The organism is Sphingomonas sp. 1F27F7B (assembly GCF_005503355.1).
GTDB lineage: Bacteria > Pseudomonadota > Alphaproteobacteria > Sphingomonadales > Sphingomonadaceae > Sphingomonas.
On record NZ_SCMK01000004.1, the window covers coordinates 1 to 111,249 of the forward strand.

Below are 111,249 nucleotides of genomic sequence, written 5' to 3' on the forward strand. Positions count from 1 at the left end.
CCTTCAAGATCGCGATGATCTGCTCTTCGCTGAACCTGCTGCGCTTCATTCTCGTCCGACTCCTTTGCGTCGGACTCTACTCAAAATCGGTCACATTCCAGGGGCGCACGTCAATCGCAGTGCGATTACCCCAGCAATCCGCTTGCGCGAGCACCGAACCCTGAGGATCGGCGTGCAGCACCTTCGTGCCCGAGCAGTTCAGCGCATTGCCCTCGTCGAGCAGGATCGGCTCGTCGATATCGGGACCGAACGCATTGCGGCGCAGCAATGTGCGGCTGCCATCATATTCGGCGACCAGATTGTCCCCATCATAGAGGAAACGCGTGATGCCGGTGCCCGGGCTGTAGCTCTCGTATAGCCGTCCCAGCGGTTCATAGGTCAGTTGCGCGCCCGTCGAGGCCACCACCAGCCGGTTCTCGGCGTCATAGGTATAGGCAGTGTTCGCCAGATTGCGGTTGGCACCCTCCAATTCCTACGCCACACATGGCTATCTTCAGAATTGGACCAGCTTTTCCAGGGCAGGCCAGTACATTCAACCACCCCCTGAACGCCTCCTAAAATACCTGTAAGAAAAATACCCCAACACCATCAACATCAAGCAAGATACAAACGACAAATCTACTCGACGACAGCTCGCTACAAAAAAATCGATGCGCCACCGACGCCCATCACGGCTACGGAAAAGTTCTCCAGGAACTTAATTATCTTCGGGTTCATACGGACTCTTCGCCGTCATTGGGCCTCCGCCATTTGCCCTGCTATATGCTCCGGCCATCACGCCAGCCACCGTCATAGCTGTCGATCTGACTGAGCGCGCCGTTCACATCGGGCCAACTTCCGCCTATTGATCCGAGTTATTCGCGAACGGGCGCGACGCGCGCTCCAGGGCCCTCCATAGAGATAAATATCTCATTGCACGACCCGAGATTAACTTCGTCACGCGCTGGCGTGTGGCGGTAGATATATCCAGATATTATAACCTCTTTTCCGTCGTATTTCTTCAGCGATCTTCTGAAATTTCCGTAGAAGCTTAAAGAAATGCATTCCTTCCAAGCGCGGTCGCCAAGTGGAGGCATCTTTTCTTTTATATATTCATATGCCCTCGAACTCTCCCATAAATTATGCTTGTCGTCTCCAAACGTCAGATATCCTGAAACGGATACAAAACCACGATCCTTTATCTTGCCAGAATCGAAATCATATAAGGCTGACGACACAGCTTGCCGAGAGCTCGGCAACCCATCGACTCCGGATGCGCCAGTTGACGCGCATGACGCGCATATAGCGGACAATATCGTCATCATTGATCTCATTCTTGATTCCCAATTCTGCTTAATCTCTTCTGCACTTCATTAAGCCAAGCCCCCAGGAAGCCTCCGACTGGATACACCGATGGAGCGTGTAAACACGCCCGACCGCATCATAAGGGGATAGAAGAGCCCGATAGTTCCATCGAGATCGGTATAATATAGTCGATCCAGACCATCCCGATTTAAATTAGAATGTATCTTCATGGGTCTCTTTTTGAGACATCGTCATCTGCGAAAGCCCGATTCTGAGGCGCCGTAAAACGGGTGGGCCACGTCAGGCAGAAAACCGCCTCTCGCAGTTTTCCGCCATTTTCTTGAGGCGCCCTTATCCGGTCCCAACAACTGAGCTGGTAATCGACGTCTTCATATCAATGTACATCGATGCCGTAATTCTCTGTCCATTCCGTGCAAATATTTACAGATTCGTTACATACCATATGAACGATCTTTCCTTAAACGCACCAGCCCTATTTTTCGCCCCTGGCCAAGTTGATTAACCGCAAGCGCTTGACAACACTGCCGTCAATATTAATGGCATTTTCTAGTTTTATTACGCCTCTACCGATAATACCGTGGGCCATTATAGCAGAAATATCACCTAAATATTGAGAAGTTGATGCAGAAGCACTTTTGCAGCCGGCAAGAATGCACATAAAAAGTAAGGAAGTTACCTTCATTGCGTCGTTTCCTTTTCTGGTAGTTTTCGACACCCCCTCTCAACCCTACGGTATTACGGTGATTTATCGGCCTGATTCGAACCTTCCCGCCATCCTGCTCGACGGCGTTTACGTTCTTCCCATCCGCTTGATAGTTTGGAATGCCCAACTTATCCGGGATAAGACAGTCGCCTTTCCCGGGAACTCCCGTATTTGCGTCAACCGGCTCAGTATGCAGAGCCGCCTCGGCGCCAGCCATGGCCGAGGGTTTAAAGATAGCACCGTTCGGATCAGAATAAATTGTGGCTATTTGGGCCGCAATCTGGTTCATCGTGCCGTTGGTCTGGCGACCGAACTGGCGCGGCTATGATAAGCTGCGCGCCGTTAGATCCTTTTCAGCTTCGACGGCCAACTGAACGAAGGCTGCATTCCACATCCGCTCATCTGGCAGCCGCCGCTCCGCTAACCGCCCATCACTTGCCATTCCTATGGGCGCTCGTCGGAGCTCCTGGATGACAATGCCAGCTTGTGCCAGTGAAACCTGTCAGGACACGATAATCCTGAGCTTTTCCAACCGATCCGAGGCTTCTGCCGCCACATATAGTACATGTAGATGGTGCCAGGGCGCTGGCGGCATATTCTGAGCTTGAATAGCTTGGCTCGACCTCAGTCGTGACGCACCGTACGGCATCGAGCCTGGCGGTAAAAAGGGGGATGTCGGGCGCCTGATCGGCCGCACCAAAGGCGGCATGAATGCCAAGCTTCATGCTGTTACCGATGCGAATGGCCGCCCCTTGAGCTTCTTCATGACCGGCGGCCAGGTCAGTGATTATATCGGCGCCGCCGAGCGTGGTCACCTCCCCCACCGCAGATTCGCCATAGGCGATGAACATACTTTCACCGCAACGTCGCCGGGCCCGCCCTACGGCAAGATCAACGATTGCCGCGATGGGGATGATGCAGAACAGAACCCTGCATGCTACTGCATACCCGGCTTATTCTTTTGATTCTCCGATGCCATCTTCATGGCGATGTCCCGCTCTACTTCTGTTATATTGGCAAGCATGCCATGCGTGGATTGCACGACCATCACCGTGGGATGGCCGCGGAATTGGGCGGGAAGGTCGTCCGGGCGCGATGCTCCGTCCATGCTGCCGAAATAGAAGGACAGGCGCGACGATGGTTGCAGTCGGCCCACCTCGGCGCGCAGGTCGGCGATGAAGCGTGCCCGGCCGGCGTCGCCGCCATATATCGACGCTTCGAATTCGCGCTGGCTTTCGGGGGGCACCTTGTTCCTGGCAAAGCCCTCGCGGTTCTGCAGCATTTCTTCGGCCGAATGCAGCGTCAGCGCTGGCACGCGGAAGAACATATGATCGAACAGCGCGGCATGATAGCGGGCGGCAAGCACGCCGGGAACGCCGCCGAAACTGTCCACCAGCAGATAACGCCGTCGGAACGGACTGCGCGCCACCCAGCGCATCACCTGGTCCACATCCTGCCGATAGGCAGCGATGCCAAGCCGCGGCAATCGCTCCGAAAGCGCTCTGCCACCGCCCTGCATGCCTGAATATTCAACGATCAGGATCGATTTCCCTTTCGCCGCCGCCTCGCGAACGTCCCGGGGCACGGCATCGAGCGAATAGGGAATCGTCGGGCCACCATGGAAATAGACGATCAGCCCCCCATCGGCATGCACCGGACGATAGAGCGTGGCAAAGGCACGCCCCCTGCCCGGCCCGAACTGCACCTCGCTGCGAACGACGGGCATATCGACGGGAAGCGTGTTCTCGACCGGTAACGGGATCGGGAGCGGCAGTTGCTTCTTCTCGCAAAGCCGCCAACTGCGGATTTCGCCGTGGCGGACACGCACGATGCGACGCTCCCGCTCGAGATCGACGAGCGCGAACAGCGTCGCGCCGTTGGCGGCAACATCGGTGATTGCAGCAAGCTGCCCGAAATGCCTTCCAAGGTCGATTGCACTCCCGCGCAGCGGCTCGACCCGGGAAATCCCGAACCGGCCGGCGATCGTCCCCAGCCGCCGATCGAGAAAGGGCAGGGCATAAGGCAAGAAGGGGCGACCGGCTTCCTGCTCGCCAAGCTGCCGTACGCGCGTCGTGCCCGGCATCAGCAGCGGCGCCGAGGTGAAGGCGATGTTCTTGCCCGTATTCCACCGCTTCGCACCGGCATAGGCCCTCAGTCGGAATGCATTGCCCCATTGGAAGGTAAGCAGGGTTGCAGACCCTGCCCCTTGGGTAAGCAACGCCCGCCTGGGCGCGCCATCGGCGCGGGCGCGTCGAAGCAGCTCCAGCGCTTCGGGCCGCTGGTGAAAAGCGAGATCGCCATTGGCAATGGCCTCGATTCGCACTTCCTCCCATAAAGGGTCCATGCGCGGCCCGGCTTCGACACGCTGCTGGTCGGCAAGATAGAAGCCAGTCCCGCGCGCCTCGACCCGGAACAGCAGCCGATCCCCGCTTTCGCTCCAGCGCAGGGGCTCGACCCGCGCATTGGCGCCGATCGCGACCGACAACGCGGCCGCTCCGCTTTCCGGCAGGCTCGTGACCTCGAAATGATGCGGCTCCGTGGAATCGAAGTCGCGCAGGTCGCGCGAGGAGGTCCAGGTAACTACGCGGCGAGATGCCGGGTCCACCATCAGCCGGTTCGCGTAGCATTGCGCGTCCGGGTTCGCGACAACATGGACTTGGAACCCCTCTATGCCGACGCGGTCTTCTTGTCCGGAAGGCGCTGGAGCCAGAGCAGTCAATATTGCTGAAAGAAACAGGCGCATTCACGGTTCCTTGTACAGAGGCGAGCCTCCGGCCCGCCTCTGCTTGTGGGGAGCGATTACTGTGGAGGGTTTAGGATGACGGTGAGCGGCCCGTTCTGATCGCTGTCGGGGGTCCAGCGCTGGCCATCAGCCGTCACTTCCCAGCCCCCATTGGGAGAGGGGCGCCATGCGATGTCAAAGACGCGGTCGCCGTTGAAATCGACCAGCACATAGCCGTTTGATTGAATGACCGAGCCGGTTGGAGACAGCTTCTCGATCTTGGGGCCTATCAGGGAGTTAACACCCTGGCCGCCACCCTGGTTGCCGGCGATGACACCGTCGCCTGACGGATAGGCGCCGCCGGGGCCGCCTGACGGATAGGCCCCGTCGGGATTGCCGTCGTTGCCGCCGTCATAGGGCGGGTTTTCATCCCAGTATTCGTCCCAGTCGGGCGGAGGATCGCCGTGATCCCTTGGATCGTTCACGACGATCTCCGAGCTCTTGGTGCCCCCTGCAACGAGCGCCATTTCAAATTCGGTCAGAATCCTCACGAAAAACTCCATTTCCGTTGAAATGCGAACCACGATTCGCACAACAACTTAATCACTTTCATTATTGATTTGCAAATTCATATCCAAATCTACAGAATATATATTGTAAACTTTTCGAGAAATATTTGTGACCCATCAGAGAATCATCGAGACACTTCCCCGTTTGAAATTCCCTTCACTTGGAGAAATCTCAAATTTTACTATCTTGAGCGCCGCCCACGAAGCGGCCGCGGCACGATTACGGCCCACTGACGCTGCCGCCATGCAACGGCTTGCCGCGTCCTATCCATACACCCCGGACGAACGCATTGCCGCCCTTGCCGGGCTGCATGACGAGCTCGAAGCACATGTCCTCGGCGCGGCGCCCGACGGAAGCGCCGAGGAAGCGCTGAGACGCGCCCGCCTGGAATTCGACATCTATACTGCCTTCACCCGCGGGCATCCCGATGTCAGCTACCGCGATCCGGCACGGTTGGCGCGAGACACGATCGAGGTGCATCGCCGCTGCCGTGCCGGCGCGAACGCGTTCCGCCGCTCGGGCGTGCGCATCGCCGCGTTCGACAATAGTGCCGCGACCCATTTCCCAGACTGGCGGCTGTGCGATGGCCTGATGGCGGAACTGGCGCAGTTCGTCAGCACACATATCGACAAATGGCCCGCAATCTGCGCGATGGCGACCTATGGCGGCATCATTCACGCCCACCCGTTCCTCGACGGCAATGGGCGCACCGCCCGAATCATGCACAACCTCGTGCTCTATTCGGCCGGTTGCCGACACTTCCTGCCCATCAACTTGATCGCATCGCGCACCGGGAACAGCCTGGTGGTGAAACTTCGGCGACTGGTGCTTGGCAATGACTGGAGCGGCCTGCAACGCTTCTTCCTCGATTCGTGCACACTTTCTCAGGAATGGCAGGAATGATTCACAATATATATTTATTACCATAGAGTTTTCTTGAAGAGAAATTTCCATCTATTCATCAATTTCTGGAACTTATCATTAAAATCTTACGAATATACATTGAAAGGCAGCATCTTTATTGTCCAGCACCAGCCATATTGGAAACATTATTGAACCGCATGGGCTGGATCTGACCATCCGCCACGACCAGCACGCGCCCCGCGGCGGCAACAGATTGCGCGCGGTGGGCAATCATGATGCGCGTGATGTTGAGGCTCGAAAGCGAGGCAAGCACCTTGGCCTCGGTCTCCGGATCGAGGTGCGCGGTGCCTTCGTCGATGAACAGCATGCGCGGGCGGCCATAGAGCGCACGCGCGAGCAGCACGCGCTGCTTCTGCCCGCCCGAGAGCACCGAGCCCATGTCACCCACCAGCGTATCGTAGCGCAGCGGCATCCGGTCGATATCGTCGTGGATGCAGGCAAGGCGGGCCGCTTCCTCCACGCGCGCCATGTCGATCTCGGGATCGAAAAAGGCGATATTCTCGGCCAGCGAACCAGCATAGAGCGAGTCGTCCTGCGCGATCGAGCCGATGCTCCGCCGATAGGCTTGGCGCGAGAAGGTGGAGGCGGGCCGCCCGCCGATCAGCACCTCGCCATGGACCGGCTCGAACAATCCCATCATGATCTTCATCAGCGTGGTCTTGCCGCCACCTGAGGGGCCCACCAGCGCAACCATCTCGCCAGGCTCGATCCGCAACGAGGCCCCCTTGAGCACATCCGCTTCGCCCACGCCGTAGCGATAGAAGACGTTCCGCACCTCGATCGGCTGATCGAAGTTCGGCACCTCGCCCGACGGGACCTCGCCGGCATCCTCGCGCCTGGTCATCACGATATCGGCGATCCGACCGAGATGGACCTGGATGATCCGGAAGTTCATTGCCTGATCGACCAGGCGCATCGCCGCGCCGAGGAATTGCTGCTTATAGGCCTGGAACCCGAAAAGCATGCCGAGCGTCAGCTTGGCATCGAGCGCCAGGCTGATCGCTATGTAGACAAAGGCAACGCCCTCCAGATCGAGGACCAGCCTGTTCGCTGCATCGAAGCCCGCGGAAAGCCGGCCCAGGCGGATCTGGGCATTGACCGCATCGGCCTTCTTCTTCTGCCACAGCCGCTGTCGATCGCCTTCGCGGCCGAATGCCTTGATCGCGGCAATCCCCCGCACCGACTCGATGAGCGCACTATTCTCGCGTGCCGCGGTGGCGATCGTATCGAAGTTGCGCAGCTTCATCGCCTGGAGAAACATCAGGCGGACCACGGCATAGACGCTCAGCGCCGCCAGCGCGATGCCGCAGAGCAGCGGCGAATAGGCGAACATCAGCGCCAGGGTGAGCAGCGCCATCACGCCATCGACGAAGCCCGAGATCATGCCTTGGCTCAGCAGCTGGGCGATGGTCTGCGTCGAGCCGAAACGCTGGATGATGTCGCCGACGTGCCGCTTCTCGAACCAGGGCAGGGGCAGCCGCATCAAGTGGCGGAACAGGTTGATCACCACCTGATAGGAAAGCGCGTTGGTTAGCGTCAGCAGCACCAGCTCGCGCAGCCATCCGGCCATGAAGTTGATCAGCGCCAGCCCGCCAAAGCCCAGCGCGAGCATCGCCAGCAGGTCATGGTCGAAGCTCGGGAATACCGAATCGACCGAGATCTGCATGAAGAAGGGCGTCGCCAGCACGACGATCTGCAGGATCAGCGAGAGCGCCAGCACTTGGCCGATCGATTGCCAGAAGCCGCGCATGGACGACCAGAGCTGGCCGATCCGCAGCTGCGGCGCCTGGGGTTTGGGAAGGAAGGCTTCCGATTTGAGCAGGTCGACCGCGACGCCGGTGAAGCTCTGCGAGACTTCGGCCTCGGACAGGATCAGCGGCCCGCGCGCGGGATCGTGGATATGGAAGCGGCGGCCGCGCAGCCCCTCGCCGATCCGGGTCAGCACCACGAAATGATTGAGGTTCCAGTGGAGGATCGCCGGCAGCGTGAGATGCGGCAGATCCGCGATCTCGCCGCGCAGCGGCCGCGCGTTGAAGCCGATCGCCTCGGCGACCTGGATCACTTGCTTGAGCGTGGCCCCCTTCAGCGACAGGCCGAAGCGCTGACGCAGCTCGATCAGGTCGGTGCGGAAGCCGTAATGGCCGGCGACCATGCCGAGGCAGGCCAGAGCACATTCGCTGGCCTCGTTCTGAGGAATATAGGGCGTACGGCGGCGACCGCCGGCCTCGAGCATCGGGGCCATGCTCCTACGCAGTCTTTCGCATCACGGCGTGGAGCGGCTTGAGCAACCAGTCGAGAAACCCCTCGCGCTCGAGGATGATGTTCGCCTGCAGCGCCATGCCGGGCTGCAGCGGCACTTTCTCGCCATAGGCATCGACCGCCTGGCGTTCGAGCGTCACCACCACCCGGTAGACCGGCCCCTCGAGCTTGATCGGCACATCGGTCTCGCGCGGATCGATCACGATGCGCGAGATCGATTCAACACGCGCGCCGAACGAACCGAAGCGCTGATAGGGAAAGGCTTCGTAGAGCAGGCGCGCTTCCTGGCCGACATGGACGAAGCCGATCGCGCGGCTGGGCGCATATATCTCCGCCTTGAGCGGCGAGCCCTCGGGCACGATGATCATCATCGGCCTGTCCGGCGACGCCATCCGTCCCGCGACCGTCTGCAGCGCAGTTACCCGGCCCGAGACCGGCGCGGTGATCACATAGGCTTCCTCGCCCTCCAGCCGGGCATGCTCCTGCGCGATCGCCTGGAGCGAGGCGCGGATGTCATAGACCGCGCGCGCGGATTCGGCGGAGAGACTGGCGATCTGGCCCTCGAGCGACTCAGCCTGGCCGCTGCGTTCGAGCAATTGCTGCCCCAGGCTGGCCAGCGATTGCTCGGAAGCGATCAGCGCCTGGCGCCGCCGCTCCATCTCGACCTTGCTGACGAAGCCGCGGTCAACGACCTTGGCTATCTGGTCGAACATCGTCCGATTGGATGTGACGACCTGCCGCTGGAGCTCGATCTGGCCCCGCAGGCTCTCGGCCTGGGCATTCGCAGCGGCGATCATCGCGAGCAGCCGGGCGCGCTCGCTCGCCTCGCGCCGGGCGCTCAGCACGATCTGCCCCTCGCCAAGTTCGCGGCGCGCCGCCAGCGCGGTCAGGCTGCCGGCGGCCACGCCGCGGCCCGAAGAGCGCTGGCGATCGAGACCCACCACGGCGATGCGGTCGCCCTTGCGAACCACCGAGCCTTCATGAACGAGAAGCTCGCGCAGCACGCCGGGCACGGGCGCCACGATCTTCGACGACGGGTTCTGCGTGACCAGGATGCCGGGTGCGGTCTCGATACGGGCATAGCTGCCGAGCGACACCCAGGTAACGATGATCGCCATGGACATGATCAGCGCGGCGGCCATAACGCGCGAAGACAAGGACTGACTGAGCACCACCTCTCCGTGCAGGCGTATCTTGCGATATTCGGAGACCTCTTCACGGAAAAGCGACATTGCGCAGCACACCCGCGTCAAAAATACCGAAGCGACAACAACAGATGACCCTTCGCCACTTTGGCAAAGTAATATTTTGTTCAATTTCTCACGAAACTTGCCTGCACAACAAACACGCCCCAACTCTTGCGCGATTAACGCGCAACGCATCGCGTGTTAACGCAAACATATTTCTAGAAAACAGTAATTATGTGACAAATGTACGAATGATATACCATTTTGGATCATTTCAATTGTGTTTCAATTTGCCGGCATCTCCGAAATAGAAAGATTTTGCACGCATTGACCGATGGCCGCCGTCCGGTGGTGAGGGGAGCGATAGCGGCCAGCCCAAGACACCATCCGCGCAGCATTCCGGCCACGCCCCGGCGGCCACCGCCGAACGCCCCAACCAGGGTCTCCACAATATTCGAACCGGAATGGCGGTTTTGCCTTTCCCGCGCATCGGGCGACCGAGGCGGCACGACGCCGTCAGGGAGGGCCTTGCCAGATGCTTCGTCGTTCGACCATTTTCGCGCTGCTTTCGAGCGCGTCCGCACTCGCCGCGCCGGCGCTCGCCAGCGTTCCGGCGCATGCCGAGGCGGTTCGCGAAGTCGGCTTCGATATCCCGGCGAGCGATCTCGCCTCCGCGCTGAACGAAGCGGGGCGCCAGTCCGGCGTGCGCATCGCATTTCCCTATGACCGCGCCGCCGGCTTTCGTGCCGCCGCTCTCCGGGGAAGGATGACCGCGGCCGAAGCGGTACGGCGCCTGATCGGCAATAGCGGGCTGAAGATCGTCGCAGCGGGCGCCGATCACATCCTGCTCGCCGCCGACATGCCCCAGCAGCAGAGCCGCGCGCCGGCGGACTCCGCGGCGACCGCGGCCGAGGACGGCGACGAGATCCTCGTCACCGGCTATCGCCTGTCGAACCGCCGCGCGCTGGCCAGCAAGCGCAACAGTGGGCAGATCATCGACGCCGTCAGCCAGGACGAAGTGAGCCAGCTGCCCGACGTCAACATCGTCGAGGCGGCGCGGCGCATCCCGGGCCTTTCGGTGATCTCCGACCGCGATTCCTCGCGCGGGCACGACAATTATCAATATGTCACGATCCGCGGGCTCGACAGCCGCTACAATCTCGTCACCGTCGACGGGGCGCAGGTCGCGAGCGCGGATTCCAGCTATCGCGGCGCGCAGCTCGCCATGCTCCCCGCAACGCTGGTGAGCGAGATCCAGGCGATCAAGACTGTTACCGCACAATATGATCCCCATGCGCTGGGCGGCCAGATCAACCTCGTCTCGAAAAGCGCCTTCGACACGGGCGATTTCTTCACTGCCCAGGCGCTGGGCGGCTGGACCTCGCAGGACGGCAAGGTGGTGCCCGACAAGCACGCCAACCTCAGGGCAAGCGCGACCGGGGCGATGACCTTCGGCCATGACGACCAGTTCGGCCTCGTCCTGTCCGGCGAATATCAGCGGCTCCACGCCTCGGCGCTCGCCAGCCTGCCGGGTGACACGGGCGGCGCCGGCTGGACCTATTACACCGCGGCTGGCGCACAGACTTCGAACATCGCGGCATCCACCGGCCGCGCGGCGCCGGTGCGCGTGCAGGACTATGCGTTCGACGAGAAGCGCGAACGCTACAGCATCAACGGCAAGCTGGAATTCCGCCCGAGCCGCCGGTTCGGCGCCTCGATCTTCGGCGGCTATTATCATGAACTCTCGGACGAGGACCGCTACGAGGCGCTGGCGCTGCCCGCCGCCGGCTATACGCCCGGCACCACGCCGGACACGGGCAGGCTGAACACGGGCAATTACCAGCTCGGCCTCGTCGCTCAGCCGGAAAAGCGCCGCACCTGGTTCGTCAACGGTACCGCGCATTACGATTTCGACGACAAGCTCAAGCTGAAGCTCGGCGCGTCGGACTCGAACGCGCACTATAACGAAGACCGGTGGATGTATAAGTGGAACACCGGCATGGTGATCACCGCCACCTCGGCGGCGACGTCCAACCAGGCGGCCTATGGCTATGGCTACCAGAATATCGGCGGCGTCCCCTCTATCGCCATGAACGACGCGGCAGCGGCGGCCAACCCGGCCAATTACGGCCCACGCTACTGGCGCAACATCATCTACGACATCGACAATGACGTCCGCACGCTGCGCGGCGACCTGGGCTGGAACTTCGAGGAGGGCGATCGCGGGCTGGGCTTCAACCTGGGCGTGAACCAGACGCTCACGCGCGTCGACAACCGCCTCACCTATCGCGAATGGTTCGCCAAGGACGCCGCCTCGGCCGCGCTGATCGGCAATCTGGACCGATATGCCCAGCCGACGGTGCTGACCCCGATCATGGCGCCGGGGATCAACTTCTACCTGATCGACGAGAAGAAGGCGGCGGCGGTGCTGGCCGAGCATCCCGAATGGTTCCGCGAGAATGCCGGCCGGGCGGCGGACGGCAACAACGGCTATTACGCACTGCGGGAATCGATCACCGCCGGCTATGGCCAGGTGCGGGTGCAGGCCGAGGCGTTCAACCTGCAGGCGGGGCTGCGCTACGACCGTACCGCGGTCGACGTCGCCACGCACCTCAACGGCACGAGCGCGCGCATCAGCCGCTCGCGCGACTATGCCTATGCCCTGCCCTCTGCGATCGCGACCTGGAACGTGACGCCGGCGGTCAAGCTGCGGGCAGGCGTCAGCGAGACGCTCGGCCGCCCGGATTATGGCCAATATGGCGCGACGACCACCTATTCGAACGACGGCACCGCGACGCTCAGCATCAGCCAGGGCAATCCCGACCTGAAGCCCCGCCGCGCGTGGAATTACGACGTCTCGGGCGAATGGTATCTCGGCAATGGCGGGCTGATCTCGGCGGCGCTGTTCTACAAGGACATCCGCGACGAGATCTTCACCAAGAGCAACACCTACAACAATTATGCGTTCAACGGCGTCACCTATACCAGTGCCACCGTCTCGCAGCCGGTCAACGCGTCACGGGCGGCCGTGAAGGGCGTCGAGCTGCAGCTGATCAAGGACAAGCTCGATTTCCTGCCCGGGCCGCTCAAGGATCTGGGCGTGTCGCTGAACGCGACCTGGCTGGACGGGCATTTCGATTTCGTCATGGGCAATGGCGGCACCCGCCGGATCGGCGCGCTGTTCAACCAGCCGGACCATATCTACAACGCCTCGATCTTCTACAGCAGCGGCCCCGCGAACCTCCGCTTCGCCTGGAACCGGATCGGGGCATCCCCGGTCTCGGTGGATTCCTCGGTCGCCTGGCGCGACATCTGGGCGGACTCGCGCGACCAGATCGACTTGCAGGGAAGCTATTACGTCCTGCCCTGGATCCAGCTGACCGCCCAGGTCCAGAACCTCACCAAGACAGCGTTCGAGGCGCATCTCGGCGCGAACCGCGAGCTGCTGCAGACGCGCTATCCGGTGGGGCGGACGATATGGTTCGGCGTGGTCGTCAAGCCGAAGTTCCTCCGATGAGACCGTGCGGCTTTCCCCCCGACGAGGCGGGGGAAAGCCGCGATTTTCCGAAGGAGCGGCGGCCATTGTCACAGCCCCGTATCAATCGCCGCCTAGTCGGAACCAACTCCTTCCTGCTCAGGCTCCCGCATGTCCTGGTTTCGCCCGATCGACGCATGGTTCGCGTCCTCCGTCCTGCCGCACGAAATGGAGCTGCTGCGCCAGGCGCGCCGCTGGGCGGCCGACGAGGACGAGGCGCGCGACCTGCTCCACGAAGCCTATGCCCAGCTGCTGCAGCTGAGCGCGTGGGAAGGGATCGGCAATCCCGCGGCCTATGCGGTGCGGATCATCCGGAACTGCGCGCTGCAGCGCATGCGCCGCGCCCGGATCGTGCCGATGCGCCAGTTCGCGGCGCTCGAGGAGCTGGACTTTCCCGATCCCGCACCGGACAGCTTCGCCGTCGCCGCCGGGCGCGAGGAACTGCGGCGGATGATGGCAGCGCTCGGCACGCTGCCGCCCGCCTGCCGCCGCGTTCTCCTGCTCCGCAAGTTCGAGGAGATGCCGCCGCGCGCGATCGCCGAGAAGCTGGGGCTCAGCCTCTCGACGGTGGAGAAGCATCTCGCCCGCGGCATCCTGCTGCTGTCGCGCGCGATGCGCGACGGGGCGAATTGCGCGTCGGAAGCGGCGGCCCCGGATCGCGCCCTGCGCAAGGCCTGATCCATGCTATGGCGGTTTTTCGCTTCCTGAGCATCGGGAAGAAACCACTATCGCATGGCGGAACGGGCAGAGTTTCTTGAACGAGCAGCAACAGCGCCGGGAACGGATCGAGGAAGAAGCGGCGGACTGGCTGGCGGCGCTCGATTGCGGCCGCGCCGATCCCGCCGCGTTCGAGGCCTGGCGCGCTGCCGATCCCGCGCATGCGATCGCGTTCATCCGGATCAGCCAGGCCTGGCGGCAGCTCGACCGGCTGCCCCGCAACCCGGCGCCTCCGCAGGAGGAAGCGATCGAAGCGCCGGACGAAGACGCGCCCGCCATGCCCACGCGGCGGCGCGCGCTCGCCGCCGCCGGCCTTGCCGGCCTTGCAGTCACCGGCGGCACGATCTTCGCGGTGCAGAGCGCCGCGGCGCAAGTCGTCGAGACGGCAGTGGGCGAACGCCGGCGCTTCTATGTCGACGAGAAGGCGTGCTTCGACCTCAACACCGCCAGCCGCCTGCGCTGGTGGCGCGGCGATGACGGGATCGAGGTCGAGCTGGAGCGCGGCCAGCTCTCGCTCGATCTCGCGCCGGGCAGCCCGTCCTGCACCGTCCGCGCCGGACCGGGCGCCGTGCGCTTCGGCACCGGCATGTTCGACCTGCGGCTCGTCTCGCGCGACGTGGCGGACGTCGTCGCGATCCGGGGCGAGGCGCGCCTGCTGCCCCGGCACGGCGAGCGCGGCGAGATCCGGCTCGCCCGCCGGCAGGGGCTCACCATCTCCGCCGCGGCGGCACCCCGGCCGCGGCCGATCGCCGACGACACCATCCGCGCGCTCTCTGCCTGGCGCGAAGGCGAGCTGATCTTCGCCGGCCAGACCCTGGCCGAGGCCGTGGCCGAGTATAACCGCTACCTGCGCACCCCGATCGTCCTCGCCGATCCGGCCGCCGGCCGGCTGCGCCTCGGCGGCCGCTTCCTGACCAGCGACCCGACCGAGTTTCTCGAGGCCGTCCACGCCAATTTCGGCCTGCGCGCCGAGCCCCGTCCCGACCAGATCCTGCTCCATCGCTGAGGTTCATCATGGCTTCCGAATATGATCGCCGTTCCCTGCTCCGCGCCGGCGCGACGGCCGGATCCGCCGGCCTGCTCCTGCTGGGCGCGCGCGCGGCGGGCTTTTCAGGCGAGCCGCTGTTCACCCTCGGCGTCGCTTCGGGCGATCCCCTGCCCGACGGCATGGTGCTCTGGACGCGCCTGGCGCCGAAGCCCCTGGAAGGCGATGGCGGCATGCCCGCGCGCCCGGTTCCGGTGCGCTGGGAAGTCGCGGACGATCCGGCGTTTCGCCGCGTCGTCGCGCATGGCAGCGAGAGCGCCGAGCCGCGCTGGGCGCATTCGGTGCATGCGGAAGTGCGCGGCCTGCGGCCGGACCGGGACTATTGGTATCGCTTCATCGCCAATGGCCAGACCAGCCCGGCAGCCCGCACCCGCACCGCGCCCGCGTTCGACCAGCAGGTGGACAAGCTGCGCATCTGCTTCGGTTCATGCCAGAAATACGAAGCGGGCAACTATGCCGCGCACCGGCTGATCGCCGCGGAGACGCCCGACCTGATATTGTTCCTGGGCGACTATATCTACGAGAACGCGCCCGGCCGGGACGTGCGCACCCATCTCAATCCCGAGCCGTTCGACGTGCCGGGCTATCGGGTGCGCTACGCGACCTACAAGCTCGATCCCCTGCTCCAGGCCGCGCACCATGCCGCGCCCTGGGCAATGATCTGGGACGATCACGAAGTCGCCAACGACTATGCCGACGCGCTCGACGAGCGGAACAGCGATCCCGCCACTTTCCTGCGCCGCCGCGCCGCCGCGTATCAGGCCTATTGGGAGCATATGCCGCTGCGCCGCGCCAATCGCCCGGACGGCGCGGCGATGCGGCTGTACCGCACGCTCAAATGGGGAAGGCTGGCCGAGTTCCAGCTCGTCGACGACCGCCAGTATCGCAGCGGGCGCCCCTGCCAGCCGCCCGAACTGCTCGCCGAGCATCGCGACTATCTGCCCAAGCTTCCCGATTGTCCGGAGCGCCGCGATCCGGCCCGCTCGATCCTGGGCATGCCGCAGGAGCGCTGGCTGCGCGGCGCATTCGAGGCCTCCCGCGCGACCTGGAACCTGCTTGCCCAGCAGACGCTGATGGCGGATTGCCCGCGGCTCGACCCGGCGCGGCCCGACGCCACTCCATCGCTCTACACGCTCGACAATTGGGGCGGCTATCCGGCGACGCGCGAGCGCATCCTGCGCCATTGGCGCGATGCGAAGATCGCCAACCCGCTGGTGCTCAGCGGCGACATCCATGCCTTTGCCGCCGCCGACCTGCTCGATCCCGACAAGCCCGGCGCGCCGCCGGTCGCTTCCGAATTCGTCGGCGGCGCGATCACCAGCAAGAACCACGACCCGCTGTTCAAGCGCACCGTCGCCCGCACGCCCGGCTTCCATTATGGCGAGCACCAGGTGCGCGGCTATGCCTCCGCCACGCTCACGCCCAAGGCATGCGCCGTCCGCTTCGTCGGGCTCGACGATCCCGCCGATCCGCAGAGCGGCGCCCGCCCGCTCGCGGATTTCGCCCTGGCCGCCGGCCGGCCGGGCATGACTCCGGCATGACGATGTGCGTTCCAGGCCGCGGCTCGCCTTTCCTTGCACGCGCGATCTTGGCGCGGCGGAACATTTGCCCTATGCGCCGCGCCGTGGGAGCGGTTCCGCCCTCCACGACATGATCGCGCCGGTGCCCCGAAAGGGGCTTAAAGGGGAATGCGGTGCGGACGGGCCTTCCGTCCAATTCCGCGGCTGTCCCTGCAACTGTAAGCGGCGAGCGCGATGCACTGGCTCCCCGATCCGAGGGAGCGGCCACTGGATCGCCGATCCGGGAAGGCCGTGCATCGTGCCCTGACCCGCGAGCCAGGAGACCTGCCGGCGAGGCGGTCGCTCTTGCCCTGGTCCAGGGGATGGCCAAGGCACGGTATCTCTCCGTCTGAGCGACGACCAAGCGGCCGGGGCCGCTTCGGTGCTGCGCGAATGGCGACCAAGCGCCCGTCTTCGCGCCGCACCGGCCGTTCGCGGCAGGCCCCCGCCCTCGTTGCACGGGCGCAGGGGGGATTACCCATGTTGAAGACCAGTTTCGTCTCGCTGCTCGCGATCGCCGCCGCCCTGCCGGCCCATGCGCAGGACGCCGGCCAGGCGAGCGACCCGCAGGACGCGATCATCGTCACTGCCTCGCGCTCGGGCGACGGCATCGAGCTCAAGGACCTGCCCGCCTCCGCCACGGTGATCGACGCGGCCGCGCTCGACCAGCGCCAGACACGCATCGTCTCCGACGCGCTGCGCGACGTGCCCGGCGTCGCGGTCAGCCGCATCGGCGCGATCGGCGGCCAGACCCAGATCCGCATCCGCGGCAGCGAAGCCAATCACGTCCTGGTCCTGATCGACGGGATCGAAGCGGCCGACCCCTATTATGGCGAATATGATTTCGGCACGCTGATCGCCGATCCGGCGGCGCGCATCGAAGTGCTGCGCGGCCAGCAATCCTCGCTCTACGGATCGGACGCGATCGGCGGTGTGGTCAACTACATCACGCTCTCGGGCCGCGAGGCGCCGGGCTACAGCGCGCGCGCCGAAGGCGGCTCGTTCGGTACCTTCAGCGGCGCGGCCCGCGCGGCCGGCGCTTCGGACACGCTCGACTATGCGGTTTCGGGCAGCTGGTATCATACCAAGGGCTATCCGACGGCGCGCGGCGGCACGCGCGACATCGGCTCGGACAGCGTCGGCGCCAGCGCCAAGCTGGGCTGGACGCCCGCCGAGAACTTCAAGCTGACAGGCGTGCTGCGCTACAGCCACACCGATGCCGAGACCAACAACAGCGAGAGCAATCCAGCGAGCCCGCGCTTCGGCTATACGGTCGACAGCCCGGGCGTGCGCTTCACCAACGAAGCGTTCTACGGCCTGCTCAGCGCCGAGCTGACCGCGCTCGACGGCCGCTGGACCAACACGCTTTCCGGCCAGTTCGCCGACACCACCCGCACCGGCTACAAGCCGAGCGGGATCGACTATGGCGACAAGGGCCAGCGCTACAAGGGCTCGTTCGTCTCGAGCTTCCGCTTCGGCACCGACGCGATCACGCACCGCCTGACCGCCGCGGTCGACTGGGAGCGCGAACAGTTCCGCAACACCACGCCGGGCACGGGCTCGCCCTATGACGCCTTTCGCGGCCGCCGCAGCACCGACAATCTCGGCCTGGTCGGCCAATATGAGCTGACCGCGGGCGATTTCACCGGCGGCGCCTCGGTTCGCCACGACGACAACAACCGCTTCGCCGACGTGACCACCTGGCGCGTCCAGGCCGGCTATCGCCTGCCGACCGACACGCGCGTCCACGCCGCCTATGGCACCGGCGTGAAGAACCCGGGCTATTACGAGTTGTTCGGCTATTCGAGCGGCACCTATATCGGCAATCCCAACCTCAGGCCGGAAAAGTCCGCGGGCTGGGAAGCCGGGATCGAGCAGAGCTTCTGGGACGGCAAGGCGACGCTGGGCGCTACTTATTTCGATTCGAAGCTGACCGACGAAATCTACATCACCTATCCCGCGCCGACCTACACGGCGACACCGGGCAACCGCACCACCGATTCCAAGCAGCACGGCGTCGAAGTGACCGCCAGCCTGCGTCCGATCCGCCAGATCCGGATCGATGCCGTCTATACCCATCTGAAGGCGACCGAAGACGGCGTCACCGAAGTTCGTCGCCCGGGCGACATTGCCAGCGTCAACGCCACGCTGTTCAGCAAGGACGAGCGTTTCTCGACCACGCTGACGGTGCGCTACAACGGCCGGATGGACGACCTGGCCTATATCGACCCAAGCTATGTGCCGGTGCGCGTCTCGCTCAAGCCCTTCACGCTGGTGAACCTCAACGCGCAGTACAAGCTGAGCGACCGTTTCTCAGTGTTCGGCCGGGTCGAGAACCTGTTCGACGTGAAATATGAGGAAGTGTTCAGCTTCGCGACGCCGGGCGCCGCCGCCTATGCCGGCGCGCGCGTCGCCTTCTGAAGCCAAAAGGGGGAAGCGGCCGTGAAGCAGCGCACCGACGCCGAACACAATGCCAGGATGAAGAAAGTCCAGGCCGCCCAGGCGAAGAAACTCGCCACCAAGACGGTCGAGAAGGGCCTGATCATCGTCCATACCGGGCCGGGCAAGGGCAAGACGTCCGCAGCACTCGGCATGGCGGTGCGCGCGATCGGGCACGGCATGAAGGTGGGCATGGTCCAGTTCGTGAAGGGCGCCATGGCCACCGGCGAGAAGGCGGTGTTCGACCGCTTCCCCGAGCTGATCGAGTTCAAGCCGATGGGCGAAGGCTTCACCTGGGACACCCAGGACCGCGCGCGCGACATCGCCGTGGCGCGCGAAGCCTGGGAAGAAGTGAAGCGGATGATCGCCGATCCGGACTATGCGATGGTGATCGCCGACGAGCTCAACATCGTGCTGCGCTACGATTACCTGCCGACGGAGGAAGTGCTCGCGGCGCTCGCCGCCAAGCCGGCGATGAAGCACGTCATCGTCACTGGCCGAAACGCGCCCCAGGCGCTGATCGACGCGGCCGACCTCGTCACCGAGATGAGCCAGGTGAAGCACCCCTTTCGCGAGCAGAACGTCAAGGCACAGGCGGGAATCGAGTTCTGATGATCCGCGCACCCTCCACCCCGCCTGTTCCCCGGCGAAGGCCGGGGCCCAGTTGCCACGGCGTTCGAGAGGTTCTCTCAGTTCACCAACTGCACCGAAGCTGGGCCCCGGCCTTCGCCGGGGAACGGGAAAGCTCGTTCTGATGGTTTCCCGCATCAAAATCGCGGCGCTCGGCCTGCCACTGCTTGCTTTGGGTGGCGCAATCTCGTGGGCGAGCACCGACGCGCCCACACCGCCATCGGCGGGCAAGCCGAAGCGGATCGTGTCGATCAACCTGTGCGCCGATCAGCTCGTCCTCGCCCTCGCCGATCGCGGCCAGATCGCCGGGCTGACTCGCAACGCCACCGATGCGGAGATGTCGGGCGAGGCGGCGAAGGCGCATGGGCTGCCGATCCTCAAGAATTCCGCCGAGCAGATATTGGCGATCGATCCCGACCTGATCGTCGGCATGCCGGCCAGCCGCAGCGCGCCGATGCGCGCGCTTCGGGGGCACCGCTACAACCTGCTCGATCTCGCCACTGCTAACACGGTCGACGAGATCTATGCCACGATCCGCCAGACCGCAGTGGCGGTGGGCCATCCCGAGCGCGGCGATGCGCTGGTCGCGCGCATGCAGGCGCAACTCGCCGCGATCGGCAGGCCGGGGCGCGGCAAGGTGGCGGCCTATTATCAGCGCCGCGGCTTCATGACCGGCACCGGCACGCTGATCGACGACCTGATGCAGCGCATGGGGCTGGTGAACCTGGCGGCGAAGCTCGGCAGGCCGCCGCTGTCGCAGCTCAGCCTCGAGGAGATGGTGGCGGCGCGGCCCGACTATCTCATCGTCGAGAGCGCCACCGACACGGTTGCCGACCAGGGTACCGAGATGCTCCACCACCCCGCGCTGGCCGGCATTCCCCGGATCAGCATTCCCCAGGCCTGGACCGTGTGCGGCAGCCCCGCCTATGTCGACGCTGCGCGGGGAATGGCGCAGCAGCTGGCCCGTTTTCAGGATCGGACCCACGCCCGATGACGATTTCCCGCCCCCTGTTGATCGCCGGGCTGATCGCCCTCACGCTGATCGCCGCGATCGGCTCGATCCTCTTCGGCCCGGTGCATCTGTCGCTCGCCCGGATGGTTGCCGCCTTCACCGGCCATGGCGACAGGATCGCCACCACCATCCTGCTCGAGCTGCGCCTGCCGCGCATGCTGCTCGGCCTGGGCGTGGGCGCGATGCTCGGCCTGGCCGGGGCGGCGCTGCAGGGCTATCTGCGCAATCCACTGGCCGAGCCCTCGGTGCTGGGCACATCCAACGCCGCGTCGCTCGGTGCGGTCGCCGCGCTCTATTTCGGGCTGGCCGCGCTGCATCCGGTGGTGCTGCCGGTGCTGGCGGTGCTGGGCGCGCTGCTCTCGCTGGTCGGCCTGTCGGCGCTGGCCGGCCGCTCGGAGAGCCCGCTCACCCTGATCCTCGCCGGCATCGCGATCGCCACCCTGGCCACGGCCGGCGTCAGCCTGGCGCTCAATCTTTCGCCCAATCCCTTCGCGGCGATGGAGATCATGACCTGGCTGCTCGGCAGCCTGGAAAACCGCTCGTTCGAGCATGTCTGGATCGCCTATCCCTGTATCGCGATCGGCGGGCTGCTGCTGCTCTGGGACGGTCGCGCGCTCGATGCGCTGACCTTGGGCGAGGACGGCGCGCAGGCGCTCGGCGTCGATCTGCGGCGCACGCGCATCCGGCTGCTGCTCGGCACCGCGATCGGCGTGGGCGGCGCGGTCGCAGTGTCGGGTGCCATCGGGTTCATCGGGCTGATCGTGCCGCACCTGGTCCGCCCGCTCACCGATCGCAGCCCCTCGGCGATCCTCATTCCCTCGGCGATCGGCGGCGCGGCGCTACTCACATTCGCCGATGTCGCGGTGCGGCTGATCGACACCCGGAACGAACTGAAGCTCGGCGTCGTCACGGCCTTTCTCGGCGTGCCGGTCTTCCTGATCCATCTGATGCGGGAGCGCCGGCTGTGGTGACGATTAGCCTCCAAGGCGTCGCAGTCGCGCTCGGAAACCGCATGGTGGTCAAGAATGCCGGCGCGGTTTTCACCCCCGGCACCCTCACCGGCATCGTCGGCCCCAACGGCGCCGGCAAGTCGACGCTCGCCCGCGCAATGCTGGCGCTGGTGCCGCACAAGGGCCGCATCCTGGTCGACGACGCGGAAGTCGCGACGATGCCGCGCGCCGATCTCGCCCGGCGCGTCGCCTATCTGCCGCAGGGCCAGACGCTGCACTGGCCGCTCACCGTCGAGCGGCTGGTCGAGCTCGGCCGCCTGCCGCATCTCGCGCCGATGTCGCGGATCGGCGATGCAGACACCGTATCGATCGAGCGGGCAATGACGCGCGCGGATGTCGCCTCGCTGCGCGACCGCGTCGCCACCGAGCTTTCGGGCGGCGAGCGCGCCCGCGTGCTGCTCGCCCGCGCGCTGGCGGTGGAAGCGCCCGCGCTGATCGCCGACGAGCCGCTCGCCAGCCTCGATCCCGGTCACCAGATCGACGTGATGGAACTGCTCCACGGCGAGGCACGCGCCGGCGCGCTGGTGATCGCGGTGCTGCACGACCTCACCATGGCGGCGCGCTATTGCGACCGGCTGGTGCTGATCGACCGGGGCACCATCGTCGCCGACGGAACGCCCGCCGAAGTGCTGACTCCGGCCAATCTCAAGTCGGTCTACGGCATCGACGCGCGTGTCGAACTGGGCGGCGACTGGCCGACAGTCACTGCCCTGGGCCGCAGCCGGTGAGCGACGACGCCGCCTTCTACCGCGACCAGGGTCACGCCGCGCTGCCGCTGTTCGATCGCGCCCTGGTGGAGGCCGCCCAGGCCGATATCGCCGAGCATATCGACCGGCTGTCGCACGCGCTCTACCTCCCCTTCGAGCAGAGCTGCCCCGACGCCCCGCTTGCCGAACGGCTCGACCGAATCTACCAGAATGACCGCAGCCAGGCGAACCTGCTCCGCGTCGCGATCTGCACCGACGCGCATCGCGGACCCCGCCTCCAGGCGATTGCCAACGATCCCGGCCTGCGCGCGGAGGCCGAGCGGATCGGCGGACAGGCGCTCGCCGGCAAGGTCGTCCGCGTCCGCGCCAGCATCGCCAGCTTCCCCGAGCATCGCCATGCCTGGCACTCGGACGTCGCCCGGGACGACGGCGTCGCCTGCGGCCAGGTCTGGACCACCGCCTGGATCCCGCTCAGCGATGCCGGCCCCGGCAATGGCGGGCTGGAGATCATCCCGGGCCGCCTGCCTGCCCCGCTCGCCAGCCAGACCGACAACGGCCTCAGGATCACCGAGGAAGCGATTGCCGGCCTGCCGCGCCTCCAGCCCGAATGCCCGGCCGGCACCGTGCTGTTCCTCGATCGCTTCACGCCGCACCGCACCCTGCCCGCCGACAAGGCGCGCTTCGCCCTTGTCGTCTGGTTCAAGGCCGCCTAAGGCCACCCGCGCGACAGGTTCCCCGGAAACGGGGATGAAAATGGGAACGGGACAATCCCGGCTGCCCCTGCAACTGTAAGCGGCGAGCCATCGGCCTCATGCCATTGGGTGTTGCACCCGAGAAGGCGGCCGGACCGGCAACGACCCGCGAGCCAGGAGACCTGCCCGTCGCGGTCGTCTTTCGTGCGGACAGGGTGTGCCGGGCGGACGGGGGTGAACCCGAGCGACGACAAGGTTGGCCGCGTGCGCGCGCGGACGATGTCGCTCGCCCCAGGGGCGCCGGCATCGGCCTTGCGCGCGTGCGGCGTCGTTATGGGTTGCACGCAATGAAGTCCGTTCTCCGTTTCTCCGCCTCGTTCCTCGCCCTGGTCGCCGCGCCCGCGGCCTTCGCCCAGCAGGCGCCCGCGCCCGATGCGGCGGCGGCCGAGGACAGCGACCAGATCACCGTCACCGCCACCCGCGCGCCGGTGAACATCGACCAGGTCCCCGCCTCGATCACCGTGCTCGACAAGACCGCGATCGACCGCAGCCAGGATATCGGCGCGACCGAGCTGCTGCTGCGCACGCCGGGCATCAGCGTCTCGCGCAACGGCGGCTATGGCACCTCCACGTCGCTGCGCATCCGCGGCGCCGAGGCCGATCAGACCGTCGTGGTGATCGACGGGGTGAAGCTCAACGATCCGGCGGCCACCGGCGGCGGCTACAACTTCGCCAACCTGCTGGTCGGCGACGCGTCGCGCATCGAAGTGCTGCGCGGGCCGCAATCGATCCTGTGGGGCAGCCAGGCGATCGGCGGCGTGGTCAACATCGTCACCGCCGCGCCGGAGAAGCCGCTGGAGGGCAGCTTCGATATCGAGGCCGGATCGCGCGAAACCGTGAGCGCCCGCGCCGCGATCGGCGGCCGCACCGGGCCGGTCAGCTGGCGCGTCGGCGGCCAGAGCTTCACCACCGCCGGCATCTCGGCGATCGCCCCGGCGTTCGGTGGCAAGGAAACCGACGGCTATACCAACCGCAGCGCCACCGGCCGCGCCGAACTCGCGCTCGCCAGCAACCTCAGCGTCGAGGTGCGCGGCTATTATTCGAAGGGCCACACCGAAATCGACGCGACCACCGGCGACAGCAGCGACTATTCGCTGAACGAGGAGTTCGTCGGCTATGCGGGCGTGAACCTCGCCCTGCTCGACGGCCGGTTCCGCAATCGCTTCGCCTATGCCTATACCGACACCGATCGCGACAGCTACGGCCCCACCCGCGCCCGCCCGCTGAGCTTCGAATCCAACGGCCGCAACCAGCGGCTGGAATATCAGGGCAGCTTCGCCTTCACCCAGCGCATCTCGGCGGTGTTCGGGCTGGAGAACGAGAATTCGAAGTTCCGCAGCCGCTCGCCCGCGGCTTCGCTCGCTACGCCGCTGCCGGCCTTCGCGCGCGGCAATGCAGAGATCACCAGCGCCTATGCCCAGCTGAGCGTCGAGCCGATCGACGGCCTTACCCTCAATGGCGGCATCCGCTACGACGATCACAACCGCTTCGGCGGCCAGACCCTGTTCGCGGCGGGCGGCGTGTGGCGCCTGTCGACCGGCACGATCCTGCGCGCCAGCTATGGCGAGGGCTTCAAGGCGCCGACGCTCTACCAGCAGTTCAGCGAATATGGGAACACGGCGCTGGATCCCGAGCGGGCCAAGGGCTGGGAAGCGGGGGTCGAGCAGCAGCTGTTCGGCCGCAAGCTGACCTTCGGCGCGACCTATTTCGAGCGCACCACCACCAGCCAGATCATCTTTAACAGCTGCACCGCGACCTCGACCATGCTGCTCTGCTTCGTGCCGGGCACCACCACGCGCCGTTCGGGCTATTATTCGAACGTCTCGCGCGCCGAGGCGCACGGCATCGAGGCCGCGGCCGCCGTCAAGCTGGGTGGCTTCACGCTCGACGGCAACTATAGCTGGATCGTCGCCGAGGACCGCTCGCCGGGCACCGCGAACTTCGGCAAGTGGCTGCCGCGCCGCCCCCAGAACAGCGCCAACGGCTCGATCAGCTACGCCTTCCCCTTCGGCCTCACCACCGGCGCCGCGATCCGCTGGTCGGGTCACAGCTTCGACAATGCGGCCAACACCACCCGGCTCGACGGCTATACGTTGGTCGACCTGCGCGCAGAGCTGAAGGCCGGCGACAATCTCAGCGTGTTCGCCCGCGCCGAGAACCTGTTCGACGAGACCTACATGACCGCCTATCGCTACGGCACGCTGGGCCGCAGCATCTATGCCGGCATTCGCGGGCGCTTCTGACGATGGGAGAAGGCAAGATGACGCAAGCTCGGGCTTCCACGCTCTGGATCATGCTGCTCACACTGGCGAGCATGGCGACCAGCTTCGCCCTCGCCTGCACGGCCCCGGTCGCGGCGCTCGCCGCGCTGGCGGCAGTGCACATGCGCCGGCGCGACGGGATCGCGCTGGCGCTCGCCGCCTGGGGGGCCAATCAGGCCGTGGGCTTCCTGTTCCTCCACTATCCGCACGATCCCAAGACGCTCCTCTGGGGCGTCGGGCTCGGCACTGCGGCGGCGGGATCGGCGATCGGTGCCTATGCGGCGCTCGCCCGTCTCGACGTGAAGTCGACGGTCGCGCGGCTCGCCATCGCCTATGTCGGGGCGTTCGTGGCAGGGAAGCTGGTGACCTTGTGCTGGGCGGCAGTGCTCGGCGGCGTCGCGATCACGCTCCATCCCGGCTATTCGCTCGACCAGTTCCTGCGCAACGGCGCCATCCTGATCGGACTCTACCTCTTCTACCGGCTGCTGCTGGCGTTCGGCGTGCCTGAACCGCGGACGAGGCTCGCCGCCGCCTGATGCTGAAACGCGTCGAGGACGGCCCGGCGGTCGTCGCCTGCAACACCTGCCGCCATTCCGCAGATGCCCGCGAGGATGGCGAGGGCATGCGCGGCGGCGCCCGGCTGGTCGCGGCGCTGCGCAAGGTGCAGGCGAGCGACCCGCGCTATGCCGGCGTCGCGGTGCAGGAGATGCCCTGCCTGTTCGCCTGTACCGATTTCTGCACCGTCCATCTGCGCGCGCCCGAAAAGATGGGGTACGTCCTCGGCCGGTTCACGCCGGACGAGGAGAGCGCGCGCGCCATTCTCGACTATGCCGTACATCATGCGGCGAGCGAGCATGGCCGGGTACCCTTCCAGCAATGGCCGGAAGGCGTCAAAGGCCATTTCATCACCCGCACTCCACCCCCAGGATTCGTCGCCGAATGACCTTTGCCTCGCCCGCCGGCTTCCGCGCCGCGCTCGCCGATCTCCGCGGCCCCGACCAACGCGCCATCGCCGCCGCCCGCGCCCGCCAGGGTGAACTGACCAAGCCGGCCGGCTCGCTCGGCCGGCTCGAGGACATCGCCGTCTTCCTCGCCGGCTGGCGGGGCGTCGACCGGCCGAAGATCGCGCGCGCCCGCACCGCGATCTTCGCCGGCAATCACGGCGTGACCGCGCACGGCGTGAGCGCCTTTCCGGCGAGCGTGACGGCGCAGATGGTCGCCAATTTCGAAGCCGGCGGCGCGGCGATCAACGCGCTGTCGAGCGCGGCCGGGATGGAGCTCCGAGTGACCGCGCTCGATCTCGACGCGCCTACCACCGATTTCACGACCGCTCCCGCGATGACCGAAGCCGAATGCCTTGCCGCGCTCGATGCGGGCGCCGCGGCGGTGGCCGGCGATCTCGACCTGCTCGCCGTCGGCGAAATGGGCATCGGCAACTCGACTGCCGCGGCCGCGCTCTGCCTGCGCAGCTTCGGCGGCGTCGCGGCGGACTGGATCGGCCCGGGCACGGGCGTCGACTCCGACGGGATCGCGCGCAAGGCCGCGGTCGTCGAGCGCGCGCTCGCCGTTCACGCGGATGCGCCAACGGACGCGTTCGAGACGTTGCGCCGCGTCGGCGGACGCGAGATCGCGGCAATCGCCGGCGCCGTGCTGCGCGCGCGCCAGCTGGGCATTCCCGTGGTGCTCGACGGCTTCATCAGCGGAGCCGCGATCGCCCCGCTCGCCGCCGACAATGCAGCGATCACCGCGCATTGCATCGCCGGCCATGTCTCGGCCGAGCCCGGCCATCCCCGGCTGCTGGCCCGGCTGGGGCTGGAGCCGCTGCTGGCGCTCGGCATGCGGCTGGGCGAGGGCAGCGGCGCGGCCGTGGCAGTCGGGGTGATCCGCGCCGCGCTGGCCGCGCACGACCAGATGGCGACGTTCGCCGAGGCGCAGGTATCCGGATCGCTGTGACCTGCTTCGCGCTCCATCTGCTGCGTCACGGCGCGCCCGTCCTGCCCGGGCGGCTGATGGGGCATACCGATTGCGAACCCACACGGGCGGGCATCGCGGCCTGTGTGGCACAGGCCGATGCGCTCGGCGTCGCGCGCATCGTCACTTCCGACCTGCGGCGTGCCCGCGCCGCCGCCGATGCCGTCGCCGGAGGGACCGGGCTGGTACCGACGGTCGATCCGCGCTGGCGCGAGCTCGACTTCGGCGCCTGGGACGGGATGGCGCCCGACGCTGTCGATCCGGCGGCGCTCGGCCAATTCTGGAACGACCCCGAGGCGAATCCGCCGCCCGGCGGCGAGCGCTGGTCGGCACTGGTCGCCCGCGTCTCCGCAGCGATCGGCGCACTCGCACCCGCGCCCACGCTCGTCATCACGCATGGCGGAGCAATCCGCGCCGCCCTCCATCTGCTGTGCGGCTTCGAACAGCGCCAGCTCTGGGCCTTCGACTTGCCCTATGGCGTGCTGGTCTCGTTGCGGATGTGGCCGGGCGAACGGCCGAGCGCGCAGATCGCCGGGCTCTACCCATGAAGGGATTGATCGTCGCGATCCAGTTCCTGACCCGGCTGCCGGCGCCGCGGATCGCCGTGAGCGGCGCGGAGTTCGCCGCGTCGATCCGCTGGTTTCCGGCAGTGGGACTGATCGTGGGAGCGATCGTCGCGGCCGGATGCCGGCTTGGAGCCGAGATCGAGCCCTGGACGGCGGCGCTCGCGGGGCTGGTGCTCTGGGTGACGGTCACCGGTGCGCTGCATCTCGACGGGCTCGGCGATGTCGCCGATGCCGCCGGCGCCGCGCACAAGGATCGCGAACGAGTCCTGACGGTGCTCGCCGACCCGCATCTCGGCAGCTTCGGCGCCGTGGCGATCGGGCTGCAGCTGCTCGCCAAGCTGGTGCTCCTGCATGCCCTGGTCGCCGCCAATGCCTATCCGGCGATCGCGCTCATTCCCTTCGCCGCGCGCATCGGCCCGCTGCTGTGGACGCGTTGGCTGCCGGATCTCCATGCCGGCCTCGCCTCGCGTTTCCGCGACGCGGTGCGCCCGCTCGATCTCGCGATCTGGACGATCGCGCTGGCCGCCGCCGCCTGGCTCTCGCCCAGCCTGCTCGCCGCGCCGCCATTGCTGTTCGGCTGGGCCGCATGGCTATGGCGCAGGTTCGGCGGGATATCGGGCGACGGCCATGGCGGCGGAATCGAAGTGACGGAGACGGGGCTGCTGCTCGCCGCCTTGCTCCTGGCCAGGCTCGCATGAGCGGCTGGACCTGGCATGGCGGCGGGATCGAAGCCGCGCGGCGGCATTTCGGCGGGAACGACTGGCTCGACTTGTCGACCGGCATCAATCCCCATCCCTGGCCCGGCGCCGATGCCCTCACCATCGACTGGCGCCGGCTGCCCGGACAGGAAGATCTGGCCGGGCTCGAAGCCGAAGCCGCCGGGCATTTCGGCATCGACCCGCGCCATGTCTGCGCGGTGCCCGGCACCGAGCTGGGCCTGCGCCTGGCCGGCAGGCTGCTTGGCGGCCCCGCCCGTTATCTGGCGCCCACCTATCGCACCCATGGCGAGATGATCGCCGGAGCCGCGCCGATCGAGCCGGACGCCCTCGACGCGGACAACGGCACGCTGATCCTCGCCAACCCCAACAATCCCGACGGGCGCATCCTGCCTCCCGCCCGCCTGCTGGACCTGCTCGATCGGCGCGCGGACGATGCGTGGCTGCTGCTCGACGAGGCATTTGCCGATGTCGATCCGGCACAGAGCCTGGCCGACTGGATCGACGATGCGCGCCGTCTCGTCATCTTCCGTTCCTTCGGCAAGTTCTTCGGGCTGGCCGGGGTGCGGCTCGGCTTCGTGCTCGGCCCGGCGCCGATCCTCGCCGCCATCCGCACGGCGATCGGCGCCTGGCCGGTATCCGCGGGCGCCATCGCCATCGGGACCGCCGCCTATCGCGACCGCTCCTGGATCGAGGCGATGCGCACGCAGCTTCATGCCGAGGCCGCGGCGCTCGACGCGATGCTCGTCCGGACCGGCCATCGCCCGGCCGGAGCCTGCCCTCTCTTCCGCCTGCTCGAAGTGCCGGACGGCATGGCCTTGTTCGAGCGGCTGGCGCGCTGCGCCATCCTCACGCGGCCCTTTGCCGATCGGCCGCGCCGGCTGCGCATCGGCCTGCCCCGGGACCAGGCTGGCCGCGCTCGGCTCGAGGCGGCATTGGCCGATGGCTGAGCCCTGCGCGCTCGTCGCGCTCGCGCTCGATGCGGCCCTGGGCTGGCCCGACGGACTCTATCGCCGGATCGGCCATCCGGTCGGCCTGTTCGCGCGGATCATCGGCGCGTGCGAAGGGCGGTGGAACCGCCCCGAGCGCAGCTTCGGTGCGCGGCGTGCGCTGGGCGTTCTCACCCTGTTGCTGCTGCTCGCGCTGGTCGGCAGCACCGGCTGGATCGCCCAGCAGCTGCTCCTGCAGCATCTTGGCGGCTGGGGCTGGCTCGCGATCGCATTGCTGGCCTGGCCCGCGCTCGCCCAGCGCAGCCTGTACGACCATGTCCGCCCGGTCGCCCGGGCACTGGCCGAGGGCGATCTGCCCGCCGCGCGCGAAGCCGTGGGCAGGATCGTCGGCCGCGACACCGCCGCGCTCGACGAAGCCGGCGTGGCGCGCGCCGCGATCGAAAGCCTGGCCGAGAGCTTTTGCGACGGCGTCGTCGCGCCTGCCTTCTGGCTGCTCCTGCTCGGCCTGCCGGGCGCCTGGACCTACAAGGCGATCAACACCGCGGACTCGATGATCGGCCATCGCGAGGCGCGCTGGCGCGCGTTCGGCTGGGCGTCGGCGCGCGCCGACGATCTGCTCAACCTGGTGCCCGCCCGGCTTTCCGCCCTGCTGCTCTGCCTTGCCGGCCGCGGGGGCTGGCGGACGCTGTGGCGCGACGCCGGCAACCATGCCTCCCCCAATGCCGGCTGGCCGGAAGCGGCAATGGCCGGCACTCTGGGGCTCCGCCTCGCCGGCCCGATCGCCTATGACGGTACGATGCACGACAAGCCCTGGATCGGCGACGGCCGCAGCGACGCAGGCAGCGAGGACATTCGCCGCGCGCTGCACATCTATGCCGGCGCCTGCCTGCTGCTCTGGCTGATCGCGGGGAGTGTCGCATGGGCGCTCTGATGCTCCAGGGCACCGGATCGGACGTTGGCAAGTCGGTGCTGGTCGCCGGGCTCTGCCGGGCCTTCGCCAATCGCGGGCTGGCGGTGCGTCCGTTCAAGCCGCAGAACATGTCGAACAATGCCGCGGTGACCGCGGACGGCGGCGAGATCGGCCGCGCCCAGGCGCTGCAGGCGATCGCCTGCCGCGTGGAACCGCATACCGACATGAACCCGGTACTGCTCAAGCCCCAGGCCGATCGCACGTCGCAGCTGATCGTGCACGGCCGGGTGCGCGGCGCGCTCGGCTCGGGCAATTTCCGCGAGGCGCGCGGCGCCCTGCTTGCCGAGGTGCTGGCGAGCTATCGCCGGCTCCAGGCCGCATGCGACCTGGTGGTGGTCGAAGGCGCCGGCTCGCCGGCCGAGATCAACCTGCGCGCCGGCGACATCGCGAACATGGGCTTCGCGCGCGCCGCCGGAGTGCCGGTCGTGCTGGTCGGCGATATCGACCGGGGCGGCGTGATCGCCGCGATCATCGGCACCCGCGCCGTGATCGACCCCGGGGACGCGGCGATGATCCGCGGCTTCCTCATCAACAAGTTCCGCGGCGATCCGGCGCTGTTCGAGGACGGCTATCGCGCAATCGAGGAACGGTCCGGCTGGCGAGGCTTCGGCGTGGTGCCCTGGCTGCCCGCCGCGGTCCGCCTGCCGAGCGAGGATGCAGTGGTGCTGGATCGCACCGCGCCGCGCGGCGGGGGGCGCAGGCTGATCGCCTGCCCGATCCTGCCGCGAATCGCCAATTTCGACGATCTCGATCCTTTGAAGCTGGAGGCGGGCGCGGAACTGGCGATGGTGCCGCCCGGCACCCCGATTCCGGGCGACGCCGCGCTGATCGTGCTGCCCGGCTCCAAGGCGACGATCGCCGACCTGGCCTTCCTGCGCGCCCAGGGCTGGGACATCGACATTCGCGCGCACCACCGTCGCGGCGGCGCCGTCCTCGGATTGTGCGGGGGCTATCAGATGCTCGGGCGCATCGTCGCCGACCCGCTGGGAATCGAAGGTCCTGCAGGCCAGGTAGAAGGGCTGGGTCTGCTCGACGTCGCGACCTGCCTCGCGCCCGCCAAGGTGCTGCGCCAGGTGGCGGGCACTGCGCTCGGCGCGCCGGTTCAGGGCTATGAGATGCACATGGGCGAGACCATCGGCCCCGACACGGCACGCCCCTTCGCGCGGCTGGACGGCTTCGGCCCCGAAGGGGCGATCAGCCGCGACGGGTCGGTGATGGGCAGCTATCTCCACGGCCTGCTTGCGTCGTCCGAGGCGCGCACCGCGCTGCTCGCCCGGATCGGCGTGGCCGGGGCCGGGCGCGACTATCGGGCGGATGTCGACGCCGCGCTCGACGAGATCGCCGCCGATCTCGAGCGCCATGTCGATATCGACGCGCTGCTGCTGCACGCCGGGGAGACCGCATGACCACGCTCTTCGTCCTCGGCGGCGCCCGCTCGGGCAAGAGCCGCTACGCCCAGCAGCGCGCCGAAGCACTGTCCGGCCGCCACGTCTTCGTCGCCACCGCCGAAGCCTGGGACGCCGAAATGGCGGAGCGCATCGCCCGGCATCGTGCCGATCGCGACGCGCGCTGGGAGACCGTGGACGCACCGCGCGCGCTTGCCGCGGCGCTCGATACCGCGAGCGGCACCGGCGCAGTGGTGCTGGTCGATTGCCTCACGCTATGGGCCAGCAACCTGCTGCTCGCCAATGCCGACATGGAACAGGCGACGGCGGGGCTCGGCGCGGCGATCGCACGCTTCGAGGGCCGGCTGATCCTCGTCGCCAACGAAGTCGGCTTCGGCATCGTGCCCGACAATGCGCTGGCGCGGCGCTTCCGCGATGCCGCCGGCCGGACCAACCAGGCAGTCGCGGCGGCCGCCGACGAAGTGATGCTCGTCGTCGCCGGCCTGCCGATGCGTCTGAAATAGCCGTTTCGGAATGCGGGAGCGCTAGCGGGCGCTCCACGCCGCCAGCGCCGCACGATAGGTGCGGCCAACCGGGATCGAAGTGCCGTCGACCAGCTCGATCGGGCCGCCCCGGTGCACCACCGCGAGCTTGGCGCCGTTTATGGCGTGGCTGCGATGCACGCGTATCATGTGCGGCGCCGCCATCCGTACGAGCGAACCCAGATTGGCGGTGACCAGCAGGCTGCGTCCGTCGGCGAGGTGGACGCGGCAATAATCGTCCTCGGCCTGGGCATGAAGGAGATCGCCGCTCGCGACACGATGTTGCGCGTTGCCGTGCGGCAGCGTCACATAGGCGGGTGCGGCCGGCGGCGGCGCTTCGACCGGAACCGCTCGCTTCGGGATTGCGGCGATGGCGAGGAAGGCGGCAGCCAGCAGATAATAGCCGGAATCGAGGAACCCTGGCACCAGCGACGCCCAGAGCAGCGCCAGGCCGTAGCCGCCCAGCGCCGCGCGCATCCGCCCTCGCCCCAGCGCTGCCGCCGCCAGCGCCGCACTGGCCCCGGCGCGCAATGCCCAGAGCGTTTTCGCGTCCCAGGCGGGCAGCAGCCACGCGCACCCGACGGCGAGTGCCGTGGCCAGCAGCAGCATCCGCGCCCGCCGCTCCACCAGCGCGCCGGCCATCCAGGCCAGCAGCAGCGCGCCGACCCCTGCGAGCAGCGCCACTGCGAAGAGCCGCGTCACTTGCCAGGGATAGGCATAGGTCAGCATCAGCTTCGACGCCTCCGCCACTGCCTGCGCCAGCACGATGCCGTTGAGCAGGGCGATCACGCGCCCGGTGCGGGCGAGCAGCTGGAGCAACAGAGTCGCCAGCAGCAGCCCCAGCGCGATCAGCGTCGGCAGATAGGCACGCAGCACGCCGCGCAACGGCTCCTGCGGCGGGCCGACCGCGAGCCGGTGCACCGGCCGGCCGACCGGCACCCAGCGATGATGGGCGGAGAGCCGTACCTCGACCAGATTGCCTCCGGCACGCAGCCGCTCCCAGGGCACCGGGAAGCTCGCTGTGAACCTGCCCGGCACTTCATGCGCACGATCCGGCCCGACGCGCCCGTTCGCGCCGATCGGCACGCCGTTCCACCGGACCTCGGCGCTCGCCATCGCCGTCACGTCGACCGCCAGTGCCTCCGCCTGCCGCGGATCCGCGATCCGCACCACCCGCCGCATCACCGTGACCGGCGCGTCGAGCGACGTCCGCGTCGGGTCGCCCCAGTTGCAAACGCCATTCGAGGGACAGATCCACCATGGCGGCGCGGCCGGCCGCACCACCGCCGCCGGCCATGGCCAGGCCGCGATTCCCAGCGCGACCAGCCCGAACAGGAGCAGGAGCGGCGCGATCAGGCGTTCGGAAAGGCGTTCACCGAGCGGCATGGGCGTTCACCGAATGGCGGTGGCGACCCGGCAGAGTCGATCGCAGGAGTGGATGGAACGCCCCATGGCGCGTTCCTGGCGCGGGTGCCGGGATCACGCAAGGGTCGCCGAGGAGATGCGAGAGTGGAGCATATCGATCGCCGCATGCTGATGATGGGCGTGGCCCTGCTGCCCGTCGCCGCCCGCGCCGCGGCATCCGGAAACGCGGCGGAAAGGGCCGGGCTCGACGCGCTGGTCCGCAAATGGGCGGACGAGCAGGGCTTCAGGGGCCTGATCGCGCTCGGCCGCAAGGGGGAAGTGACCGTCGGCAGCGCCCAGGGGCTCGCCAATGTCGAGACGCGGCTGCCGTTCGGCCTCGACCTGCCGATGGCCATCGCCTCGATTTCCAAGCGGATCACGGCAGTGGTGGCGATGCGGCTGGCCGAGCGCGGCCAATTGTCGCTCGATACCCCGATCGGCCGCTATCTTCCCGACTATCGCAGCGACAATGGCGCAAAGGTCACGCTGCGCCACCTGCTCTCGAACAGCAGCGGCATCCCCAACCAGTTCGGCGCAGTGGTCCGCGCCCGGCCCGAGCTGTTCGGCAAGGACATGCCCACCCGCGAGGCGGTTTCGCTCTTCGCCTCGGGCGATCCGGTGTTCGCGCCCGGCACACGCTTCGACTATGCCCTGACCAACTGGATCCTCGTGCAGGCGATCCTGGAAACGGTGTCCGGCGCGCGCTTCCCGGATCTCGTCCGCGCGCTGGTCACCACGCCGTTGCGCCTGCCCGCAACGCGCCTGGAGCATCTCAGCGGATCGCAATCCTATCGCACGCTCGATCCACCCACCGTCTGGACTTCCCCCGCGGCCGACTATCTCGCGGCCGGCGGCGGCTTCTACGGGACGGCGCGCGACCTGATGCGGTTCGCTCACCGGGTCTACAGCACGTCCTTCCTCACGCCCGGCTCACGGCGCGCGCTCACCATGATCGAAGTGGCGTCCGATCACTATGCGCTCGGCGGCCGCGTCCGCGAGGTGACGATCGCGGGAAAGAGCGTGCGCTGCGCCTGGGACACCGGCAATCGCGAGGGCTATCGCTCGGTGCTCGGCCACCGGCTCGACGGCGAGGGCACGGTCGTGGTGCTCAACAACACCGGCTATTCGCAAAGGACGATGGACGAAGTCGCCGAAGCCGCGCTCCGCCTCCAAGCCGGATAGGCCCGGCATTCCGTCATTGCCGGCATCCGCATTTCCCGGAACTGGCAAGACGATCAGCCATGGGGTCGACCGGCGAAGAGCGGTGCGAGCGTCACCGCGACGGCGCCGAGCAGAATCGCCGCCACTGCCGGCTCGAACTGGTCGGCGAGCCAGAAATAGGCGGCCAGGCTGCCCGACACGGCAATGGCGCCTCCCGCCAGCAAGGTGGCGGCGCGCAGCAACGGGCCGGCGCGGCGCGGCCAGCCATCGACAATCCGGCGTACCCGATCGAGCGCCGCCGCGGAGAAGCCCGCGGCTTCGGCGCGCGCGGCCTCGCCGGCATCGATCGCCGCGCCCTCGAGCCGATACAGGATGGCAAAGCGGCGGAGCGCCTCGAGCCGCGGATTGGCGAGACCGGGCACCCGGCGCGAACCGAACAGCATCGCTCCCAGTCGCTCGACCCGGCGCGGCGCGCGCAACGAGCCGCGGCCATCGGCCTGGGAAAGCTGCAGCGTGCGCAACTCGAGCGGGCTCAGCACGGCTTCGGCGCGCGCATTGCCGGCCATGCCCTCCAGCAGCGCGACCCGGCTGTCGAGATATGCCATTGCAAGATCCTCCTGTTCGGCAGGCCGCTATCTAGGGACGGCGCGCGCGGGGGATTAGGCCCGCGGACGGCATCGCTAGGTTTCCGCAAGTGCAACGATCCCCAGACGGAGCAACGGCACATTTCCCGCACTGCACCGCCCGCAAGCCCCCGGCGGCCAAATGGTGGGGGATCGGGACGAAAGAGCTTGATACCTTATATCATCGCGACTACCGCGACGCAGCAAGTTCCATGGTTCGGGGAAAATTCGTCGATGTTGCGTTCGCTCCTGCTCGGCTCCGCCGCTCTGCTCGCCCTGCCGGCCCATGCCCAGACCGATATGGACGGCACGACCGCCGCGGCGCCGGCAAGCGATTCCGGCAGCCCGGCGACGGCGCCGCAGGACCATGACCAGCCGGGCGCCCAGATCGTCGTCACCGGCACCCGGGCCCGCAACACCGCCGACGTGCTGGGCGGCACCGCCGTCCTCGCCAAGGAAGAGCTCACGCGCGACCTGCGCCCGACGATCGGCGAAACGCTGGCGCAGCAGCCGGGCGTTTCGGCCTCGTCGTTCGGCCCCAACGCCTCGCGCCCGGTGCTGCGCGGCTTCATCGGCGCGCGCGCACCCCTGCTTACCGACGGCATCGGCAGCATCGACGTGTCGAACACCTCGGCCGATCACGCACCGATCATCAACCCGCTCACCGCCGACCGTATCGAAGTGCTGCGCGGGCCGACCGCGCTGATCTTCGGCCCCTCGGCGATCGGCGGCGTGGTCAATGTCATCGACAGCCGCATCCCGCGCCGCATGCCCCAGGAGGCGATCCATTTCGACGGCATTGCCAGCTATGGCAGCGCTGCCAATGAACGCTCGGCCTCGGGCGCGGCGGATGTGCCGGTGGCGAGCAAGATCGTGCTCCATGCGGACGGCAGCTTCTCGCAGACCGGCGACCAGCGCACCGGCGGCTATGTCCTGTCGCCGGCGCTCCGCGCCCAGGCGGCGGCGAGCGCCGATTCCGAGATCCGGGACCTGGCCGACCTCAAGGGCAAGGTGCCCAACACCGCCGCCAAGACCTGGGACGTGGCCGGCGGCGCCGCGATCATCGACGGCAACAACAATCTCGGCTTCTCGGTCAGCCATTTCGACACCTTCTACGGTGTGCCGGTGCGCTATTCGCTCGATCCCTCGGTCGAGGCCGAGCAGGTGCGCCTGCACGCGCAGCAGACCCGTGTCGACATCCGCGGCGAAGTCGATACCGGCGGCGGCATCTTCCGCCAGATCCGCACCCGCCTGGCCGCGGCCGACTACAAGCATTCGGAGATCGCGGAAGACGGCACCATCGGCACCACTTTCTACAATCAGGGTTATGAAGGCCGGCTCGAGCTGGTCCAGGCCGCGCGCGGCGGCTGGGAAGGCATGGTCGGCGGCCAGTTCAGCCTGCGCGACATGCACGTCGTGGGCGACGAGAAGTTCCTGCCCAAGAATTCGGCGCAGCAATTCGGCCTGTTCACGCTCCAGTCGTTCGACCTCGGGCCGTTCAAGGCCGAAGCGGCGGCGCGCTTCGAGCATAATATCGTCGATGCCCAGGCCGATGCCGATATCGGCAACCCCGCCTATAACCGCACCTTCAACAGCTTCTCCGCCTCGCTCGGCGCAAGCTATGCTGTGGCCGAGGGCATGCGCTTCGGCGTCAACGTCTCGCGCGCCGAACGCGCACCGACTCCGGAGGAGCTGTTCGCCAACGGCCCGCACGCCGGGACGCAGGCGTTCGAGATCGGCAACCCGAATTTCGGCACCGAGAAGAGCTGGGGCGTCGAGGCGACGTTCAAGGGCTCGGGCGACGGCTTCGCCTTCTCGACCGCGGCCTATTACAACTGGTTCACCGGCTATATCTACGACACGCCGACCGGCGCCACTCGGGACGACCTGCCGGTGTTCCAGTACAACCAGGCGAATGCCCGCTATTACGGCTTCGAAGCCGAAGGCTCGTTCCGCATCGCGCGCGTGAAGGATTTCTCGATCAACGCCACCGCGCTGGCCGATTACGTCCATGCCGAGATCGTCGGCACCGGCCCGGCGCCGCGCATCCCGCCGCTGCGCGTCAATGGCGGGCTCGAGGCGAGCTCGGACCGCTTCTCCATCCGCGGCGAGGTCGAGCATGTCTTCAAGCAGGACCGCATCTCCGCCTTCGAGACCCCGACCGACGGCTTCACCTTCGTCAACGCCTCGATCTCGTGGAAGCCCTGGGGCGCCGCGTCGAACACCAGCCTGATGCTCTCGGCGAACAACATCTTCGACGTCGAGGCCCGCCGGGCCGCGAGCGTGCTCAAGGATTATGCGCCGCTGCCCGGCCGCGACATCCGCGTGACTGCGCGCATCCAGATCTGACGGCGGCGGATCCTCCCCCCTCCCTCTGGGGGAAAGGATTGGCTATGGCGGACCGGATGCATCCCGCTCCCGAAGCCACGCCCGCCTCGCGCCGCCTGCCCTGGCCGATCCTGATCGGCGCCGGCTTCGCATTGTTCCTGCTCGCGCTGATCTGGTTCGGGCACGAGCTGGTCGAGGGCGACGGCGCGGCGATGGACCGGGCGATCATGCTGGCGATGCGGAGCGGCGGCCATCCGATCGGCCCCGCCTGGCTCCCCTCGGCGGTGCGCGACGTGACCGCGCTGGGCAGCACCACGGTGCTGAGCTTCCTGGTGATGGTCAGCGCGGTCTTCCTCTGGCTCGCCGGGCGGCTGCGCACCGCGCTCCTCCTCGTCGGCGCCACTGCGCTCGGCTCGCTCACCGTGGAGACGATCAAGGCACTGGTCAGCCGTTCGCGGCCCGACCTGGTCGGGCGGCTGATGGAGGAGACCTCCAAGAGCTTCCCCAGCGGCCATGCCGCGCTGAGCGCGATCGTCTACCTCACGCTCGCCACCCTGCTCTTCCCGGTGCTGCCCGGTCGCCGCATCCGCGCCTTCGTGGTGATCGTCGCGCTGATCCTCACCGTCTCGGTGGGCGTGAGCCGGGTCTATCTCGGCGTGCACTGGCCGAGCGACGTCGCCGCCGGCTGGGCGTTCGGCGGCGCCTGGGCGATGCTGTGGTGGCGGATCGAGCTGATGCTGCTGGGCGGCCGTGCTCAGCCCTGACGCTCGGCCAGCCTGCGTTCCCAGGCGAGCGCGTCCTTGACGATTCCCTCCAGGTCGTCGTGCTTCGGCCGCCAGGGCAGCGCCGCCAGGATCGCACCATTGTCCGCGACCAGCGCGTCGGGATCCCCCGCGCGGCGCCCCTCCAGCCTGCGCTCGATCGTCAGATTGGTCACCCGGTCGACCGCGTCGAGCACCTGGAGCACCGAGAAGCCGCGGCCATAGCCGGCGTTCAGCGTATGGCTCTCACCCGGCCGGGCGATGAGCAGGTCGAGCGCGTCGACATGCGCGGCGGCAAGGTCGCTGACATGGATATAGTCGCGCACGCCGGTGCCGTCGGGCGTGTCGAAATCGGTGCCGAACACCGAGACATGGCCGCGCTTGCCCGTGGCGGCCTCGACCGCGACCTTGATCAGGTGCGTCGCCCCCGCCGTAGACTGGCCGCTGCGGCCCCGCGGATCGGCGCCCGCGACGTTGAAATAGCGCAATGCCGCATAGTTGATCGGATGCGCCGCGGCGACATCCTTCAGCATGATCTCGGTCATCAGCTTGGACATGCCATAGGGGTTGATCGGCTGCTTGGGGCTGTCTTCGCGCACCGGCACCTGCTCGGGAATGCCATAGGTCGCGGCAGTGGACGAGAAGATGAAATGCTTCACGCCCTCGGCCACCGCGCTCTCGATCAGCGCGCGGCTGGCCGCGGTGTTGTTGCGATAATATTTGAGCGGGTCGGTCACGCTCTCCGGCACCACCACCGAGCCGGCGAAATGCATGATCGCGATCACGCCATGCGCGCGGATCGCGGCGCGGACAGCCTTGTCGTCCTCGATGCTCGCCACCACCAGCGTCGCGCGCGGATCCACGGCCCAGTCAAAGCCGGTGACGAGATTGTCGACCACCACGACCCGCCAGCCCGCATCGAGCAGCGCCAGCACCGCATGGCTGCCGATATAGCCTGCCCCGCCCGTAACCAGCACCGTGCCTTCGCGCATGTCCAACTCCGCATTGCTCTTGGCGCGCTCAATCCTATCTTTGCGCCGATAGCAAGGAGTTCGCGATGACCATCGAGACCGCAACATTGGCCGGGGGCTGTTTCTGGTGCACCGAAGCCGTGTTCAACGACGTGATCGGCGTGCAGTCGGTCGAGAGCGGCTATATCGGAGGGACCAAGGAAAACCCGACCTACAAGGAAGTCTGCACCGGCACGACCGGCCATGCCGAGGCGATCCGGGTGGGCTTCGATACCGACCAGATCAGCTATGGCGAGATCCTCGACATCTTCCTGGCGACGCACGATCCGACCCAGCTCAACCGCCAGGGCAACGACATCGGCACCCAGTATCGCTCGGCGATCTTCCCGCACTCGGCCGAGCAGGCCGCCGAGGCCGAGGCGGCGATCGAACGCGCCCGCCCCGACTGGCCGCAGCCGATCGTGACGAGCATCGAGACGCTGGGCGACTGGTGGCCGGCCGAGGATTACCATCAGGAATATTGGCAAGGCGACGGCCAGCGCAATCCCTATTGCCTGGCCGTGATCCCGCCCAAGCTGCGCAAGCTCCGCAAGAGCTTCGCCGCGCGGAGCCGGGAAGGCGCGACGGCCTGACGCCGCGCCCCCCTTCGCTTCATTCCGCGGGCAGCGCTTCGCCTTCGATCGGCGGGCGCTTGCCTGCATCGGCACCCAGCGCCTTGTAGACGAAGCCGCCGATCAGGCCGCCGGCGATCGGCGCGATCCAGAACCAGACGAGCTGCTGGAGCGCGATGCCGCCTTCGAGCAGCGCCGGTCCGGTCGAGCGCGCCGGATTGACCGAGGTGTTGGTGACCGGGATCGAGATCAGGTGGATCAGCGTGAGCGCCAGCCCGATCGCGATCGGCGCGAAGCCGGCGGGCGCGCGGCTGTCGGTCGATCCCATGATCACCATCAGGAACATGAAGGTGAGCACCACTTCGATCACCATGCCGGCCTGGAACGAGAAATGGCCGGGCGAATGCTCGCCGAAACCGTTCGAGGCGAGGCCGCCGGCATAGCCCGGCGCGCCGCTGGCGACATACCAGAGCAGGCCCGCCGCGATCACCGCGCCGATCACTTGCGCGATCACGTAGAGCGGGATGTCCCTGGCCGGGAAGCGACCGCCGGCCCACAGGCCGAAGGTTACCGCCGGATTGAGGTGGCAGCCCGAGATATGGCCGATCGAATAGGCCATGGTAAGCACGGTGAGGCCGAAGGCGAGGCTGACGCCCGCCAGCCCGATGCCGACATCGGGGAACGCAGCGGCGAGCACGGCACTGCCGCATCCGCCGAAAACGAGCCAGAACGTGCCGATCAGTTCGGCCAGCCCGCGTTGCACATTGCTCATGATCTTGCCCTCCTGCTGTATGCGGTCTCTCTCCCAAACCCCCAGACCTGCACGGATTTGTAAATCTTCGGCGCCCGGAATGCAAAGCGTGGCGGATCGCGGTTGCGGCGCGGCGCCGGCTGTGGTGAGGAAGCGGCGATGACGCTCCCCGATCGCAGCTTCGCCGCCTTCCTGTTCGACATGGACGGCACGCTCGTGAACAGCATGGCCGTGGTCGATCGCGTGTGGCGCGCCTGGGCGGCACGGCACGGCATCGCGGCGGATCCGCTGATGGCGGCGCTGCACGGTGTCCGCGCGATCGAGACGATCCGCCGCTTCGCGCCGGCCGGAGTCGATGCCGAGGCGGAGACCGAAGCGCTCACCCGCGCCGAGATCGACGATGTCGACGGCCTGGCCGAGATCGGCGGCGCGGCGGCATTCCTCGCGCGGCTGCCCGCGGATCGCTGGGCGCTGGTCACTTCGGCGCCGCGCGCATTGGCGCTGCGCCGGCTGGAGGCGGCGGGGGTGGCGCTACCCGGCGTGGTCATCACCGCCGAGGACGTGGCGCACGGCAAGCCCGCGCCCGACTGCTTCCTCGCCGCGGCCGAGCGGCTCGGAGTCGCCATCGGCGATTGCCTGGTGTGGGAGGACAGCCCGGCGGGCCTAGCCGCCGCCGACGCGGCGGGCGCCGCGGCGATCGTGATCACCGAGACGCATCACCGCGCGCTCGACACGTCGCATCCGATGCGCGCCGACTACCGGGGCCTCGACGTGGAGACCGACGCGCAGGGCTGGCTGCGGCTGGTCGCCCGCTAGGACGGCGGATGCGGGCCGGCTTGTCCGTGCAGCTCCGTCACACACGCCACCGGCAATCGCACGGTGAAGGTAGACGGCCCCCTGCCCTGGGCTTTCCAAACTTCCAGGCCGCGCGCCGAGGCCGAATCAGCCCGACACGGCCTCTAATGCGCGGCGCGGCGCAGGCGGTCGTTGATCGCCACGCCGATGCCGGTCTCGGGGATCGGCGCGACGGCGATGGCGGGCGCCGCGCTGACGTCGGCGCGGTGAAGCGCGTCGAACAGGTTCGCCGCCGCTTCGGCAAGGTCGCCGCCGGCGGAGAGAGTCTCCGCGCCCGGCACCGGGCCGAAGCCGATCAGATATTCGCCGTCCCGGGCCTCGGTCGCGTGCAGCCGCACCGGCTTGGCGGGCGCATAATGGCTGTCGAGCTGGCCCGGCGCGGTGATCCTGCCTTCCGGCGCAGCGATCGCGAGCCCGAGATCCTCGGCGCCGAGCGGGCCGGGACGCAGGATCCGCGCACCGCTCACGATGGTCGATTCCACCCCCGCCGGGGTGGCGCCGTCGTCGATCACCAGCGGGATCCGCCCTGCCAGGCTTCTGGCGACATGCGCCGCGCGAGTCGGGCTGATCGCGCCGCTGGCATTGGCGGAGGGCGCCGCCAGCGGCTTGCCGCTCGCCGCCAGCAAGGCCTGCATCGCCCGGTGGCGCGGCACCCGGATCGCAATCGTGTCGAGTCCGGCGGTGACCAGCGAGGCGATGCCGGCATCCGGGCGCAGCGGCAGCACGAGCGTGAGCGGCCCCGGCCAGAACCGCGTCGCCAGATCGCGTGCGCGCGCGTCGAACACCGCGATCCGCTCGGCCGCGGCGAGGTCGGGCACATGGACGATCAGCGGATTGAAGCTCGGCCGCCCCTTGGCCGCATAGATCCCCGCTACCGCGCGCGAATCGGTGGCGTCGGCGGCAAGGCCATAGACGGTCTCGGTGGGCACGGCGACGCATGCGCCGGTGCGAATCAGCGCGGCGGCCTCGGCGATCGCGGCCGTGCCGTAGGGTAAGATGCGCGGAATTGTCGGGTTCACCTCCGGCGAGCTATAGCGGCGGCAAGCAGACCACAAGAGAGAGGCCCTCGGAAGATCATGAGTTTTACCGCCGCCACCGCCGATCAGCGCTTCGTGCTCGAAACCATCGTCCGCCTGGGCGAGATCAGCGAGGAGGCGGCGGAAATGGCCGACGCAGTGCTGGAAGGCGCGGGCGCGTTCGCAGCGGGCGAATGGGCGCCGCTGGAACGGCTGGGCGATACCGATGGGCCGAAATGGACGCCGGACGGCGTGAAGATGCCCGCCGGGTTCGCAGCGGCCTACCAGGCCTATGTCGAGGGCGGCTGGGGCACGATCGGCTCGCCGGTGGAGCATGGCGGCCAGGGGCTGCCGGTGAGCCTGTCGATCGCAGTGCTGGAGACGCTGGGTACGGCGAACATGGGCTTCGCGCTGGCGCCGATCCTCACCGTCGGCGCAGTGGAGGCGCTGGTGCACCACGGCACGCCCGAGCAGCAGGCGGCCTATCTGCCGCATCTTTCGACCGGCGCCTGGACCGGTACGATGAACCTGACCGAGCCGCAGGCAGGCAGCGACGTCGGCGCGCTCAAGACCCGTGCCGCGCCCGCCGGCGAGGGCAAGTGGAAGATCAAGGGCACCAAGATCTTCATCTCGTTCGGCGACCACGACATGGCGGAGAACATCGTCCACCTCGTCCTTGCAAGGACGCCGGGCGCGCCGGCGGGAACCAAGGGGATCTCGCTGTTCCTCGTGCCGAAATACCGGTTGAACGAAGACGGCACGCCGGGCGAATTCAACGACGTGCGCACCGTCTCGATCGAGCACAAGATGGGGCTGCATGCCTCGCCCACCTGCGTGCTGAGCTTCGGCGACCAAGACGATTGCATCGGCGAGCTGGTCGGGCCGGAGCTGGGCGGCATCCGGGCGATGTTCACGATGATGAACAATGCCCGCCTCAATGTCGGGCTGCAGGGCGTGCAGGTGGCGGAGCGCGCGACGCAGCGCGCCGTCGCCTATGCCCGGGAGCGCGTCCAGGGCTATCGCGACGGCGCGCAGGTCGCGATCGTCGAGCATCCGGACGTGCGCCGCATGCTGCTCAGGATGAAGGCGCAGACCCAGGCGGCGCGCGCCCTGGTCTATCTCGCGTTCGGCCAGCTCGACCGGGCCCGGGCCGGCGACGCGGCCGCGAATGCGCGGCTGGAGCTGCTCACCCCGCTCGCCAAGGCGCATGGCACCGATCTTGGCAACGAAGTCGCCAGCCTGGGCGTCCAGGTCCATGGCGGCATGGGCTATATCGAGGAGACGGGCGCCGCCCAGCATTTCCGCGATGCCCGGATCACCCCGATCTACGAAGGCACCAACGGCATCCAGGCGGCGGACCTTGTCGGGCGCAAGCTGTCGATGGACAATGGCGGCACGCTGCTGGGGCTCATCGCCGAGATGCGCGGCGATGCCGAGGATACCGGGCTCGTCAACCTGATCGACGCCTGCGAGGAAGTCGCGCGCAACCTGCTCGCCAGCGATATGGATGACCGGCTGGCGGCGAGCTATCCGTTCCTGACGATGCTCTCCACCGCCGTCTGCGGCTGGCTGATGGAAGCCGGCGGCCGCGCCGCCGCCCGGAGCGAAGGCGATCCGGCGTTCCTCAGGATGAAGCGAGCCGCCGCGGACTTCTATGTCCGACAGATCGTGCCCGAGGCGATGGGGCAAAAGGCCGCTGCGATGGCGAAGGCGGAAATGCTCTACGCGGTCGATGCCGCAGGCTTCGCCGCGTAGAGCTTCCCCCTTTAGAGAGGGAAGGCATAGCCGAAGCCGGCGGACAACTCGCCGGCTATTGGCGCCGAATTGGCTGGATTTACAGCGAGATCCCGAACCAGCGCACCAATGCCGCCTCGCCGCCGCGCGTGATCTCCAGCGCGCGGCTGCCCTGGCGGGGGCGCAGCCAGGCCTGGGCGACGAAATGCCGGTAGAGCGCCGTGGCGGGCGCGCCGGCAAGGTGCGGGCGGCGCTCGCTCCAGTCGAGGCAGGCGCGACAGGGCGCGTCGAGCGCCTCCGTGGCGACGCCGATCTCGGTGAGCAGCGCCACGCCCGCGCGGGTGAGCGCGGCACCGTCATGCGCCAGCACGAGCTGGCCACGTTCGGCCATGCGCCCGGCAATCGCCACGGCAAGCTCGCCGGCGAGATGGTCATAGCAGGTGCGCGCGCGGCGCAGCCCCGCGTCGCGCGGGCCGGTGATCGGGAGCGGGCGGCGCGACAGCTCCTCGGCCACGCCCATTACGCCCTCGACCATCCGCGCAACCGCGGGCGAGGCGAGGCGGAAATAGCGATGGCGGCCCTGCGCGGTGGGTTCGAGCAGCCCTGCCTCGGCGAGCCTGGCGAGATGGCCGCTCGCAGTCTGCGGCGTCACGCCGGCGAAGCGCGCCAGTTCGCCGGCGGTAAGCGCGCGCCCGTCCATCAGCGCGAACAGCATGTTGGCGCGCGCCGGATCACCCATCAGGGCGGCGGTTTCGGCAAAGGCGGAAATGCGCTGCATCCGCGCATCATGCCCGCTGCGCGGGGGCGATGCTACGGCGCCGGCCGAAGCATCGCGCGGCACCGCGGTGGCAGAGGCATCGTCATGGAGGAAATCCCATGCTGACCTGCTTCATTCGCTACGAGATCGAGCCCTTCGGGATGGAGGCATTCGCCGAATATGCCCGGAACTGGGGCCAGGCGATCCCGCGCTGCGGCGCCGACCTGATCGGCTATTTCGGCCCGGCCGAAGGCTCCGCGACCACCGCCTATGGCATCTACGACATCGAATCGCTGGCTGCCTACGAAGCCTATCGGGGTCGGCTGCGCGACGATCCGGCCGGCCGCGCCAACTATGATTTCGCCGCCCGCGAAAGGTTCATCCGGCGCGAGGATCGGATATTCCTCCGCCGGCTGTCCGCGCCGCACGCGCCGCTGGTGCGGCCATGATCGCGGTGCTGTTCGAGGCGTGGCCGAACCAGGCCGGGCACGACCGCTATCTCGACATCGCCGCTGCGCTCCGTCCGGAGCTGGACGCGATCGACGGCTTCCTGGGCATCGAGCGCTTCGAGAGTCTGTCCGAGCCGGGCAAGCTGCTGTCGCTCTCCTGGTGGCGCGACGAGGCCGCGATCGCCGCCTGGCGCGGCTTCGGCCCGCATCGGATGGCGCAAGCGGAAGGGCGCATGGCGATCTTCCGCGACTATCGGATCAGAGTCGCCGCCGTGATGCGCGACTATGGGAAGAACGACCGGGCGCAGGCATCGGATGGAAGCTAGCGCCATTCTGCCGTGCGAGACGCCTTGCAACGCAGGATGCGCCTGCCTGACTCGCGCGGTCGGGCTGGTCGCCCGGACGCTCCTTGACGCCATAGGAAAGATAGGATCACGCTTGCGCAAGGAAGTTGCGAGATGCCGCGCGTTCCCGCAAAGCGTCCCAAATCTGACGCCGCGATACCTGCTGCCGGCTCGAACTTTCACTAGGTCTTAGACTCATGAACGATCACTGTCGGCACGAGGGTTGAACGGCAGACATTGGGTGGAAAGCTGCCGTCGGCATTGCGGGTCGTCGCATCGTCACATCGGGGTGGCACTCGCTGATGTCGGATCGCCCGTTGTCTCCCAGCGGATGCCCTCTGCTCCCGTTGCGCGAAGCCAGTCATCTACAAGCCATGCGAGCCCTTGAAGTGCGATGCCGGACCGCAAATGAACAACGAACCTTCCAGCACCGTCATCGATGAGGTGCACGCGATGGAATTGGTTCTGAATCCACGACACCCAAACAGTTCGCCGACCAAGCAGCGGGGGCAGCACTTTCTTGCCACTTGCTCGAAGGTAGGTGCGGAGGTCGTTGGCAATCTGTGACGCGGAGGTTGGAGGGTTGATGCCCACAGGCATGCTGAAGATCACGCGATCTCGAAGAGCGGGCGGTGAGTCTGGCGTATGCGGATAGTCAGCCTGATCGGTCATGCCCGCTCGCGCCAGTCTGTCGAGCAGCGCTGCTTCATGACCACGATATCGGATACAGTCGACCTCGCTCGACCACATTGCCCGTATGGTTCTGTCGACTTCGTCTTGCGAGCTGGGCTGCCGCTTGACGAAGCAGTAATCCTCACCAGTCTGGAACACCTCGGGCGCGATACCCTCGGGCACGCCGCACAAGAGGCAACAGTCCGGTTCAACATAGAAATCGCCTTCGTCGGAGATGGCGGCATACGCAGGTGGCGGCAACGTTTTCATGCGTTTACGATAATCGGCCTTGCTTAGTGAGGCTACCGTATCGCGGCTTCTGGGCTGCGCCCGGAATCTCAGCTATTGGGGCGTAGGCTGCCTGGCCGTTCCGGGACTGGTCATTGCCCGGCCAAGCGGCCGGGATTGGGTGGAAAGCTGCCGTTCCGGTCACATTACTGGGGGCAGCGAGTACCGTCGTGGCTGTAAGCACAGACATAACTTTCCACGACACGTGCCTTGCCATCTCGCAGGTTGGCAGCCGATCCGGAAGATACGGCTGCTTTCGCGGCTTCGATCGCAAGATCATCGCAGTTTCTGGCAAACTGTTGGGCCTCAGCGAAAGTGGGTTGCTTGCCCAGCTTTACTGCTTGGTCGCGCATGCAGTGGCGGAACGCCACCTCAGGATGTTCTGACGCACGCTGACAACTAGCGAGAAAGCATGTTGCAAGCGTGACGTTAATGACAATCTGCCGGCGCATCGATTAATGATACGATCAACTCGCACGTCCGCAACTGGGACGGAAGCCGCCAGGCCGCTTTATGAGTCTACGGCCTAATTTTCGCGAGTCGCCCGGCGTCACGCTGTCGGAGACGAACCGAGCCCAATTGCCCCGGCCACATGCCCGGAAGCAATCCGATCCCGGATATCGTACATTCTAGTTGTAGCGGTCTAGTTGTAGCGGTTGCCGCCGGGTTCGGCCCGAAAGCCGTTGTCGCCGCGCGCGCAACGCTCGTCCTCGGGATGCTTCTTGCAGAGCTTGCGCAGTTCCTTGCCCTCGCGCGCTTCCTGCTCGCGCATCTTGCGGCCATAGTTGCGATCGGCCTCGTCCTGGCTCGTCGTCGACCAGTCGACCACCTTCGCCCCCGCCTTCACCGGCATGGTAGCGACATCGACCACGGTCTTGGCGATGCAGCCGCCGGTCAGCAATGGCAGCGCGGCACAGATCGGAACCAGAAACTTGCGCATGAAAACCCTCATCCCCCCTAGTGCGCGCGCGGCCCCGCCGCCATATCCCGCGCATCGACGCCGATATGGGGGAAATCGGTGAAGAAACCGTCCACGCCGAGCCCGATGAAATACAGGATTTCATCCTTCAATCGACCATGGTCGACCGGATTTGCGCCAGAGCGGTAGTCCGGCAGGAGGAAGAAGTTCTCCGCCCGGAACGTCCAGGGATGAAGCTTGAGCCCCACGGCATGCGCATCGGCGACCAGCGTGGTCGCCGGGCCGGAAGCCGGCTGGATCATCGTCAGTTCGGGCCCGATGCCATAGGCATAGGCGGCCACCGCCTTCAGCCCTTCGGACGTGGCCATCGCCTTGTAGCTGGGCTGCGCGCCGTCCGCCGGGCCGCCGTTCACCGCCATCAGCTGGATCAGCCGCACCTTGGTCATCGTCTTCAGCTTCTTGAGATTGTCCACCTCGAACGACTGGATGAACACCGGCGCATCGGCGCGGTCCCAGCCGGCCGCCTTGAGCTTGTCGACCAGCCGTTGCTCGAGCGGCAGGCCGATCGAGGCGAAATAGGTCGGATGCTTGGTCTCGGGATAGATGCCGATCGTCCGCCCCGTCTCCCGCGAGCCCTTCTTGGCGAGCGCGATCACTTCGTCGAGCGTCGGAATCTCGGCCTGGCCGTCATATTTGGTGTTGCCCGGGCGGATCTTGGGCAGCCGCTCCTTGGCGCGCAGCGTCTTCAGCTCGGCGAGCGTGAAATCCTCGGTGAACCAGCCGGTGAGTTTCTCGCCGTCGATCGTCTTGGTCGTCTTGCGCGCCGCGAACTCGGGATGATCCGCCACATCGGTGGTATCGGCGATGTTGTTCTCGTGCCGGGCGACGAGCACGCCGTCCTTGGTCGGCACCAGATCGGGCTCGATGAAATCGGCGCCCTGCTCGATCGCGCGCCGATACGAAAGCAGCGTGTGCTCGGGGCGCTCGCCCGAAGCGCCGCGATGCGCGATGACGATGACCTTGTCGGCTTTCCCATGCATGGCATGATCCTGCCCCAACGCGACGCCCGGCACCATCGTCATCAGCGTCAGCGCGGCAATCAGCGATCTCGTCACGAAACTCTCCCTTCGCTACGAAATCGGGCCTAGGCTCCGGATGTGACGGTTACGAGGCGATATGGCGGATAACGACAGCGTGCTTGCGGCGGCCCGGGCCTGGAAGGGCGCGCGGCTGGCGCTGGCCACCGTCGTCTCGACCTGGGGATCGGCGCCCCGGCCGCCCGGAAGCCATATGCTCGTTCACCAGGACGGGCGGTTCGAAGGCTCGGTCTCGGGCGGCTGCGTGGAAACCGACATCCTCCAGGCCGCCGCCGAAGTGATCGCCGGCGCGCCCGCAATGGTGAAACATTATGGCGTCGCCGATCCGGCGGCCTGGGAAGTGGGCCTGCCCTGCGGCGGGGAGATTTCGGTGCTCGTCCAGCCCGTCTGCGAAGAGGGCTTCCCCCCTGCCCTGTTCGACGCGATCGACGCCGCGCGCGGCCGGGGCGAGCCCCTCGACGTCGGCACCGATCTCGCCACGGGTCGCTCGGCACCGGGCACGGGCGGGTTCCGCAACCGTTACGAGCCGCCGCGCCGGCTGCTGATCATAGGCGCCGTGCAGATCGCCCAGTCGCTCGCCGGCCTCGCCCGCGAGATCGGCATCCGCACATATGTCATCGATCCGCGCGGGAGATTTTTGACGCCCGAGCGTTTCCCCGGCGTAATGCTCGACGACCGCTGGCCAGACGAAGCCGTGGCAACCCTGCGTCCCGATCCGGCCACGGCCGTGGTGACGCTGAGCCACGACCCCAAGATCGACGACGCGGCGCTGGCTGCGGCGCTAGGTTTCCCGACGGGCTATGTCGCCGCGCTGGGTTCGCGCCGCAGTCACGCCGCACGCCTCGAACGGCTCGCCGCCGCCGGGGTCGCGCCCGCCGATCTCGCACGTATCGAGGGACCCGCCGGCCTCGCCATCGGTGCGGTCGGCCCCGCCGAGATCGCCCTCTCCATTGCCGCAGCCATGGTGAAGACCCTCCATGATCACGCCTGACCAGACCGCCCTTGTCCTGCTCGCCGCCGGCCGCTCGCGCCGCTTCAACGACGGTGACAAGCTTGCCGAGCCGTTCCTCGACAAACCGCTCGCCTATCATGTGGTGACGGCGCTCGAGCGCGTCCCCTTCCGTGCGCGGATCGCCGTGGTGTCCGGCACCGCGCTCGATTTCGCCGCCCTGGGCTATGACGTGGTCGAGAACCCCGATCCCGCACTCGGCCAGGCGCACTCGCTCGGCTTCGGCGTGGCGCAGGCGCTGGGCTGCGAGGCAGTGCTCGTCGCACTGGCCGACATGCCGCGCGTCACTGCCGCGCATGTCCACCGGCTGATGGACGCCGCCGACGGCCCGGCGACGATCGTCGCCTCTTCCGACGGGGTGCAGCCGATGCCGCCGGCCCTGTTCGGCAAGGACCAGTTCCCGGCGCTGATGCAGCTGGAAGGGGATCATGGCGCGCGCGAGCTGATCATGCGCGGGCACCACGTCATCGCCCCGCCTTCCGAGCTGGTCGACATCGACACCCAGGCCGATCTGCGCGCGCTGCGAGAGCGCTACGGCCTGCGTACCGACGGCCTGCCACCCGCACCCGTCACTCGTGACGAAGCGCGTCGATCGGATTGAGGCTCGCCGCGCGCCGCGCCGGGAAATAGCCGAACACCACGCCGATGATCGCCGAGATCGCAAAGGCGATCACGTTGATCTGCACGTCGAACAGGAACGGCAGCGAGCCCAGCCACGACATCAGCGCCACGGCGAACTGCGCGATCAGCAGGCCGATGACGCCGCCCAGCATCGAGAGCACCACGGCCTCGACCAGGAACTGCATCAGCACTTCGCTCGCCACCGCGCCGATGGCGAGCCGGATGCCGATCTCGCGCGTCCGCTCCGTCACCGACACCAGCATGATGTTCATGATGCCGATGCCGCCGACGATCAGGCTGATCATCGCCACCGCCGCGACGATCTGGGTGAGCAGCGTGGTGGTGCTGGTCAATGCCTGGCTGATCTGGGCCGTGTCGAAGATGTTGAAGTCGACATCCTTGCCCCCGGTGATGTTGCGGCGCTCGCGCAGAAGGTCGGTGATCGACGACTGGACCTGGGCGCTGTCATAATCGGGATCGGTGCCGACCAGCATCAGGCGCAGGTCGGAATTGCCGGTGAAGCGGCGCTGCACCTGCTTGATCGGCATGATGATGACATCGTCCTGGTCTCCGCCAAACCCGGCCTGGCCGCGCGTCTGCAGCACGCCGATCACGTCGCACGAGATGCCGTTGACACGGATTCGTCCCCCCACCGCGCTGCCGCCGCGGAACAGGTTGGTCCGGATCGTCGTGCCGATGATGCACACCGCCTTGCCCGCCTGTTCCTCCGGCCGCGTCCAGTAGCGGCCCTCGACCAGCGGCCAGGGCTGGACCTGGAAATAGGCGTTGGTGGTGCCGTTGACCGTCGTCGACCAGTTGGCGCCGTTGTAGATCACGGTCGCGGTGGTCTGCGCCTGGGGCGCGACCGCAGTGACGCCGGCGACCTGGTCGCGGATCGCAGTGACGTCGTCCGCCTTGAAATCGGGCGGGCGCGGGCCGCCGCCGCCGCGGCCGAAGCCCTGGCCCGGACGGATCTGGAGGATGTTGGTGCCGAGCGCCGAGATCTGCTGCTGCACCGCCGCAGTGGTCGCCTTGCCGAGCGTGACCATGGTGACGACCGCCGCCACGCCGATGATGATGCCGAGCGTCGTCAGGAACGAACGCAGCTTGTGGCGCAGGATCGAACGGATCGCGAGGATGAAGGTGGTGCCGAACATCAGTGCCCCACCGCCTCGCCCTGGCGATGCTGGTCTTCGATCCGCTCGACCAGCCCGTCCTTGAAATGGACGATGGTGTGCGCGAACGCCGCCATGTCAGGCTCGTGGGTGACCATCAGCACGGTGATGCCGCTGGTCTTGTTGAGATCGGTGAGCAGCTCCATGATCTCCACCGAGCGCTCCGAATCTAGATTGCCGGTAGGCTCGTCGGCGAGCAGCACATCGGGATTGGTGACGATCGCCCTGGCGATGGCGACGCGCTGCTGCTGGCCGCCGGAGAGTTCGGCGGGGGTATGATCCCACCATTGCTTGAGCCCGACCTTGTCGAGCGCCGCCATCGCCGTCTCGCGGCGCTGCTGCTTGGCGTCGCCGCGATAGAGCAGGGGCAGCTCGACATTCTCGAGCGCGCTGGTGCGGGCGAGCAGGTTGAAGCCCTGGAAGACGAAGCCGAGATATTTGCGCCGCAGCAGCGCGCGCTGGTCGCGCTCCAGCTTCTCGACATGCACGCCCTTGAACAGGAACTCGCCGCTCGAAGGCACGTCGAGACAACCCAGGATGTTCATCGTCGTCGACTTGCCCGAGCCCGACGGCCCCATGACTGCGACGAAGTCACCGGCCTGGATGTCGAGGTCGATGCCTTTCAGCGCCTGGAACAGCGTCGCTCCTTCGCCATAGCTCTTGGTGACTCCGCGCAGGCGGATCAGCGGCGGATCATTGTCCGCCACGCTGGCCTCCGGCACCGCTGCCGCCCTGGCCGCTCCCGCCCTGCCGCCTTTGCCCGCCCGATCGGCGCTGGCCCGAGCTGCCATTGGCAAGCTGCCCGGTGATGACCTTGTCCCCCGGCTTCAGATTGCCGCCGGTGATCTCGGTCACCGTGCCGTCGGTGCTGCCGGTAGTGACCGGCACCTCCTGCGGCTTGCCGTCCGCGCCGAGGATATAGACGCTCCGCTCGCCGGCACGGTCGCCGGTTGCCGTCTTCTGCTGCCCGCCGCTGCTGTTGCCGCCGCCGCGCCGCGGGCGGCTGGGAACCAGCGCGCCGGCGATGCCGCCCTTCGTGCTCGCCCCGCCAGTGCCCTGGGGAGCCGCGGCCGGCGTGAAGCGCAGCGCCGCGTTCGGCACGAGCAGCACGTTCTGGCGCGACATCGTCACGATGTCGGCAGTCGCGGTCATGCCGGGGCGCAGTTGCTCATCGGCATTGGAGACCGAGAGATCGGCGGCATAGGACACCACCTGGTTCGCCGTCGTGCTGGTGCTCGTGGTCGAGGAGCTCGCATCCTGCACCGACAGGTTGGAGCCGACCTCGACCCGGGTGATCTTCGCCGGGAAGGTCTTGCCCGGGAACGCATCGACGGTGAAGGTCGCATCCTGCCCCTGGCGGACCTGGCCCACATCGGCCTCGTCGATCGCCACTTCCAGCTTCATCTGCGACAGGTCCTGCGCGATCACGAACAGCGTCGGGGTGTTGAACGAGGCCGCGACCGTCTGGCCGGGATCGACCTGGCGCGCCAGGATCACGCCGGTCACCGGCGAGCGGATGATCGCGCGCGTCCGCTGCGTCTGCGCCGAGGACAGTTGGGCGCGGGCCGAGGTCACATTGGCATTGGCTGCGTTCAGATTGGCCAGTGCGCGATTGCGATCGCCGATCGCGCCGTCCATTTCCGTCTTGGCCGGCACCTTGCCGCCGGAGAGCCGGCTGACTTCCTGGAACCGCGCCAGCGTGGCGTTGTTCTGCTCCAGCGTCGCCCGCGCCTGGCCCACGGCCGCGACGTTCGCAGCAAGCGTCGCCTCGGCCTGCCTGACCTGATCGTCGAACTGGGAAGGATCGATCAGCGCCAGCGGCTGGCCGGCCGTGACTCGGTCGTTGACGTCGACCAGCACCTTCACGACCTGCCCCGATAGCTGCGAGCCGACGGTCACCTGGTTGGTCGGCGCCAGCTTGCCGGTGGCCGAAACCGTGACGGTCAGGTTGCCGCGCTCGACATCGTCGGTCGCGTATTTGACCTCGTTGCTGCTGCCTAGGAAATGCCAAAGGAGCAGGACCACCAGCAGGACGCCGAGACCGATCAGGCCCCATTTGAGCCAGCGCCGCCACCAGGGGCGCGGCGGCGTGCCCAGAAAGGCGTCGAGATTCTGGTTGGGATCAGTTGCCATTCGCGATGCCGCCTGTCGTGGGAACGGTGGGGGTGGTGCTCGCGTCCCAGCCGCCGCCCAGCGCCTGGTAGAGCTGGATCAGCGCCGTCGCTTCGTCAGACCGCGCCGAGACAACGCCGTTCCGCGCAGAGATCAGCGCGGATTCGGCCTGGTTGAGCGTGGTGAAATCGGTGAGGCCCGAGCGATATTGCATGCGCGCCAGCAGCGCCTGATTGCTCGACGCTTCCAGCGCGACCGCGAATTCCTGCTGCCGGCGCTGCGCGGTCTGCAGCGCGACGATCGCGTTCTCGATATCCTCGAGGCTGGTCAGCACGGTCGACTTATAGGCGAGGAACGCACCGTCCGCGGCGGCTTCGGCCGAACGGACCTGGCTGGCGCGGCGGCCGCCGTCGAAGAGCGTCTGGGCGATGTTGGCGAAGAGGCGGCCGGTGATCACGTCGAAGATCGAAGCGAGCGCGGTGCTGCCTGCATCGATGCTGCCGCCGATCGACAGCTGGGGATAGAGCTGCGCGGCGGCGACGCCGATGTTCGCGGTGGCGGCGGCGAGATTGCGCTCGGCCGCGCGCACGTCCGGCCGCTGGCGCAGCGTGTCGGCCGGGATGCCGGCAGCGACGCTCGCGGGCCCCGTGGGAATCGGCTTGACCGCTTCCATCTCGGCCTTGAGCGCGCCCGGCGCCTGGCCGGTCAGCACGCCCAGGCGCGAGACATAGCTGTTGTAGCTCGCTTCCAGCGTCGGGATCGACGCGGCGAGCTGCGCCCGGCTCGCCCGCGCCTGTTCCTGGTCGAGCGAGGAGACGAGACCCGCCTGCAGGCGCCAGCCGGCGATCTGGAGGTTGTCGTCCGCGATCCTCAGGCTGTCGCGCGCATTGGCGATCTGCGCCTGCGCCACCCGCGCCAGCACATAGTTGCGCGCCGTCTCGGCCTCCGCGGAGATCAGCACGGTCGCAAGATCATATCCGCTGGCCGCATAGGACGCCCGCGCTCCTTCCACTCCGCGGCGCACCCCGCCGAACAGGTCGACCTGATAATTCGCATCGGCGCCGAGCGAGAAGCTAGTCGAGCCGCCCTGCGAGAAGCTCGTCACCGTGCCGTCGGGCAGCGTCGTGGTGCTGGCGCCGCCGCGCAATGGCTCGCTGCGCGACACGCCGCCCGAGACGCTGAGGCTGGGGAACAGGCTGGCGCGCTGCTGGACGAGCGATTCGCGTGCCTGGCGCAGCCGCGTGGCGGCCTGGGCCACGTCCAGATTCGCCGCCTGGGCACGCTGCACCAGGTTGGTCAGCATCGGATCGTCGAACCGGGTCCACCATTGGCTCAGGTCTTCCCGGGACTTCTGCTCGGCGGAGACCGACCAGCTGTCCGGCACGCCCAGCTCGGACGCGGGGCGCGGATGATAGTCCGGACCCGCCGCACAGGCGGACAACGACAAGGCAAGCGGGATGCTCAGGGTCAGCGGACGATTGGCCATGTCACTCTAGATGTTTCCGAAGCCGTTTCGGTTCCAGAAGAATATTGTCGCAACCTGTCGTGGTCCATGCCGGATCATGCGGAGAAACATATTCTGCGCTTGGCGCGGCGCGCGCGCTTGGGCAGAGAGGCCCCCGATAAGATTAGGAGCCCGTAGCGATGAGCGATACCGTCAGCGTCCATCCCGTGCCGGAAAGCTGGGCGCAGAACGCCCGGGTGGATGCCGACGGCTATGAGAAGCTCTACGGCATGAGCCTGGCCGATCCGGGCAGCTTCTGGCTCGAGCAGGCGCGCCGGCTCGACTGGATCAAGCGCCCCGAGATCGCCGGGGACTGGTCGTTCGAGGAAGCGGATTTCCGCATCAACTGGTTCGCGGACGGCAAGCTCAACGTCGCCGCGAACTGCATCGACCGGCATCTGGCGAAGCGCGGCGACACAGTCGCGATCCTCTGGGAACCGGACGAGCCCGGCGAGGAGCCGCGCCGCTACACCTATCGCCAGCTCCATGCCGAGGTGTGCCGCTTCGCGAACGTGCTGAAGGCCCAGGGCGTCCGCAAGGGCGACCGAGTGACCATCTATATGCCGATGATCCCGGAGGCGGCGTTCGCCCTGCTGGCCTGCGCGCGGATCGGGGCGATCCATTCGGTGGTGTTCGGCGGCTTTTCGCCGGAAGCCCTGGCGGGCCGCATCACCGATTGCGATTCCGCCGTCGTCGTCACTGCAGACGAGGGCCGGCGCGGCGGCAAGAGAGTGCCGCTCAAGACCAATGTCGATGCCGCCGCGACGCATGTCCGCTGCCTGGAAAAGGTCATCGTGGTGCGGGCGACCGGCGGCGACGTGCCGATGCAGGCAGGCCGCGACGTCTGGTATCACGAAGCCGCCGCGGAGGTGCCGGCCGACTGCCCGGCCGAGCCGATGGGCGCCGAGGACCCGCTGTTCATCCTCTACACCTCGGGCTCGACCGGCAAGCCCAAGGGCGTGCTCCATTCCTCGGGCGGCTATCTGCTCTGGGCGAGCCTGACGCACGAGCTGGTGTTCGACTATCGTCCCGGCCAGGTCTATTGGTGCGCGGCCGATATTGGCTGGGTCACCGGCCACAGCTACATCGTCTACGGCCCGCTCGCCAATGGCGGCACCACGCTGATGTTCGAAGGCGTCCCCAACTGGCCCGACGCCAGCCGCATCTGGCAGGTGGTCGACCGCCATCAGGTCGAGATCCTCTACACCGCCCCCACGGCGCTGCGCGCGCTGATGCGCGAGGGCGACGCATTCGTCGCCAAGACCTCGCGCCGGTCGCTGCGCCTGCTCGGCACGGTGGGCGAGCCGATCAACCCCGAGGCCTGGCGCTGGTATTACGATGTGGTCGGCGAGGGCCGCTGCCCGATCGTCGACACCTGGTGGCAGACCGAGACCGGCGGCCACATGATCACGCCGCTGCCGGGCGCCACTCCGCTCAAGCCCGGCTCGGCGACCAGGCCCTTCCCCGGCGTCGATCCGCAGATCGTCGACGGCGAGGGCACGATCCTGCATGGGGCGACCGAGGGGAATTTGGTCATCGCGCGCAGCTGGCCGGGGCAGATGCGCACGGTCTGGGGCGATCATGCCCGCTTCTTCCAGACCTATTTCACCACTTATCGCGGCAAATATTTCACCGGCGACGGCTGCCGGCGCGATCAGGACGGCTATTACTGGATCACCGGCCGGGTCGACGACGTGATCAACGTCTCGGGCCACCGCATGGGCACCGCCGAGGTGGAGAGCGCGCTGGTGCTCCACCCCAAGGTCGCCGAGGCCGCGGTGGTCGGCATGCCGCACGACATCAAGGGCCAGGGCATCTATGCCTATGTCACGCTCAACGCGAACTGCGCCGCCGACGATGCGCTGCGCGCCGAGCTGATCAAATGGGTCCGCACCGAGATCGGCCCGATCGCCGCGCCCGATGCGCTCCAGTTCGCCCCCGGCCTGCCCAAGACCCGCTCCGGCAAGATCATGCGCCGCATCCTGCGCAAGATCGCCGAAGGCGACGTCTCGTCGCTGGGCGACACTTCGACGCTCGCCGATCCTTCGGTGGTCGACGATCTCGTCAGGAACCGCGTGGGATGAGCGAGGATCGCATCCGGATCGTCGAGGGGGACATCACTCGCCTCAACGTGGATGCGATCGTCAACGCGGCGAAGAACTCGCTGCTCGGCGGCGGCGGCGTGGACGGGGCCATCCACCGCGCCGCCGGGCCGGAGCTGCTCGCCGAGTGCCGCACGCTGGGGGGCTGCGCGACCGGGGACGCCAAGCTGACCCGCGGCTATCGGCTGCCCGCCGCCTATGTGATCCACACCGTCGGCCCGGTCTGGCGGGGCGGCGGCGAAGGCGAGCCCGCGCTGCTCGCCAGCTGCTATCGCCGCTGCTTCGAGATCGCCCGCACCAACGGCTTGCGCACGCTCGCCTTCCCGGCGATCAGCTGCGGCGTCTATGGCTATCCGATCGAGCCCGCGACCAGGATAGCGATGGCCGAGGCCCGCAGGGCGCTGGCCGGGGACCCCGAACTCGAGGTGATCTTCGCCACCTTCGGCGCCGAGACCACCGCCGCCTACAAACACGAATTATGACCCGAATCCCGTTGCGAGTGTAACTACCCGGCGTTACACTTCGCTAATACAGTTCTTTCGGGGGTACACAGATGAATATCCGCAACATGGTGCGTCTCACCGCCGGCGTGGCGCTGCTCGCCGTTTCGCCGGCGATGGCGCAGACTGCCAAGCCGACGCCGCGCTATGGCAGCTTCGGCGTCGACCTGACCGCGCAGAAGCCGAGCGTGAAGCCCGGTGACGACTTCTGGATGTACGCCAATGGCGGCTGGAACGACCGCGTCGAGATCGCCGCCGACCGCGCCTCGGCCGGCTTCGGCACCCTGCTTTCGATCGAAGCCGAAGCGAACGTCCGCGCGATCCTCGACGACATGGCCAAGAACCCGTCGGCCTATGGCGCCAGCGGCAAGCAGGTCGGCGACTTCTATGCCAGCTGGATGGACGAGGCCGGCATCGAGAAGCTCGGCACCGCGCCGCTCAAGCCCTATCTCGCCAGGATCGACGGCGTGAAGGACCTCGACGCGCTGCAGGTGCTGTTCGCGACCGTCGGCTATGCCTCGCCGGTCGAACTGGGGATCATCCCCGACCTTGCCGACCCGACGCATTACACTGCGGTGACCGGCCAGGCCGGCCTGGGCATGCCCCGCGACTATTATCTGCTGGAAGGCGCCAAGTACGACGCGTTCCGCACCGCCTATCGCGCCTATGTCCAGAAGATCCAGGAACTGGCGGGCATCCCGAACGCCGCGGCCAAGGCCGATGCGATCGTCGCGCTCGAGACGGCGATGGCCAAGGTCCAGTGGTCGCCGGCCGAAAGCCGCGACATCGCCAAGCTCAACGATCCGCAGACGCTCGCCGGGCTCAAGGCCAAGGCGCCGGACTTCAACTGGGCGCTGATGCTCAAGACCGCCGGCCTGGAAAGCTCGCCCAAGGTGCTGATGACGCAGAACACTGCCGTCACCGCGCTCGGCAAGCTGATGGTCGCCACCCCGCTCCAGGCGTGGAAGGACTATCTCGCCTATCGCTTCGTCAGCGATCACGCGCAGTTCCTGCCCAAGGCCTTCGACGACACGCGCTTCGGCTTCTATTCGCAGACCCTTTCCGGCGTGAAGGTGCAGCGCGAGCGCTGGAAGCGCGGCGTGCAGCTGGTCAACGGCGCGCTGGGCGAAGCAGTCGGTGCGATCTACGTCTCGAAATATTATCCGCCGGCCTCCGAGAAGCAGATGGCGGAGCTGATCGAGAATCTCCGCGGCGCCTATAAGGACCGCATCACCGCCTCGACCTGGATGGACGAGGCGACCAAGCAGAAGGCGCTGACCAAGCTGGCCGCCTTCGAGCCGCGCATCGGCCACCCCGACAAATATATCGATTACTCGTCGTTCAAGGTGGAGCGCGGCGACCTGCTCGGCAATGCGATGCGCGCCGGCGAGTTCGAGCATCAGCTCGAGCTGTCGCGTTTCCCCAAGCCGGTCGACCGCACGCTGTGGAACATGACGCCGCAGACGGTGAACGCCTATTACAACCCGCTGTCCAACCAGATCACTTTCCCGGCCGCGATCCTGCAGCCGCCCTTTTTCGATCCCAATGCCGATCCGGCGGTGAACTATGGCGCGATCGGCGCGATCATCGGCCATGAGATGGGCCATGGCTTCGACGACCAGGGCAGCCAGTTCGGCCCGACCGGCAAGTTCGAGAACTGGTGGACCGACGGCGCCAAGAAGGCGTTCGGCGAGCGCACCGCCGCGCTTGTCGCCCAGTATGACGGCTATGAGGCCGTTCCCGGCACCAAGGTGCAGGGCAAGCTGACGCTGGGCGAGAATATCGGCGACCTGGGTGGCGTGGAGGCGGCCTATGGCGCGTTCCAGAAGTACCAGGCCGAGCATGGCAAGGCGCCGGTGATCGGCGGCCTGACCGGCGACCAGCGCTTCTTCCTCGCCTATGCCCAGGCCTGGCAGACCAAGCTGCGCGAGGACACCGCCCGCCAGCTGGCGCTGACCGATCCGCATTCGCCGGCCATGTTCCGTGTCAACGGCATCGTCCGCAACGTCGATGCCTGGTACAAGGCGTTCAACATCCAGCCGAACGACAAGCTCTACCTCGCACCCGCGCAGCGCGTGCACATCTGGTAAGCCTTTCGCCTCGCGCGATACGATGCGGCCCGGCAGCGATGCCGGGCCGCTTTCGTTTCCTGCGCCGCGCCTTCGGCGACTGGGGCAAAAGTCGCGAAGGTCGTGCACGGGCGCGATCCTATTTCTCGAACGGCTTCAGGGAGCGACCGGACAATGCACCCGCCCGGCCGCCAATCAGACGAAATCCTGCATTGCAACCGCATGGCCGGGCGCGGCAAAGGGGCGCATGACCCCACGCGAACTCATCGACACTGCGATCGTCCCCGGCGGGGGCGAGGCGCTGCGGCTGTTCCGCCGCGGGCGCGACTTCATGATCGTGCTGGATCGCAACGAGCTGATGTCGAGCCGGATGAGCGGCTCGGAGGAAGCGCTGGCGGTGATGAGCTGCGAGCGGCTCGACAATTCGGCGCCGCATCTGCTGATCGGCGGATATGGCATGGGCTTCACCTTGCGCGCGGCCCAGGCGGCGCTGGGTCCGGACGCGCAGCTGACCGTCGCCGAGCTGGTGCCCGAGATCATCGCATGGGCGAAGGGGCCGATGGCCGAGCTGGCCGCGGGCTGCCTCGACGATCCCCGCGTCGCGGTCGTGCTGGACGACGTCGCGGCAGTCATCGGCCGGGCGCGCGCGACCTATGACGCGATCCTGCTCGATGTCGACAACGGTCCAGACGGGCTGACCCGTGACGCCAACGACCGGCTCTATTCGCCGCGCGGGCTGCAGAAGCAATGGGAGGCGCTCAAGCCGGGCGGCATTCTCGCCGTCTGGTCCGCCGCGCCCGACAACGCCTTTGCCCGCCGGCTGAAGGATACCGGATTCCAGGTCGAGGAAGTCGCAGTGCGCGCGCGCAGCAACGGCAAGGGCCCGCGCCACGTGATCTGGTTCGGGCGGAAGCGGTAGGCGTCCATTGAATCCTCCCCCGCCAGGGGGAGGTGGCGCGCGCAGCGCGACGGAGGGGGCGGACGGCGATCAGCCTGCGAAGGCCTCCCGACGCCTGACTGCGACGGCCAGTATCTGGCTGACGACGCCTTCGAGATTGCCCAGCACTTCGCTTGCGGGATAGCGCAGCACTTTCACCCCTTGCTCCGCTAGCCAGGCATCGCGGGTGGCGTCGCGCGCGGGGCGGTCGCCGCGCGCATGCGCTTCGCCATCCACTTCGATCGCAAGCATCGCGGGCGCGCAATAGAAGTCGAGGACATAGGGGCCGGCCGCATGCTGCTTGCGAAAGCGCGGCCATGCGGGTTCTTGCGCAGCGCGAGCCAGAGGCCGATTTCGGGAGGCGTCATCCGTTCGCGCAGATGCTTGGCGTTACGCCTGCCGTCCCGTGATCCTTCCAGGCGCATCGCTTACCTCCCCCTCCGTCGCGCTTGCGCGCGCCACCTCCCCCTTGCGGGGGAGGATAGAAAAAGGCGCCGCCGCTGGGAATATGATTGCACATTCCGCAACCGGCACCCCAATTCATTGCAGTTGCGGCAAATGCATCTTCAACCCATTTCCCGTCATGTTGCGTTGCAGCAAAGCATGCACGAATGAGGGTTTCACGATGTTCTCGCTTATCTCGCTCTTCCTTGCCGCTCGCCGCGAAGTCACGCTGCCGGCCACGGCGCCGCGCGCTGCCGCCGACGCGCAGGTCGAGCTGCGCCTCGCCGCCTGATCCGGCGACACCGCCAGACGCAAAAAGGGGGAGCGGCGACGCTCCCCCTTTTCGTTTGCGCGGAAGGCGCAGCGGTCATTTCACGCCGTGCATCCAATATTTCAGCGGCCAGCTGAGCAGCAGCAGCAGCACGCCGAGGATGATCGCGGCGATCGAGATCGTCGTGAACACGCCCACATAGGTGTCGAGGCTCACCTTGAGATTGGTCACCTGGCCGCCGACCGTGTCGACGCTGGCGAACTGCGCGATCACGCCGGCGACATATTGCGCCACCGAGATCGACAGGAACCACACGCCCATCATCAGCCCGACCACGCGTGCGATCGACAGCTTGGTGATCATCGACAGGCCCACCGGCGAGATGCAGAGCTCGGCGAAGGAGTGGATGAAATAGAGGCCGGCCAGCCACCAGATGCCCACCTGGAAATTGGTGTCGGCATAGGCAGCGCCCCAGACGAGCAGCAGGAAGCCCGCCGCCACGCCGATCAGCGCGATGCCGAACTTGACGGGGATCGACGGCTCGAGCCCGCGCTTCGACAGCGCGGTCCACAGCATCGACATGAACGGCGCGAGCAGCACGATGAAGGCCGCGTTGAAGAACTGGGTCTGGCCCGCGGTGATGGTGAAGAGCCCGAAGACCGACAGGTTGGTGTTGCGATCCGCGAACAATGTGAGCGACGAGCCCGCCTGTTCGAACAACGTCCAGAACACGACGTTGAAGACGATCAGCACCATCGCCGCCAGCATCATCTGGAACTCGGTGCGGCTGCCCGCGAAGAACGACCAGATCAGGATCGCCGGCACGCCGAGCAGGAACGAGCCGAACAGCAGCTTGCCCATCAGCGGCAACGACACGACATAGCCGATGAAGCCCGAACCCGCGGCGGGCGCGGTGGAATGCATCAGGTTGACATAGAGCAGGTAGAAGAGCGGCACGACGCAGAGAGCCACCGCATAGATGATCCATTGCTGCGAATTCACGCCGGGCTTGGCCGGGGGCTCGCCATAGCCGTCGAGCTTGCCGCCGTTGAACTGGATCAGCGACCACGAGATCATCATGCCGATCGCGGCGAGGCCGAAGCCCCAGCTCCAGCCATAGGCCACGGCAAGCCAGGGGCAGAGGATCTGCGAGAAGAGCGAACCGGTGTTGATGCCCATATAGAAGATGGTGAAGCCGCTGTCGCGTCGTCGGTCACCCTGCTCGTAGAGCTCGCCGACCATGGTGGAGATGTTCGGCTTGAAGAAGCCGTTGCCCACCGACACCATCGACAGCGCGATCAGCATCACCATCACGTAGAAGGGGTTGCGGTCCGCGCCGGATTCGAACTTGCCCTTCTCGACCTTGCGCGCGACCGCGCCGGCATCGAGCAGATCGACAGTGCCGTCGTCATTGCCCTTGATCTCGAGCTTCTTCACCTCGGCACCGTTGCCGACGACGACGTAGCGGACTTCCTTGCCCTCTGCCGACTTGCCGATCGACACTTCGTAGCGCTGGCCGTCGATCGTCGCATGGGGCTTGGCGGTGGGGCCGCCGAAGCAGAGGATCAGATAGCCGAGCGACATGATGATCGCGCCGAACTTCACTGCGCGCTTCGAGCCCAGATACTGATCGGCCAGATAGCCGCCGATCAGCGGGGTGAGATAGACGAGAGCGGTATAGCCGCCATAGAGGCCGGTCGCCTCGCGATCGCCGAACATGAAATGCTGCGTGAGATAGAGCGTCAGCAGCGCGCGCATCCCGTAATAGCCGAAGCGCTCCCACATCTCGGTGGTGAACATGCGCGCCAGCTGGCGGGGGTGCCCGAACCACGTCTTCTCCGCAGCGGGATTGACGTGGGTGATGTCCGGCTCTGCCGGACTATCGGCGGTTGGAGTGTCGACCATGCGGTTTATTGCCCTTTGATATCGGTTCCGGGCTCCGGGCCCGGCGCATGGGCGGCCAAACTAGACGGAATGAAGCCGCTGTAAAGCATGCGCGGTGCGGCACCGGCCCGTCGGCGCCCTTACCCCTTGAACCGCGGGTCCGCGCTCATTGGAGCACGATGTTCGTGCCCGGCCGGAGGATCTGCTGAAGCACGGTGCGCGTCCTCGGGCCGTGATAGGTGAAGGGGAACGAAGTGGCGCCGACCGTCGTCTGAATCTGGAACATGATGCCCGAGGCCACGAAGCTCGAACAGGGGCGGGTCAGCGCGGTGGCGACGTTGAGCGTTCCGCTCGTGCCCTGGCCCCAGCTCACGCTGCGTATCACGTTCATGCTGGCGCCGAGCGCATGCGCCTTCGCTTCCTCGCCATGCATATCCTTCGAGGCTTCTTCGTATTCGTGAGACATGACCGCGAGACTCCCGGACCGGTTCCTGTGGGCGACGATCTGAGCATCTTCATCGTTGCGCAGTCGAATCCTTTCTGGTCCGCGATGGCGCGGTTTGCGCCGCCGCCCGCCGCTCCCTAGATGCGCGCCATGCTCAACGACGCTTCCTCGCTGCTCGCCCATCTCCGCACCCGCCGCTCGGGCAAGCCGCGCGACATGGCCGGGCCGGGGCCCACCCCGGAACAGCTCGACGCGATGATCGAGATCGCCGCGCGCACGCCGGATCACGGCAAGCTCTTCCCCTGGCGCTTCGTGATCGTGCCCGAGACGGCGCGGGCCGCGCTGGGCGAGCGGCTCGCGGCGATCCTGCGCAACGAAAGGGCGGACTGCACCGCACGCGACGAGGAGGCGGCGATCCAGTTCGCCACCCAGGCGCCGGCGCTGGTGGTGGTGCTTTCCGCCCCGGTGGTGCCGCACAAGATCCCGGTATGGGAACAGCAGCTCTCCGCGGGCGCGGCCTGCATGAACCTGCTCCACGCCGCGCACGCCATGGGCTTCGCCGGCGGCTGGCTGACCGGCTGGGCCGCCTATTCGGACGCCGTGCGCGACCTGTTCGGCGAAGCGCCGCAGACGATCGCCGGATTCGTCTTCATCGGCACCCCCGCCCTGCCGCTGGAAGAGCGTCCCCGCCCGACACTGTCCGAAATCGCACATAGGTGGAATCCGGGGTATGGACCCGACGCCTGATTGGTGTATTATAGCAGCATGACAGCGCTAGAGCACGAGGACAGCCCGGTCTACCTCAAGCTGCGCGCCAGCATCGCCGCGGCGATCCTGCGCGGGCAATACCGGGCAGGGGATCAGCTTCCGTCGGTGCGCGCGCTGGCGGCCGAGCATGGCGCCAATCCGCTGACGGTGGCCAAGGCCTATCAGAGCTTCCAGGACGACGGCTATGTCGAGGTGCGTCGCGGCGTCGGTATGTTCGTGCTGCCGGGCGCGGTGGAGAAGCTGCGCATCGCCGAGCGCGAGCGCTTCCTCACCGGCTATTGGCCGCGGGTGAAGGAGCATATCGCACTGCTCGGCCTCGATGCCCGGGAATTGCTCGACCGCGAAACCGCCTGAACCGGACGATGGCCCGCTGGCCCGGCGCCCGCGCGCTGCCGTTTATCGCCGCGCTTTCGTGGCTCTGCCTCGGCGCCCATGAACTCGCCCATCACCTGACCGGCCGCATCGTCTGCGGCGCCTGGGGCGGCATGGCGCTGGCCACTTTCACCTTGCCCGAAGCCTGCCCGGATTCGGCCGCCTGGCTCGCGGCGCTGGCCGGACCGATACTGAGCTGGCTGCTGATCTATGCCGGGATGGCGCTGCGCGGGCCGCTGGGCCTGTTCCTGATCTTCGCCAACCTGCCGCTCGCGCGGATCGTCACCGTGGCGACGGGCGGGGGCGACGAGCGAATCATCGGCAGGGCGCTGTTCGGCGAGGCCCTCGCCTTTCCCGCGATGGTGGCGGCCACGATGGCGCTCGCGCTGCCGCCGCTGGTGCTCGCCTGGCGCCGCCTGCCCCGGCGGCACCGGCCGGCGGGCTTCGCGGCGCTGCTGGTGCTGCCGCTGCTGTGGGACCTGCTCTTCAAGCGCATGGCGATGGGCGCGCTGCTGCCCGCCGATCCGGCGTGGAACGGCGTGCCGGTGGTGATCCTCGCCAGCCATCTCGTTGCCGCCATGCTCCTGGTCCTCACCTGGCCGCGCACCGCGACGGAGCGATTTCCATGCTGATCATCACCGGCACCTTCCGCCTGGCCGCCGCCAATCTCGACGCCGCGCGGCCGGCGATGGCGGCGATGGTCTCGGCGAGTCGCGCAGAGCCCGGCTGCCTGCACTACAGCTATGGCGAGGACGTGCTCGATCCCGGGCTGATCCATGTGACCGAGCATTGGGCGGACCATGGCTCGCTGGCGGCGCATGGGACCAGCCCGCACATCCGGGAATGGCGCGCTGCCTGGCCGGCGCTCGGCATCGGCGCGCGCGACCTGATGCGGTTCGAGGCGGATGGCGGCACGCCGATCTAGGCCCAGCCTCGCAATATCTCCGCCACCGCGCGGAGCACCTGCGGCTTCATCTGGACGAGCAGATGGCCGCTGCGCACTTCCACCGCGCGGCAGGCGGCGCCTTCGCGCTCGCGGCAGATCAGGCCGTTCACGAACCCGTCGCTGCGGCTCCAGATCGCCGCGGACGGCATGGGCAGCGGGCGCGCCGCTTCTTCCAGCCGCCGGACGACCGCCGGATCGGCGATCTTCTCGCCGGTGAGCAGCTGGAACGGGCGCCAGACATTGGTGGCGCTGGGCGGGCCGGCAAAGGGCGCGCTGATCGTGAGCACCGCGCGCACCAGGTCGGGACGGCGATGCGCGACGATGCGGCTCATGACCCCGCCGAGCGAGACGCCCACCAGCGTGACCTGCTCGCCAGTCTCGCGGCAGATTTCCTCGACGCGGGCGATCAGCTCCTCGCATTCGGGCCCCACCGTACGCACACCGAAATTGCGGCCGAGCCGCCAGGGATAGGGGCGATAACCCAGGCGTCGCAGCACCGCGCGCAACACGAAGTTGGAACGATCGGTGTTGCACAGCCCCGGGGAGACCAGCACCGGGCGGCCGTCGCCCCGGGGGAGCCCGGCGATGCGGAAACGCGCGAGCTCGGCCACAGTCAGCGCGGCGCGGGCCGGCTCCATCGCAAGGGCGAGGTGCGGCGGCGGCGCGGCGGCGGTGCGGGGGATCATATCCACAGCATCACGCCCCAGGGCAGCGGCGTCCAGACGCCCATCCGCACGCCCGCCGCGCGCAGGCCCCCGCCCGTCCACTCGTTGCAGGTGCGGATCGCGCTATAGCCGCCCCTCGCCGAATAGAAGGCGTCGCGCGTGTCATAGCCGCGCACCACCGGCCCGGCGGCGAAGGTGCCGCGGACATAGGCGACCAGCCGGCGATATTCCTCGGGCCGGAGCAGCACCGCGCGCACCGATCCGTCCGCGCGCGGCTCGGGCACATGCTCGACGTGGAGCACGGTCGATCCCGCGCCGGCCATTGCCTTGGCGGTGCGCCACAGGTTGATGTCGCGCCACCGGGCGGTGTGGAGATAGAAATCACGATTGCCCCAGCCGAAGGCGAGATAGGGCTCGGCGCCATAGCGGGGATCGGCCAGATGCTCTGGCCGGGCGATGTCGCGAAAGGCAGCGGCGGGCAGGACGAGATCGGTGTGTGCGCCATTGTCGGCGACATAGATGCGCACGCCCGTGGCGGGCGGCTCGCGCCCGCTGTTGACCGCCAGCCCCGCGCCCAGTGCCGCAGCGGCGAAATAGAGGATCACCGCCACCAGCAGCGATCCGATCAGTCGTCCCAGAACCCGCAACCGACCATCCCCCATTTCGCACCTGCACCATCGCATGCTATGCTATTTTCATGGCTCAAGACACGCATGTGCTCGATCGCCCGCCCGAGGGTGCATCGGCCGACTGGACGATCCCGCAGAACTGGCAGGCCTATACCGCCGAGGAACATGGCGTTTGGGACAAGCTCTATGCCCGGCAGGCGAAGCTGCTGCCGGGCCGCGCGAGCAAGGCATATCTGAAGGGCCTCGACGCGCTGCGCCTTTCCGAATCGGGCATTCCGAATTTCGAGGAGCTGAGCGAGCGGCTGATGAAGCTCACCGGCTGGCAGGTGGTGGCGGTGCCCGGGCTGGTGCCCGACGACGTGTTCTTCGATCACATGGCCAATCGCCGCTTCGTCGCCGGCAACTTCATCCGCCGGCCCGACCAGCTCGACTATATCCAGGAGCCCGACGTCTTCCACGACGTGTTCGGCCATGTGCCGATGCTCGCGGACCCGGTGTTCGCCGATTATCTCGAGGCCTATGGCCGCGGCGGCAACCGCGCGCTGGAACTCGGCGCGCTGAAGCAGCTCGGCCGGCTCTACTGGTACACGGTGGAGTTCGGGCTGATCCGCGAGGATGACGATCTGCGCATTTACGGCGCCGGCATCGTCTCGTCCTTCGCCGAGAGCGTGTTCGCGCTGGAGAGCGACAGCCCCAATCGGATCGGTTTCGACCTGAAGCGCGTGATGCGCACCGATTATCGGATCGACGACTTCCAGCAGAACTATTTCGTCATCCCGGGCTATGCCGATCTGCTGCGCGCCACGGCGGAGACCGATTTCGCGCCGCTCTACGAGGAGATCCTCGCCCAGCCGGACATTCCGATCGCGGAGATCCTGCCGGGGGATGAGGTGATCACCCGCGGCACGCAGGAATATGCACGATCGAAAGCCCCCTAGGCCCGACCGACATTTGCGATCGGGAGGGATGGCTTGCGCAGGTAATTCGCCCCCCGGAACAAGGCCGGGGTGACGCCGGAATTCTGGGCAATGGGCGACGCTGAAGTCCGAATGCCGATTCGTCCTGGCCCCTTCCTTCAAGCGACGGGCGAGTTCGTCACCAGCTTCCGAAGCCCGGCGCCTCGCCCCTGCCCCGGCTCAACCGCGTCACCCGCTCGGTTCCGTAGCGGACGCGTTTCGTCAGCGTCAGCGTCGGCCAGTCGCCGCGACCGGCGCGACGGACCAGGCGGAGACCCTGGCGGCGATAGGCTTGCGCCACCGCCTCGGCCTGCCCCTTGAGCAGCCCCGCGAGGATCAGCGTGCCACCTTCGGCCAGCACCGCGCCGATGCTCGGCGCGAGCTCGATCAACGGGCCGGCGAGGATGTTGGCGATGACCAGGTCATAGGGCGCACGGCCGATCAGCAGCGGATGCTCGACGCCCGCCGCCACGGCCAGTGCCAATGCGCCCTGCCCGCCGCCGGGCTTCACGCCGTTCAGCGCCGCATTCTCGCCGGTGACGGCGACCGCCCGCGCATCGATGTCGGACGCCGTGGCATAGGCGCGCGGCCAGAGATGAAGCGCCGCGAAGGCGAGCAGCCCGGTACCGGTGCCGAGATCGAGGACATTCTCGAAGCGCTTGCCCTCGTGCTTCAGCTGGTCGAGCGCGACCAGGCAGCCCGACGTCGTTTCGTGCGTGCCGGTGCCGAAGGCGAGGCCGGCATCGATGCGGAACACCGTGGCGCCTTCGGGCACCCTGCCCTTGTTGGTGGCGGTGTGGACGTAGAAGCGGCCGGCATGGACGGGCTCGATCCCGGCCTGGCTCAGCGTCACCCAATCGGCGTCGCGGATCCGCTCGGCGACGGCCTTCACGCCCTTCGCGCTCGGCACCAGCGCGCGCACCGCATCGAGCGCGGCACTGTTGGGCTTCGACTCGAAAAAGGCCTCGAGCTGCCAATGGTCGGGATCGTCCTCGATCCGCTCGCTCGTGAGCAGGACGGGCATCGGCTCGATGCCGAACAGCGCCTCGTCATCGGCATCGATTGCCTCCGCTTCGGCGCGGGTGCAGGGCAGGATGAGCTTCCAGCTCGACATCAATCGATCTCCACAGGACGCGCGACGACCACCTTCAGTTCGGGGGTCTCGATCGCGCGATAGTTCAACTTGCGGCCCTGGCGCATCAGCAGCGCGACACGCGTGGGGCTCTGCATCCAGATCCTGTCCACGCCGTCCAGGCCGGTCAGCAGGAAGACCTGGCGCGCGGCAAGAGGGAGCCTTGGCCCGGCGCTATCGGACATAGCTCGCTCCGTTGATGTCGAGCACTGCGCCGGTCATCGAGGGCGGCGCCGAAAGCGCGCAGAAGCGGGCGAGCACGGCCACTTCGTCGGCATCCGCCACGCGCCCCAGGGGAATGTCGGCAAGCAGCTTCTCGCCGCCGCGGCTGGCGAGATAGTCGTCGGCCATGCCGGTCATGGTAAAGCCCGGGCAGATCGCGAAGGCGAGGATGCCCTGGCGGGCATAGCCGCGCGCAATGCTCTTGGTCATGGCGACCATGCCCGCCTTGGACGCCGCATAATGCCAGTGCGCCGGGCTGTCGCCGCGATAGGCGGCGCGGCTCGCCATGTTGACGATACGGCCGGGGCGCCCCTCGGCCTGCCAGTGGCAGATGGCGAGGCGGCAAAGCTCGGCCGTGGCGGTGAGGTTCACCCGCATCGTCCGTTCCCAGCTCGCCACCCAGTCGTCATGCTCGATGTCGAGCGGATTGCTCTCGAACACGCCGGCATTGTTGATGAGTATGTCGATGCGGCCGTCCAGCGCATCGAGCGCCTTGTTCCACAAGCTCCGGGGCGCCTTGGGATCGGCGAAGTCGGCGGGGATGCCGCTCCGGGTGCCCTGGCCGATCAGGCGAACCGCGTCGTTCCTGAAGCTCTCGGCGATCGCGGCGCCGATGCCGCGGCTCGCGCCGGTGAGGAGGATGTGGGTGGTCATGCGCCTGCGTAGCGCGTCGCCCTGTCCCCGTCATCCCCGCGAAGGCGGGGGTCCAGAGTAGCAAGTGCTGTCCTGCTTGCCCCTGGAGCCCTGCCTTCGCGGGAATGACGAAGCACTTCAGGCTGCCACGCTGCTGGAGAAACTGTCCGCCGCGGCGCGCAGCTTGTGGAGACGGTCGTCGACCTCGGCCACGTCCTTCTGGAGCGTGTCGATCTCATGGGTGACCGACTTGGTATCCTCGCGGATGGCGCCGATGGTGGCGGACATGGAGTCGGCGGCGAGCGCCGTCTCGTCGACCGCGGCAGTGATCGCAGTGACGGTCTGCGCCTGGACCTCCATCGCGCTGCGGATGCGGTTGGCGCTTTCCTGCACCTCGGTCACCGTCGAGCGGATCGACGCATTGGTCTCCACCGTGCTCTTCGTCGCCGACTGGATCGCCGCGATCTTCGCCGCAATGTCGTCCGTCGCCCGCGCCGTCTGGTTCGCCAGGCTCTTCACTTCCTGCGCCACCACGGCGAAGCCCCGCCCGGCATCGCCCGCCCGCGCCGCCTCGATCGTCGCGTTCAGCGCCAGCAGGTTGGTCTGGCCGGCAATGTCGCGGATCAGCCCCAGGATCGATTCGATCGACTTGGCATGATCGCTCAGCGCCTCGCTCATCCCCACTGCATCGCTTGCCTGCGAGGAAGCCCGCGTCGCGATCCCCGCCGCCGCTTCCACTTCCATCCGCGCATCCTCGATCGCCCGGATCAGGCCCGCCGCCGTCTGCGCCGCCTCGCGCATAGCCACTGCCGACTGCTCCGCCGCCGCCGCCACTTCCGACGCCTTGCCCAGCATCCCGCGCGCCGAGCCCGAGGCGCCCTGCGCCTGCACCCGGATGCGGTTGGCGAGGCCGGTCGCGCCTTCGATCGATTCGGAGATGCTGGCCTTGAACTGCAGCGAGCGATCGCGGCGCGCCTGATCGGCCTGGGCGGCATCGCGCGCACCGAGATGACCGGCCATCAGATCGGCCTCCGCCATCGCCATGCGCTGCACCACGTCGCACAGCCGGGCGAGCCTTTCCCCGTCGTTCGGCAGCGCCGCGCCCAATGCGCGCATCGTCTCGCTGTGCGCGAAGGAGAAGGCGGCGACCAATGCCGGCAGGGAGATCCCGGCCTGATAGGTCTCGACGGCGTAGCTGCACACCATCTCGACCCATTCCTCGCTGAAGGGCTTCTCGAACTTGACCGTGCCGTAGCGGGCGCCACGGGCAACCTGCTCCTCATAGCCCTTGGGATCGTCGAGAATCCTGCGCATCGGCAGGCTCGTCGGCATCGCCTTGAAGTGACGCCAGAACGCTTCCGCGATCTCGCGCTGGCGATGGCCGATCAGCGCGACGATCTCGCGACAGCCGGTCTCGATCAGGCCGTCCCAATCATATTCGCGGCGGTGGTCCTCCACCGTACGGGTGCCACCGCTCCAGCGGCCGGGCTTGCGGGTTCCAACCATCTCGTCTCTCCCCCTCAGGCCGCAACCTTGGCGATGAAATCGCTGGCGCTGCCCTTCAGGCTGCCCAGCTGGCCCTCGAGCGCCGCGAAACCCTGGCCGACCCGATCGATCTCGCTCGCCACCGCCTCGGTATCCTCGCGGATGGCGCCGATGGTGGCGGACATGGAGTCGGCGGCGAGCGCCGTCTCGTCGACCGCGGCAGTGATCGCAGTGACGGTCTGCGCCTGGACCTCCATCGCGCTGCGGATGCGGTTGGCGCTTTCCTGCACCTCGGTCACCGTCGAGCGGATCGACGCATTGGTCTCCACCGTGCTCTTCGTCGCCGACTGGATCGCCGCGATCTTCGCCGCAATGTCGTCCGTCGCCCGCGCCGTCTGGTTCGCCAGGCTCTTCACTTCCTGCGCCACCACGGCGAAGCCCCGCCCGGCATCGCCCGCCCGCGCCGCCTCGATCGTCGCGTTCAGCGCCAGCAGGTTGGTCTGGCCGGCAATGTCGCGGATCAGCCCCAGGATCGATTCGATCGACTTGGCATGATCGCTCAGCGCCTCGCTCATCCCCACTGCATCGCTTGCCTGCGAGGAAGCCCGCGTCGCGATCCCCGCCGCCGCTTCCACTTCCATCCGCGCATCCTCGATCGCCCGGATCAGGCCCGCCGCCGTCTGCGCCGCCTCGCGCATAGCCACTGCCGACTGCTCCGCCGCCGCCGCCACTTCCGACGCCTTGCCCAGCATCCCGCGCGCCGAAGCGGAGGTGTGGCCGGCCTGGACGCGCAGCTGCTCGCCTTCGCGCGAGGCGCGCTGGACGGTGCCGCCGATCGAATCGCGGAAATCCTCGGCCAGCCGGTCGCGCGCCGCCTGGGCGCTGTGCTCGCGATACATGTTGTAGATCTCGACGGTGATGTCGCCTTCGAGGGCGGAGAGACGCATCAGCGTGTCGATCAGCCCGGCGAGTCGCCGGTCCTCGGTGCCGACGCGGCGAATCAGGATCTCGAGCGCCGCCCGGTCGCTCGCGCTGATCATCGAGAGGAGCGCCATCGGCGGCACGTTCGCGGCATAGGCCGCCGCGACCGAGCGCTCGATCGACTCGAGCCAGGCCCGGCCCTCGGTATCGAGGAAGCGGTTCTTGAGGAAGACGATGCCGAGATCGATCATCTTCTGCGTATCGTCGGGCGCCCAGCTGCGCTCATCGGCGAAGCAGCGCAGCCATTGCTGCCAATAGGCCTCCGAAACCGCGCGAATCTCAGGTTCCAGCGCTTCCCAGGCGGCGCGGCCGGAAGCGGCGAGCGAGCCTTCGAAGTCGAAGATGCGAAGGCGCGCGCGCACATCGATGCGGGCAGCCGTGGAACCCGGTGACGGCAGATCCTCAAGCGAAACGGCGTTGGTCACGAAACTTGTCCCCTGTGCGGCCGCGGGACGATCGGCCACTTGCCCTGCGATATGCGGGCGAAGTGGTTAAGGCGGGGTTAGCCAAGCCGGGCGCCGTGCATGCCAGCTTGCATCCGGCGGCATCGGGATTAAGGAGACGGCACCGACCGAGGAAGGACATAATCTTGGCCAATGTGCGCAACGAAGCGCGACCGCTGTCGCCGCATCTGTCGATCTGGAAGTGGGGCCCCGGCATGGCGGCCTCCATCACCCACCGCGTCACCGGCAGCGGCATGGCGACCGTCGGGACGATCCTGTTCGTCTGGTGGCTGGTCGCCCTCGCCTCGGGCCCGGCGGCCTATGCGGCGTTCCTTGACCTGTTCACGGTGAAGTCCGGCGCGCTCAACATCGTCGGCTACGTCTTCGGGATCGGGCTGACGCTGTCCTTCTTCCAGCATATGAGCTCGGGCATCCGCCATTTCTTCCTCGATCAGGGCGCGAACTTCGAGCTCAAGGCCAACAAGATCACCGCGACGCTGACCTATGTCGCCGCGGTTCTCCTCACCGCGGCCTTCTGGGCCTATATCATCTGGGGGAAGACCAATGGGTAACGGCACCAGCATCGGCAAGGTCCGCGGCCTCGGTTCGGCGCATGAGGGCTCGCATCACTGGTGGCACCAGCGGCTCACCGCCGGCGCCAACCTCGTGCTGATGCTGTGGTTCGTGCTCAGCATCGCGCTGCTCCCGGCCTATGATTTCGAGACGGCGCGCCAGTGGATCGCCCAGACCCAGGTCGCCGTGCCGCTGACCCTCCTCGTCCTCGTCACCTTCTATCATTTCCGCCTCGGCCTGCAGGTGGTGATCGAGGACTATCAGCATGACGAGACTCACATCGTCCTGATGGTGCTGCTCAACTTCTTCACGCTGGCGGCGGGCACCACCGCCATCTTCTCGATCCTCAAGATCGCCTTCACGGCGGGAGCCGCGCTCTGATGTCTGCCTACAAGATCATCGATCACACCTATGATGCGGTGGTGGTCGGCGCCGGCGGCTCGGGCCTGCGCGCCACCATGGGCTGTGCCGAGGCCGGGCTGAAGACTGCCTGCATCACCAAGGTGTTCCCGACTCGCAGCCACACCGTGGCGGCGCAGGGCGGCATCGCCGCCTCGCTCGGCAACAACACGCCCGATCACTGGTCGTGGCACATGTTCGACACCGTCAAGGGTTCCGACTGGCTCGGCGACCAGGACGCGATCGAGTACATGGTCCGCGAGGCACCGCAGGCGGTGTACGAGCTCGAGCATGCCGGCGTGCCGTTCAGCCGCAACGACAACGGCACGATCTACCAGCGCCCGTTCGGCGGCCACATGCAGAACATGGGCGAAGGCCCGCCCGTGCAGCGCACCTGCGCGGCGGCGGACCGCACCGGCCACGCCATGCTCCACGCGCTCTACCAGCAGAGCCTGAAGTACGACGCGGACTTCTATGTCGAGTATTTCGCGCTCGACCTGATCATGGAAGACGGCAAGTGCCGCGGCGTGATCGCGCTGTGCATGGAAGACGGCTCGATCCACCGCTTCCGCAGCCATGCCGTGGTCCTCGCCACCGGCGGCGGCGGCCGCGTCTACCAGTCGGCGACTTCGGCGCACACCTGCACCGGCGACGGCAACGGCATGGCCCTGCGCGCGGGCATCGCGCTGCAGGACATGGAATTCGTCCAGTTCCACCCGACCGGGATCTACGGCGCCGGCGTGCTCATCACCGAGGGTGCGCGCGGCGAGGGCGGCTATCTCACCAACTCAGAGGGCGAGCGCTTCATGGAGCGCTATGCCCCCTCGGCCAAGGATCTCGCCAGCCGCGACGTGGTCGCGCGCTCGATGGCGATGGAGATCCGCGAGGGCCGCGGCGTCGGCAAGGAGAAGGACCATATCTTCCTTCACCTCAACCACATCGATCCGAAGATCCTGCACGAGCGCCTGCCGGGCATCACCGAGACCGGCAAGATCTTCGCCGGCGTCGACCTGACCCGCCAGCCGCTGCCGGTGGTGCCGACCGTCCACTACAATATGGGCGGCATCCCGACCAACTATCACGGTGAGGTCGTCCACAATAAGGATGGCGATCCGGATGCCGTGATCCCCGGCCTGTTCGCGGTCGGCGAGGCGGCCTGCGTGTCGGTGCACGGCGCCAACCGCCTGGGCTCCAACTCGCTGATCGACCTGGTCGTGTTCGGCCGCGCCACCGGACTGCGCCTCAAGGAGCTGCTCAAGCCCGGCATGAAGCACAACGAGCTGCCCAAGGGCTCGGAGGAGTTCGCGCTCGGCCGCCTCGATCACTTCCGCAACGCCAAGGGTTCGCGCCCGACCGCCGAGGTCCGCGCCGACATGCAGAAGACGATGCAGCGCCACTGCGCCGTGTTCCGCGACAGCGCGCTGCTGGCCGAAGGCGTCGAGCACATGAAGCAGGTCTATGCCGGCTTCCAGGACGTGGGCATCCAGGACCGCTCGCTGATCTGGAACACCGACCTGGTGGAGACGCTCGAGCTCGACAATCTGATCGGCCAGGCCGTCGTCACCATCGAGTGCGCCGCCAACCGCAAGGAAAGCCGCGGCGCACACATGCACGAGGACTTCCCCGAGCGCGACGACAAGAACTGGATGAAGCACACCGTCGCCACCTTCGAAGGCTGGGGCGGCAAGGGCGGCGCCACGAGCATCGATTACCGCCCGGTCCACGACTATACGCTCACCGACGAGATCGAATACATCAAGCCGAAGAAGCGGGTGTATTGATCCTTCCATCCGAGGTTCGAAGGGCTCGTTCGCCAGATGCGAACGGGCCCCTTTCCTATCCGGTCGCGACTAGGTTGGGGACTCATATTCCTTCAATCGTCATCCCCTTCCCTCAATCGTCATCCCCTTCCCTCAATCGTCATCCCCGCGCAGGCGGGGATCCAGGGTAATGCGGGATATCGGCACCACCGCGCGAACGCTGTCCGGAGAGGACAGGACCCCGCCACCCCGGCTCGGCGCCTGGCCCTGGATCCCCGCCTGCGCGAGGATGACGACGGAAAATCAGATACTTGTTTGGGTTCTCAACCTAGGCCGCCTTCCCGAACCGCTCGACCTTGATATCGTCGGCATACGCGCGAACGCTCGCCATTTCGGCCGACATGCGCGTGACCCCGAAATGCGCGGCGACATCGCCTACGCCCAAGCCATGCGGTCGACGATTTCGTGGCGCAGCCATTCGCCGGGATGGACCGCGAAGGCGGATAAGCGACCAGATGCCAGCGCGGTCACCGGTAAGCAGATGCGCGCTCCAATTCGGCGGCACATACAGCTCCTCGAAATCCCCGATCGCGATGAGATAGGCGATCATCCGGCGAAGGCACTCGACATTGTCCGGCAAGCCCTTCGACCTGCCCGCGCTTGACACCGCCCCGCCGCCACGAGAGTGCGCGGCATGAGGGCACATCAATGAGCGGGTTCGAATTCAGCTTTTCCCTGTTCGGGCTGCTGCTCGGCCTTGCCCTGGCCGAGGGGCTGGGCGGGCTCTCGCGCGCGCTCAAGGCACGGCACAAGGTGCGGATCGGCTGGGCGACCGCGCTGCTCGGCATCTTCGTCTCGTGCGACGTCGTCACCTTCTGGATGTATGGCTGGACGCTGCGCGACCTGCTCAAGCTGAGCTGGCCGATGCTGTTCGGCGGCTTTCTCGTCACTGCCAGCTACTATGTCGCCGCCTCGCTGATCTTCCCGAGCGACTTCGCCGAATGGCCCGACCTGAACGCCTATTTCGACAAGCACTACCGCAAGGTGATGGGCGCCGTCCTGCTCTGCAACGTCGCGCTGATGGCCACCACCGTTGCGCTGCTGGGTGCGAAGGGCATGTTCACCGTCCGGGTGCTCGTCCTCACCTGGTCCTTCTTCCCGCTCTCGCTCATCGCGATCTCCGTCAGGAACCGGCATATCGCGATGGGCTGCCTGATCTGGCTGATCGCGCTCTATCCGCTCGCCGCCATCTGGCATTGAGGCCAGGCGCTCCCCAGATGTCGTGACGGGACGGAAACGCCGTCCCGCTTGACACCGCTCCCGCACCCGCGAGAGTGAGCCGTTAACTATTGCCCGGGGGGTCTCGCGCCTGCCATGCGTCTCGCGTTCGCCATCTTCGCGGCGGCTGCCGCGCTCGCCGTCTCGCCCGCCGCCGCCCAGTATCGGGCGCCGGAGCACAAGGCAGACTGGCCGGGAATGGTCTCGGGCAATGACGGCATCGAGGGGCTCGATCCCGGCCCGGAACTGCAACGCGGCCGCTCGGCCCGGGCAATGCTGGCCGACAGCCGCAAGCTCAACATCGTGCTCAACAGCCTCCAGCCGCAGCGCAAGGCGCTGGTCGACGCCTATGTCGTCTCGGTCGCGCTCGACAGCGATCCGGTGTTCGGGCGCGAGGCGCGCGAGGCGGGCAAGGTGCTCTCGCGCCGCTTCGATGCCGCCGGGCGCACCATCGTCCTCGCCGGCAGCACCGGAACCCTGCCGAGCGAATTGCCCAATGGCAGCCTGACCAGCCTCACGCTCGCGCTGGCCCGCATCGCCGAGGTGATGGACAGGGAACAGGACGTCCTCGTCCTCTACACCACCAGCCACGGCGCCAAGGTGGGCATCGCCTATCATGACGGTGACGAGGGCTATGGCGTCCTGAGCCCGAAGCGGCTCGAGGCACTGCTCGACGAACTCGGCATCCGGAATCGCGTGCTGATCCTTTCGGCCTGCTATTCGGGCATCTTCGTGGGGCCGCTCTCCAGTCCCGACACCGCATTGTTCACCGCCGCCTCCTCGGACCGGCCGAGCTTCGGCTGCGAGGCCGACAATGACTGGACCTTCTTCGGCGACGCCATGATCAACCACGCGCTGCGCAAGCACCAGCCGCTCGAAAAGGCCTCGGACGAGGCGCGGATGACGATCAGCGAATGGGAGGGCGCGGCGCGGGTGCCTCCCTCCAACCCGCAAGTGAGCATCGGCGACCATGTCTCGACCTGGCTCGCGCCGCTGGAGGCGCGCATGCCACAGGCCGACACCCAGCCCGTCGGCCGCCCGGCGACCGATGCGCTCAAGGCCGGCGGATGAGATGGCCGAGCAGGAGACTCTCTTGGAACGGTTGATCCCGGGCGACCTGGAACACCAGATTCCCGCAGCGATCCAGAAAGCGCTTCCCGGCGGATTCCGCAATCGGCTGCTGCAAGCCGGCCTCGGCCTGCTGATCACCTTCGGGTTCGCATTCCTGGTCCGCCAATGGGTCGAGCGGCGGGAGGCCCGGCGCCGGGCACTCGCGCCCCGGCCGGCCGCTCCCGCACTGCCGCCCGCGCCGGAACCGGAGGCCCTCGAAGCAGTGGCCGCGCCCGTGGCCGAGATCCACGACTCGGAGCCGCCGCCCGACGACGGCACCCAGGCGACGCGCTACCCGCTGCTCGCCCGGCCGCATGTCGCGCTCTCCGGCCCCATCGACCAGGCGATGTACGCAAGCTTCCGCCAGCAGCTCGGCGCCGCGCCGAAACAGGGCACGCTCGTTGTCTCGCTCTCCACGCCGGGCGGCGATCCGGAGATCGCGCGGCTGATGGGCGACGAGATCCGCCTGCTGCGCGAATATTCGGGGCGCGAGACGCTCTTCCTCGGCAAGGTCGCGGTCTGTTCGGCCGGGACCATCTTCATGGCGGCCTTCCCCGCCGACAAGCGTTTCCTTACCCGCGGCACGCGGCTGATGATCCATGAACGCATCCTCACCCGCACCGTGGAACTGGCCGGCCCGCTCAAGAGCTGCGTCGCCAGCCTGAAAGCCGCGCTGCACGAGGTCGAGGAATCGGTGCGGATCGAGGAAGAAGGCTTTCGCGCGATCGTGGCGGGCACGCGCGTATCCTTGGAGGACATCCAGGCCCGGGCTCCGGCCAATTGGTACATCGAAGCCGAGGAGGCGCGCACGCTGGGCATGGTGCTCGACATCATCTGAGAGGTTGAGCCCCGCGGCGCGATTGGCTATCGCGCGCCCAAGCATAAGGATACCCCTCGATGGCCGACTTCCGCCTTCCCAAGAACAGCCGCATCTCGTCCAAGGGCAAGGAGCACAAGGCCGATCCGGGCGCGAAGAACGTCAAGAAGTTCAAGATCTATCGCTACGATCCCGACACGGGCGAGAATCCGCACTATGATCTGTTCGAGATCGACCTCGACGAATGCGGCCCGATGGTCCTCGACGCGCTGATCAAGATCAAGTCGGAGCAGGACTCGACGCTCACCTTCCGCCGTTCGTGCCGCGAGGGCATCTGCGGTTCGTGCGCGATGAACATGGACGGGCGCAACGGCCTCGCCTGCACCACTGCGATCGAGGACATCAAGGGCGACATCCGCATCACGCCGCTGCCGCACATGGACGTGATCAAGGATCTGGTGCCCGACTTCACGCACTTCTACGCGCAATATGCGTCGATCCAGCCGTGGCTGCAGACCGTGTCGACCACGCCCTCGGGCAAGGAGCGCCTCCAGTCGCCGGCCGACCGCGAGAAGCTCGATGGCCTGTACGAATGCATCCTGTGCGCCTGCTGCTCAACCTCGTGCCCGAGCTATTGGTGGAACAGCGACAAGTTCCTGGGCCCGGCGATCCTGCTCCAGGCCTATCGCTGGCTCGCCGATTCGCGCGACGAGATGACCGGCGAGCGGCTCGACAATCTCGAGGATCCGTTCCGCCTCTATCGCTGCCACACGATCATGAACTGCGCGAATGTGTGCCCCAAGGGCCTCAGCCCGGCCAAGGCGATCGCCGAGATCAAGAAGATGGAAGCCGAGCGCACGCTCTGACGGGTGAAGATGCCGACGGGTGGAAATGCTGAAGGGTGAGAGTGAGAACGCCCAGCGGGGCCCGGCGCTCGGCCGGACTCCGCGTCGGGGGTGATGACTGCGACCTCAGTAAGGGACCCTGCAGCCGGCATCGCGATAGGGCGTCGGGCTGGCCAGGACCCAGCCGCTTCCCGGCGAGGTCTGCGCACAAGTGATGAACCCGTTCAACTTGCTCGCCCAACGATAGAATGGCGCGGGAGGCGCGGCGACGGCGGAACCCGCAACGAGAAGCGAGATCGCCAGAATGACTTTCTTCATTGCTTTCTCCTTTACAGTCAGGATGTTCATCGAGATTCGTATCTTCGAATCTCGGAATCTATTCTTGTATGGAATGATGACTCCCTGAAGAAATGCATCGAAGATCAGTCCGAAACGGATGGGCATTGGCATGATTTCTGACACCGAATCCGACTTCATCCATGAAGATGCCGACGATCATCCTGGCTGGAAGCGCTGGGAACTGCGCGATCCGACGCGTTTCAACGCATTTCTCGGCCCGATCCTAACCCGGATCGAAGGCGGCAAGGCGCTGGTCCGGATGGTGCCGGGACGCGAACATTCCAACCTGCGCGATTCCACCCATGGCGGAGCGCTGCTCGCCTTCATCGACGTGGCGCTGTTCGCCGCGGCACGCAGCCTCGGCGCGATCTCCGCGGGCGGCGCGGTGACGCTTGATCTGTCCGCGCAGTTCATCGGCACGAGCACGATCGGCCAGCCGATCATCGCCGAGATCGAACTGCTGCGCGAAACCGGACGCATGCTTTTCCTGCGCGGCGTGCTACGGCAGGACGAAGCGACCCTCGCCAGCTTCCTCGGCACCCTCCGCAAGAGTTCCCCGCCCGCATGACACTCGCTTTCTCGGCCATCCCCACAAAGGCAGGCATCCGGAGTCGCGAAGGACACCGGCGCGACATGGCAGACAAATGACCAGCGTCATCGAGCGCTACCGCGCCCTTGTGCAGGCCGGCGAGCTTCGCTCCGATCCGGAGCAGGCAATCGCCGCCGAGCGGTTGCACCGGCTCGCCGGCGAGCTGGAGGCGGTGCCGAGGAAAGGCAGCATCCTGTGGCGCGCGCTCGGCCGCCTGCCCGAGCCGCCGCGCGGGCTCTACCTCTGGGGCAGCGTCGGTCGTGGCAAGTCGATGCTGATGGACCTGTTCTACGACAGCGTGAATATTCGCCGGAAGCGCCGCGTCCATTTCCACGAGTTCATGCTCGAAGTGCACGAGCGGCTGAACGAGGAGCGCCGGAAGGACAGCCGCGACCCGGTGGTGAAGGTCGCCGATGCGATGGCCGAGGACGTGCGCCTGCTCGCCTTCGACGAGATGGTGGTGAACAACCCCGCCGACGCAATGATCCTCTCGCGGCTGTTCACCGAGATGATGGGCCATGGCCTCACCATGGTCGCCACGTCGAACCGCCCGCCGCGCGATCTCTACAAGGACGGACTGAACCGCGAGTTGTTCCTCCCCTTCATCGAGCTGATCGAGGCGAGGATGGACGTGCTCGCGCTCAACGGGCCGACCGACTATCGGCTCGACCGGCTGGGACGGATGGACACCTGGCTGGTCCCCAACGGCGCGGAGGCCACGCGGCAGCTGTCCGCCGCATTCTTCCGCCTGACCGACTATCCGGTGGAGGACGCCGCGCACGTCCCGGCCTGCGACATCGCCGTGCAGGGCGGGCGCGAACTGCATGTGCCCAAATGCCTCAAGGGCGTCGCGGTCTTCTCGTTCAAGCGATTGTGCGGCGAGGCGCGCGGCGCGGCCGACTATCTCGCCATCGCCCGGCGCTTCCACACTGTCATCCTCGTCGGCATCCCCAAGCTGGGGCCGGAGAATCGCAACGAGGCGGCGCGCTTCGTCACGCTGATCGACGCGCTCTACGAGCACAGGGTCAAGCTGCTCGCCGCGGCCGATGCCGAGCCGCAGCATCTCTACGAAGCCGGAGACGGCCGCTTCGAGTTCGACCGCACCGTCTCTCGCCTGATGGAAATGCGCTCGGACGCGTATCTGGCGGAGGGCCACGGCGAACGCTAGGCTCCCCCAAAGGCAAAAAGGGGGAGAGCTAATGCGTGTGATCGGGTTCGCCCTGGCGGCTCTGCTGATGTCGCCACCCGCCGGCGCGCAGACCCTGGTCGCCGCGGACCTGCGCCCCGGCCAGACTCTCGACGGCGCCTGGCACTGGTCGGTCGATCCCTATCGCGACGGCGTCGCCGGCTTCCATGGCGGGCCGCCGTCCGAAAGCACCGCGCGCTGGCAGGACAGCATCCAGGAAGTGGAAGCCGCGAAGCGCCCGACGGCGCTGTTCGAGTTCGACATGCAGCGCTCGGCGATCACGCATCTGCCCGGCAGCTGGATCGGCCACGCGCCGGAGATGCGCTATTATCAAGGGCTGGTCTGGTACCAGCGCACCTTCGACTGGCAGCCGGCAGGCACGGGCAAGCGCGTATATCTGCGCCTCGGCAGCGCGGACTATGCCGCCAGCATCTTCCTCAACGGCAAGCCGCTCGGCAAGCATGTCGGCGCCTTCACGCCCTTCGCCTTCGATGTGACCGCGCTGCTGCGCGCCGGCAGCAACCAGATCACGATCGGCGTCGATTCCGCCCGGACCGACAATGACGTCCCCCCGCCGGTCACCGATTGGGAGACGTATGGCGGCATCACCCGCTCGATCCGGCTGGTCACCGTTCCCGAGACGTTCGTCGACGACGCGTTCGTGCGGCTGGACAGGAACGGCCGCATCGCCGTCTTCGTCCGCCTGCTCGGCCCCCGGGCTGCCGACACCCCGATCCGCCTGGCGATTCCCGCGCTCGGCACGGCGATCCAGGGCCGCACCGATGGCAAGGGCAACTGGATCGCCAGCCTCGCCGCCCCGCGCGCGCTCAAGCGCTGGTCGCCCGACAGCCCGACGCTCTACGACGTCGAGATCCTTGCCGGCGAGGACCGCTTCGCCGATCGCATCGGCTTCCGCACGATCGAAGTCCAGGGCGACAGAATCCTGCTCAACGGCAAGTCGATCTTCCTGCGCGGTATCTCGATGCACGAGGAGGAACTGGGCAAGGATCCGGTGCGCGCGATGAGCCCCGCCGCCGCGCGCGCGCTGTTCGCCGAGATCAAGCAAGGGCTGCACGGCAATTTCGTGCGCCTCGCTCATTACCCGCACGACGAAGGCACGACGCGCCTTGCCGACGAGATGGGGCTGCTCGTGTGGAGCGAAGTGCCGGTCTATTGGCGCGTCGCCTGGAACAATCCGGACACGCTGGCCACCGCGCGCCGGATGATCGCCGAGAATATCCGCCGCGACCGCAACCGTGCCGCGATCATATTGTGGAGCGTCGCCAACGAGACGCCCGTGTCCGATGCCCGCAACGCCTTTCTGCGCAGGCTGATCGGCGACGTCCGCGCGCTGGACGACAGCCGGCTGGTCACCGCGGCCCTGCTCAGCGCGCGCCAGGGCAAGACGATGCGGATCGATGATCCGCTGGTGAACGACCTCGATGTGATGGCGATCAACACCTATAATGGCTGGTATTCGAACGACCCGCTCGCCGACCTGCCCTTGATCGCCTGGCAGAGCCCGGTCACCAAGCCGCTGATCTTCTCCGAATTCGGTGCCGACGCGCTCCACGGCTATCACGACGGCGCCGCCGCCCCGCACAAGTTCAGCGAGGAGTATCAGGCCGAATATTATCGCCGCACGCTCGAGATGGCGGCCAAGGTGCCGTTCCTGCGCGGCCTGAGCCCGTGGATCCTCAAGGACTTCCGCTCGCCGCGCCGCCAGCATCCGGTTTATCAGCAGGGCTGGAACCGCAAGGGCCTGATCTCCGAGACCGGCCAGCGCAAGCTCGCCTTCGGCGTGCTGGCGGCGGACTATGCCGCGCGGGAAGAGGCGGAGCACTGAGCGCGCTCAGCGCGATCCCCCCAACGCCGCCGCCAGTTCCTGCCCCTTTCCCGTCAGCGCATAGAGCGGGAGCGGCGGATAGCGGTCCTCGAGCTTGCGCCGCACCAGCGCCTCGTCGATCACGGCCTTGAGCGTCGTCGACAGCGCGCGCGGCGTCACCGGCGCGAGGCGCGCCTGGATCTCGCCGAAGCGCGTCCAGTCGGGACCCAGCCCGGCGACCAGCGGCAGCGACCAGCGCGGCAGGTCGCCCGTCCCCAGCTTCAGCCGCGCCCGCGCCGTTTCGATCTGCCCGCACAATGCCCCCACCGCGAGCCCGCCTTCGGTCAGCACATATTCGGGGCGCAGCGGATGGCCATGGCCGGGATTGGGGATCACCCAGCCGCATGCCTTCAGATGGACGAGGCACCGCGTCAGGCTGTTGTGCGACAGGCCAAATGCCCGGGCGATCACCGCGAAGCGCGAGCCCTGCTCGCGATGCAGCAGCGCCAGCACCGGGATCGCCCAGCGATTGGCCTCGAGCATGCGAAGCGGCGGCACGCATTCCAGGGGCATTGACTCCATCGCCAAATTCATATCGACTATATAAATGGAACTATAGATTCGGAGATTGGAAATGGCAACCACGCTTGCGGCCCCGGCCCGCGCCGCGCTCGGCTATGACGGCGCCCTCACTTGCGCGATCAACGTCAGCGACCTCGATGCCGGCATCGCCTGGTATCGCGACACACTCGGGATGGAGCTGCTCTACCGAGTCGACGAGATCGCCTGGTGCGAGTTCGAGAGCCCTGTCGCGCGCGTGTCCGTCGGGCTCGCCCAGGTCGAGCGGGTGGTCCAGGGCGGCGGCGCGACGCTCACCTTCGGCGTAGTCGATCTCGACGCGGCCAAGGCGGTGCTCGACGCGGCCGGCGTGCGCCAGGACGGACCGGTGCAGGAGATTCCCGGCATGGTCCGGCTGCTCACCTTCTACGATCCCGACGGCAATGCCCTGATGTTCGCCCAGGATCTCGCGGGGCAGGGCTGAGGCATCAGCCCTCGATGACGTGGGGCACGAAGCGCGCGGTGTTGCCGGTGATCAGACCGTCCTCGCGAATGCCCATGCCGGCCGGCACGCCGTCGACGATCCAGGCGCCGATCACCGGATAGCCGCCGCCGAAGTCGCGCAACGGGTAGAGCGCCTGGTAGACCCAGCCGCTCTCGTCGTAGCGCCCACCGGTCTCGGCGACGACTTCGCCGCCGCGCAGGATCGAGACATTGGCCCCTTCGCGCCCGAGCAGCGGCTTGGCGACCTGATCGCCGCCGGGCAGCCGGCGCCGGCTGGCGGGGAGCAGGTTCGGGTGGCCGGGGAACAGCTCCCAGAGCACCGGCAGGATCGCCTTGTTGCTCCAGATCGACTTCCAGATCGGCTCGATCCAGCGCGTGCTGCCCAGGCTCTCGAGCAGCTCGGGCCCGAAATCCTCGGCGAGCAGCCATTCCCAGGGATAGAGATGGAAGCAGTTCTCGATCACGCGGTCCCGCAGGTCGACGAAGCGGCGCGCCGCATGGCTCCAGCCGATATCCTCCATACGGATCGCATCGGTGGCGAGCCCGGCCGCCTGCGCCGTGTCGCGCAGATAGGCGATGGTGACCGTGTCCTCGCCCGCATCGTCCGCGACATGGGCGAAATGGACATGGCCGCCCGGGAGCAGCGGGGCGATGTCGCGCCACTTGTCGACCAGCCTCTCGTGCAGGCCGTTATACTGGTCGAGCGCCGGGAAGACGGCTTCCTTCCAGTCCCACTGGATCACCGCGGCCTCGACCAGGCTGGTCGGCGTGTCGCAGTTGAATTCGAACAGCTTGGGCGGACCGTCGCCCGAATAGCCGAGATCGAAGCGACCGAAGTTCAGCGCGGGCGGCTCCTCTTCCCATGCCTGCCGGATCGCGGCCCAGGCCGGCTCGGCAATGCCGAAGCTGCCAAGCAGATCGTTGGCGAGGACATGCTCGCCCGCCGCGAGAAACAGCCGATAGAGCTCGGCGGTCGCCGCCTCGATCTCCTCGATTTCGCCGGCGCCGAAGCGATAGCAGGCGCTCTCGTCCCAATAGGCACAGCCATCCAGGCTGTGCCAGACGAGCCCCAGCGTCTGGACCCGCGCCCGCCAGTCCGGCCGCGGGTCGACCGGCATGCGCCGCATCACGCGCCTCCGAAGCCGCCGTGGAAGCCGGCCGAGCGCCCGAAGCCGCCGCGCGAGACCGACCGCGCGCTCACATGCGAATAGGAGACCCCGGCGCTGGGCCGGGTCGAACCGCCCCGGGCAACCTCCCCCATCTCGGGCACGCGCTGGCCGCGCCCGACATAATAGGCATGCGCACCGCCCGTGCCCCCGCCACGGGCGCCGCCGCAATTCGCATCGCCGATGCGGCGGCCGGCGCCGTCGACACACATCTGGGTCGGCTGGTTCGCGACCAGCGCCCCGCCGCCGCAGCCGCTCGCCAGCAGCGCGGCGGACGTCGCCGCCGTGATCCTGAGCACCGAAAAATCGATCTTCCCGTGCATCCCGCCCCCTCTTCGGCCCGAGAGCTATCAGCACGGCCCGGCGCTTGGCAATCCATCCGCGCGCCTGCAGGATGCGGGCACCGACTCGCGGGGTAGAAGCATGATCGTCACCACTACTGAGAATGTTCCGGGCCACGGCGTCGTCCGCACGCTGGGCCAGGTCTTCGGCGTCGTCGTCCGCAGCCGCGGCATCGGCGGCAACATCAGCGCCTCGTTGCGCTCGATCGTCGGCGGCGAGATCCCCGAATATACGCGACTGGTGGAGGACGCCCGCCGCCACGCGATCGACCGAATGGTCGCCAACGCGCATGCGATGGGCGCCAATGCGATCGTGATGATGCGCTTCGATTCGGGCGAGATCGCCCAGGCGATGAACGAAGTGGTCGCTTACGGCACCGCAGTGATACTCGATCCGGCGCCGCAGGACTGAGCCCGATGCTGCGCCTGGCCGTGACGGTCGTGGCGGTCCTGTGGTTCGCCGCGGCGGTCGCGATGACCGTGTGGGACGCTGCCGGCTGGCCGATGCTGGCCATGGCCGCGGTACTGCTGCTCGGCACTCTGTTCGAACGCTTCCATTATCGCGGCGCCGACAGTCCGCTCGACGCGCCTGGCTGGCGTCCCACCGCGGAGCGCTTCCTCGACGAGGAGACCGGGCGGCTCGTGACCATATGGTATAATCCCATCACCGGCGAACGGCGCTATGTCGACGCCGATGAGAGGGGATAAAGTCCTTATTGCACTTGCGAATTAGTTGCAAAGATAATCCGGCGCCCGCGGTTTTCATGGGTTGCGACTCTCCTATTATAGGCCTAAGCCGCCGACGCTTTCACCGGCGCGCCGGTACGCGCGTCTGTGTCCGGTTGAACCAGACCCATAGGGAGTTTCCATGGCCCGCAAGAAGATCGCGCTGATCGGCGCCGGCAACATCGGCGGTACGCTCGCGCACCTCGCCGCACTCAAGGGCCTGGGCGACATCGTCCTGTTCGACGTGGTGGAGGGCGTGCCCCAGGGCAAGGCGCTCGACCTGAGCCAGTGCGGCCCGGTCGAGGGCTTCGACGCCAAGATCACCGGTTCGAACGACTATGCGGACATTGCGGGCGCCGACGTGATCATCGTGACCGCCGGCGTCGCCCGCAAGCCGGGCATGAGCCGCGACGACCTGCTCGGCATCAACCTCAAGGTGATGAAGGCCGTGGGCGAGGGCATCGCCGCCAACGCGCCCGACGCGTTCGTGATCTGCATCACCAACCCGCTCGACGCGATGGTCTGGGCGCTGCGCGAATTCTCGGGCCTGCCGCATACGAAGGTGGTCGGCATGGCCGGCGTGCTCGATTCGGCCCGCTTCAGCCACTTCCTCGCCGAGGAATTCCAGGTCTCGGTCAAGGACGTGAATTCGTTCGTGCTCGGCGGGCACGGCGACACCATGGTCCCGGTCCTCGAATATTCGACTGTCTCGGGCATCCCGGTCAGCGACCTGATCGCGATGGGCTTCTCGACCAAGGAACGCATCGACGCGATCGTGCAGCGCACCCGTTCGGGCGGCGGCGAGATCGTTGGCCTGCTCAAGACCGGCTCGGCCTTCTACGCGCCCGCCACGTCGGCGATCGCGATGGCGGAGAGCTATCTCTACGACAAGAAGCGCGTCCTGCCGGCCGCCGCGCACCTGACCGGCCAGTACGGCGTGGACGACCTGTACGTCGGCGTGCCGATCATCATCGGCAAGGACGGCGTGGAGAAGATCATCGAGATCAGCCTGACCGACGAGGCCAAGGCGAACCTCACCGTCTCGGTCGACGCGGTGAAGGAACTGCTCGTGGCCTGCAAGGCGATCGACAGCTCGCTCGGCTGATGCGCTTTCCACCGGCCATCGCAGTCATCGGTGCTTCGGGCGGTTCGCCGTACCCGATCACCGAAGTGCCGGGCGCGGCCCGGCACGATTGCGCGGCCGCCATCTGTCGGCGGAGCATGGCGGGCCCGGACGGATACTCCCTTCGGATCGCCTGGTGAGAAAGGACGGACGATGACCCTTTCCCGTGCCGCGACTCTGCTGGCGACCTTGCTCATCGCCCTTCCCGCCGCCGCGCAGGAAGCGACGCCGACCGCTCCGGCAGAGCCGGTGCCGCTGTTCCAGGCCGCCTGTGTCAGCGGTGCGGTGCGCCTGAGCAAGAACGTCGCCGAACCGATCACCTTTGCCGCGCTGCCCGCCGCCGCGCAGCGTGCGCTCGGCGCCAGCACCGTCGCGACGCGCGCCGAGGCCGAGAAGCTTCCGACCCCGGCGCCCGCGCAGGTCGCGAACGCCATCTACCGGATCGCCGGCGGCCAGCTCTATCTGATGCCGCCCACGCCGTCGCCCAGCGGCACTCCGATCGGCGACAGCTGCATCGTGCTGTGGCACGCACTGTCGGACGACGATTATTTCGCGGCACGCAAGCTCGTCCTGCCGAACGAGGACACTGTGCCGCTCACCGCCCGACCGACCGCCAGCGCGGTCGGCGCGTCGGTTGCCACTTCCGCACGCGAGGACGTTCGCCTGACCGCCGCCGCCTATGGCGGCTGGGTCGTGCTGCGCTCCTCCTCCCTATCCGAATCCAAAGCGCCTGGAGCCCAGTGAACGCATGAGCATCCTGATCAACAAGAACACCAAGGTCATCACCCAGGGGATGACCGGTGAGACCGGCACCTTCCACACCCAGCAAGCGCTCGCCTATGGGACGCAGATGGTCGGCGGCGTGACTCCCGGCAAGGGCGGTACCGAGCATATCGGCCTGCCCGTGTTCGACACCGTCGCCGAGGCCGTGACCAAGACCGGCGCCGACGCCTCGGTCATCTACGTGCCGCCGCCCTTCGCCGCGGACTCGATCCTGGAAGCGATCGACGCCGAGGTTCCGCTGATCGTCTGCATCACCGAGGGCATTCCGGTGCTCGACATGGTCAAGGTGAAGCGCGCGCTTTCGGGTTCGAAGTCGCGCCTGATCGGCCCGAACTGCCCCGGCCTGCTGACCCCGGGCGAGTGCAAGATCGGCATCATGCCGGGCTCGATCTTCTCGAAGGGTTCGGTCGGCGTCGTCTCGCGCTCGGGCACCCTCACTTATGAGGCGGTGTTCCAGACCACCAATGCCGGCCTGGGCCAGACCACCGCGGTGGGCATCGGCGGCGACCCCGTCAACGGCACCAACTTCATCGACGTGCTCGAGCTGTTCCTCGCCGACGACGAGACCAAGTCGATGATCATGATCGGCGAAATCGGCGGCTCGGCCGAAGAGGAAGCCGCCCAGTTCCTGATCGACGAGGCCAAGCGCGGCCGCAAGAAGCCGATGGCCGGCTTCATCGCGGGCCGCACGGCGCCTCCGGGCCGCCGTATGGGCCATGCCGGTGCCATCGTCTCGGGCGGCCAGGGCGGCGCCGAGGAAAAGATCGCCAAGATGGAAGAAGCGGGCATCCGGGTCGCGGCCAGCCCGTCCGAGCTGGGCTCGACCCTGGTCGAGGTGCTCAAGGGTTAACCCTTCTCTCCCTGGGAGAGAAGGCATGGAGGCCTGGCGGCTCGCTGTCCGGCCGGAGTTGGATGAGGGGGATTTCAGTTCCCATATCCCCCTCGACCTCCCACTCGGCCCTGCCGAGCGGGCCCCTCCCTCTCCCCCCGGGGGAGAGGGAATGAAGGAAGCGATATTATGGGCTATGAAGGCCTGGATTTCGAGCAAGTCGCCGGCGGGGTGAGCCCCGCCTTCGTCGAGACGCTGTACCGCCGCTACAAGGCGGACCCCACCGGCATCGAGCCGCAGTGGCAGCAGTTCTTCGAAGGCCTCGAAAGCACGGCCTCGGGCCCGAGCTGGGCGAATCCGCGCTGGCCGCTGGCCGATACCGACGCCCTCACCGCCGGGCTCGATCCCACCCAGATGGAGCCGGCGCCCAAGCCGGCCAAGGGTGGCGCGGCGCCTGCCGCCAAGCCCGCCGGCCCGGCCGCGTCCGAGAGCGACATCGCCCGCGCCGCCGGCGATTCGATCCGTGCGATGCTGCTGATCCGCACCTATCGCGTCCGCGGCCACCTCGCCGCCACACTCGATCCGCTCGGCCTGGCCCGCCAGGACCTGCCGGCGGACATGACGCCCGAATATCACGGCTTCACCGCCGCGGATCTCGATCGCCCGATCTATCTGGGCGGCACGCTCGGCCTGGAAAAGGCGACGGTGCGCGAGATCGTCGACATCCTGCGCGCCAATTACTGCGGCAATGTCGGCCTCGAATATATGCACATCTCCGACGTCGAGGAACGTCGCTTCCTGCAGGAGCGGATGGAGGGCAAGGACAAGGCCATCCAGTTCACCGTCGACGGCAAGAAGGCGATCCTCTCCAAGGTCATCGAGGCCGAGGAATGGGAGAAGTTCTGCGGCAAGAAATATGTCGGCACCAAGCGCTTCGGCCTCGACGGCGGCGAAGCGATGATCCCGGCAATGGAAGCCATCATCAAATATGGCGGCCAGCTCGGCGTGCGCGAGATCGTCTACGGCATGGCGCATCGCGGGCGGCTGAACATGCTGACCAACGTGATGGCCAAGCCCTATCGCGCGATCTTCCACGAATTCTCGGGCGGCTCGTCCAATCCCGATGACGTGGGCGGCTCGGGCGACGTGAAATATCACCTCGGCACCAGCACCGACCGCGAGTTCGACGGCATCACCGTCCACATGTCGCTGGTCGCCAATCCGTCGCACCTGGAGGCCGCCGATCCGGTGGTGCTCGGCAAGACCCGCGCGATCCAGACGATCGCGAGCGACCTGGAGCAGCACACCGGCTCGCTGCCCGTGCTGCTGCACGGCGACGCGGCGTTCGCCGGCCAGGGCATCGTGTGGGAGTGCCTCGGCTTTTCCGGCATCCGCGGCTACAATACCGGCGGCTGCCTGCACTTCATCATCAACAACCAGATCGGCTTCACGACGAGCCCGCAATTCGCGCGCTCCTCGCCCTATCCGTCGGACGTCGCCAAGGGCGTCCAGGCGCCGATCTTCCACGTCAACGGCGACGATCCCGAAGCGGTCACCTTCGCCTGCAAGATGGCGATCGAGTTCCGCCAGAAGTTCCACCGCGACGTCGTGATCGACATGTGGTGCTATCGCCGCTTCGGCCATAACGAGGGCGACGAGCCTTCGTTCACCCAGCCGCTGATGTACAAGGCGATCCGCCAGCATCCGCCGGTCAGCGTGATCTATTCGCGCAAGCTGATCGCCGAGGGCGTGATCGACCAGGGCTTTGTCGACGAGCGCACCAGGCAGTTCAACCTGCTGCTCGAAGGCGAGTTCGAAGCGGGCAAGTCCTACCTGCCCAACAAGGCGGACTGGTTCGGCGGCCGCTGGTCGGGCCTCGCGGCCCCGGGCGATCCCGAGACCGCGCGCCGCTCGGTCGATACCGGCATCGAGAAGAAGCTGTTCGACAGCCTGGGCCGCACGCTGACCGAAGTTCCCGCCGACCTCGAGATCCACAAGACGCTCGGCCGCGTGCTCGACGCCAAGCGCGCGATGTTCCAGAGCGGCGAGAATTTCGACTGGGCGACCGGCGAGGCGCTGGCCTTCGGTGCGCTGCTCTCCGAAGGATATGGCGTTCGCCTCTCGGGTCAGGATTCGGGCCGCGGCACCTTCTCGCAGCGCCACGCCGTCTGGGTCGACCAGAAGGACGAGCATCGCTACGTGCCCCTCTCGACCATCCCGCACGGGACGTTCGAGGTGCTGGATTCGCCGCTCAGCGAATATGGCGTGCTCGGCTTCGAATATGGCTATGCGCTCGCCGACCCGAAGACGCTGGTGCTGTGGGAAGCCCAGTTCGGCGACTTCGCCAATGGCGCGCAGATCATGATCGACCAGTTCATCGCCGCGGGCGAGGCCAAGTGGCTGCGCGCCAATGGCCTGGTGATGCTGCTGCCGCACGGATATGAGGGCCAGGGCCCCGAGCACAGCTCGGCGCGCCCGGAGCGCTATCTCCAGCTGTGCGCGGAAGACAATATGCAGGTCGTCAACATCACGACGCCGGCCAATTACTTCCACCTGCTGCGCCGCCAGATGCACCGCAACTTCCGCAAACCGCTGGTGCAGATGACGCCCAAATCGCTGCTGCGCCACAAGATGGCGGTGAGCAAGGCCGAGGACTTCCTGGGCGAGAGCCATTTCCGCCGCATCCTGTCCGACCCCAACGCGCCGGCGGATCAGGACGTCAAGCGGCTGGTGCTGTGCACCGGCAAGGTCGCCTATGACCTGATCGAGGCACGCGATGCCGCGGGCGACAAGAACACCGCGATCGTCCGCATCGAGCAGCTCTATCCCTTCCCGGGCGAAGCGCTGGCCGCCCGCGTCGCGCGCATGACCAATGTCGAGGAAGTGATCTGGGCGCAGGAAGAGCCGAAGAACAACGGCTATTGGTTCTTCGTCGAGCCGTTCATCGAAGCGAGCCTGGCCGAGGCGAAGTGCAAGGTGCGGCGTCCGCGCTATGCCGGCCGCGCGCCGGCCGCCGCGGTCGCCACCGGCCTGATGAAGCGCCACCAGGCCGAGCAGGGCGCGCTGATCGCCGATGCGCTCGGCCACAATGTCCGCGAAGAAATTCGCCGCACCCGCAACAACTGATACCTCCCCAGGGAACGAGGAAAGACAATGGCAGACGTTAAGGTCCCGACGCTGGGTGAATCGATCACCGAAGCCACGCTCGGCGAATGGCTGAAGAACCCCGGCGACCCCGTGCAGCTCGACGAGCCGATCGCGAGCCTGGAGACCGACAAGGTCTCGGTCGAGGTCGGCAGCCCGGTCGCCGGCGTGATGGGCGATCAGCTCGTCAAGGTGGGCGACACTGTCGAAGTCGGCGCGGTGATCGCCGTGGTGAGCGAAGGCGGCACCGCCGCCGCGCCGAGCCCGGCACCCGCCGCGGCTCCGGCACCGGCCGCCGCGCCCGCGACCGAGGCCGCCGCGCTCTCGCCCTCGGTGCGCCGCGCGGTGCTCGAGACCGGCGTCGATCCGTCGACCGTGCAGGGCACCGGCAAGGACGGCCGCCTGACCAAGGACGACGTGATCGCCGCGGCCAGCGCCAAGCCGGCCCCCGCCGCGACTCCGGCCCCCGCCGCGACTCCGGCCCCCGCCGCCGCTCCGGCCGCGTCCCCGGCCGGCGGCCGCAAGGAAGAGCGCGTCAAGATGACGCGCCTGCGCCAGACCGTCGCCAAGCGCCTGAAGGAAGCGCAGAACACTGCCGCGATGCTGACCACGTTCAACGACGTGGACATGACCGCGGTGATCGAGGCGCGCGCCAAGTACAAGGACCTGTTCGAGAAGAAGCACGGCGTCCGCCTGGGCTTCATGGGCTTCTTCGTGAAGGCCGCCTGCATGGCGCTCAAGGACATTCCGGGCGTCAACGGCTCGATCGAAGGCGATGAGATCGTCTATCACGACTATTGCGACATCTCGGTCGCCGTCTCGGCGCCGCAGGGCCTGGTCGTGCCGGTGATCCGCGACGCCGAGACGCTGAGCGTCGCCGGCATCGAGCGGACGATCGGCGACTTCGGCAAGCGCGCCAAGGACGGCACGCTGAAGATGGAAGAGATGAAGGGCGGCACCTTCACCATCTCGAACGGCGGCGTGTTCGGCTCGCTGATGTCGACGCCGATCATCAACCCGCCCCAGTCGGCCGTACTCGGCCTGCACCGCATCGAGGACCGCCCGGTGGTCCGCGACGGCCAGATCGTGATCCGCCCGATGATGTACCTCGCGCTCAGCTACGACCACCGCCTGGTCGATGGCCGCGAGGCAGTCACCTTCCTCGTCGCGCTGAAGAACGCGATCGAGGATCCGACCCGCCTGCTGATCGACCTGTAAGGGCCGCGTCATGGGGATGGTCGTCTATCTATATCGTGCGACGGCAGACGAGGTTGCAGGCCTCGCCGCCGCGCCCGACATGGTGCACGAGACCATCTTCGCCGAAGATGCCGGTGAACGCCTGGTCGACTTCGACAAGGCCTGGCACGCCTTGCACTTCATGCTGACCGGAGACGCGGGCAGCACCGACCATCCGCTCAGCATCCTAGTCGGTACCGACGAAGAACTGATCGGAACCGACGAACACGGTTTTGGCGGCTATCGGTTGGTCGAGCCGTCCGGCGTCCGTGCCTTTGCCGATGCCTTGTCGGCGATCTCGGACGAAGAGCTGGCCGGGCGTTACGACCCGTCGGCAATGGCGGCGGAACATGTCTATCTCGCCGACCTGTTCGAGGAAGATGGCGAGGAAGCGCTTCCCTATGTGATGCAGGGCGTGCCTGCACTGCGGAAGTTCGCACGCGACGCTGCCGATGCCGGAAACCACATCGTCGGCGTGCTGAGCTGAACGGAAGGATATCGCACGGTCGCTGAACTGACTTGCTTCGCCGCTACCCCAGCACGGGATTGCATGCGAGACCGGTCAACCTATGTGGCCTTGGAAGAAGAAGTGGAGGCGGGAAGAAGCAGCCTCCCCGATGATGGAGCCGGTACCGGCAGCGGCGGAGGAGCTTCCGTCCCCTCCCTTTCCGGCTCCCGTCGCAGAGACGAAAGAGAAGCAAATGGCCGACTATGATTTCGACGTGCTGGTGATCGGTTCGGGCCCCGGCGGCTATGTCGCGGCGATCCGCGCGGCGCAGCTGGGCCTCAAGACCGCGTGCGCCGAGAGCCGCGCGACGCTGGGCGGCACCTGCCTCAATGTCGGCTGCATCCCCTCCAAGGCGCTGCTCCACGCCTCCGAACTCTATGAGGAAGCCGCCAGCGGCAAGCTCGCCAAGCTCGGCATCAAGACCCCGACGGTCGAGCTCGACCTCGACGCGATGCACGGCCAGCGCATCGACGCAGTGAAGGGCCTGACCGGCGGCATCGAGTTCCTGTTCAAGAAGAACAAGGTCGAGTGGCTGAAGGGCCATGCCACCTTCACCGGCAAGGACAGCGTCAAGGTCGGCGACCGCGAGGTCCGCGCGAAGAACATCGTCATCGCCACCGGCTCCTCCGTCACGCCGCTGCCGGGCGTCGAGATCGACCAGAAGGTCGTGGTGGACTCCACCGGTGCGCTCGAGTTGCCCAAGGTCCCGCAGCATCTCGTCGTCATCGGCGGCGGCGTGATCGGCCTCGAGCTCGGCTCGGTCTGGCGCCGCGTCGGCGCCAAGGTCACCGTGGTCGAGTTCCTCGACCAGCTGCTGCCGGGCATGGACGGCGAAGTCCGCAAGGAAGCGGGCAAGCTGTTCAAGAAGCAGGGCATGGAGCTCAAGCTCTCGACCAAGGTGACCGGCGTTACCGTCGATGGCGGCAAGGCCACCCTCACGCTCGAGCCCTCGGCCGGCGGCGCTTCGGAAACGCTCGAGGCCGATGCCGTGCTCGTCTCGATCGGCCGGCGCCCGAACACTGCGGGCCTGGGCCTGGAGGCCGCCGGCCTCTCGACCAATCAGCGCGGCCAGATCGAGATCGACCACGACTTCCGCACCGCCGTCCCTGGCATCTGGGCGATCGGCGACGTCGTCCCCGGCCCGATGCTCGCGCACAAGGCCGAGGACGAAGGCATTGCGGTGGCCGAGAACATCGCCGGCCTGACCGGCATCGTGAACCATGACGTGATCCCCTCGGTCGTCTACACTTGGCCCGAGATCGCCGGCGTTGGCCTGACCGAGGAGCAGGCGAAGGAGCGCGGCGAAGTGAAGGTCGGCAAGTTCCCGATGATCGCGAACTCGCGCGCCAAGACCAACCACGAGCCGGACGGCTGGGTGAAGGTGATCGCCGACGCCAAGTCGGACCGCGTGCTCGGCGTGTGGATGATCGCCTCGGTCGCCGGCACGATGATCGCCCAGGCCGCCCAGGCGATGGAGTTCGGCGCGACGTCGGAAGACATCGCCTATACCTGCCACGCGCACCCGACCCATTCGGAAGCGTTCAAGGAAGCCGCCATGGCGGTCCAGGGCAAGCCGATCCACATCTGACCATGACCTCCCTCTCCGGATGAGAGAGGGAGTTGCGGCTGCTCCCATTGCGTGTTAGTTAACTAACACACTTTGGGAGGGACCTTCATGCGCCATTTCGTCCTCGGCTTCGCGCTCGTCTGCGCCGCGCCTGCCTTTGCCCAGGACGTGGCGCGAATGGACAAGGTCGCGGCCGCCGAGGCCGATAGCGGTGCCTTCATGGGCGCCGTGCTCGTTGCGCAGGACGGCAGGATCCTGTTCGACAAGGGCTATGGCTCGGCCAATCTCGAATGGAAGATCCCGAACGACGGCGAGACCAAATTCCGCCTCGGTTCGATCACCAAGCAGTTCACCGCCGCTTCGATCCTGCTGCTCCAGGAGCGCGGCAAGCTGCGTCTCGATGCGCCGGTGAAGGCCTATCTTCCCGATGCCCCCGCCGCCTGGGACAAGGTGACTGTCTTCCACTTGCTCACCCATAGCGCCGGCATCCCCAACTTCACGTCGTTCGACGAATATTCGGCCTCGCGGACACAGGCGACCACGCTCGATGCGCTGATCGCCCGTTTCCGCGGCAAGCCGCTCGATTTCGCCCCGGGCGAGCGGCACAGCTATTCCAACTCGGGCTATGTCCTGCTCACCGCGATCATCGAGAAGGCGAGCGGCCAGCCCTATGCCGGCTTCATCGCCGAGAACTTGTTCAAGCCGCTCGGCATGGCCGATAGCGGCTATGACAGCCATGCTCAGGTGATCCCGCACCGCGCCTCGGGCTACAGCCCGCGCGCCGGGCTGGTGGTCAATGCCGACTATATCGACATGTCGATTCCGCAGGGCGCGGGCGCGCTCTATTCGACCACGCACGACCTGCTGAAATGGGAAACCGGGCTATGGGGCGGCAAGCTGCTCAAGCCCGAATCGCTCGCGGCGATGCGGACGCCCTACAAGGACAATTACGCGCTCGGCATCGTCGCCGTCGCCAGGGACGGCAGCACCACCCTGTCGCATGGCGGCGGCATCGAGGGGTTCAACACCTGGCTCGGCTATGATCCGGACCGCAGGATCACGGTGGTGGTGCTCGCCAATCTCAACGGCAACAGCGCGGACAAGCTCGGCGCCGCGATGATGACGCTGGCGCGCGGCGGCACGATCACGCTGCCCAGCGAACGCAAGGCAGTGAAACTGGAGCCGGCCCTGCTCAAGGCCTATGAAGGCACCTATGAGGCGAATCCCAATTTCAGCTTCACCATCCGCGCCGAGGGCGACCGCCTGATCGCCCAGGCGACGCGCCAGCCGCCGCTCGAGCTGTTCCCCGAAGCGAAGGACCGCTTCTTCTTCCGCGCCGTGGACGCACAGATGGACTTCACCCGCGATGCGTCGGGCAAGATCGTCGGTGCGGTGATGCACCAGAATGGGCGCGACCAGAAAGCCGTGCGGAAATAGGGCCTCAGCCCGCCATCATCGCGCCCCAGCGTGCCCGGGTCTCGGGCGACCAGACCTCGGCCGGGTTGTAGAACCCGGCATGGGCCGGGGCACCTTCGGGCAGCACCACCCAGTCCTGCCGGGTCGACGTGAAGATATGTACGTCGGGCGGGCAGGCATTGGGTTCGGCCAGCGTCCCCACTCGCACGAACGCCGCCTTGCGCCCGGCACTGGGATAATGGCTCCATAAGGCGACATGGCAGGCCGGGCAGCGCGCGATCTCCTGGCCCGCGCCGCTCGCCGAAGGTGTATGCACCAGATCGGAGGCGCCGGTCACCGCCAGCGCCGCCGTCTCCACCACGGCGTTGATCACGAAGGCACTGCCGCTCTCGCGCTGGCACCAGCTGCAATGGCAGCAATGGACGATCATCGGTGCGGCCGTCAGCCGATAGGCCAGCTGCCCGCAGGTGCAGCGTCCCTCCATCACCGCACCACCCAGGGGCCGGAGAGCTTCGGCCGGACTCGCACCAGCGCGAAGGTGAGCGCCGCGCTGGCGATCGGTGCCAGCCACAAGGCAGTCCAGCCCCAGCGGAGATGGCTTGCCGCCCCCATCACTGCGCCGGCAACGAAGCCGAGCCACAGGAACAGATAGCGCGTCCAGGCCCAGCGATCGGGATCGCCCATCAATGCGCCGGCCAGCTTCTGCCCCATCTTGACCAGCGATCCGGTCATGTAGGTGACGCCGATCGTCACTTCGCCCTCGCGGTGGAGGATGCCGTTCTCGCAGCCCATTGCCATGGCGAGGAAGATCAGCACGATCGGCCCCGGCGACAGGCTGGCGAGCGTCGCCGCGGCCACGAGCAGCGCCGTCACGAGCAGCATCAGGCTTTCCCGGAACCGCGCCTGGCGCCAGCGCGTCACCACGCTGGCGAGGATCACGCCGCTGACGAAGCTCATCACCAGGCCGCCGGCCACCGCCGCGTCGCCGGGCAGGTTGCCCCCCAGCCCCACGCCCAGCCGCGTGCTGTTGCCGCTCATGAACGAGGCGAAGAAGCCGCCTAGGCTGGTGAAGGCCAGCGCATCGACGAAGCCGGCGAGCGCGGCGAGGCAGATGGCGATAACGACAAGCGGAGACTCGGTACGCTGCATGGCCGCACTCATGCCCCGGATGCGCGTTTGACAGCAAGCCGTTGCCGGAGAGAAACAAGACGGATGGACGCCGCCCTCGCCGCTGCCCGCATCGGGCCGATCCTGCCCTGGCTCGACATGTTCGGCATCGCGCTGTTCGCGGCGACCGGCGCGCTGGCCGCCGCGCACCGCGGCCAGACCTTCGTCACCGCCGCCTTCTTCGCGCTCGTCACCGGCGTGGGCGGCGGCACGATCCGCGACCTGCTGATCGGCGCGCCGGTCTTCTGGGTCCATGATGCCAAGGTCGCCGCGCTGATCCTGGCGGTCGCGGTGCTGATCTGGATCACGCCGCAGCGCTGGTGGAGCGACGCGACCTTCGCATGGCTCGACGCCTTCGGGCTCGCCGCCTATGCCGCGTTCGGTGCCGCCAAGGCGCTGGGATATGGCATCCCGCCGGTGCCGGCGGCAGTGATGGGCGTGGTCACCGCCTGTGCGGGCGGCATCATCCGCGACGTGCTGGCGGGCGAGCCCTCGATCCTGATGCGGCCCGAACTCTACGTGACCGCCGCCGCACTCACCGCTACGCTGCAAGTGGTGCTGACGCTCGCGGGACTGCCCGTCTTCGCGGCGGGACTGCTCGCCGCCTGTGCCGGCTTCGGCCTGCGCGCCGCGGCGATCCGGTGGAAACTCGGCCTGCCCGCCTATCGGGGCCGGCGCTAGGACCAGGACGAGGATCCTCGTCCTGGCCCCATCACCGCGTCCGCCGGAACGTCATCCCCCGCGGGGAAGACAGCCACCATAGGTGCAATCACGAACCGGCACCCCGGGGTCGAACCAGGGCGGAGGCGTGGAATCGCTTCCGCCGCCGGCGCCGTCGAGGCAGATCACGAAATATCGATCCTCACATTCCTGGCTGGTATAGCCTTGCGTGCTGAAACAATGCTCCCCCGCAGTGCGCGCACAATAACTTGCACGATCTTCCGGATCATCGGCAGCATGCACCACCGCCGTTGCCATGAACAGATATGGCACAACCATAATTACACCGGATTTACGAATAAAAACTCGCATGCTCATTTGTCATCTCCGGGATTTATATCGGCAATCACCGTTACCGATGCGATCAACACAACATCACCCCTGCCGATCGTCAATATGAACATGAATAATATACGGCATCATGGTGCAGTATTATTCAGCAACCAGGTCGATTTGTGCGACTTGCCGCCTTCGGGCCGGCGTCGTCCCGTCCGCAGCGGCTTGCCGGACGGCCCGATCTACGGCGCCAGCAACCAGGCGATCGCTTCCTCGCGATCGCCGAAGATGCCGATGTCGGGGCGAACTTCGCGAAGCCGCTGCACCTGCAGCCGGGCCAGCGCTGTGACGACGACAAAGGCCACCTTGCGCGCCCATAGCGGCCGCACGGCATCGTTGTTGAAGGTGTTGATGATCAGCTCCGCCGTGGCCTGCGGGACGACCGGGATGCTGCTGGCGTCGTAGAGCGTGACATGCTGCCCCACCTCCGGGCCGAAATCACGGACCGCGGCGCGCAGCTCCTCGCCGATCCAGGCCGCATCCTCGGGCGAAAGCATCGCCTTCAGCCTGAGATCGATCAGCTTGCGCTCGCGATCGACTTGAAGGCTGTGCAGCTCGGATTCAGGCATACGCTACTCGTACCCGGACAAGGACAGTGCAAGGATAGGCGACGGCGTGCGACCCTCAATCCCGGACAATCCCCATATCGGCGAATTTACGGGGTTCGACAGGGGGGATGCGCGGGCCGTTCAGCTCGCATTGCCAGAAGCCGACATCAATCCACTGGCCGTGCTTGAAGCCGACTTCGCGATAGACGCCCTGGCGGCGGAAGCCGACGGCCTCGTGCAGGCGGATCGAGCGATCATTGGGCAAGGTGATGGTGCCGATCGCATGGATGAAGCCCTGGGCCCGGAGCGTGGCGATCAGCGCCTCGTAGAGCAGTCGGCCGACGCCGGATCCGCTCGACGCGTCGGTCAGGTAGATCGACGTCTCGCAGACATAGCGATAGGCCGGGCGATCGCGGAACTTGCCCGCATAGGCATAGCCGATCACGCCGGCATCGGGATCGTCCGCGCTGGTGCCGCCCGTCGTCGCGACGAGCCACGGGTAGAGCCCTTCGCTCGCATGCATCCGCTTGCGCATCTCCGCCTTCTCGGGCGGCTCGATCTCGAACGAAGCGGTGCCGGTCAGCACGTGCGGCGCATAGATCGCCGCGATGGCGCCGGCATCCTCCGGCGCGGCCGCGCGGATGCCGATCACAGGCCGAGCCGCGCCGCGATCGCATCGAACAGGCGAGCGTCCTCCAGGCTGCCCGTCGCCGGACCGAAGCCGCCGCATTCGAGGCACCGCGCCTGAACCGAGCCGCCCTTGGCCAGGCGACGGGCATCGCCCAGCGCCTGGACGAACAGCGCGCGCTGGGCGATGGCGGCCCGGGCGAACAGGTCCGCCCCTGCCGGCTGATCGGCCCAGTCGCCATCCTCGTCCTTGTCGTCGGTAAAGCTGGCAACCAGCTTGGCCCAGCTCGAAGGCTCCTTCTCCAGATAGACGGCATGAACCTTGGCCGGATCGAGCTTCGCACGGCGCGCCGCCTCGGCGATCGCGTCGCCGATCCCGCCGAACCGGTCGACCAGCCCGATCTGGTGCGCGGTGCCGCCGATCCAGACGCGGCCCTGCGCGATCTCGTTGACCTTTTCCGGCGTCATCTTGCGGGCCCCCGCGACCAGCCCGATGAAGCGCGCATAGCCCGCCTCGATCGCCGACTGGAGCAGCGTGTCGGTCTCGGCATTGGTGCCGCCATACAGGTCGGGCTGGCCGCTGAGCGGCGTGGTCTTCACGCCGTCCGTGCCGACGCCGATCTTGGCAAGCGTCTTCTCGAAAGTGGGAATCACGCCGAAGATGCCGATCGAGCCGGTGATCGTATTGGGTTCGGCGAAGATCGTGTCGCCCGCGGTCGACACCCAATAGCCGCCGCTTGCCGCAAGGCTGCCCATCGAGACCACCACTGGCAGCCCCTGCGCCTTGGCCTGGAGGATCGCCTGGCGGATCTGTTCCGAGGCGAGCGCCGAGCCGCCCGGCGAATCGACGCGGACCACCAGCGCCTTCAGCTTCTTGTTCGCGAGGCCCTTGAGTACCGCTGCGCTTACCGTGTCGCCCGCCGCCTTGCCCGGGCCGGCCTTGCCGTCGACGATCTCGCCGGCGACCGTGATCACGCCGATCGCGTCGCCGCCGGTCGGGAGCGGATGCGCGGCGACGAAGTCGGCCAGCTTGATCCGGTTGAAATTGCCCGCGGGCTTGCCGCTCGGCGCACCGGCGATCTCGGCGACGCGCTTGCCGAAGGCCAGCCGGTCGCCCAGCTTGTCGACAATGCCCATCGCCAAGTTCGCCTTGGCGATGTCGCCCTTGGCAGCCGTGACCGTTTCCGCCGGCTTGGCGAGATAGTCGGCGATGCGCGCCTTGGGCCGCGCCTTGGCGATCTCCTGCTGCCACTGGCCGAGGATCGGCTGGTAGATCGCCAGCTCGGCTTCCTTGGCCTCGGGCGACATGTCGTTGCGCATGTACGGCTCGACCGCCGACTTGAACTTGCCGACGCGGTAGATGTGCGCGTTGACGCCGATCTTGTCGATCAGGCCCTTGTAATAGAGACGCGTGCCGCCCGGGCCGGCGAACATCGCGCCGCCCAGCGGATTCACCCAGATCTCGCTCGCATTGGCGGCGAGCGCATAGCTGTCATCGGTATAGGCGGTGGCATAGGCGAGCACCGGCTTGCCCGCCGCGCGCACCTTGCCCACGGCCTCGGCGACTTCGCTGATCGCCGCCGGATAGCCGCCCATGAAGCGGTCGAGATCGAGCACCACGGCCTTCACATGCGCGTCGGTCTTGGCGGCATCCAGCGCGCGCACCACGTCGCGCAGCCGCTGCTGCTTCACCGTGCTGCCGCCGCCGAGCCGCGAGAGGGGATCGATTTCCTCGGGCTGCTCCACCAGCGCGCCGTCGAGCGCCACCAGCAGCGCGCCGTCGCGAATCGCAGCGGGATTCGGCTTGGCGGAAAGTGCCGCGAACAACATCGTGAAGAACAGCAGCATGAAGACCAGGACAAGAAAGTCCTTGATCCCCACCAGGATCTTCCAGGCGCCCCGAACAAGCTTCACGTGCCGCTCCCATGCGAAGGAATATGCCCGTGGTGCTAGAGGATCGCGGCGGATGCGTAAATGCCCGTGCCGCTCCTGCAAGGCCCCCGCCCGTCCCGGAGCGAGAGTTTCAGCGCGGGACGGCGCCGCCTAAATTTGCAACGGCGCGCCGCGCACTGGTTGACGCAGGCGGATCGGCTTCGCATATCGCCGCCGCTGGCACTCGACTCAGCTGAGTGCCAAACAAGAGATCAACCCTGAAATAAGGATCAGGCAATGAACTTCCGTCCGTTGCACGACCGTGTGCTCGTCCGCCGCGTCGAAGCCGAGGCGAAGACCGCCGGCGGCATCATCATTCCGGACACCGCCCAGGAAAAGCCGCAAGAAGGCGAAGTCGTCGCCGTCGGCTCGGGCGCCAAGAACGAGAAGGGCGAGGTCACCCCGCTCGACGTCAAGGCCGGCGACCGCATCCTGTTCGGCAAGTGGTCGGGCACCGAGGTCAAGGTCAACGGCGAAGACCTGCTCATCATGAAGGAAAGCGACATCCTCGGGATCGTCGGCTGAACCGCGCGGGGGCGGAATCGAGGCCCCCATAGCCTAAACTTCCTAAACTTCCAGCTTTTGAAAGGTCAGCCAAGATGGCAGCCAAGGACGTGAAATTCGGCCGCGACGCGCGTGAGCGCATCCTGCGCGGCGTCGACATCCTCGCCGATGCGGTGAAGGTGACTCTGGGCCCGAAGGGCCGCAACGTCGTGATCGAGAAGAGCTTCGGCGCGCCGCGCATCACCAAGGACGGCGTCACCGTCGCCAAGGAAATCGAACTCAAGGACAAGTTCGAGAACATGGGCGCGCAGATGATCCGTGAAGTCGCCTCGAAGGCGAACGACACGGCCGGCGACGGCACCACCACCGCCACCGTGCTCGCCCAGGCGATCGTGCGCGAAGGCATGAAGTCGGTCGCGGCCGGCATGAACCCGATGGACCTGAAGCGCGGCATCGATCTCGCGGTCGCCAAGGTCGTCGAGGACGTGAAGTCGCGCTCGAAGCCGGTTGCCGGCACCAACGAAGTCGCCCAGGTCGGCATCATCTCGGCGAACGGCGACAGGGAAGTCGGCGAGAAGATCGCCGAGGCGATGGACAAGGTCGGCAAGGAAGGCGTGATCACCGTCGAAGAGGCGAAGGGTCTCGAGTTCGAGCTCGACGTCGTCGAAGGCATGCAGTTCGACCGCGGCTATCTGTCGCCCTATTTCATCACCAACCCGGAGAAGATGTCGGTCGAGCTCGCCGATCCGTTCATCCTGATCCACGAGAAGAAGCTGTCGAACCTCCAGTCGATGCTGCCGATCCTCGAGGCGGTCGTGCAGTCGGGTCGCCCGCTGCTGATCATCGCCGAGGACATCGAAGGCGAGGCGCTGGCCACCCTGGTCGTCAACAAGCTGCGCGGCGGCCTGAAGGTCGCGGCCGTCAAGGCGCCGGGCTTCGGCGATCGCCGCAAGGCGATGCTCGAGGACATCGCGATCCTCACCAAGGGCGAAGTCATCTCGGAAGACCTGGGCATCAAGCTCGAGTCGGTTACCCTGGGCATGCTCGGCACCGCCAAGCGCGTCACGATCGACAAGGACAACACCACCATCGTCGATGGCGCCGGTGAAGCCGATGCGATCAAGGGCCGCACCGACGCGATCCGCCAGCAGATCGAAGTCACCACCAGCGACTATGACCGCGAGAAGCTCCAGGAGCGTCTCGCCAAGCTCGCCGGCGGCGTGGCCGTGATCAAGGTCGGCGGTGCCACCGAAGTCGAGGTGAAGGAGCGCAAGGACCGCGTCGACGACGCGCTGCACGCGACCCGCGCGGCCGTGGAAGAGGGCATCGTTCCGGGCGGCGGCACTGCGCTGCTCTACGCCACCAAGGCCCTGGACGGCCTGAAGGGCGTGAACGACGACCAGACCCGCGGCGTCGACATCATCCGCAAGGCGATCACCGCGCCGCTCAAGCAGATCGCCCAGAACGCCGGCCATGACGGCGCCGTCGTCGCGGGCAAGCTGCTCGAAGGCACCGACAGCTCGCTCGGCTTCAACGCCGCGACCGACGTGTACGAGAACCTGGTCACCGCCGGCGTGATCGACCCGACCAAGGTCGTCCGCACTGCGCTCCAGGATGCGGCCTCGGTCGCCGGCCTGCTCATCACCACCGAAGCGGCGGTGAGCGAGCTGCCGGAAGACAAGCCCGCCATGCCCCCCATGGGTGGCGGCATGGGCGGCATGGGCGGCATGGACTTCTAAGTCCCCGTCCCGTCGGAACCAGGAAAGGCCGGGGAGCGATCTCCGGCCTTTCTTCCATCCTGGGTCACGGATCCAGGCACCAAACATATCCGTGCCGTTTCCGAAACATTTCCGATTTCCACGAATTCGAGCGGTTACCTGCTTGACCCCATTTTTAGGATGGAAGAGGTAACAGGCGTTAGCCAAGGGGGTGGTTAGGTGTACAATTGGATTGCCGGACGCATACGTTGCGTCGGGGGTCGGCACGAGCGTTCCGAAAAACATGCGCAGCGCGTAGGCGAGGGCGAGAAATTCGTCAGCAAATGCCGATATTGCGGCGTACACATGACGCGGCGCGCCAAGCGCGACTGGATCGTCACGCCCAAGGGCGCCCGCTGAACCGAGGCGTGCTGGCGTCATAAGGCGACAAACCACTTCCCTTCCCCGCGAAACCGCGACAGATTGGCGGCCTCACCACAGCGCCGGCCTACAGGCGCGCTCTCGGGGACTGGAACATGACCGAACTTTCTCGCCGTGAGGCTCTTGCGGCCGCCACGTTCGCCGGCGCCGTTGCCGCGCTGCCCGCATGGGCGCGCCAGGCGACCGCGCCCGCCGGCGCGCAGTGGGACCTGAGCGAATTATATCCCAGCGATGCCGCCTGGGAGGATGCCCGCAAGCGGATGCTCGCCGCGATTCCCGCCATCGCCAAGTTCAAGGGCCGGCTCGGCGAAAGCGCGGACGTACTGGCCGAGGCGCTGACGCTCCAGTCCGATCTCGGCCGCACGATCAGCCGCATCTACACCTATGCCAGCCTGAAGGGCGACGAGGACGTCCGCATCTCGGCCAATCAGGAGAAGCTGGCGCAGGCACGCGACCTCTACACTGCGTTCGGCGAGGCCAGTTCCTGGACTTCGCCCGAGCTGCTGACGCTCGGCAAGGCGAAGATCGACACCTTCCTCGCCGCCAATGCGACGTTGCGCACGCGATTCGACTTCGCGCTGGCCGAGACGCTGCGCCAGGCCGAGCACACGCTCTCGCCCGAAGGCGAGGCGATCCTCGCGAGCGCGAGCTCGCCGCTCGCGGCGCCGGGCGAGATCTCGGGCCAGCTGCGCTCGTCCGACATCCCCTGGCCGACGATCACCCTCTCGACCGGCAAGGCGGTGCGCCTCGATTCGCAGGGCTATACGCTCAATCGCGACGCGCCCAACCGCGAGGATCGCAAGGCGGTGTTCAACGCCTTCTGGACCGCGCACGGCAAGTTCCAGAACTCGTTCGGCGCGACCTATGGCGCCGAGGTGCGCGGCGACATCTTCTATGCCAAGGCCCGCAAATATCCGACGTCGCTCGCCCGCGCGCTTTCGGGCAACAACGTGCCCGAGACCGTCTATCGCACGCTGGTTGCCGAAGCGAACAAGGGGCTGCCCCAGCTCCACCGCTATTTCGAGCTGCGCCGCAAGATGCTCAAGCTGCCGGACATCGGCTATTACGATATCTATCCGCCGCTCGTGTCGATGGACCGCAGCTACACGCTCGACCAGATGCGCGCGACCACGCTGGAAGCAGTGAAGCCGCTCGGCCCCGACTATCAGGCGCGGATCGCCAAGGCGACTTCGGCCAAATGGATGGACCCCTGGCCCCGCGAGGGCAAGCGCCCGGGCGCATACATGAATCCCGGCGCCTTCGACGTGCATCCCTATCTGCTGCTCAATCTGAGCGACAAATATGACGGGATGAGCACCTATGCGCACGAATGGGGCCATGCGCTCCACTCGCTGCTCGCCAATTCGGCCCAGCCTTATGACAAGGCCGATTATCCGATCTTCCTCGCCGAGATCGCCTCAACCTGCAACGAGCAGCTGCTGGTCGCGCACATGCTCAGGAACGCCAAGACCAAGGAAGAGAAGCTCTTCTATCTCGGCCAGCAGATGGAGAATTATCGCGGCACCTTCTATCGCCAGACCATGTTCGCCGAGTTCGAGCTGAAGGCGCACGACATGGCGGAGGCAGGCCAGGGCCTGTCGGGCGAGAAGTTCACCAAGGTATATGGCGAGCTGCTGCGCACCTATCACGGGCCGAACATGATCCTCGCGCCCGAATATGCCAATGAATGGGCTTATATTCCCCACTTCTACAACAGCTTCTACGTATACCAATATGCGACCTGCATCTCGGCGGCGACTTTCTTCGCCCAGTCGATCCTGAAGGGCGGCGCCAAGGAGCGCGACAATTACCTGTCGGTGCTGAAGGCCGGCGGATCGGGTTATCCGACCGAGATCCTGAAGCGCGCCGGCCTCGATATGGCCAGCCCGGCCCCGTATCAGGCGCTGATCGCGGACTTCAAGAACGTGCTCGACCAGGCTGAAGCGCTGGTCGGCTGACTTGTTGCTTGCGGTGCCGGCCCGCGCCCGGCCTCCCGGCAGCAATGTCGGGGGCCGGTGGGGGAGCCGGCCAGTGCCGCCTAGAAGCGCTTTCGCGTCGGCGCATGGAAATCGGGCGGCTTGTCCGCGATCCATGCGACGAAGCGGCGGATGTCCTCCGACCGGAGCAGCGCCGCCATCGTGGGATAGAGCCGCGCCAGCTCGGCATTGCTCGCACAGGCATGGATGGTGCGGTGGCAGATCGGATGGAGCGGCACCGTTTCCCGGCCGCCCTCGCTCTTGGGCAGCACATGGTGCCATTCGCTCCGCCGGCCGAGCGGGCGGGCACAGAGCGCGCAGGCCGTTGCCGGCGGTGCATCCGCCGCGGCCGCCATCGCCGCCGCGACTTGCTTGCGCCGGACCCGGCCGCTCATCCTTCGAGCTGGCGCAACAGCCAGTCGTCGACCACCAGGTCGAGCACCAGATGGATGCGTGCGCTCCGGCCCCGGTTCGCCACACTGTGCGGATCGGCGAGCCGCAGATACCAGGCCTCGCCCGGCGCCATCGTCACGCGCGTGCCGTTCAGCCGGAAATCGACATCGTCGTTGGTCAGCACCGGCACATGGATCCGCGCGAAGCCCCCGGCGATGTCGAGGTCGAAATCCGCATGTTCCTTGATCACCGACCCTGCCGCGAGCCGCATCAGCCGGACCGAGCGGACCGGACAGGCGAATGCGTCGATCACCGCCGACAAGGCCGGCATCCGCACGCGCCACGGCGTGTCGACGAACGCGGCATCGCCGGGCGCCGAATAGATCAGCTGGACCGGATGGGTGGCGCCGGCCTGCGCACGCAACGGCAATGCGCTCCAGTCGCCCTCGTAATTCCGCTTCACGAAATGAGCGGTCCAGTCGTCCCGTTCGAGCGCGGCGATATCGGCGGCGAGCGGCCCGGGATCGAAGGCAAGCGGCAACCGTACCCGATCGGGCCAGATGGATTGTGTGGGTAGGGTCGCCATATTAGCCTGCCTCGTCCTCGACATGACCCTATCCCCGCCTCGGATGATTGCAATGCCACCCTCAACACTCGATCAGTTCCGCGCGGCCGTGATGGCCGATGCGCTGGCCCAGGCGCATCTTGCCGAACCCCGCGACCCGGCGGTGTTCGAGGCGCGCGCGCTCGCCTGGGCCAGGGCGCGCGGCATGGCGCTGACCCCGGCAGATCTGATCGAGAGCAGCCGCCCCGATCCCCTCGGGCTGCAGCGCTTCTTCCAGGCGCCGCTCGTCCAGCCGGACTGGCCGCCCCAGGGCTGGCTCCCGGCAAGCTTCGCTCCCTTCCCCGAACCCGCGATCCAGTGGCTCAACTTCGCGGGCGTCTCTCCCAGCCGCCCCTTTTTCGAGGATGCGGTGCGCGAGGCGGCGGACCGGCCGTTCAACCGGCTGTTCCGCATCGCCACGCCGCTCGCCGGCTTCCTTGGCCGAGCGAATCCACGCCCGCCTTCGGGCTTCATCTTCCATATGTCGCGCTGCGGCTCGACGCTGGTCTCCCAGATGCTCGGTGCGGGGCCGGGCCATGTCTCGATTTCCGAAGCGGCGCCGCTGGACGCCATGATCCAGTGCCGCTTCGCCGATGCGGAAGCGCATGCCGATGCCTTGCGCGGGCTGGTCGATGCCTATGCCCGCGGCGCCGGGCATCTCTTCGTCAAGCTCGACAGCTGGCACACGCGCGCACTGCCGCTGCTGCGCCGCGCCTTTCCCGAGACGCCCTGGATCTTTCTGTATCGCGATCCGGTCGAGGTGCTGGTTTCGCAGCAGCGCCTGCGCGGCGTGCAGACCGTGCCCGGCGTCGTGCCGCTCGAATGGTTCGGCCTGGCACCCGAGGCGGCACAGCTTCCCGAGCGCGCGTTCATTGCCCGAATTCTCGAACGGACCTGCAGCGCGGTGATCGAGCATGGCGGGGGCAAGGGACTGCTGGTCAACTATGCCGAACTGCCCCAGGCCGTTTTCGACCGCATCCTTCCCCATTTCGGCGTCGCGCCCGACGCTGTGGCGCTGACCGCGATGACGGCGGCCTCCACGCGCTATTCCAAGGCGCCGACAGTCCGTTTCCATGCCGATGGAGCAGGCAAGCAACGTGACGCGGACGACGAGCTGCGCACCACCGCCGAACAGTATCTCGCCCCGGTATTCGCCGCACTCGAGGCCCGGCGCGCCACAGCCTAGGCCCGTTTCGACGGGACGGCGCCTGCCCCTCAGCCGCCCTTCTGCATCGCCTCGATGATCTTCTTCACTTCCTGGCTGCGGCCGCGCGGCAGGACGAGCACGTCATTGCCCGAGGCCACCACGATCAGATCCTCGACGCCGACCAGCGCCACGCGCTTGCCGGGCTCGGCGCGGACCAGGCAGTTGCTCGATTCGATCACCACGGCGTCGCCGCGCACGACATTGCCGCCGGCATCGGCATGGCTGATCGCATGGAGCGCGTCCCAGCTGCCGACGTCGCTCCAGCCCATCGTCACCGGCACGACCGCCACGCGCGGCGCCCTTTCCATCACCGCATAGTCGATCGAATCCGCAGGGCTGGCAGCGAAGCTGTCGGCGTCGGGCCAGACTCGGGCACCCTCGCGCCGCCCCTTCTCCATTGCCTGCTGCGCCGCGTGCAGCATGTCGGGCGCATAGCTCGCCAGGGCCTCCAGATAGGCATCGGCGCGGAACAGGAAGATGCCGCCGTTCCAGGTATGCCCGCCCTCGGCGAGCATTGCCTCGGCCTTGTCGCGCGCCGGCTTCTCGACGAAGCGCTCGACGCGGTGCACGCCATTGGCCAGCACTTCCCCCACCTTGATCCAGCCATAGCCGGTCTCGGCCGCATCGGGCGTGATGCCGAAGGTGATCAGCCAGCCATCCTCCGCCAGCGGCAGCGCGGCTTCGATCGCCAGGTGAAAGGCGTCGACATCGGCGATCACGTGATCCGACGGCATCACGAGCAACGGCTGGGCGCCGCCGCCCGCGGCGATCGCGGCAAGCGCGATCGCCGGCGCAGTGTTGCGGCCCATCGGTTCGAGCACGAGCGCGTGCGCAGCACTGTCCGCAGCGGCAAGCTGCTCCTCGACCATGTCGGCATGATGCGCGTTGGCGACGACGATCGGCCGGCCGAATCGCTCGCCTGCGGCGCGACGCGCGGTGAGCTGGAGCATCGTCTCCTCGGCCGTCAGCGAAAGAAGCTGCTTGGGTCTCTC

Annotated in this window: 109 protein-coding genes, 1 pseudogene and 2 riboswitches (1 of these 112 only partly in view); of the genes and pseudogenes, 67 read left to right on the plus strand and 43 right to left on the minus strand. The window is 67.3% G+C overall.

Going from position 1 to position 111,249, the window contains the following annotated elements:
* Nucleotides 1-76 precede the first annotated feature (76 nt).
* Complete coding sequence (locus tag FFS08_RS04640) at nt 77-469, minus strand: hypothetical protein (protein WP_137864922.1); 393 nt, start codon at nt 467-469, stop codon at nt 77-79.
* A 1,308-nt stretch (nt 470-1,777) separates the two neighbouring features.
* Nucleotides 1,778-1,987: a hypothetical protein gene (locus FFS08_RS04645; protein WP_137864923.1), complete on the minus strand. Its 210-nt coding sequence runs from the start codon at nt 1,985-1,987 to the stop codon at nt 1,778-1,780.
* A gap of 651 nt (nt 1,988-2,638) precedes the next feature.
* Here FFS08_RS04645 and FFS08_RS04650 point away from each other — a divergent pair.
* Nucleotides 2,639-2,811, plus strand: a pseudogene (locus tag FFS08_RS04650) (IS5 family transposase); the annotation flags it as partial.
* A 134-nt stretch (nt 2,812-2,945) separates the two neighbouring features.
* On the opposite strand, the gene FFS08_RS04655 reads toward FFS08_RS04650, so the two are convergent.
* Both FFS08_RS04655 and FFS08_RS04660 read right to left on the minus strand, forming a co-directional pair.
* A complete protein-coding gene (locus tag FFS08_RS04655) occupies nt 2,946-4,751 on the minus strand; it encodes an alpha/beta fold hydrolase (RefSeq protein WP_137864924.1) in 1,806 nt (601 codons plus the stop codon).
* A gap of 56 nt (nt 4,752-4,807) precedes the next feature.
* Nucleotides 4,808-5,281, minus strand: coding sequence for a hypothetical protein (locus FFS08_RS04660; RefSeq protein WP_137864925.1), 474 nt, complete (start codon nt 5,279-5,281; stop codon nt 4,808-4,810).
* Nucleotides 5,282-5,543: 262 nt separating this feature from the next.
* Here FFS08_RS04660 and FFS08_RS04665 point away from each other — a divergent pair, with 262 nt between their 5' ends.
* Nucleotides 5,544-6,203 (plus strand): Fic family protein, encoded by a 660-nt coding sequence (locus FFS08_RS04665; protein ID WP_137864926.1) that lies wholly within the window; start codon nt 5,544-5,546, stop codon nt 6,201-6,203.
* Between the two features lie 115 nt (nt 6,204-6,318).
* On the opposite strand, the gene FFS08_RS04670 is transcribed toward FFS08_RS04665, so the two are convergent.
* Entirely contained in the window at nt 6,319-8,457 is a 2,139-nt protein-coding gene (locus FFS08_RS04670) for a peptidase domain-containing ABC transporter (RefSeq protein WP_171012477.1), read from the minus strand.
* A gap of 13 nt (nt 8,458-8,470) precedes the next feature.
* Complete coding sequence (locus FFS08_RS04675) at nt 8,471-9,715, minus strand: beta-barrel domain-containing protein (protein WP_171012478.1); 1,245 nt, start codon at nt 9,713-9,715, stop codon at nt 8,471-8,473.
* Nucleotides 9,716-10,205: 490 nt separating this feature from the next.
* Between FFS08_RS04675 and FFS08_RS04680 the strand changes: the two genes are divergently transcribed.
* The 20 genes from FFS08_RS04680 (at nt 10,206) to cobU (ending at nt 32,419) form a co-directional block, all read left to right on the plus strand.
* Nucleotides 10,206-13,187 (plus strand): TonB-dependent receptor, encoded by a 2,982-nt coding sequence (locus FFS08_RS04680; protein WP_137864929.1) that lies wholly within the window; start codon nt 10,206-10,208, stop codon nt 13,185-13,187.
* A 129-nt stretch (nt 13,188-13,316) separates the two neighbouring features.
* Entirely contained in the window at nt 13,317-13,883 is a 567-nt protein-coding gene (locus FFS08_RS04685; RefSeq protein WP_137864930.1) for an RNA polymerase sigma factor, read from the plus strand.
* A gap of 76 nt (nt 13,884-13,959) precedes the next feature.
* Entirely contained in the window at nt 13,960-14,928 is a 969-nt protein-coding gene (locus FFS08_RS04690; RefSeq protein ID WP_137864931.1) for a FecR family protein, read from the plus strand.
* An 8-nt stretch (nt 14,929-14,936) separates the two neighbouring features.
* Nucleotides 14,937-16,508: an alkaline phosphatase D family protein gene (locus FFS08_RS04695; protein WP_137864932.1), complete on the plus strand. Its 1,572-nt coding sequence runs from the start codon at nt 14,937-14,939 to the stop codon at nt 16,506-16,508.
* A 102-nt stretch (nt 16,509-16,610) separates the two neighbouring features.
* A riboswitch (cobalamin riboswitch) is annotated at nt 16,611-16,833 on the plus strand.
* A gap of 173 nt (nt 16,834-17,006) precedes the next feature.
* On the plus strand, nt 17,007-18,947 hold the full coding sequence (locus FFS08_RS04700) for a TonB-dependent receptor plug domain-containing protein (RefSeq protein WP_171012479.1): 1,941 nt from the start codon (nt 17,007-17,009) through the stop codon (nt 18,945-18,947).
* A gap of 21 nt (nt 18,948-18,968) precedes the next feature.
* Complete coding sequence (gene cobO / locus FFS08_RS04705; RefSeq protein ID WP_137864933.1) at nt 18,969-19,577, plus strand: cob(I)yrinic acid a,c-diamide adenosyltransferase; 609 nt, start codon at nt 18,969-18,971, stop codon at nt 19,575-19,577.
* Nucleotides 19,578-19,719: 142 nt separating this feature from the next.
* Nucleotides 19,720-20,589, plus strand: coding sequence for an ABC transporter substrate-binding protein (locus FFS08_RS04710; RefSeq protein ID WP_137864934.1), 870 nt, complete (start codon nt 19,720-19,722; stop codon nt 20,587-20,589).
* A complete protein-coding gene (locus FFS08_RS04715) occupies nt 20,586-21,578 on the plus strand; it encodes a FecCD family ABC transporter permease (RefSeq protein ID WP_137864935.1) in 993 nt (330 codons plus the stop codon). The genes FFS08_RS04710 and FFS08_RS04715 overlap by 4 nt, the downstream gene beginning before the upstream one ends.
* Nucleotides 21,572-22,345, plus strand: a complete 774-nt coding sequence (locus tag FFS08_RS04720) for an ABC transporter ATP-binding protein (RefSeq protein WP_137864936.1) — start codon at nt 21,572-21,574, stop codon at nt 22,343-22,345. Before FFS08_RS04715 ends, FFS08_RS04720 begins: the two co-directional genes overlap by 7 nt.
* Complete coding sequence (locus tag FFS08_RS04725) at nt 22,342-23,037, plus strand: phytanoyl-CoA dioxygenase family protein (protein WP_137864937.1); 696 nt, start codon at nt 22,342-22,344, stop codon at nt 23,035-23,037. The genes FFS08_RS04720 and FFS08_RS04725 overlap by 4 nt, the downstream gene beginning before the upstream one ends.
* A riboswitch (cobalamin riboswitch) is annotated at nt 23,036-23,220 on the plus strand. Its footprint overlaps the gene before it by 2 nt.
* Before the next feature lie 143 nt (nt 23,221-23,363).
* Nucleotides 23,364-25,319: a TonB-dependent receptor plug domain-containing protein gene (locus FFS08_RS04730; RefSeq protein WP_137871817.1), complete on the plus strand. Its 1,956-nt coding sequence runs from the start codon at nt 23,364-23,366 to the stop codon at nt 25,317-25,319.
* Nucleotides 25,320-25,336: 17 nt separating this feature from the next.
* A complete protein-coding gene (locus FFS08_RS04735; RefSeq protein ID WP_137862743.1) occupies nt 25,337-25,873 on the plus strand; it encodes a hypothetical protein in 537 nt (178 codons plus the stop codon).
* A complete protein-coding gene (locus FFS08_RS04740; protein WP_137862741.1) occupies nt 25,873-26,280 on the plus strand; it encodes a DUF1636 domain-containing protein in 408 nt (135 codons plus the stop codon). The genes FFS08_RS04735 and FFS08_RS04740 overlap by 1 nt, the downstream gene beginning before the upstream one ends.
* A complete protein-coding gene (cobT, locus tag FFS08_RS04745) occupies nt 26,277-27,290 on the plus strand; it encodes a nicotinate-nucleotide--dimethylbenzimidazole phosphoribosyltransferase (RefSeq protein WP_137862739.1) in 1,014 nt (337 codons plus the stop codon). The genes FFS08_RS04740 and cobT overlap by 4 nt, the downstream gene beginning before the upstream one ends.
* Nucleotides 27,287-27,856 carry a histidine phosphatase family protein gene (locus tag FFS08_RS04750; RefSeq protein ID WP_137862737.1) on the plus strand — a complete coding sequence of 190 codons (570 nt, stop codon included), beginning with the start codon at nt 27,287-27,289 and terminating at the stop codon, nt 27,854-27,856. Before cobT ends, FFS08_RS04750 begins: the two co-directional genes overlap by 4 nt.
* Nucleotides 27,853-28,572, plus strand: a complete 720-nt coding sequence (locus FFS08_RS04755; RefSeq protein WP_137862735.1) for an adenosylcobinamide-GDP ribazoletransferase — start codon at nt 27,853-27,855, stop codon at nt 28,570-28,572. The genes FFS08_RS04750 and FFS08_RS04755 overlap by 4 nt, the downstream gene beginning before the upstream one ends.
* Nucleotides 28,569-29,540: an aminotransferase class I/II-fold pyridoxal phosphate-dependent enzyme gene (locus tag FFS08_RS04760; RefSeq protein WP_137862733.1), complete on the plus strand. Its 972-nt coding sequence runs from the start codon at nt 28,569-28,571 to the stop codon at nt 29,538-29,540. The genes FFS08_RS04755 and FFS08_RS04760 overlap by 4 nt, the downstream gene beginning before the upstream one ends.
* Complete coding sequence (gene cbiB, locus FFS08_RS04765) at nt 29,533-30,471, plus strand: adenosylcobinamide-phosphate synthase CbiB (protein ID WP_137862732.1); 939 nt, start codon at nt 29,533-29,535, stop codon at nt 30,469-30,471. Before FFS08_RS04760 ends, cbiB begins: the two co-directional genes overlap by 8 nt.
* Nucleotides 30,459-31,916 carry a cobyric acid synthase gene (locus FFS08_RS04770; protein ID WP_137862730.1) on the plus strand — a complete coding sequence of 486 codons (1,458 nt, stop codon included), beginning with the start codon at nt 30,459-30,461 and terminating at the stop codon, nt 31,914-31,916. The genes cbiB and FFS08_RS04770 overlap by 13 nt, the downstream gene beginning before the upstream one ends.
* Nucleotides 31,913-32,419, plus strand: coding sequence for a bifunctional adenosylcobinamide kinase/adenosylcobinamide-phosphate guanylyltransferase (gene cobU / locus FFS08_RS04775; protein ID WP_137862729.1), 507 nt, complete (start codon nt 31,913-31,915; stop codon nt 32,417-32,419). The genes FFS08_RS04770 and cobU overlap by 4 nt, the downstream gene beginning before the upstream one ends.
* Nucleotides 32,420-32,440: 21 nt before the next feature.
* Here the strand turns inward: cobU and FFS08_RS04780 are convergent, their stop codons facing one another.
* Nucleotides 32,441-33,823 carry a LytR/AlgR family response regulator transcription factor gene (locus FFS08_RS04780; protein WP_171012480.1) on the minus strand — a complete coding sequence of 461 codons (1,383 nt, stop codon included), beginning with the start codon at nt 33,821-33,823 and terminating at the stop codon, nt 32,441-32,443.
* Nucleotides 33,824-33,946: 123 nt separating this feature from the next.
* Here FFS08_RS04780 and FFS08_RS04785 point away from each other — a divergent pair, with 123 nt between their 5' ends.
* The gene (locus tag FFS08_RS04785) at nt 33,947-35,023 is read left to right on the plus strand and encodes a serine hydrolase domain-containing protein (protein WP_171012481.1); all 1,077 of its coding nucleotides are present in this window, start codon (nt 33,947-33,949) and stop codon (nt 35,021-35,023) included.
* A gap of 53 nt (nt 35,024-35,076) precedes the next feature.
* Here FFS08_RS04785 and FFS08_RS04790 read toward each other — a convergent pair whose 3' ends face one another.
* Nucleotides 35,077-35,607, minus strand: a complete 531-nt coding sequence (locus FFS08_RS04790; RefSeq protein ID WP_137862723.1) for a hypothetical protein — start codon at nt 35,605-35,607, stop codon at nt 35,077-35,079.
* 252 nt (nt 35,608-35,859) lie between these two features.
* Between FFS08_RS04790 and FFS08_RS04795 the strand changes: the two genes are divergently transcribed.
* Both FFS08_RS04795 and FFS08_RS04800 read left to right on the plus strand, forming a co-directional pair.
* Nucleotides 35,860-37,974, plus strand: coding sequence for a TonB-dependent receptor (locus FFS08_RS04795; RefSeq protein WP_137862721.1), 2,115 nt, complete (start codon nt 35,860-35,862; stop codon nt 37,972-37,974).
* A 44-nt stretch (nt 37,975-38,018) separates the two neighbouring features.
* Nucleotides 38,019-38,717 (plus strand): phosphatase PAP2 family protein, encoded by a 699-nt coding sequence (locus FFS08_RS04800; protein ID WP_137862720.1) that lies wholly within the window; start codon nt 38,019-38,021, stop codon nt 38,715-38,717.
* Here FFS08_RS04800 and galE read toward each other — a convergent pair.
* The gene (galE, locus tag FFS08_RS04805) at nt 38,708-39,706 is read right to left on the minus strand and encodes a UDP-glucose 4-epimerase GalE (protein ID WP_137862718.1); all 999 of its coding nucleotides are present in this window, start codon (nt 39,704-39,706) and stop codon (nt 38,708-38,710) included. The two genes, FFS08_RS04800 and galE, sit on opposite strands and share 10 nt — an antisense overlap.
* 65 nt (nt 39,707-39,771) lie before the next feature.
* On the opposite strand from galE, the gene msrA reads away from it, so the two are divergent.
* Entirely contained in the window at nt 39,772-40,317 is a 546-nt protein-coding gene (gene msrA / locus FFS08_RS04810; protein ID WP_137862716.1) for a peptide-methionine (S)-S-oxide reductase MsrA, read from the plus strand.
* Between the two features lie 19 nt (nt 40,318-40,336).
* On the opposite strand, the gene aqpZ is transcribed toward msrA, so the two are convergent.
* The gene (aqpZ, locus tag FFS08_RS04815; protein ID WP_137862714.1) at nt 40,337-41,068 is read right to left on the minus strand and encodes an aquaporin Z; all 732 of its coding nucleotides are present in this window, start codon (nt 41,066-41,068) and stop codon (nt 40,337-40,339) included.
* Between the two features lie 138 nt (nt 41,069-41,206).
* Between aqpZ and FFS08_RS04820 the strand changes: the two genes are divergently transcribed.
* Complete coding sequence (locus tag FFS08_RS04820; protein WP_137862712.1) at nt 41,207-41,863, plus strand: HAD-IA family hydrolase; 657 nt, start codon at nt 41,207-41,209, stop codon at nt 41,861-41,863.
* Between the two features lie 143 nt (nt 41,864-42,006).
* Here the strand turns inward: FFS08_RS04820 and FFS08_RS04825 are convergent, their stop codons facing one another.
* Nucleotides 42,007-42,921: an L-threonylcarbamoyladenylate synthase gene (locus FFS08_RS04825; RefSeq protein ID WP_137862710.1), complete on the minus strand. Its 915-nt coding sequence runs from the start codon at nt 42,919-42,921 to the stop codon at nt 42,007-42,009.
* Nucleotides 42,922-42,978: 57 nt separating this feature from the next.
* On the opposite strand from FFS08_RS04825, the gene FFS08_RS04830 reads away from it, so the two are divergent.
* Entirely contained in the window at nt 42,979-44,673 is a 1,695-nt protein-coding gene (locus FFS08_RS04830) for an acyl-CoA dehydrogenase family protein (protein WP_137862708.1), read from the plus strand.
* 79 nt (nt 44,674-44,752) lie between these two features.
* Here FFS08_RS04830 and FFS08_RS04835 read toward each other — a convergent pair whose 3' ends face one another.
* Nucleotides 44,753-45,430: an ArsR/SmtB family transcription factor gene (locus FFS08_RS04835; RefSeq protein WP_137862707.1), complete on the minus strand. Its 678-nt coding sequence runs from the start codon at nt 45,428-45,430 to the stop codon at nt 44,753-44,755.
* 98 nt (nt 45,431-45,528) lie between these two features.
* Here FFS08_RS04835 and FFS08_RS04840 point away from each other — a divergent pair, with 98 nt between their 5' ends.
* Both FFS08_RS04840 and FFS08_RS04845 read left to right on the plus strand, forming a co-directional pair.
* Complete coding sequence (locus FFS08_RS04840) at nt 45,529-45,858, plus strand: NIPSNAP family protein (protein WP_137862705.1); 330 nt, start codon at nt 45,529-45,531, stop codon at nt 45,856-45,858.
* A complete protein-coding gene (locus FFS08_RS04845; protein WP_137862703.1) occupies nt 45,855-46,184 on the plus strand; it encodes an antibiotic biosynthesis monooxygenase family protein in 330 nt (109 codons plus the stop codon). The genes FFS08_RS04840 and FFS08_RS04845 overlap by 4 nt, the downstream gene beginning before the upstream one ends.
* Nucleotides 46,185-46,481: 297 nt before the next feature.
* Here the strand turns inward: FFS08_RS04845 and FFS08_RS04850 are convergent, their stop codons facing one another.
* The 3 genes from FFS08_RS04850 to FFS08_RS04860 form a co-directional block, all read right to left on the minus strand.
* Nucleotides 46,482-47,144 carry a ferredoxin gene (locus FFS08_RS04850; RefSeq protein WP_137862701.1) on the minus strand — a complete coding sequence of 221 codons (663 nt, stop codon included), beginning with the start codon at nt 47,142-47,144 and terminating at the stop codon, nt 46,482-46,484.
* A 661-nt stretch (nt 47,145-47,805) separates the two neighbouring features.
* On the minus strand, nt 47,806-48,102 hold the full coding sequence (locus FFS08_RS04855; RefSeq protein WP_137862699.1) for a hypothetical protein: 297 nt from the start codon (nt 48,100-48,102) through the stop codon (nt 47,806-47,808).
* A 17-nt stretch (nt 48,103-48,119) separates the two neighbouring features.
* A complete protein-coding gene (locus tag FFS08_RS04860) occupies nt 48,120-49,157 on the minus strand; it encodes a glycerophosphodiester phosphodiesterase (RefSeq protein WP_502702011.1) in 1,038 nt (345 codons plus the stop codon).
* 100 nt (nt 49,158-49,257) lie between these two features.
* On the opposite strand from FFS08_RS04860, the gene FFS08_RS04865 reads away from it, so the two are divergent.
* Nucleotides 49,258-50,169: an XdhC family protein gene (locus FFS08_RS04865; RefSeq protein WP_137862697.1), complete on the plus strand. Its 912-nt coding sequence runs from the start codon at nt 49,258-49,260 to the stop codon at nt 50,167-50,169.
* Nucleotides 50,156-50,788: a nucleotidyltransferase family protein gene (locus FFS08_RS04870; protein WP_137862695.1), complete on the plus strand. Its 633-nt coding sequence runs from the start codon at nt 50,156-50,158 to the stop codon at nt 50,786-50,788. Before FFS08_RS04865 ends, FFS08_RS04870 begins: the two co-directional genes overlap by 14 nt.
* Here the strand turns inward: FFS08_RS04870 and FFS08_RS04875 are convergent.
* The 4 genes from FFS08_RS04875 to FFS08_RS04890 are packed head-to-tail and all read right to left on the minus strand — an operon-like array spanning nt 50,757 to nt 55,581.
* Nucleotides 50,757-51,965 carry an ABC transporter permease gene (locus FFS08_RS04875; protein WP_137862693.1) on the minus strand — a complete coding sequence of 403 codons (1,209 nt, stop codon included), beginning with the start codon at nt 51,963-51,965 and terminating at the stop codon, nt 50,757-50,759. The genes FFS08_RS04870 and FFS08_RS04875 overlap by 32 nt on opposite strands.
* Nucleotides 51,965-52,774: an ABC transporter ATP-binding protein gene (locus FFS08_RS04880; protein WP_137862691.1), complete on the minus strand. Its 810-nt coding sequence runs from the start codon at nt 52,772-52,774 to the stop codon at nt 51,965-51,967. The genes FFS08_RS04875 and FFS08_RS04880 overlap by 1 nt, the downstream gene beginning before the upstream one ends.
* On the minus strand, nt 52,677-54,116 hold the full coding sequence (locus FFS08_RS04885) for an efflux RND transporter periplasmic adaptor subunit (protein ID WP_137862690.1): 1,440 nt from the start codon (nt 54,114-54,116) through the stop codon (nt 52,677-52,679). Before FFS08_RS04885 ends, FFS08_RS04880 begins: the two co-directional genes overlap by 98 nt.
* The gene (locus FFS08_RS04890; RefSeq protein ID WP_137862688.1) at nt 54,106-55,581 is read right to left on the minus strand and encodes an efflux transporter outer membrane subunit; all 1,476 of its coding nucleotides are present in this window, start codon (nt 55,579-55,581) and stop codon (nt 54,106-54,108) included. The genes FFS08_RS04885 and FFS08_RS04890 overlap by 11 nt, the downstream gene beginning before the upstream one ends.
* Before the next feature lie 158 nt (nt 55,582-55,739).
* Here FFS08_RS04890 and acs point away from each other — a divergent pair, with 158 nt between their 5' ends.
* The 4 genes from acs to FFS08_RS04910 all read left to right on the plus strand — a co-directional run bounded on the left by acs (nt 55,740) and on the right by FFS08_RS04910 (nt 61,189).
* Nucleotides 55,740-57,683, plus strand: coding sequence for an acetate--CoA ligase (gene acs / locus FFS08_RS04895; RefSeq protein WP_137862686.1), 1,944 nt, complete (start codon nt 55,740-55,742; stop codon nt 57,681-57,683).
* Complete coding sequence (locus FFS08_RS04900) at nt 57,680-58,183, plus strand: O-acetyl-ADP-ribose deacetylase (RefSeq protein WP_137862684.1); 504 nt, start codon at nt 57,680-57,682, stop codon at nt 58,181-58,183. Before acs ends, FFS08_RS04900 begins: the two co-directional genes overlap by 4 nt.
* Nucleotides 58,184-58,254: 71 nt before the next feature.
* A complete protein-coding gene (locus tag FFS08_RS04905) occupies nt 58,255-60,291 on the plus strand; it encodes a M13 family metallopeptidase (protein WP_249341080.1) in 2,037 nt (678 codons plus the stop codon).
* A 226-nt stretch (nt 60,292-60,517) separates the two neighbouring features.
* Nucleotides 60,518-61,189 (plus strand): spermidine synthase, encoded by a 672-nt coding sequence (locus tag FFS08_RS04910; protein WP_137862683.1) that lies wholly within the window; start codon nt 60,518-60,520, stop codon nt 61,187-61,189.
* 69 nt (nt 61,190-61,258) lie between these two features.
* Here the strand turns inward: FFS08_RS04910 and FFS08_RS23970 are convergent, their stop codons facing one another.
* From FFS08_RS23970 to FFS08_RS04925, 3 genes are all read right to left on the minus strand, one after another.
* A complete protein-coding gene (locus FFS08_RS23970; RefSeq protein WP_249341079.1) occupies nt 61,259-61,459 on the minus strand; it encodes an endonuclease domain-containing protein in 201 nt (66 codons plus the stop codon).
* Between the two features lie 559 nt (nt 61,460-62,018).
* On the minus strand, nt 62,019-63,827 hold the full coding sequence (locus FFS08_RS04920) for a peptide MFS transporter (RefSeq protein WP_137862681.1): 1,809 nt from the start codon (nt 63,825-63,827) through the stop codon (nt 62,019-62,021).
* 145 nt (nt 63,828-63,972) lie between these two features.
* Nucleotides 63,973-64,272, minus strand: coding sequence for a hypothetical protein (locus FFS08_RS04925; RefSeq protein WP_137862680.1), 300 nt, complete (start codon nt 64,270-64,272; stop codon nt 63,973-63,975).
* 129 nt (nt 64,273-64,401) lie between these two features.
* Between FFS08_RS04925 and FFS08_RS04930 the strand changes: the two genes are divergently transcribed.
* From FFS08_RS04930 to FFS08_RS04945, 4 genes are read left to right on the plus strand one after another with little or no spacing between them, the layout of a single operon-like run.
* Complete coding sequence (locus tag FFS08_RS04930; protein ID WP_137862678.1) at nt 64,402-64,998, plus strand: nitroreductase family protein; 597 nt, start codon at nt 64,402-64,404, stop codon at nt 64,996-64,998.
* 18 nt (nt 64,999-65,016) lie between these two features.
* Nucleotides 65,017-65,373 carry a GntR family transcriptional regulator gene (locus FFS08_RS04935; RefSeq protein ID WP_137862677.1) on the plus strand — a complete coding sequence of 119 codons (357 nt, stop codon included), beginning with the start codon at nt 65,017-65,019 and terminating at the stop codon, nt 65,371-65,373.
* Nucleotides 65,374-65,381: 8 nt separating this feature from the next.
* Entirely contained in the window at nt 65,382-66,023 is a 642-nt protein-coding gene (locus FFS08_RS04940) for a hypothetical protein (RefSeq protein ID WP_137862675.1), read from the plus strand.
* Entirely contained in the window at nt 66,017-66,316 is a 300-nt protein-coding gene (locus FFS08_RS04945) for a putative quinol monooxygenase (protein ID WP_137862673.1), read from the plus strand. The genes FFS08_RS04940 and FFS08_RS04945 overlap by 7 nt, the downstream gene beginning before the upstream one ends.
* Here the strand turns inward: FFS08_RS04945 and FFS08_RS04950 are convergent.
* Nucleotides 66,313-67,023: a lipase family alpha/beta hydrolase gene (locus tag FFS08_RS04950; protein WP_249341078.1), complete on the minus strand. Its 711-nt coding sequence runs from the start codon at nt 67,021-67,023 to the stop codon at nt 66,313-66,315. The genes FFS08_RS04945 and FFS08_RS04950 overlap by 4 nt on opposite strands.
* A complete protein-coding gene (locus tag FFS08_RS04955; protein WP_249341077.1) occupies nt 67,020-67,649 on the minus strand; it encodes a TIGR02117 family protein in 630 nt (209 codons plus the stop codon). The genes FFS08_RS04950 and FFS08_RS04955 overlap by 4 nt, the downstream gene beginning before the upstream one ends.
* A gap of 50 nt (nt 67,650-67,699) precedes the next feature.
* Here FFS08_RS04955 and phhA point away from each other — a divergent pair, with 50 nt between their 5' ends.
* On the plus strand, nt 67,700-68,569 hold the full coding sequence (gene phhA, locus FFS08_RS04960) for a phenylalanine 4-monooxygenase (protein WP_137862669.1): 870 nt from the start codon (nt 67,700-67,702) through the stop codon (nt 68,567-68,569).
* A gap of 157 nt (nt 68,570-68,726) precedes the next feature.
* Here phhA and FFS08_RS04965 read toward each other — a convergent pair whose 3' ends face one another.
* The 5 genes from FFS08_RS04965 to FFS08_RS04985 form a co-directional block, all read right to left on the minus strand.
* Complete coding sequence (locus tag FFS08_RS04965; protein ID WP_137862667.1) at nt 68,727-69,701, minus strand: 50S ribosomal protein L11 methyltransferase; 975 nt, start codon at nt 69,699-69,701, stop codon at nt 68,727-68,729.
* Nucleotides 69,701-69,904 carry a hypothetical protein gene (locus tag FFS08_RS04970; protein WP_137862665.1) on the minus strand — a complete coding sequence of 68 codons (204 nt, stop codon included), beginning with the start codon at nt 69,902-69,904 and terminating at the stop codon, nt 69,701-69,703. The genes FFS08_RS04965 and FFS08_RS04970 overlap by 1 nt, the downstream gene beginning before the upstream one ends.
* Nucleotides 69,894-70,595, minus strand: coding sequence for an SDR family NAD(P)-dependent oxidoreductase (locus FFS08_RS04975; RefSeq protein WP_137862664.1), 702 nt, complete (start codon nt 70,593-70,595; stop codon nt 69,894-69,896). Before FFS08_RS04975 ends, FFS08_RS04970 begins: the two co-directional genes overlap by 11 nt.
* A 117-nt stretch (nt 70,596-70,712) precedes the next feature.
* The gene (locus FFS08_RS04980; RefSeq protein ID WP_137862662.1) at nt 70,713-72,080 is read right to left on the minus strand and encodes a methyl-accepting chemotaxis protein; all 1,368 of its coding nucleotides are present in this window, start codon (nt 72,078-72,080) and stop codon (nt 70,713-70,715) included.
* A 14-nt stretch (nt 72,081-72,094) separates the two neighbouring features.
* Nucleotides 72,095-73,438, minus strand: coding sequence for a methyl-accepting chemotaxis protein (locus FFS08_RS04985; protein ID WP_137862764.1), 1,344 nt, complete (start codon nt 73,436-73,438; stop codon nt 72,095-72,097).
* Nucleotides 73,439-73,629: 191 nt separating this feature from the next.
* Here FFS08_RS04985 and sdhC point away from each other — a divergent pair, with 191 nt between their 5' ends.
* From sdhC to sdhA, 3 genes are read left to right on the plus strand one after another with little or no spacing between them, the layout of a single operon-like run.
* Nucleotides 73,630-74,055, plus strand: a complete 426-nt coding sequence (gene sdhC / locus FFS08_RS04990; protein WP_137862660.1) for a succinate dehydrogenase, cytochrome b556 subunit — start codon at nt 73,630-73,632, stop codon at nt 74,053-74,055.
* Nucleotides 74,048-74,437: a succinate dehydrogenase, hydrophobic membrane anchor protein gene (gene sdhD, locus FFS08_RS04995; protein WP_137862659.1), complete on the plus strand. Its 390-nt coding sequence runs from the start codon at nt 74,048-74,050 to the stop codon at nt 74,435-74,437. The genes sdhC and sdhD overlap by 8 nt, the downstream gene beginning before the upstream one ends.
* Entirely contained in the window at nt 74,434-76,236 is a 1,803-nt protein-coding gene (gene sdhA, locus FFS08_RS05000; RefSeq protein WP_137862657.1) for a succinate dehydrogenase flavoprotein subunit, read from the plus strand. Before sdhD ends, sdhA begins: the two co-directional genes overlap by 4 nt.
* A 307-nt stretch (nt 76,237-76,543) precedes the next feature.
* Here sdhA and FFS08_RS05005 read toward each other — a convergent pair whose 3' ends face one another.
* A complete protein-coding gene (locus FFS08_RS05005) occupies nt 76,544-76,825 on the minus strand; it encodes a hypothetical protein (protein ID WP_137862656.1) in 282 nt (93 codons plus the stop codon).
* Nucleotides 76,826-76,923: 98 nt separating this feature from the next.
* Between FFS08_RS05005 and FFS08_RS05010 the strand changes: the two genes are divergently transcribed.
* The 4 genes from FFS08_RS05010 to FFS08_RS05025 all read left to right on the plus strand — a co-directional run bounded on the left by FFS08_RS05010 (nt 76,924) and on the right by FFS08_RS05025 (nt 80,286).
* A complete protein-coding gene (locus tag FFS08_RS05010; protein WP_137862654.1) occupies nt 76,924-77,475 on the plus strand; it encodes a hypothetical protein in 552 nt (183 codons plus the stop codon).
* Nucleotides 77,476-77,589: 114 nt separating this feature from the next.
* Nucleotides 77,590-78,564 (plus strand): C13 family peptidase, encoded by a 975-nt coding sequence (locus FFS08_RS05015; RefSeq protein ID WP_137862652.1) that lies wholly within the window; start codon nt 77,590-77,592, stop codon nt 78,562-78,564.
* A gap of 337 nt (nt 78,565-78,901) precedes the next feature.
* Nucleotides 78,902-79,441 carry an ATP-dependent Clp protease proteolytic subunit gene (locus FFS08_RS05020; RefSeq protein ID WP_502702012.1) on the plus strand — a complete coding sequence of 180 codons (540 nt, stop codon included), beginning with the start codon at nt 78,902-78,904 and terminating at the stop codon, nt 79,439-79,441.
* A gap of 59 nt (nt 79,442-79,500) precedes the next feature.
* A complete protein-coding gene (locus FFS08_RS05025) occupies nt 79,501-80,286 on the plus strand; it encodes a succinate dehydrogenase iron-sulfur subunit (RefSeq protein ID WP_137862649.1) in 786 nt (261 codons plus the stop codon).
* A gap of 105 nt (nt 80,287-80,391) precedes the next feature.
* Here the strand turns inward: FFS08_RS05025 and FFS08_RS05030 are convergent, their stop codons facing one another.
* The gene (locus FFS08_RS05030) at nt 80,392-80,613 is read right to left on the minus strand and encodes a hypothetical protein (RefSeq protein ID WP_212741959.1); all 222 of its coding nucleotides are present in this window, start codon (nt 80,611-80,613) and stop codon (nt 80,392-80,394) included.
* A gap of 100 nt (nt 80,614-80,713) precedes the next feature.
* Here FFS08_RS05030 and FFS08_RS05035 point away from each other — a divergent pair, with 100 nt between their 5' ends.
* The 3 genes from FFS08_RS05035 (at nt 80,714) to FFS08_RS05045 (ending at nt 84,225) form a co-directional block, all read left to right on the plus strand.
* The gene (locus tag FFS08_RS05035) at nt 80,714-81,172 is read left to right on the plus strand and encodes a PaaI family thioesterase (RefSeq protein WP_137862647.1); all 459 of its coding nucleotides are present in this window, start codon (nt 80,714-80,716) and stop codon (nt 81,170-81,172) included.
* Between the two features lie 76 nt (nt 81,173-81,248).
* Nucleotides 81,249-82,361, plus strand: coding sequence for a cell division protein ZapE (gene zapE, locus FFS08_RS05040; protein WP_137862645.1), 1,113 nt, complete (start codon nt 81,249-81,251; stop codon nt 82,359-82,361).
* Nucleotides 82,362-82,392: 31 nt separating this feature from the next.
* Entirely contained in the window at nt 82,393-84,225 is a 1,833-nt protein-coding gene (locus tag FFS08_RS05045) for a glycoside hydrolase family 2 protein (RefSeq protein WP_137862644.1), read from the plus strand.
* A gap of 6 nt (nt 84,226-84,231) precedes the next feature.
* Here FFS08_RS05045 and FFS08_RS05050 read toward each other — a convergent pair whose 3' ends face one another.
* The gene (locus FFS08_RS05050; RefSeq protein ID WP_212741960.1) at nt 84,232-84,777 is read right to left on the minus strand and encodes a winged helix-turn-helix transcriptional regulator; all 546 of its coding nucleotides are present in this window, start codon (nt 84,775-84,777) and stop codon (nt 84,232-84,234) included.
* Nucleotides 84,778-84,838: 61 nt separating this feature from the next.
* Between FFS08_RS05050 and FFS08_RS05055 the strand changes: the two genes are divergently transcribed.
* Entirely contained in the window at nt 84,839-85,246 is a 408-nt protein-coding gene (locus tag FFS08_RS05055) for a VOC family protein (RefSeq protein WP_137862642.1), read from the plus strand.
* A gap of 4 nt (nt 85,247-85,250) precedes the next feature.
* On the opposite strand, the gene FFS08_RS05060 is transcribed toward FFS08_RS05055, so the two are convergent.
* Together FFS08_RS05060 and FFS08_RS05065 are read right to left on the minus strand one after the other, a co-directional pair.
* Nucleotides 85,251-86,393 (minus strand): glutathionylspermidine synthase family protein, encoded by a 1,143-nt coding sequence (locus FFS08_RS05060; RefSeq protein WP_137862641.1) that lies wholly within the window; start codon nt 86,391-86,393, stop codon nt 85,251-85,253.
* Nucleotides 86,393-86,755 (minus strand): hypothetical protein, encoded by a 363-nt coding sequence (locus tag FFS08_RS05065; protein WP_137862640.1) that lies wholly within the window; start codon nt 86,753-86,755, stop codon nt 86,393-86,395. The genes FFS08_RS05060 and FFS08_RS05065 overlap by 1 nt, the downstream gene beginning before the upstream one ends.
* 100 nt (nt 86,756-86,855) lie before the next feature.
* On the opposite strand from FFS08_RS05065, the gene FFS08_RS05070 reads away from it, so the two are divergent.
* The 10 genes from FFS08_RS05070 to FFS08_RS05115 all read left to right on the plus strand — a co-directional run bounded on the left by FFS08_RS05070 (nt 86,856) and on the right by FFS08_RS05115 (nt 98,126).
* Nucleotides 86,856-87,185 carry a YbjQ family protein gene (locus FFS08_RS05070; protein WP_137862639.1) on the plus strand — a complete coding sequence of 110 codons (330 nt, stop codon included), beginning with the start codon at nt 86,856-86,858 and terminating at the stop codon, nt 87,183-87,185.
* Between the two features lie 5 nt (nt 87,186-87,190).
* The gene (locus tag FFS08_RS05075) at nt 87,191-87,481 is read left to right on the plus strand and encodes a hypothetical protein (RefSeq protein ID WP_137862638.1); all 291 of its coding nucleotides are present in this window, start codon (nt 87,191-87,193) and stop codon (nt 87,479-87,481) included.
* 160 nt (nt 87,482-87,641) lie between these two features.
* Nucleotides 87,642-88,604 carry a malate dehydrogenase gene (mdh, locus tag FFS08_RS05080; protein WP_137862637.1) on the plus strand — a complete coding sequence of 321 codons (963 nt, stop codon included), beginning with the start codon at nt 87,642-87,644 and terminating at the stop codon, nt 88,602-88,604.
* Nucleotides 88,605-88,775: 171 nt separating this feature from the next.
* Complete coding sequence (locus FFS08_RS05085) at nt 88,776-89,366, plus strand: hypothetical protein (protein ID WP_137862636.1); 591 nt, start codon at nt 88,776-88,778, stop codon at nt 89,364-89,366.
* A 4-nt stretch (nt 89,367-89,370) separates the two neighbouring features.
* Nucleotides 89,371-90,255, plus strand: a complete 885-nt coding sequence (gene sucD, locus FFS08_RS05090) for a succinate--CoA ligase subunit alpha (protein ID WP_137862635.1) — start codon at nt 89,371-89,373, stop codon at nt 90,253-90,255.
* 168 nt (nt 90,256-90,423) lie between these two features.
* Nucleotides 90,424-93,360 (plus strand): 2-oxoglutarate dehydrogenase E1 component, encoded by a 2,937-nt coding sequence (locus FFS08_RS05095; RefSeq protein ID WP_137862634.1) that lies wholly within the window; start codon nt 90,424-90,426, stop codon nt 93,358-93,360.
* Nucleotides 93,361-93,387: 27 nt separating this feature from the next.
* Nucleotides 93,388-94,596: a 2-oxoglutarate dehydrogenase complex dihydrolipoyllysine-residue succinyltransferase gene (odhB, locus tag FFS08_RS05100; RefSeq protein ID WP_137862633.1), complete on the plus strand. Its 1,209-nt coding sequence runs from the start codon at nt 93,388-93,390 to the stop codon at nt 94,594-94,596.
* A 10-nt stretch (nt 94,597-94,606) separates the two neighbouring features.
* Entirely contained in the window at nt 94,607-95,101 is a 495-nt protein-coding gene (locus tag FFS08_RS05105) for a YfbM family protein (RefSeq protein WP_137862632.1), read from the plus strand.
* A 214-nt stretch (nt 95,102-95,315) separates the two neighbouring features.
* Nucleotides 95,316-96,710, plus strand: coding sequence for a dihydrolipoyl dehydrogenase (gene lpdA / locus FFS08_RS05110; protein WP_137862631.1), 1,395 nt, complete (start codon nt 95,316-95,318; stop codon nt 96,708-96,710).
* Nucleotides 96,711-96,797: 87 nt separating this feature from the next.
* Nucleotides 96,798-98,126, plus strand: coding sequence for a serine hydrolase (locus tag FFS08_RS05115; protein ID WP_137862630.1), 1,329 nt, complete (start codon nt 96,798-96,800; stop codon nt 98,124-98,126).
* A gap of 4 nt (nt 98,127-98,130) precedes the next feature.
* Here the strand turns inward: FFS08_RS05115 and FFS08_RS05120 are convergent, their stop codons facing one another.
* Nucleotides 98,131-98,589 (minus strand): GFA family protein, encoded by a 459-nt coding sequence (locus FFS08_RS05120; protein ID WP_137862629.1) that lies wholly within the window; start codon nt 98,587-98,589, stop codon nt 98,131-98,133.
* Nucleotides 98,589-99,254, minus strand: a complete 666-nt coding sequence (locus tag FFS08_RS05125; RefSeq protein WP_137862628.1) for a YoaK family protein — start codon at nt 99,252-99,254, stop codon at nt 98,589-98,591. The genes FFS08_RS05120 and FFS08_RS05125 overlap by 1 nt, the downstream gene beginning before the upstream one ends.
* A 63-nt stretch (nt 99,255-99,317) precedes the next feature.
* Here FFS08_RS05125 and FFS08_RS05130 point away from each other — a divergent pair, with 63 nt between their 5' ends.
* Nucleotides 99,318-99,953, plus strand: coding sequence for a trimeric intracellular cation channel family protein (locus FFS08_RS05130; protein ID WP_137862627.1), 636 nt, complete (start codon nt 99,318-99,320; stop codon nt 99,951-99,953).
* 51 nt (nt 99,954-100,004) lie between these two features.
* Here the strand turns inward: FFS08_RS05130 and FFS08_RS05135 are convergent, their stop codons facing one another.
* The 4 genes from FFS08_RS05135 to sppA form a co-directional block, all read right to left on the minus strand.
* Nucleotides 100,005-100,310 (minus strand): hypothetical protein, encoded by a 306-nt coding sequence (locus FFS08_RS05135; RefSeq protein ID WP_137862626.1) that lies wholly within the window; start codon nt 100,308-100,310, stop codon nt 100,005-100,007.
* A 200-nt stretch (nt 100,311-100,510) separates the two neighbouring features.
* Entirely contained in the window at nt 100,511-100,897 is a 387-nt protein-coding gene (locus FFS08_RS05140) for a hypothetical protein (RefSeq protein WP_137862625.1), read from the minus strand.
* A gap of 55 nt (nt 100,898-100,952) precedes the next feature.
* Entirely contained in the window at nt 100,953-101,528 is a 576-nt protein-coding gene (locus FFS08_RS05145; protein ID WP_137862624.1) for a GNAT family N-acetyltransferase, read from the minus strand.
* Nucleotides 101,525-103,417, minus strand: a complete 1,893-nt coding sequence (sppA, locus tag FFS08_RS05150; RefSeq protein ID WP_137862623.1) for a signal peptide peptidase SppA — start codon at nt 103,415-103,417, stop codon at nt 101,525-101,527. Before sppA ends, FFS08_RS05145 begins: the two co-directional genes overlap by 4 nt.
* Before the next feature lie 255 nt (nt 103,418-103,672).
* Between sppA and groES the strand changes: the two genes are divergently transcribed.
* The 3 genes from groES to pepF all read left to right on the plus strand — a co-directional run bounded on the left by groES (nt 103,673) and on the right by pepF (nt 108,035).
* Nucleotides 103,673-103,960, plus strand: coding sequence for a co-chaperone GroES (gene groES, locus FFS08_RS05155; protein WP_137862622.1), 288 nt, complete (start codon nt 103,673-103,675; stop codon nt 103,958-103,960).
* Between the two features lie 74 nt (nt 103,961-104,034).
* On the plus strand, nt 104,035-105,678 hold the full coding sequence (gene groL, locus FFS08_RS05160) for a chaperonin GroEL (RefSeq protein ID WP_137862621.1): 1,644 nt from the start codon (nt 104,035-104,037) through the stop codon (nt 105,676-105,678).
* A 494-nt stretch (nt 105,679-106,172) separates the two neighbouring features.
* The gene (gene pepF, locus FFS08_RS05165; RefSeq protein ID WP_137862620.1) at nt 106,173-108,035 is read left to right on the plus strand and encodes an oligoendopeptidase F; all 1,863 of its coding nucleotides are present in this window, start codon (nt 106,173-106,175) and stop codon (nt 108,033-108,035) included.
* A gap of 80 nt (nt 108,036-108,115) precedes the next feature.
* Here the strand turns inward: pepF and FFS08_RS05170 are convergent, their stop codons facing one another.
* Together FFS08_RS05170 and FFS08_RS05175 are read right to left on the minus strand one after the other, a co-directional pair.
* Complete coding sequence (locus tag FFS08_RS05170) at nt 108,116-108,409, minus strand: HNH endonuclease family protein (RefSeq protein WP_137862760.1); 294 nt, start codon at nt 108,407-108,409, stop codon at nt 108,116-108,118.
* Between the two features lie 35 nt (nt 108,410-108,444).
* Nucleotides 108,445-109,032 carry an aspartyl/asparaginyl beta-hydroxylase domain-containing protein gene (locus FFS08_RS05175; protein ID WP_137862619.1) on the minus strand — a complete coding sequence of 196 codons (588 nt, stop codon included), beginning with the start codon at nt 109,030-109,032 and terminating at the stop codon, nt 108,445-108,447.
* 52 nt (nt 109,033-109,084) lie between these two features.
* On the opposite strand from FFS08_RS05175, the gene FFS08_RS05180 reads away from it, so the two are divergent.
* The gene (locus FFS08_RS05180; protein WP_137862618.1) at nt 109,085-110,236 is read left to right on the plus strand and encodes a sulfotransferase family protein; all 1,152 of its coding nucleotides are present in this window, start codon (nt 109,085-109,087) and stop codon (nt 110,234-110,236) included.
* 29 nt (nt 110,237-110,265) lie between these two features.
* Here the strand turns inward: FFS08_RS05180 and FFS08_RS05185 are convergent, their stop codons facing one another.
* On the minus strand, nt 110,266-111,249 hold the 3' portion of the coding sequence (locus FFS08_RS05185; protein ID WP_137862617.1) for a mannose-1-phosphate guanylyltransferase/mannose-6-phosphate isomerase. 78 nt of this gene lie beyond the right edge of the window; the window shows 984 of its 1,062 coding nt (coding positions 79-1,062); its start codon lies off the right edge, out of view; it ends in the stop codon at nt 110,266-110,268.

What these genes read in the sequence shown, in the direction of transcription:
- FFS08_RS04700 (WP_171012479.1), top strand. Translation starts at nt 17,007, where the DNA reads ATGTTGAAGACCAGTTTCGTCTCGCTGCTCGCGATCGCCGCCGCCCTG.
- FFS08_RS05120 (WP_137862629.1), bottom strand. Translation starts at nt 98,589, where the DNA reads ATGGAGGGACGCTGCACCTGCGGGCAGCTGGCCTATCGGCTGACGGCC.
- FFS08_RS04975 (WP_137862664.1), bottom strand. Translation starts at nt 70,595, where the DNA reads ATGACCACCCACATCCTCCTCACCGGCGCGAGCCGCGGCATCGGCGCC.
- FFS08_RS04685 (WP_137864930.1), top strand. Translation starts at nt 13,317, where the DNA reads ATGTCCTGGTTTCGCCCGATCGACGCATGGTTCGCGTCCTCCGTCCTG.
- FFS08_RS05030 (WP_212741959.1), bottom strand. Translation starts at nt 80,613, where the DNA reads ATGAACATCCTGACTGTAAAGGAGAAAGCAATGAAGAAAGTCATTCTG.
- FFS08_RS05005 (WP_137862656.1), bottom strand. Translation starts at nt 76,825, where the DNA reads ATGATCGCCTATCTCATCGCGATCGGGGATTTCGAGGAGCTGTATGTG.
- FFS08_RS04870 (WP_137862695.1), top strand. Translation starts at nt 50,156, where the DNA reads ATGATCACGCCTGACCAGACCGCCCTTGTCCTGCTCGCCGCCGGCCGC.
- FFS08_RS04840 (WP_137862705.1), top strand. Translation starts at nt 45,529, where the DNA reads ATGCTGACCTGCTTCATTCGCTACGAGATCGAGCCCTTCGGGATGGAG.
- FFS08_RS05015 (WP_137862652.1), top strand. Translation starts at nt 77,590, where the DNA reads ATGCGTCTCGCGTTCGCCATCTTCGCGGCGGCTGCCGCGCTCGCCGTC.
- FFS08_RS04800 (WP_137862720.1), top strand. Translation starts at nt 38,019, where the DNA reads ATGGCGGACCGGATGCATCCCGCTCCCGAAGCCACGCCCGCCTCGCGC.
- FFS08_RS04675 (WP_171012478.1), bottom strand. Translation starts at nt 9,715, where the DNA reads ATGTCGCTTTTCCGTGAAGAGGTCTCCGAATATCGCAAGATACGCCTG.
- FFS08_RS04935 (WP_137862677.1), top strand. Translation starts at nt 65,017, where the DNA reads ATGACAGCGCTAGAGCACGAGGACAGCCCGGTCTACCTCAAGCTGCGC.
- FFS08_RS04680 (WP_137864929.1), top strand. Translation starts at nt 10,206, where the DNA reads ATGCTTCGTCGTTCGACCATTTTCGCGCTGCTTTCGAGCGCGTCCGCA.
- msrA (WP_137862716.1), top strand. Translation starts at nt 39,772, where the DNA reads ATGACCATCGAGACCGCAACATTGGCCGGGGGCTGTTTCTGGTGCACC.
- mdh (WP_137862637.1), top strand. Translation starts at nt 87,642, where the DNA reads ATGGCCCGCAAGAAGATCGCGCTGATCGGCGCCGGCAACATCGGCGGT.
- FFS08_RS04730 (WP_137871817.1), top strand. Translation starts at nt 23,364, where the DNA reads ATGAAGTCCGTTCTCCGTTTCTCCGCCTCGTTCCTCGCCCTGGTCGCC.
- FFS08_RS05060 (WP_137862641.1), bottom strand. Translation starts at nt 86,393, where the DNA reads ATGCGGCGCATGCCGGTCGACCCGCGGCCGGACTGGCGGGCGCGGGTC.
- FFS08_RS04835 (WP_137862707.1), bottom strand. Translation starts at nt 45,430, where the DNA reads ATGCAGCGCATTTCCGCCTTTGCCGAAACCGCCGCCCTGATGGGTGAT.
- FFS08_RS23970 (WP_249341079.1), bottom strand. Translation starts at nt 61,459, where the DNA reads ATGCTTGCGATCGAAGTGGATGGCGAAGCGCATGCGCGCGGCGACCGC.
- FFS08_RS05105 (WP_137862632.1), top strand. Translation starts at nt 94,607, where the DNA reads ATGGGGATGGTCGTCTATCTATATCGTGCGACGGCAGACGAGGTTGCA.
- phhA (WP_137862669.1), top strand. Translation starts at nt 67,700, where the DNA reads ATGGCTCAAGACACGCATGTGCTCGATCGCCCGCCCGAGGGTGCATCG.
- sucD (WP_137862635.1), top strand. Translation starts at nt 89,371, where the DNA reads ATGAGCATCCTGATCAACAAGAACACCAAGGTCATCACCCAGGGGATG.
- FFS08_RS05075 (WP_137862638.1), top strand. Translation starts at nt 87,191, where the DNA reads ATGCTGCGCCTGGCCGTGACGGTCGTGGCGGTCCTGTGGTTCGCCGCG.
- acs (WP_137862686.1), top strand. Translation starts at nt 55,740, where the DNA reads ATGAGCGATACCGTCAGCGTCCATCCCGTGCCGGAAAGCTGGGCGCAG.
- FFS08_RS04890 (WP_137862688.1), bottom strand. Translation starts at nt 55,581, where the DNA reads ATGGCCAATCGTCCGCTGACCCTGAGCATCCCGCTTGCCTTGTCGTTG.
- FFS08_RS05125 (WP_137862628.1), bottom strand. Translation starts at nt 99,254, where the DNA reads ATGCAGCGTACCGAGTCTCCGCTTGTCGTTATCGCCATCTGCCTCGCC.
- FFS08_RS04740 (WP_137862741.1), top strand. Translation starts at nt 25,873, where the DNA reads ATGCTGAAACGCGTCGAGGACGGCCCGGCGGTCGTCGCCTGCAACACC.
- FFS08_RS05010 (WP_137862654.1), top strand. Translation starts at nt 76,924, where the DNA reads ATGAGCGGGTTCGAATTCAGCTTTTCCCTGTTCGGGCTGCTGCTCGGC.
- pepF (WP_137862620.1), top strand. Translation starts at nt 106,173, where the DNA reads ATGACCGAACTTTCTCGCCGTGAGGCTCTTGCGGCCGCCACGTTCGCC.
- FFS08_RS04755 (WP_137862735.1), top strand. Translation starts at nt 27,853, where the DNA reads ATGAAGGGATTGATCGTCGCGATCCAGTTCCTGACCCGGCTGCCGGCG.
- FFS08_RS05070 (WP_137862639.1), top strand. Translation starts at nt 86,856, where the DNA reads ATGATCGTCACCACTACTGAGAATGTTCCGGGCCACGGCGTCGTCCGC.
- FFS08_RS05170 (WP_137862760.1), bottom strand. Translation starts at nt 108,409, where the DNA reads ATGGCGGCCGCGGCGGATGCACCGCCGGCAACGGCCTGCGCGCTCTGT.
- FFS08_RS04645 (WP_137864923.1), bottom strand. Translation starts at nt 1,987, where the DNA reads ATGAAGGTAACTTCCTTACTTTTTATGTGCATTCTTGCCGGCTGCAAA.
- FFS08_RS04925 (WP_137862680.1), bottom strand. Translation starts at nt 64,272, where the DNA reads ATGTCTCACGAATACGAAGAAGCCTCGAAGGATATGCATGGCGAGGAA.
- sdhD (WP_137862659.1), top strand. Translation starts at nt 74,048, where the DNA reads ATGGGTAACGGCACCAGCATCGGCAAGGTCCGCGGCCTCGGTTCGGCG.
- FFS08_RS04710 (WP_137864934.1), top strand. Translation starts at nt 19,720, where the DNA reads ATGGTTTCCCGCATCAAAATCGCGGCGCTCGGCCTGCCACTGCTTGCT.
- FFS08_RS04795 (WP_137862721.1), top strand. Translation starts at nt 35,860, where the DNA reads ATGTTGCGTTCGCTCCTGCTCGGCTCCGCCGCTCTGCTCGCCCTGCCG.
- FFS08_RS04845 (WP_137862703.1), top strand. Translation starts at nt 45,855, where the DNA reads ATGATCGCGGTGCTGTTCGAGGCGTGGCCGAACCAGGCCGGGCACGAC.
- FFS08_RS04970 (WP_137862665.1), bottom strand. Translation starts at nt 69,904, where the DNA reads ATGTCCGATAGCGCCGGGCCAAGGCTCCCTCTTGCCGCGCGCCAGGTC.
- lpdA (WP_137862631.1), top strand. Translation starts at nt 95,316, where the DNA reads ATGGCCGACTATGATTTCGACGTGCTGGTGATCGGTTCGGGCCCCGGC.
- FFS08_RS04885 (WP_137862690.1), bottom strand. Translation starts at nt 54,116, where the DNA reads ATGGCAACTGATCCCAACCAGAATCTCGACGCCTTTCTGGGCACGCCG.
- FFS08_RS04760 (WP_137862733.1), top strand. Translation starts at nt 28,569, where the DNA reads ATGAGCGGCTGGACCTGGCATGGCGGCGGGATCGAAGCCGCGCGGCGG.
- FFS08_RS04735 (WP_137862743.1), top strand. Translation starts at nt 25,337, where the DNA reads ATGACGCAAGCTCGGGCTTCCACGCTCTGGATCATGCTGCTCACACTG.
- groL (WP_137862621.1), top strand. Translation starts at nt 104,035, where the DNA reads ATGGCAGCCAAGGACGTGAAATTCGGCCGCGACGCGCGTGAGCGCATC.
- FFS08_RS05025 (WP_137862649.1), top strand. Translation starts at nt 79,501, where the DNA reads ATGGCCGACTTCCGCCTTCCCAAGAACAGCCGCATCTCGTCCAAGGGC.
- FFS08_RS05135 (WP_137862626.1), bottom strand. Translation starts at nt 100,310, where the DNA reads ATGAGCATGCGAGTTTTTATTCGTAAATCCGGTGTAATTATGGTTGTG.
- FFS08_RS05035 (WP_137862647.1), top strand. Translation starts at nt 80,714, where the DNA reads ATGATTTCTGACACCGAATCCGACTTCATCCATGAAGATGCCGACGAT.
- FFS08_RS05055 (WP_137862642.1), top strand. Translation starts at nt 84,839, where the DNA reads ATGGCAACCACGCTTGCGGCCCCGGCCCGCGCCGCGCTCGGCTATGAC.
- FFS08_RS04670 (WP_171012477.1), bottom strand. Translation starts at nt 8,457, where the DNA reads ATGCTCGAGGCCGGCGGTCGCCGCCGTACGCCCTATATTCCTCAGAAC.
- FFS08_RS04830 (WP_137862708.1), top strand. Translation starts at nt 42,979, where the DNA reads ATGAGTTTTACCGCCGCCACCGCCGATCAGCGCTTCGTGCTCGAAACC.
- cobU (WP_137862729.1), top strand. Translation starts at nt 31,913, where the DNA reads ATGACCACGCTCTTCGTCCTCGGCGGCGCCCGCTCGGGCAAGAGCCGC.
- FFS08_RS05115 (WP_137862630.1), top strand. Translation starts at nt 96,798, where the DNA reads ATGCGCCATTTCGTCCTCGGCTTCGCGCTCGTCTGCGCCGCGCCTGCC.
- FFS08_RS04945 (WP_137862673.1), top strand. Translation starts at nt 66,017, where the DNA reads ATGCTGATCATCACCGGCACCTTCCGCCTGGCCGCCGCCAATCTCGAC.
- FFS08_RS04855 (WP_137862699.1), bottom strand. Translation starts at nt 48,102, where the DNA reads ATGCGCAAGTTTCTGGTTCCGATCTGTGCCGCGCTGCCATTGCTGACC.
- FFS08_RS05130 (WP_137862627.1), top strand. Translation starts at nt 99,318, where the DNA reads ATGGACGCCGCCCTCGCCGCTGCCCGCATCGGGCCGATCCTGCCCTGG.
- FFS08_RS04910 (WP_137862683.1), top strand. Translation starts at nt 60,518, where the DNA reads ATGACCCCACGCGAACTCATCGACACTGCGATCGTCCCCGGCGGGGGC.
- FFS08_RS04950 (WP_249341078.1), bottom strand. Translation starts at nt 67,023, where the DNA reads ATGATCCCCCGCACCGCCGCCGCGCCGCCGCCGCACCTCGCCCTTGCG.
- FFS08_RS04655 (WP_137864924.1), bottom strand. Translation starts at nt 4,751, where the DNA reads ATGCGCCTGTTTCTTTCAGCAATATTGACTGCTCTGGCTCCAGCGCCT.
- FFS08_RS04930 (WP_137862678.1), top strand. Translation starts at nt 64,402, where the DNA reads ATGCTCAACGACGCTTCCTCGCTGCTCGCCCATCTCCGCACCCGCCGC.
- FFS08_RS04770 (WP_137862730.1), top strand. Translation starts at nt 30,459, where the DNA reads ATGGGCGCTCTGATGCTCCAGGGCACCGGATCGGACGTTGGCAAGTCG.
- FFS08_RS04920 (WP_137862681.1), bottom strand. Translation starts at nt 63,827, where the DNA reads ATGGTCGACACTCCAACCGCCGATAGTCCGGCAGAGCCGGACATCACC.
- FFS08_RS04665 (WP_137864926.1), top strand. Translation starts at nt 5,544, where the DNA reads ATGCAACGGCTTGCCGCGTCCTATCCATACACCCCGGACGAACGCATT.
- FFS08_RS04820 (WP_137862712.1), top strand. Translation starts at nt 41,207, where the DNA reads ATGACGCTCCCCGATCGCAGCTTCGCCGCCTTCCTGTTCGACATGGAC.
- FFS08_RS04965 (WP_137862667.1), bottom strand. Translation starts at nt 69,701, where the DNA reads ATGTCGAGCTGGAAGCTCATCCTGCCCTGCACCCGCGCCGAAGCGGAG.
- FFS08_RS04900 (WP_137862684.1), top strand. Translation starts at nt 57,680, where the DNA reads ATGAGCGAGGATCGCATCCGGATCGTCGAGGGGGACATCACTCGCCTC.
- FFS08_RS05050 (WP_212741960.1), bottom strand. Translation starts at nt 84,777, where the DNA reads ATGCCCCTGGAATGCGTGCCGCCGCTTCGCATGCTCGAGGCCAATCGC.
- FFS08_RS04905 (WP_249341080.1), top strand. Translation starts at nt 58,255, where the DNA reads ATGAATATCCGCAACATGGTGCGTCTCACCGCCGGCGTGGCGCTGCTC.
- aqpZ (WP_137862714.1), bottom strand. Translation starts at nt 41,068, where the DNA reads ATGAGCAATGTGCAACGCGGGCTGGCCGAACTGATCGGCACGTTCTGG.
- FFS08_RS05095 (WP_137862634.1), top strand. Translation starts at nt 90,424, where the DNA reads ATGGGCTATGAAGGCCTGGATTTCGAGCAAGTCGCCGGCGGGGTGAGC.
- FFS08_RS04780 (WP_171012480.1), bottom strand. Translation starts at nt 33,823, where the DNA reads ATGCCGCTCGGTGAACGCCTTTCCGAACGCCTGATCGCGCCGCTCCTG.
- zapE (WP_137862645.1), top strand. Translation starts at nt 81,249, where the DNA reads ATGACCAGCGTCATCGAGCGCTACCGCGCCCTTGTGCAGGCCGGCGAG.
- FFS08_RS04715 (WP_137864935.1), top strand. Translation starts at nt 20,586, where the DNA reads ATGACGATTTCCCGCCCCCTGTTGATCGCCGGGCTGATCGCCCTCACG.
- FFS08_RS05175 (WP_137862619.1), bottom strand. Translation starts at nt 109,032, where the DNA reads ATGGCGACCCTACCCACACAATCCATCTGGCCCGATCGGGTACGGTTG.
- galE (WP_137862718.1), bottom strand. Translation starts at nt 39,706, where the DNA reads ATGCGCGAAGGCACGGTGCTGGTTACGGGCGGGGCAGGCTATATCGGC.
- FFS08_RS04850 (WP_137862701.1), bottom strand. Translation starts at nt 47,144, where the DNA reads ATGAAAACGTTGCCGCCACCTGCGTATGCCGCCATCTCCGACGAAGGC.
- FFS08_RS05085 (WP_137862636.1), top strand. Translation starts at nt 88,776, where the DNA reads ATGACCCTTTCCCGTGCCGCGACTCTGCTGGCGACCTTGCTCATCGCC.
- FFS08_RS04860 (WP_502702011.1), bottom strand. Translation starts at nt 49,157, where the DNA reads ATGGTGCCGGGCGTCGCGTTGGGGCAGGATCATGCCATGCATGGGAAA.
- cbiB (WP_137862732.1), top strand. Translation starts at nt 29,533, where the DNA reads ATGGCTGAGCCCTGCGCGCTCGTCGCGCTCGCGCTCGATGCGGCCCTG.
- FFS08_RS05180 (WP_137862618.1), top strand. Translation starts at nt 109,085, where the DNA reads ATGCCACCCTCAACACTCGATCAGTTCCGCGCGGCCGTGATGGCCGAT.
- FFS08_RS04790 (WP_137862723.1), bottom strand. Translation starts at nt 35,607, where the DNA reads ATGGCATATCTCGACAGCCGGGTCGCGCTGCTGGAGGGCATGGCCGGC.
- groES (WP_137862622.1), top strand. Translation starts at nt 103,673, where the DNA reads ATGAACTTCCGTCCGTTGCACGACCGTGTGCTCGTCCGCCGCGTCGAA.
- FFS08_RS05045 (WP_137862644.1), top strand. Translation starts at nt 82,393, where the DNA reads ATGCGTGTGATCGGGTTCGCCCTGGCGGCTCTGCTGATGTCGCCACCC.
- FFS08_RS04880 (WP_137862691.1), bottom strand. Translation starts at nt 52,774, where the DNA reads ATGGCAGCTCGGGCCAGCGCCGATCGGGCGGGCAAAGGCGGCAGGGCG.
- FFS08_RS04875 (WP_137862693.1), bottom strand. Translation starts at nt 51,965, where the DNA reads ATGTTCGGCACCACCTTCATCCTCGCGATCCGTTCGATCCTGCGCCAC.
- FFS08_RS05140 (WP_137862625.1), bottom strand. Translation starts at nt 100,897, where the DNA reads ATGCCTGAATCCGAGCTGCACAGCCTTCAAGTCGATCGCGAGCGCAAG.
- FFS08_RS04695 (WP_137864932.1), top strand. Translation starts at nt 14,937, where the DNA reads ATGGCTTCCGAATATGATCGCCGTTCCCTGCTCCGCGCCGGCGCGACG.
- odhB (WP_137862633.1), top strand. Translation starts at nt 93,388, where the DNA reads ATGGCAGACGTTAAGGTCCCGACGCTGGGTGAATCGATCACCGAAGCC.
- cobT (WP_137862739.1), top strand. Translation starts at nt 26,277, where the DNA reads ATGACCTTTGCCTCGCCCGCCGGCTTCCGCGCCGCGCTCGCCGATCTC.
- FFS08_RS04865 (WP_137862697.1), top strand. Translation starts at nt 49,258, where the DNA reads ATGGCGGATAACGACAGCGTGCTTGCGGCGGCCCGGGCCTGGAAGGGC.
- FFS08_RS04980 (WP_137862662.1), bottom strand. Translation starts at nt 72,080, where the DNA reads ATGGTTGGAACCCGCAAGCCCGGCCGCTGGAGCGGTGGCACCCGTACG.
- FFS08_RS05065 (WP_137862640.1), bottom strand. Translation starts at nt 86,755, where the DNA reads ATGCACGGGAAGATCGATTTTTCGGTGCTCAGGATCACGGCGGCGACG.
- FFS08_RS04940 (WP_137862675.1), top strand. Translation starts at nt 65,382, where the DNA reads ATGGCCCGCTGGCCCGGCGCCCGCGCGCTGCCGTTTATCGCCGCGCTT.